Origin of the sequence: Marinobacter alexandrii, assembly GCF_005871205.1 — a bacterium.
GTDB lineage: Bacteria > Pseudomonadota > Gammaproteobacteria > Pseudomonadales > Oleiphilaceae > Marinobacter > Marinobacter alexandrii.
Genome location: NZ_SWKM01000012.1, coordinates 228,264 through 343,606, shown reverse-complemented (window position 1 = coordinate 343,606; position 115,343 = coordinate 228,264). Strand labels below are relative to the sequence as shown.

The window sequence follows — 115,343 nt, the reverse complement described above, 5'->3', positions numbered from 1 at the left end:
CGCATGATGCACCTCTGGTGCGGCGGTCTCCGGGGCGGCCTGGCGCTGGGCACCCTCGGCATCTGCGCGGTGTTCGCCGCCATGGTGGGCATCAGTGGCGCCGCGGTTGTCGCCATGGGCACCATTGCCCTGCCCTCCATGCTGGAGCGCGGCTACGACAAGAGCATGGCACTGGGCGTGATCAACACCGGCGGTGGCTGGGGCATCCTGATCCCGCCCAGCATCCTGATGATCCTGTACGCGCTGATCACCGGCGTATCCGTGGGTAAAATGTTTGCGGCCGGCATCATGCCAGGTGTGCTGCTGATGGTGCTCACTGCCATCTACATCATTGTACGCTGCCACCTCCAGCCGGAACTGGCACCTGCGCTGCCGGAGGAAGAGCGTGCCAGCTGGCCCGAAAAATTCCGGGCTCTGCGGGCGGTGCTGTTGCCGATCGGCGTGGTGATCATGGTCTTGGGCTCGATCATCGGGGGCATCACCACGCCCACCGAAGCCGCCGCCATGGGTGTACTGGGTGCACTGATCTCGGCCGCGGTCTATCGCCAGTTCAAATGGAGCGTGCTGCAGGAAGCAGCGATCCGCACCTTCAAGCTGACCGGCATGATCATGTGGATCCTGTTTGCCGCTCACGCTTTCAGCGCCGCCTACCAGAGCATGGGCGCCCAGGAGCTGATCGAAAGCCTGATGAACATGATCCCGGGTGGTCCCTGGGGCATCATCATCGCGATGATGGTGATTGTGTTCCTGCTGGCCATGGTTCTGGACCCGGTCGGTATCATGCTGATCACGCTGCCGGTGTTCATGCCCATTGTCGAAAGCCTCGGGTTCGACCCGATCTGGTTCGGCATCCTGTTCGTGATCAACATGGAAATCGGCTACATGACGCCGCCATTCGGCTTCAACCTGTTCTACCTGAAGGGCATCGTTCCGCCAGGTATCACCATGGGCGACATCTACCGGTCCATTGTTCCGTTCGTGCTGGTGGAGATTGTTGGCCTCGGCTTGATCATGGTGTTCCCGGAAATCGCCACCTGGTTACCAGATCTGTTTTTCTGATCCGATAACCAACCTGGACAGGCCCTAAAGCCCAGAACCTTTTCCGAATGAATTGCCCATAAAAAAACCGGCCCTCAAATGAGAGCCGGTTTTTTTTCGCTTCTTTCTGGCCAATCAGCGGCTGTGCTAGCCCAAAAGGTTGTAGGCAAACACAATAATAACCGCCACCGGCGTCACGAAACGGATCAGCCCGAACCAAAGCTGGAAGCCGCTGCCGTCGAGACCCAGATCCAGCTTCAGCGATTCCTTCGCCACAAACCAGCCCACGAACAGTGCCGTCAGCAGACCAGACAGGGGCAGCATGATGTTGGCGGTGAAGAAATCCAGCAGGTCGAAGATGGTTTTGCCCTCGAACCGCTCAAACATGGCCAGGGGTGCCACATCTGCCCAGACGTTAAGGGACAGAATGGAGGCGATACCCAGTGCCCAGCACAGGACTCCCACCAGAATCGCACTACCGGTGCGAGACAGACTGGTTCTTTCCTCTACCCATTCAACCACCGGCTCCAGCAGCGAAATACCGGAAGTCCAGGCGGCGAACAACAGCAGTACGAAGAACAGGGTGCCGAACAGCCCACCCATGGGCATATTGCCGAAGGCCAGCGGCAGGGTCTGGAAGATCAGACCTGGACCGGCACCGGCCTCCAGACCGTTGGCAAACACCACCGGGAAAATGGCCAGGCCCGCCAGCAATGCCACGCCGGTATCCATGACCGCAACACTGATGGCGGTGCGGGCAATAGAAACATCCCGGCCCAGGTACGAGCCGTAGGCCATCATGATGGCCATACCCAGGCTCAGGGTAAAGAAGGCGTGACCAAGGGCAATGAGCACACCGCTGACCGACAGGGCGCCGAAATCCGGTGTAAACAGAAAACTGACCGCCTCACCGAAATGACCGGTGGTGGCGGCATAACCCACGGCCAGCAGCAGCAGGATGAACAAGGCCGGCATCAGGATGGTGGCGGCTTTCTCCAGGCCACCTTTAAGCCCGCGAGACACTACCAATACTACCAGCGCCATGAAGACAGTGTGCCAGACCAGCAATTGAACCGGGCTCGCCAGCAAGCCGCCGAATAGATCACCAATGGACTCTGCGGTGCCACCTGTGAAATCGCCCATAGCTGCGTGGCCCACATATGACGCCGACCAACCACCGATCACCGAGTAGAAGGACAGGATCACGAACGCCGCGACCATGCCCACGATGGCGGAAATCCGCCACATCGGGGATCTCAAGTTGCGCTCTGCCACCAGCCGCATACTGGTAATGGGGTTGTGCCGGCCATTGCGACCAATGAACACCTCGGCCATCAGGATGGGGATACCGATTATCGCGATGCATAACAGATACACCAGCACAAAGGCGCCGCCACCGTTTTCGCCGGTGACGTAGGGAAACTTCCAGATATTGCCAAGGCCGACGGCAGAACCAGTCGCCGCAAGTATGAAAGCCAACCGGGAGGACCAGAGACCACGAGCTGCCTCTGCGCCGTTGCCCGAAGCCGAGTTGGACTGAGTCATGATAATTTCCTGTGCTTTTGGCTGAGGAATAGGGGACGAATATTTACGCCCGGGCAGGTCCCGGACTGATGGTGCGGAATTCTGCCAGCACTGACGGCATGATGCCAGTGCTGGCCGGGGATGGCTTCCGGGACTGCCGGAACCCCAATCAGATCAGTTTTTCTAACTATCCGTTTTTGCTGATAAAGCGCGTGACCAGATCTTTCAGGCCGCGCGACATGGCACTGAGGTGATCGCTACTCTGTTTTGCGGAGCTGGCCTGCTCATCGCTGTGGTCTGCCAGTTCCGCGATGTTGGTCACCTGTCGGTTAATCTCATCCGATACCTGGCTTTGTTCTTCGAACGCCGCCGACATGCTGATAAAGCTGTCGGAAATTGTCTGAATCGAGGTCACGATATCCCGCAGCGACGTTTCCGCTTCCTGAACCTTGGCCAGGCCTTCACCCGCCACCGATTCGCCGTCCCGGGTCGCCTGTACGGCCACCTCGACCTGGCCACGGAAGTCATTGATGACATCCTGGATACGCACGGTAGATTCCCTGGTTCGCTGAGCCAGAGAGCGCACCTCATCCGCCACCACGGCAAAACCACGCCCCTGCTCTCCGGCTCGCGCCGCCTCAATGGCCGCGTTCAGCGCCAGGAGGTTAGTCTGCTCTGCAATTTCCGAGATCAGGCTTGCGGCCTCACCGATACTCTTGGTGGACTCGCCCAACTGGCCAATGCTTTTTCCAATGCCATTCACCCGACCGACCAGTTGCTCAATGGCCACCAGCGCCTCGGAGCTGCGTTCGCTGCCAACCGTCGCCAGACGATTGGCTTCCTCCGCCGCTCGCGCATTGACGGTAACTGATTCACTTACTTCCTGAATCGATGCGGTCATCTCGTTGACGGCGGAAGCGGTCTGGTCTGTCTCAGCCCGCTGACGGGCAATCGCCGATGCACCGTCGCTGATAAAGCCATGTGATGCTCTTGCCTGTTCAAACAACAGCTCGGCCTGATCTTCGATGCGGGCGAGTGCCGTCCTGATACGGGCATCCTCACTCAACAACAACAGCCCCAACTGTGAGAACAGTCCGCTTTCGTCACTGTAGGTTCTGGCGACCACCGGATCCCGGAAGGCATCGGGCCGTAGCTTGAGCAAGCGATTGAGGCGGCCGGTAATCGAACCCAGTAACAGGCCTGCGCCCAACAGATGACCAACCACAATGATGGTAGCCGCCAGCCAGTTCTGATCGAACAGCAATGCCACCAGGCTTAACACCAGCGACAGGATCATCGGCCACCCCGATTTCACAACCGACGCCAAACGATTGCCTGCGCTCAGAATAGATTTCCCCGCAGAAATACGTTCGTACAGAGACTCCGCCCGGTCAATCTGGTCTCTAGTCGGTGCAACCCGAACCGATTCGTAGCCAACCAGCTGTCCATTTTCCCGAATCGGGGTTACGTAGGCGCTGACCCAGTAGTGATCCCCGGTCTTGGTCCGGTTCTTTACGACCCCCATCCAGGCCTTGCCAGCTTTGAGATACTCCCACATACCCTGATACACCGGGGCCGGCATGTCCGGATGACGGATGATGTTATGAGCCTGACCAATCAGCTCGTCGCGGGAGAAGCCGCAGATCGCCACAAAGGCGTCGTTGCAATAGGTAATCACGCCCTTGAGATCGGTAGTGGATATTAATCGACCACCCTTGGGCATGGTCACTTCACGCTGGGTTACCGGGAGATTCTTACGCATAGAAGTCTGCTCTTCCTTTGAGATCAGATGTAAACAGGCATCGGCTTTAACGGTGGCTTTAGCCGCAATGTTAACGGCATCTTCCTCGACAACTTTAACCCGCGGATGCTTCGGCACCCTTCGTTACCAGACGCGCACGGGGATGGAAACGGGCATTCACCCACAGCGAAAGCGCAATCACACCACCACCTATGGCCAGTCGGCTGAGGTCCGCGTCCCGATTCCAGATCAGCAGGTTCACCAACAAGCCAGCGGGCACCAGCGCATTGTTCATGATTGCCAGGGTGCCGGCATCGACGTAGCAGGCGCCTCGGTTCCACAGGAACAGGCCAAGACCAGAGGCCGCCAGCCCGAGCCAGGCCAGGATGCCCCATTGCATTGAGGTGGCTGGCAGACGATCCGGATTACCGAACACCAGGAATGACGGCAGTGCAATCACCAGCGCACCGATGAAGAAATAGCCAAAGGTGCGATACGCAGGCAGTGCCAGTTGGTGGCGTTGCATGATGTGCTTATAACCCACCTGCCCTGCAGCAAAGGTGAAGTTGGCCACCTGCAGCAACAGGAAACCGGTAATGAAATCCTCACTCAGGCCATCGTAACGGATGATCCCCGCCCCCAGGGTGGCAACGACGGCGGCAACCAGCGCCACCGGTGAGAAGCGTCGGAACAGGGCGTCATCAATCAGAGTCACGTACAGGGGCGTGAAGATGGTGAACAGCAGCACTTCCGGCACACTCAGGTAACTGAAAGAGCGGTACAGGCACAGGTAAGTGATACCAAACTGCAGCATGCCGGTGACCAGGATTCCCAGCTTCATGCCCGACGGCACACCCCGCCAGCGCGTGAATGGAAGGAACACCAGGGCACCCAATAACACACGGCTGAGCACAGCGAAATCACTGTCCACCTGGCCGGCCAGGAATTCGCCGATCAGACTGAACGAGAATGCCCACAGCACCGTAACAAAAACCAGTAACCCCATTTTGACTGCCACCCTTTAAAATCAAGGCGCGTACTTTAACCGCTTTTGGGCCCGCCTTGCAGTGGCGAAAAGGCGCATAAACACCGATGCCGGGGATCCGTCAGATCAGTTACCATGCCCGGCCTGCAACCCCGAAATCTCCACAACCGGACCAACCCAGCCATGGACGAGAGTCACCAGCCATTACCGGAATTGCGCCAGCCATTGGTGACCCGAACCCTGATCGAGTGGCGCACCCTGGCGATGCTCGGCGGCCCGATTCTGATCGCCCAGATTGCCCAAATGGCGAACGGCGTAATCGATACCGTTATGGCCGGTCACGCCAGCGCCAAAGATCTGGCCGCCGTGGGCATTGGTAGCAGCCTGTGGATGCCCTTGTTCCTGTTCTTCATGGGTCTGTTGGGCGCTCTGCAACCGATCATCTCTGGCTACAATGGTGCCCGAACCCTCGACCGGATCATGCCGACCACCTGGCAGGGTTTGTATCTGGCGGCTGCTGGCTCGGTGATCATGATCCTGCTGTTAACGAACGTGCATCCGGTGCTGGCCCTGCTCAATCTGGAGAAAGATACCGCCGGAATTACCCAAGGCTACCTCAATGCCTTTGCCTGGGGTGTACCGGCCATGCTGATGATGACCGCTCTTCGAGGTTTGACCGACGGCCTTGGTCACACCCGGGTGATCATGGCGTTTTCGGTGCTGAGCACCCTGATCAACCTGCCGCTGAACTACATCTTTATCTACGGCAAACTCGGCCTGCCAGCCATGGGCGGGGTTGGCTGCGGCTGGGCCACCTCCCTGTCCAACGGCATCGCCGCCGCGGCACTGCTGGTGTACCTCAACCGAAGCCACGCCTACCGCCGGTTTCACCTGCTCGCTGACTGGGCCAAACCGGAGCTTGCCGGCCTGATCTACATACTGAAACTTGGCGTGCCCATCGGCTTCACCATCTTCGTGGAAGCCAGTATGTTTTCAGTCATCGCCCTGTTCCTGGCACCACTGGGGCCAGTGGTTGTCGCTGGCCACCAGATCGCGCTGAACGTGGTTTCGCTGCTGTTCATGCTGCCCTTGAGTATAGGCATGGCGCTGACCTTGCGGGTCAGTTTCCTGATGGGGGCTGGGGCGCAAGATGCGGCCCGGCTGATCTCCCGCAGTTCCCTGATTCTGGCCGCGGCGACGGCGCTGGTGTTCGCGATCTTGCTGTGGGTTTTTTCAGAGGGCATCGCCGCGCTCTACACCGGCGAAATCGAGGTACGGCAAGTCACCATCCGGCTACTGCTGTTTGCCGCCCTGTTCCAGATCGCCGACGTGATCCAGGTCACCTGCATCAGCGCCCTGAGGGGCTACAAGGACACCCGCATCCCCATGTTCATCATGCTGTTTTCATTCTGGGGCGTGGGACTGCCCCTGGGCTATCTGCTGACCTTCACGGATGTGCTCTGGCCCGCCATGGGCGCGGCCGGTTTCTGGGTAGGTCTGACTGGCGGGCTTACGTCAGCGAGCATTCTGCTTGGCTGGCGGTTGTTTCGGTATGCCCCAAATGGGGTTGAGCATAAATGATGCGGTCACGCCCCGACTCTTTCGCTCGATAGAGCGCAGCATCGGCGCGGGAAAGCCAGTCGTCGACGCTCTCTTGAGCTAACAGTTGAGCAACCCCGAACGACGCGGTTACCAAGCCACCAGGGTGGGTAAGATGCTTCCGGAGCACCTGCTGAAGATTATTCAACACTGTTTCAAGGCCGGCACCACTGGTGCCTGGCAATAAGAGGACAAACTCTTCACCACCAAATCGGAACAGTCGGTCTGTTCGCCGGGTGTGCTGCTGGATCAGCGCCACCATTTCAACCAGCACATCGTCACCAACGCCATGCCCGTACTTATCGTTGATTTGCTTGAAATGGTCGATATCAAGCAAAGCAATCGAATAGGTTTCACCGCTACGATCGGCACTGGCGACAGCCCAGGCTAATTCCTGATCCATGGATCGGCGGTTGCGAACACCGGTCAACGGATCAATAGTGGCCAGATGCTCCAGGCGTTCGCGCTGAGTTTCATTTCTGTAGGCAAAGACATAGGCACAGGCACTCACGACCACAGCGCCGGCGGCAAAGGACCACATCTGGACCAAAGAGCGAAAGATATCCGTCTGGGCCATCATGGCAAAAATAGCCCCCAGATTGATGATAATGGCCAGACGGGGACTGGCCAGGAAGAAGCTGGTCACCAGACAGGGAAACAACCAGAACAAGCCCGGTTCGCCGGTTATCGCGCCAACAACGACCGCACTGGAAGACGTCATCACGGCCAAAAACAGACCACTGTACTTGGTGCGACCCGTCACCCAGGCACAAGTCACACTACCGACGATGCCCGCCAGGATGACAACATCCACGACCGCCGCCACAAAGTTGCCTTGCAGGAACCGAAATACCGCGAAAGGCGTGATGCCAAGAATGGCACTGGCGCCAAGCAGGGTAATGATCGACAAACGGAAATCCGTTTTTAAGCGGTACAACATCTGGGACAAACCCGACGAAAGTTTTATTTAGCTCGCTAGCATAGCTCAAGCCCAATGATCGAACCCCATACTTAAGCCAGAATTTACAAATCGGAGACGCATCCTCTCGAATTGTGAACCTTCACTCAGTTTTTACCGTGTACACCTAAACTGCCCTGTCAAATATAGTGAATGCATCTTTCTGGTTCAGGGGAATATAGAGGCGAGGTGTCGTTCAGAGTTACACTTCGCGTATTACAAACCAATAAGCAGGATTTCGAATATTGAGCAGCCTTGTCCGAATCGCGCCCGGAGCTCTGGAGTTGGGCCGCCCCCTGCCATGGAATGTGTACGATGCCAACGGCAATGTTCTGTTACGCCAAGGGTATGTGGTTCAGACCGATTTCCAGTTGGAGCAATTGTTCGAGCGAGGCCGCTTCAAACCCCGCAAAATTAAACGTCCCCAGGACGACATCGTTGAGGACCATCGGCGACGCAATCCCTTCGCCGACTATGCCGACCTGCTCCAGACTCTTGAGGCGACCCTGAACGCGATCACCGATGGCGAAGCCTCTGCCCAGAAACGGCTGATGGGCCTAACCCGGATGATCGAGCGTACCTGCACCGAAGCGCCGGAAGCCAGCCTTGCCTTGGTGCACCTGTACTCCATCAGCCCCACCATTCTTGAACAGACTCTGTTCTACGCCATTCTTAGCCAATTTACCGCCCGCCAGTTTGGTCTGGATGAAAAACGCACCAGCGTTCTCACGGCTGCCGCACTGACGGCCAATCTGGCATTGGTACCGGTTGCAGACCAGCTCAATGCCTCCAATAAGCTGCTCAGCCCGGACCAGCGTCAGGTCATCAGAAAACACCCTGAACGAAGCGTGCAGGCGCTGCAGGCCGCCGGCATCGACAACAAACTGATGCTTGCCATCATCGCCCAGCATCATGAACAGGCGGACGGTCAGGGGTATCCGGATGGGCTGAGCGGGACCGAAATCCGACCTGAGGCGGAAATCCTGGCGTTGTGCGAGCGCTACGTGGCGATGATCACCAAGCGAGCGTACCGAACCCGTCTGAACGTTACCGATGCCCGGCGGCTGATCGCCACCCTGGGCGATGGCACTTTCCGGCCAGCTATTCCCAAGGCCCTGCTCAAAGTTCTGGGCGATTACCCTCCCGGAGTCCTGGTGCGGCTTGATAACAATGAAGTGGGCGTGGTCAGCTGCCGTCCGGTGCGCTCCCGCGGGCCCTTCGTCAAAGCCATTTTCGGGCCCCGGGGCAATCGCTACAGCGGCACCTTTGAGCGGGACACCAGCCTGCTGGAGTACAACATTCGGGCCCTGGAAGAGCCCGAAGTCATGCCGTCCATGGATTTCAGCCTGATCTGGGGGTTCCGCTCCTAGGCGAGCTCAGCGTAACCCGAGCGCCTGGGCGTGGTGATCCAGATGATCATCGATGAATGAGGCGATGAAGAAGTAGCTGTGATCATAGCCCCGGTGCATACGCAGATTGATATGGTGATGGAAGGTTTCACAGACTTCCGCCAGGGCGTCCGGGTTCAACTGACTGTCCAGGAACTCATCGGCGGTGCCCTGATCCACCAGCAGTGGCAAGCGCTCGCGGGCAGTCGGTATTAACAGGGTGGCATCCCACTGCTCCCACGCCCGCGTATCGTCGCCGAGGTAACCAGTGAAGGCCTTTTGCCCCCATGGACACTCGGTCGGGTTGGCGATGGGTGCAAAGGCAGAAACCGAGGCGTATCGACCCGGGTTTTTCAAAGCCGCTATAAGCGCACCGTGCCCTCCCATGGAGTGACCGCTGACAGACCGCTGGTCCGTCAACGGCAATTGATCCTCCACCAGCTGGGGCAATTCCTTGACCACGTAATCGTACATCCGGTAATGGGGCGCCCAGGGTTGCTCCGTGGCGTTAATGTAGAAGCCTGCTCCGGTTCCGAAGTCATAGCTGTCATCCTCGCCCGGCAGATTCAGCCCTCTCGGACTGGTGTCCGGGCAGACGATCGCCAGCCCCAGTTTGGCAGCACGCTTCATGGCGCCTGCTTTCTGCATGAAATTCTGGTCGGTACAGGTCAGGCCAGATAACCAGTACAGCACCGGCGCTTTAGTTGGATTTTGCGCAACCGCACCCGGCGGCAGAAAAACCGCAAATTCCATATCACACTCCAGGGTTGCGGAGTGATGACGATAGCGACGATGCTCACCGTCGAAACAAATGTTCGTGGATAACAGTTCCATAGCATCCTCACCAGATAAAGAGTTTCTCAGTCATCAGCGCTGGCGTATTTGGGCAATTCGATACCACAGCCGGAACGCGCCAACTCTGCCAGAATGGCAGTACGCGTCACAATACCGATCAGTTTGCCATGGTCAATCACCGGATAGACCTTGGGCTTTCCCGCACCAAGATTTTGCGCCAGGTCCACCACGGCCATTTCCGGAGAAACCGTAACCGGCTCACGGAACATCACGTCGTCGACGATGGGGTCGCCCTCGCAGTGGTAACTGCTGACCAGCAGCGCATGAATGCAATCCTGTTCCGACACAAAACCCAGCACGTGGCGCTGGTCATCAACCACCGGCAAGCCGGTGACATGATTGTGCAGCAGGGATTTCACCACTCGGGTCAGCGGCGTGCCACAGCGGACAGGCTCAATGTGATTCCACATAACATCAGAGACTTTCAGTGAACGCATGGGCAGGTCTCCTCCCGTTGGGTTCAGATGTCCCGGCCAGAATGCGGGCCTCTATCTATAAACATAGGCAATCGACCCCAGAAAGGAAAACAGAAAACCGGGCAGATAGTTTACAGAGAGATTTTATCGCTTAAACTCCGAGGGTTACGCCTCAAAAGGGCAACAATAAAGGGTAACTATCGCTAACTTCGGGAGATCCCCATGGAAGCCATCTCTGAATTCGTTGGACAACTCAATTCGCTGGTATGGGGCCCCCCCATGCTGGTCCTCATTCTCGGTGTCGGGCTATTCCTTAGCCTTGGCCTTAAACTGATGCCTGTGTTGAAGCTGGGTGCCGGATTCCGGTTGATGTGGCAGGGCCGCAAGGCCACCGGTGCCGAGTCGGAGGGCGAGATCCCGCCCTTCCAGGCCCTGATGACCGCACTGTCGGCCACAGTGGGTACCGGTAACATCGCTGGTGTAGCCACCGCCGTATTTCTCGGTGGCCCCGGTGCGCTGTTCTGGATGTGGCTGACTGCCCTGGTGGGCATGGCCACCAAGTATTCCGAAGCCGTTCTGGCGGTGCGCTTCCGCGAGGTGGACGAGCGTGGCGACCATGTTGGCGGCCCGATGTACTACATCCGTAATGGCCTGGGCAAAAAGTGGGCCTGGCTGGGCGTTTTCTTCGCCGTATTCGCGGCCATTGCCGGCTTTGGCATTGGAAATACCGTTCAGGCCAACTCCGTCGCCGACGTGATGGAGGCCAACTTCGGCCTGCCGCACTGGCTGACCGGCGTCATCCTCATGGTTCTGGTCGGTGCCGTCCTGATCGGCGGTATTCGCCGGATTGGTCACGTAGCCAGTGCACTGGTGCCGCTGATGGCTATTTCCTACCTGGTCGCAGGCCTGATTGTACTGGCGATCAACGCCGCCGATATCCCTGCGGCACTGACCATGGTGGTGCAACACGCATTCTCCCCCATTGCCGCTGAAGGTGGCTTCGCGGGCGCTGCCGTATGGGCGGCTATCCGGTTCGGTGTGGCCCGGGGTATTTTCTCCAACGAAGCCGGCCTGGGTTCGGCTCCCATTGCCCACGCCGCGGCCCAAACCAAGAACCCGATCAACCAGGGCATGGTGGCCATGCTGGGTACCTTTATTGACACCATCATCATCTGCACCATCACCGGGCTGGTGATCATCACCTCCGGTGTCTGGACTTCGGGCGTGTCCGGTGCTGAATTGACGTCTATGGCTTTCGCAGAAGCGCTGCCCGGCGTTGGTAACTACCTGGTCGCAATCGCCCTGGCGGTCTTCGCATTCACCACCATCCTTGGCTGGTCGTTCTATGGTGAGCGCTGCATCGAATTCCTGTTCGGCGTAAAGGCTATCGTGCCTTACCGGGTCGCCTGGATTCTGGCGATTCCCGTCGGCGCCACCCTGAACCTCGGTTTTGTCTGGTTGGTGGCCGACACCCTGAACGCCATGATGGCACTGCCCAACCTGATCGCCCTGCTGTTGCTGAGCCCGGTGGTGTTCAAGCTGACCCGCGAACACTTCGAGCGGGAAAAGGCACCCGGTAAGGTTTAATTCCTTGTAAGTCGCCCTTGTAATTCGCCCTGACTAAACCCACGTTTTGTCCCAGGGCGAAGAAACATTCCGGCAGGGTTCGATGCCGGGCAAACGGCACCTGCCGAACGTCGCAGAAAAGGAGAAGAGCTTATGAGTTTACGTCTTGGAGATACCGCACCGGATTTCGAACAGGATTCCAGTGAAGGTCGAATCTCATTCTATGACTGGCTCGGTGACAGCTGGGGCATCCTGTTTTCACACCCGGCCGATTTCACCCCCGTGTGCACCACGGAGCTCGGCCTGACGGCCAAACTCAAGGACGAATTTGCCAAGCGCAACGTCAAGGCGATCGCACTGAGCGTTGATCCGGTCGACTCCCACCAGGAGTGGATCAAGGACATCAACGAGACTCAGGGCTGCTCGGTCAATTTCCCGATCATCGCCGACCAGGATCGCAAAGTGTCGGAACTCTACGACATGATCCACCCCAACGCCGACAGCAGCCTGACCGTGCGCTCCCTGTTCGTGATCGATCCGAACAAGAAGGTGCGCCTGATCATCACCTACCCGGCCAGTACCGGTCGCAACTTCAACGAAGTACTGCGGGTGGTGGATTCGCTACAACTGACCGAAAACCATAAGGTGGCTACTCCCGGCAACTGGGAGCGCGGCGGTGATGTCGTCATTGTGCCGTCGCTACAGGACGAAGACGAGATCAAGCAACGTTTCCCTCAGGGCTACAAGGCCGTCAAATCGTACCTGCGAATGACGCCCGACCCACACGCCAACTGGGGTGGCAACTGATCCAGCAAGCAAATCCTGAACTCAACTAGAACTGAAAAGGCGTCCTCGTGGGCGCCTTTTTCATTTGGCCGCTTCGGCCTTTTTCCTAACCGCATCCAGCAACAGATTCCTGGGGGTCAGGGACCGATCACAGAATTCCCCGAGCCGCACCCGATAGCCCTGCTCCTCAAGGTAGAGCGCGTAGTCCAGCACCATCCACAGCTCCAAGGGACGGCGGAACAGGTGCCGAACCAGTTCGTGGCGGCGCATATGCTGCCAGCGCCGGGCGCCTTGCGTTTCCCAGGCATCGAAGTCGATATCCGGCGGCAACGCCAGCGCCTTTTTGTTCGCGGCCCATCGACAGAAGCCAGCGAAGCCCTCGTGGATCACTTTGGAGGGATGCGAAGGCACCGCCAGATATTCATCCATGCCCCGCAACTTCCGCTGCAGGCTATCAAAGCCCAATCGCCACTGGCTCACCAACCGGGTCTGCTCTCGTACCCGGGCCGGCGCGGTCACCGTTTCCCGCACCGCAAGGCGCAAGTCACTGCGGGACGGAGTCAGGAGTCCATCATGGCTGGCCGCCCGACGCGACATTGGCCGGTAACTATCAGCATCAGTCAGATGATAACAACAAGGCGAGACACTTAATCGGGGCAGACCCGCCTCGCTGCCCCGGCGCATCAGGCGTCGGTGCAGGTCGCCACAAGCGTGCAGGGCGACGCCGTGGAACCCGGGCGACAGGACGAGATCTTGCGCCAGGACATCCTGACACTGCAGCGATACGGCATCGCCGTACTTAACCGCCACCCGGTTGCCTTCACGCACCAGTTCGGCGTTCCATTCCAGTCCTTGAACGGACTTTTGGCACACCGCCGCCAGTGTGCGGGAAAGATGACCTTTGCCACAGCACCAGTCCAGCACCGACTGCTCCAGGGGCCGAATGGCAGCCGCAAACGCTCCGGACTGACCGCGCTTGCGCCCCGGCATATCCGCCGCCCGAACCTCCGGCAAGGTGGCCTGACTGACCTCGGACTCAGTCGGTCTCAGGTCGGCCAATGCGGTCAGGTGCTCGTATCGTGCCAGCGAGGGCACCTGCTCTCCGACCATGGCCGCCAACCTTACCGGTTCATCTTCCAAAATCTGGCATTGCTCGTCACTCACCTCCGCGATGAGCCGGGCCAAATCCGGATAATGCCTGGTCCACGGCGGTGCCGGCTCCATGAACGGCGCGGGCTGCCAAAACCCACGGTGCTCACGCAGCCAGTCGTTTAGCGCCATCCAGTGGCTGTGAAACGATTCGACAGGGTCGTTTGAACTCGCGGCCGGAGGTACTGTCATGCAATTGGCCTTTGCTCTTGTTGAACCAATAGTTTCTGCCGTTGGCCGGCTACTCACTAAAGCGACCGGGGCGGAAGGCATCCAGGCATACCGACGGAGCCTCGCCATCGATAACCTGGGCAATCAGATCGGCACTACCGGCCGACAGGGTCCAGCCAAAAGTGCCGTGACCGGTGTTCAAAAACAGATTATCCCGCGGGCCACGGCCGATAATAGCGGGGCCGTCTGGTGTCATCGGGCGAAAACCGGTCCAGGTTTCAGCCGCTTCCAGATTGGCACAACCGGGAAAGCGCGAATTCACGGATTTCCGGATGGTGGCCAACCGGGCCTCCGGGATGTCCCGATTGAAATCCGCCAGCTCGACAAACCCCGTTGCCCGCAGGCGATTCCCCAACCGGGTGGACACCACCTTGTAGTTATCGTCATGAACCGTCGAGACCGGCGCATGGTCAGGGTTACTCAGCGGCACCGTAAGGCTGTAGCCTTTGACCGGATAGATCGGCAGCGCCAATCCCAGTGGCCGAACCAGATGGTCGGACCAGCACCCAGCGCTGATGACGAAGGCATCCGCCTCAATCAGTTCCCCGTCACCGTCCTCGGTGGTGATATTGATCGCCTCAACGGCATGGTCGTTAGCAACCAGGCTCTGGGCCTCGACCTGATAACGAAAACTGACCCCCTGGGCCTCGCACTCACTGGCCAGCGCCTGGGAAAACTGGTGGCAGTCGCCGGTGCCATCGGTGTCATAACTCAGGGCGCCGTAGAGGGGCCCATTGCCAACCATGCCCGGTTCAGCGGCTCGGACCTGCTCCGGCGTCAGCAATCGGGACGCAATGCCCAGTTCTGCCAGCAGCGCCTGAGTTTGGCGATAGCCATCCAGCGCTTCCGGGGTGCTGGCCAGGTGCAGCAAGCCCTGGTGATCACCATCGAAGGTCAGATCGAGTTCGCTTTCCAGGGCCTCGAACCGTTCCCGGCTGTGTATTCCCAATCGCAGCATGGCACGGCGGTTCAGCCCGAATAATCCGGGCGCCCAGGCGTAACGCAGGGTGGACATCATGAAGCGAACGGCTTCCACAGAGGGTGGCATCCGCCATTTCAGCGGGCCATCCTGTTTCAGCAGCCAGGGCACCGCTTTCAGCACCATCTTCGGATCGGCCCAGGGATAAACCACTCCGTAGGAACGCTGGGCGGCGTTGCCTTTGCTGGTTTCATTACCGGCGATCGAGTGTCGCTCCAGCACCGTCACCTGGTGGCTACGGCGATTCAATTCATACGCCGTGGTGACACCAACGACCCCACCACCGACGACAACAATGCGCATGTACGACTCCCTGTATTGGTTATTTCGCGCTTTTTGACGCAATTTAGATGAACTTATGCCTACTTAATTCGATTTTTGGCTAACAACTGACGGTATTCATCGAGCACCACATGGTCCTCCTTCGGATAATCCGGCGCCAAGTGCCGTAACTGTTCGGCCACAATCGCCGCCACTATTGCCCGGGCCTGAGGTTTTTGGTCGCCCGGTACGATGAACCAGGGTGCCTCTGCGGTATGGGTCTGCGCCAGTGCCTCTTCCGCATAGGCCTGATACTGATTCCGCTTTACCCAGCCGTCGATATCGGATTGCTCGAACTTCCAACGCTTGCGGGGTTTATCCAGGCGAGTTAATAAGCGGCGGCGATGCTCTTCCTCCGACAGGTTGAGCCAGATTTTCACTATCGTGGTGCCCTCCTCCACGAGATGGCGCTCAAAATTGCGGATGGACCGGTATCGGCTCCGCCAATTGTAAGTCTCCGGTGGGTACACCGGCCAGACGCGCTCGGCCATGACGGCCTCATGATGGCTGCGATTGAATGCGACCATTTCACCAAAACCGGGCAGTAGAGGTGTAACACGCCACAGGAAATCGTGATAGGTGGCAGCACCCTGAGGCCGGCTAAACGACCAGGCATGAAAACCCATCGGATCGGCATAGGTGGCCAGGGTCCGGATCAGGCTATCTTTACCGCTGGTATCCGGGCCATGGATCACCAGGAGTAACGCCCGCGCCCGATTGGCCCAGAGCCGTCGCTGGTACTCGCCGATCTCTTCAAGACTGGCCTCCAGCGATGGCAGCTCCTCCTCGTCATCCAGCAGATACGGATAGCCGCCCAACTGGGGTATGCCGGTATCAAAACGCCAACGCCTTGTAAAAACCGATACATACATGCTGAGAATTTCCTATGCTCGATGTATGGGTGAACAATCGTACATAATGATAGAATTTGCACATTCCATTTCTCAGCTTAGCAGCGCCTTGTGACTGCTATGGAGTTAACCCCAGAGCAATGAGTAAAAAACGACGCGAAATTCCCGTCTTTGATCATCCGATCATCGAAACCCACTGCCATCTGGATTACCTCAAGGATCGACCCCTGGAGGAGACTTTGGACCAGAGCCAGCGGGTAAATATCGAAAAAGTGATCACCATTGCCGTATCCCCGGACAACCTTGCCCGGGTCCGGGAGCTGAGCAAGATGACCCCGTGGCTGTATGGCACCCAGGGTATTCACCCCCATGAGGCCGAGCAGTACTCCGACGCCACAGAAGCAGAAATCCGTGCCCACGCCGGTGACAGCAAGATTGTCGCCGTCGGTGAGATCGGCCTGGACTACTTTTACGACAACGCCGACCGGAGCGTGCAGCGGGACGTGTTCCGTCGTCAACTGCAGATCGCCTGTGACACCGATCGCCCCGTGGTCATCCACAGCCGTGAGGCAGACGACGACACCATCGAGATTCTCCGGGAGTTCGAGCAGTCGCTGACCCGTCGTGGCGTAATCCACAGTTTCACCTCGGGCCCGGGGCTGGCGCAGTACGCGTTGGATCAGGGCTGGTGCCTGGGTTTTAACGGCATCACCACCTTCAACAAGGCGGAAAACGTTCGTGACATCGTACGCATGTCACCCATTGGGCAGATTCTGCTGGAAACCGATGCGCCCTTCCTGACGCCGGCACCTTACCGCGGGCGCGAAAACGCCCCGTTCTACCTGCCGTTCGTGGCGGAGAAGATCGCCGAGGTAAAGGAATTGCCTCTGGATGAGGTGGTGGCGACAACCTATCACAACAGTTTGAGGACGTTCTTCCCCGAACGATGATCAAACGCATCCCCATATCCGCCCTGAGCGTCGGCATGTACATAACCGACCTCAACAACGACTGGATTCCTCACAATAGCCAGCGTAAACACGGCGTGATCAAAAAAGAGGAAACCATCGAGAAAATCCGGCGCATGGGGGTCACCTTTGTTTATATCGATGCGTCCAAGGGGCTCGATACCCAGGATTCGGAAACCGCAGCTGAAGTGGACCGCCGCAACGAGGCTGCCTTGCAGCAGGCCGGCGAGCAGACACACGGTTTAAGAGCGCACGTGCCCATGGAAGAGGAGCTGGTGGTGGCACAGCGTATCCACAACCAGGCCCAGGGGCTGGTGGGCAGTTTCCTGAACAACGTGAAGATTGGCGGCGCCGTTGATGTCGCGCCCATCCATCAACTTGCGGACGAGCTGCAGAACTCAGTCCTGCGCAATGCCAACGCCCTGAGTTGCCTTGGCCGGATTCGGGAAAAAGACAACTACCTGCTCGAACACTCGGTCAACCTCAGCGTGCTGATGTCGCTGTTCGGCAACTATCGCTCCCTGCCCGCCGATGTTCTGCATCAGACGGTGGTGGGCGCCCTACTGCACGACCTCGGTAAAATTCTGACCCCGGATAAAGTCCTGAACAAACCCGGCCGGCTGAGCGCCGAAGAATTTGAAGTCATGAAACAGCATGCCCGACACTCTCGGGACATACTGGCCAGCACCGAAGGCATCGGAGAACTGAGCGTGATCACCGCCGCCCAACACCATGAACGCATGGATGGCACTGGCTACCCAGAAGGGCTAAAGGGCGATGAGATCTCCGAGTACGGACGCATGGTTGCCATCACCGACGTCTATGATGCCATCACCACCGACCGGGTTTACCACAAGGGGTTAACACCCACCCAGGGATTGAAAAAACTGGTGGAGTGGAGCGGCGACCACCTGGACCCCGATATGGTCAAACAGTTCATCCGCTGCATCGGCCTCTACCCCGTCGGCAGCCTGGTCCTGATGGAAAGTGGCCGCCTGGCCGCTGTGGTGGAAGCCAACGAGAAAGATCAGCGCCTGCCCGTGGTCCGGGTGATGTATCACACCAAGTTTCGCATGCCCATTACCATTGAGACCCTGGACTTGGCCAAGCCCGGCACTCAGGACCGCATCCTGCGCTCAGTCGACCCGGACGACTACCGGATTGATGTCCGCAAATTCATGGTCTAAGCGGCGTCTGAGCCTGCTCACCGCTGTCTGCGTTCTGTTCGCGCCTCCTGTTCCAGACCCCAGCCGCCAGGCCTGCTAAGCTTTGATAAACCCCCTGCTACACGGCGGGACACCAGTGATTGCCACCCTATTCCAGATTCTCGGCGGTCTGGCGTTGTTTCTGCTCGCCATGGGAATGATGACCGACGGCCTGAAAAATTCGGCGGGACAGAATCTTCGTCACCTGCTTGGAGCCTGGACCAAGACGCCGCTGAAAGGGTTCGGTACCGGCGTTCTGATCACCGGTATTGTGCAGTCCTCCAGCGCCGTAACCATCGCCACAATTGGATTTGTGAACGCCGGGGTGCTGTCACTGCGACAGTCACTGGGCGTCGTGCTCGGCGCCAATGTCGGCACCACCATGACGGGCTGGCTGGTCAGCCTGGTCGGCTTCGGCTTGAGGATCGACACCTTTGCCATGTTGCTGCTGGCTACCGGTGTAGCCCTGAAGCTGCTGGCTCCCGGCCATCGCGGCAAGTCCGCGGGTGAAGCCCTGGCCGGGTTTGCCCTGTTCTTCCTGGCCCTATCTCTGCTGAAAGACTCGCTCGGAGGTATGGCGGATGACTTCAGCGGTGCCACCCTGGTTTACCAGGGCTATGGGCTACCGGTCCTCGTGATGTTCGGATTCCTGACAACGCTGCTGACCCAATCCTCCAGCGCAGCACTGGCCATCATCCTCACCGCCGCTGCAGGCCAACTGCTGTCCCTGGAGAGTGCTGCTGCCGCAGTGATCGGCGCCAATCTGGGCACCACTTCCACAGCCGCCATTGCAGTGCTCAGTGCGACCGCGAACGCGAGGCGGCTCGCACTCGGGCATGTCATCTTCAACCTGATCACCGGCGTCATAGCCTTGATCATCTTGCCAGTCATGCTCTGGCTGATCGCCAGGTTTGCCGACTGGTTCGAACTGGGTGCCAATCCTGCCGTGTCCCTGGCCCTGTTTCACACCCTGTTCAATCTCCTGGGTGCCGCCATCATGCTGCCGTTTGCACCTCAGTTCGCCGACCTGTTGAACCGTCTGTTTCGCAGTCAGGAAGAGGACAGCGCGGAACCTCGCTACCTGGATAACACGCTGGTAAAAACACCGGAACTGGCGCTGGCGGCGGTTGACCAGGAAATGAAGCGGTTGATCGACATCACTCGTGGACTGCTGCGGGTTTGTATTGATCGCGAGGCATTGAGGGTAGCCCAGATACAGCCAATGTCGGAGACGGCGCTGAGTCTCAGTATCGCCATCACCGATTATATTTCCAGACTGCGTTCCGAGCGGATGCAGGCCAGCACCGTCAATGCCCTGGCTGGCAGTTTCCGGACCTGCCGATACCTCACCGAGGCGACACACCTGGCACCGGCACTCCTGCACCTGAGGAATGCCCACGGCGGCCCTGACGGGTCAACGCTCGAGCAGGACCGGGCACATTACCTGACAGAGCTTCGACAGCTGATTGCCTCCAAAGATGCCGCGCCGGAACAGTATGTCCGGGTGGAGCAGGCTTACCAGCGCTTGAAGTCATCGCTGTTGGAGTTGGTCGTGAAGCGAGCCCTGCCGATCGGGAACGGCGAACGAATCCTGGACGATCTCAGCGCAGTGCGACGCCTATCCGATCAATGGCACAAGGCATTGAACTGGTCCGCGTCGACAGGGTCAGATGCGGATTCCGCCGGTTCAACATCAGCCGAGGGAGAGAAACACCCCCATCAATATCGGTGACAGGAAAGACAGCAGAAAACCGGAGGCTATGGCCACGGGCACGCACGCCAGGCCACCGCTACTGCGAATGACCGGCAGCGTGAAGTCCATGGCTGTGGCGCCGCCATACCCGATCGCCATAGCCGGCCGGGCGCTGATCAGCAGGGGAATGATGGCCAAAGCGATAATTTCGCGGATGACATCGTTCAGGAAGGCTACGCCGCCCCAGGCCGGCCCCAACGCATCGCCTATGACGATCCCGGACAAGGAGTACCAGCCAAAGCCAGACGCCAGCGCCAACACATCGTGCCAGGGCAGCTCCAATACCGGAATGAGCAGCACTCCGGCGATCAGTGAGCTGAGTGTCAGCGCCAAAGCAATGCCCAATCCCTGCCGGTTCATCAGCAACTTGCGCAAGGACAGTCCGGCATTTCGGAGCTGCAAACCGATAAAGAACAGCAGCAGCATCAGTGCGCCAGTGGCAACGATCTCGGCCATAGGCAGTGGCGGTAGCAGGTAATAACCTGCCAGCAGGCCTACGAGAACCGCCAACATCGGTTTCAAACCCGCCAGGAACAGCCGCCGGTAGCTGGGGTTGCCTTCAACCTCGCCCTTAACCGGCACCATGGGTTGCCAGCGATGGAACAGCCACAGACCCGCCATATTTGCCACAAACAGGACTGCTACCAACACCAGCACCTGCACGGCCATACCGCTTAACTGGTCCGCCAGACCTTCCATCTGCCCCAGGCCAAGGCCCAGCAGACCCAGAATGAAATAGACCAGTGCCTCCACCGAGTAATGGATGACCGTCATTGCCTGGCGGTTCTTCAATGGCAGAGCAAAGCCCAGAAACAACGGGGCAAGAATCAATAATGCGCCGGTCAGCATAAAATCCTCGGGAAGACGAAAAGGGGGAGCGGTTTTAGGAGAGGGGTTCGAACTGGTCGGGATCCACCGATTCCGTGGTGGCGCGACGGCTCTTATCGGATTGTATGGTCCGCGACAGCCGCTGGGCCGTTACCGACCAGACCACGTAATCGGAGGGACGAGCTTCGTAGCCATTGCCCATCAGAGCGCCAGCGGTTCTACGCAATGCCGACTCGGCTTGCGCCAGAGTCTTCCATGGCCCTTGGCACTGCTGACGTTCCGGTCGACCCTGGTCGGGGCCGGCCAGCACCACCAAGCCCCAGGCCTGTTCAGCAAGCGGCTTGATAAACAACTCCAGGCGCTGCTGCTGACGCACCATCACCAACACCCGAATGGGTTCACGGCCATGGAAATAATGCAGTTTCACAGTGAGTACGCGACGCTGTCAGTGCAGGGCATGGTCGGAGCGATCCTGCACCAGCACCCAGGGCGCAATCACCACGGCCCAGAGTTCGGAGTTGTTATCGTACCAGGCCTGCGCCAGGGCCGGAGGTACCTCACCGACCTTGCTGTCTGCCATCCACTGTTCGAACCGGGTCTTGTTATCGGCCGTCAGTTCCGTGGCAACTTCTAGCAGATCAAGCTCCGGCGCGACCCGTACAACCTGGCCACGGGCAAAATAGGTTTGCAGGTCGTGCCAGTGAATGCGGGACGTTTCCAGATTCAGTTTCGCTTTCAGTTCATCTCTGGAAGATTCTGACGTCATTAATGGAGCCTCAAGATTGCCAGCTGGATCAATCCCACAGGTTACCCGAATCGACAGCCGAGACACCAGAGCAGGCAGCGTCTGAGCGTTATTCCGAACGCTGCTCCGGCTCCAGATTGCTCCAGATGTCTCGAATCTTGTCCGACAGGGCCATGGGATCAAACGGCTTGGGAATCACCGCGACGGCACCCTGGGACAGGTAGCCATTGACCTCTTCCGGCTGCACCTTCGCGGTCATGAAGATGGCAGGGGTGTCGATAAAATCGGGATGCTCACGAATGGCTTTCAAGGTGGTCGGCCCGTCCATGCCCGGCATCATCACATCCAGCACAATCAGTTGGGGTTTAAAATCGGCCAGCGCTTCCAGCGCTTTCTGGCCCGAAGCACAGGTAGTCAGGGTAAACCCACCTACTGCCTCCAGGGCTAGCTCTGCTACTGCCCTAATATCTTCCTCATCTTCTACCAGCATGATGCGCTCAAGCCTGGTTTCCATTTCCATCTCCGTCACCCCCGCCATCCTCATTTTTCTGCTCGTCTTCTCTGAATTGCTTGTGCCATTCATCCAGCCCGAGCTGTCGTAAAATCTTGCCCAGCTCCGCTTCCGGCGACTCCTTCGCAGCCATCAGCGCGCCAGCTCTCATAATCAGGCGCTCTTGAGTCACGTTCTCCCGCGGCAGATAATGCACCGCGCCAATGAGCTGTCGAAGTTCGAGGGGAAGAAACCACTGTATCTTGAGTTTATTGCCATAGGGCTGGGCCCAGTCCCTCAGTGCCTGCAACACCTGCTCATCGCTCACCTCGCCACCCTGTCGCTGGAACTGGTCAATCACCTTGAGCACGGCCAGCTCGCCGACCCGGCTCAATAAACCGGCGGTGAAAAACTGCGGAGAGCGCTTCCCCAGGGCAAGCGCCACGCGCTGTGCCTCCAGGGCCACGGTTTCTGCCTGCTTCTGATGCTCAAGAGCACAGGCGATCAGCACTTCCGACGAGAAGGCAGCACTGACATCCAGGGCCAGTGCCACCCCCTGATTCAGCGCCATAGGCACACCCATGGAGGCTATCGCATCGCGCAAATGGACAACCGGCGCACCGGTTCTTCGGAAGGACGAACGATTGGCGACGTCGAGCAGGCGCGAACACAAGGAAGCGTCGTCCTGCCAGCGTTCGGTCAACTGGGCTGCCGACAACTCGTCTGCCCGACCGATAAGCTCAAGCATGGTAGCGGCATCCGTTTTAACCGGCAGTTGAATAACCGTCTTGACGCCATCAGACAGAGCGACTTCCAATGAAGCAAGGGGCGCCGGTTCCTCCGGCAGCACTTGGCCAACCATTTGCACCAGCCGCTGGTGCAGCATTTCCACGTTGAATGGCTTACTGATGTAGCCGTTAATGCGGTAGTGGGCGACTTTCAGGATGGATTCCCGGTCAGCACGGCCGGTGATCATGACGATAGCCGCGACCTTATCACTCGCACGGACCTTGCGAACAAGCTCCTAACCGGAACCATCCGGGAGATTCCAGTCAACGATCAACAGACTTGGTTTGCGCTTTTCCCACAGCGCCAATGCCTCGTGAAATCCCGAGGCCTTAAGCACCGTGATGGCGGGATGTAATCCTGCGACCACAGTTTCCAGCAGGTCCGCCATCAAGTCGTCATCGTCTACTATCAAAGCATCCATATCTCAGACTTGTGTCCTTTCCGTTATCGGTGCTTCTTCTCCAACGGTAACGCCATTCCGTCCGGCCTGCTTTCGCCGGTAAAGCGCCTGGTCCGCTGCGTCAATAGCATCGTCACTGGTCAGGTAATTCTGCAAAGGCACAATCCCCACACTCAAAGTTACATGGAACTCCTGACCATCACTTTGGAAACCTATCCCGGCCATGTGCTCACACACCGACTGCAGCACTCTACTGGCGTCGATAAGCGAACAATTCGGCAGTGCCACCACAAACTCCTCGCCACCATAGCGACCAATGACATCGGATTTCCGGAGCTGATGGCGCAGCAGATTGGCCAAACCTTTAATAACCAGATCGCCGGTGCGGTGACCGTAGCGATCATTCACATGCTTGAAATGATCCAGGTCCAGCATCGCAACGACTGCCTGTTCCCCTCGGCGCTGGCAACGGACATATTCCTTGTTAATTTCTGACCGCGCCACGGAGTGCTTGAGCAATCCGGTCAAACTGTCCCGCGACACCAGTTTGTCCAATTGGCGGGCCCGGTAACAACGCACCGAGACAGCCCGCAGCAGAAACGCATCAGAGACAGGTTTAACGAGAAAATCATCGCCGCCCTTGGCCAGGGCATCGGTTTGATACTCGCGGTCATTTTCGGAGGACAGGTAGATAATCGGCAACCCGAGCCACTCTGGCTCGAATCGCAGCAGTCGGGCGAGGTCAGGTCCCCGGAAGGTACCCATCTGCACATCCATGAGCACTATGTCTGGCCGAAATTCGGATAAAGCACCGAGAATGTCGGCCGGGTTATTCACGCGCCACACTTTCAGGCCACCTTGCTCCAGCACCAGCCCATAATGCTCCAGTAATTCCGGATCATCATCGACGATCATCACCCGGCCCGACCCACTCTCCTCACGCTCGGTGATCAGTCGTTCCATGGTGTCTGCAAGCAAGGGCACATCAACCGGCTCGCATAGAAAACCGTCCACGCCACACTCAGCCAGGGCATAACGTTCATCGAAGGAATCCCCCGCCCCGACACAAACAATCGGGGGTGTGTCAGCAACGGATTCCAGTACCGATCCTTCGCTGAGCATCTTGGCGTCCTTGACCACAAGGACAGAAACATCCGCCAAACCGTGCTCGACTGCCCGCTTAAGGGACGGGACGGCGACCGGAAAAAAACCGTGCAGTTCTAGACCTTGGACCAGATTCTGGGCCTGCTCGGGGTCGGAATGTACAACCAGAGCAACGGCATCTGTTGCGGCTTCGACCGTAACCGGAAGCAGCGCAGCGCCGGTTCGTTGGCTGGCGACCGGATCCAATGACAAAGAGTCGACCAGACTTGCCACCCGTGACACGAATGCCAAATCGACGACTCTCTGAACCTGCGCCGGCGCAAGCTCGCCGTTGATTTCAGCCAATGGTTTCAGCAACACCTCAAGTGCACGTGCTTCCTCGCCCAGTACCGTATAGCCAAAGGTACCGGCAGACCCAGCAAGTCTGTGTAGAGAATGGTAGGCGGCAACGACGTCATTGGGCCCAAAACGCCCGACACGAAATTGCTCAGCTGCCTGTTGCAACCGGCTGATATCCTTTGCCGCCTTTTCCTTGAACCGCAGCTTGAGAACTTCCAGCTTCCGTGCTATTTCAGAAACATTCTCTTCAGACATGGTTCCCCAATGTAATCCACTACAGAATTGATTAGTGTCAGACTGTTACCGACATCAAAGCAACATTTTCAGCAAAGTGCCACAAGGAATTAGATTTGCGCTCACTTTCACTGGGAACACGACTCGCCCTGATCATCCTGCTGGGCACCCTCGGAACAGTTGGATCAGTCTTATTTGTGGCCTATGGCGCCCTGGTGGAGGACTTCGAAGACATCCTGACCAAACAGCAACTGTCTGAAACTCGTCGAATTACCAACGAGGTCAACGAACGACTGCAATTACAGCTGGATTTGCTGGCCGAGTCGGCCAGCATGCTTAGTGACGGCAACGCATTGAGAGGACTCGGCGAGATTGCCAACCAGCTTGAACGCCAGAAGCTGCTCAATAATTTATTCCCCGACGGCGTCTTGGTGTTCGATGCGAACGCAACAGCCATTTTTGAGAACTTCTATGTGTCTCGGCGAGTCGGGACCAACTACGCGGATCGACCACACTTTCAGAAGGCGATAAGAAGTCGCGAACCCGTTATCAGCCGGCCCATTATTGGGCGTACCACTGGCTTGCCGCTAATTTCATTCATAGCGCCAATCGAATCCGATGATGGAGATCTTTTGGGGTTACTTGGGGGCACCGTAAACCTGGGTAAAACAAGCATCCTGCCAAAGGAGACACTCTCGGAAATAACCAGCGACGGTGCAACCTTCTACGTCATTGATAGTGAGAACTTCCTATTCATTGAGGGCGGCCCTGCCCCTGAGAATGGCATCACGCCATTACCTTCACCCGGACACAACAGGCTAATTGACGCAGCACTGTCGGGTATCACATCAGGGCATGCAATTGGGCCCGAGGGCCATAAACTCATCTATGCAACCAGCCATCTTCAGCGTCTCGGCTGGCAATTTGTCAGGGCGGTCCCGTTTGAGTGGGCGACTGCACCCGCCGACGAATCGTTCGGACATTTTGTCTGGCTCAGTCTCGGGATTGCGTTGTTGATCGCCCTTGTCAGTTACGTGCTGAGCCGGTCTACCACCAACCCTCTTGACCGGATGACCAGGAAAATTCGCAATATGATCCGGTCCCCATCCGAAGCTGCCCGGCTTGTTCCCTCCGGTCCTAACGAGGTACGCAACCTGGCGATTGCCTTTAATCAACTGATGGACGAAAGGGATGCCATCAGTACCATGAAGGATCAGTTTGTCTCCAACGTCAGTCATGAGCTGCGCACGCCGCTGACCTCAATCAATGGCGCACTGCGCCTGATTGAATCGGGTGCCACCGGTGAGCTACCAGCGCGAGCCCGAGCCATGAACAGTCTTGCGTTGCGTAACGGACACCGATTGCAGCTTTTAATCTCAGACCTGCTGGACTTCAGCAAACTGTCCGCGGGACGGATGTCCGTCACATTGGCGCCGGAGTCATTGCAACCGATTCTTGAGTCAACGGTTTTCGACAATCAAACCATGGCCGATGAGTACAAGGTTGTTCTCACCGCCCACTGTAGCCTCCGACAAAAAGTAATCACCGATCCGCATCGATTACGACAAATACTCGACAATTTCGTCAGCAATGCTATTAAGTTCTCACCGGCAAATGGAAAAGTCAGAGTTTTCGTCGAGACAGGATCCTCAGGCTCCACACGAATTGTCGTTCAAGACAATGGTGACGGCGTGCCGGAATCTTTTGTAGAGCGCCTGTTTGATCGGTTTTCGCAAGCGGATGCAGGCAATACCAAGACGACAGCCGGAACCGGGCTCGGGCTGGCAATTTGCCGGGAGCTTGCCGCCCTTATGAATGGACGCCTGGGCTACTACTATGACCAGGGCGCTCATTTCTGGGTTGAGTTGCCCGCTGCCGGAAACGAGGCCTGAGTCAAACATGAAAGCACCGGAAATACCGTCGAATGAACTGGAACGCCAGTTCGCCCTCGACCAGTCGGGATTGCTGGATTCAGGTCCAGAGGAACGCTTCGATCGTTTAACTCGCATGGCCTGCAAGATATTCGACGTTCCCATCGCTCTGGTCAGCCTGATCGACAGGAACCGGCAATGGTTCAAATCCTGCCAAGGTCTGGCGGCGCCGGAAACCCCTCGGGATATTTCCTTCTGTGGCCACGCCATACTCCATTCCGACCTGTTCATCATCGAAGATACCCATCAGGATGACCGCTTCAGCGACAACCCGCTGGTAAAGGACGCTCCCTCTATTCGCTTCTACGCCGGCGCACCCCTGCACAACAGTGAGGGGTACCGGCTTGGCACCATGTGCCTGATTGATCGGAAACCGCGCCGGTTTGACGACGAAGACCAAGCCTTGCTACGGGAGTTGGCGGATTGCATCGAGCGGGAAATCAATATTCAGGCGGCATCCGAATTCTACGCCGACCTCAGGCGAAGCGAGCGCCGGGCCCGTGCGGTGATCGACGGCACCCGCGTCGGCACCTGGGAATGGAACATCCAAAGCGGTGAAACGGTCTTCAACGAACGCTGGGCTGAGATTTGTGGCTACCGCCTGGAAGAGCTGGAACCAGTCAGTATCCAGACCTGGCGGAATCTGGCGCACCCGGAAGATCTGGCTGAATCGGAGCGCTTGCTCACTGCTCTCTTTGAGGGAGCACTGGATGAATACGATTGTCGATCCCGCATGCGTCACAAAGACGGCCACTGGGTATGGGTGCACGACCGGGGCCAGGTCTTTGAATGGACCGCCGATGGCCAACCGCTGCGCATGTACGGTACCCATGCCGATGTCAGCGCGGAAATGGCCAACCTGGAAAAGATGCAGCAGCAGAACACCGCGCTGAGCATCCTGAACGATCTCGCCCTGGACCCTGAGACAGACGACAACACCCGCATCCGCAAAGCACTCAAGCTTGGCGCGGACTACCTGGACCTACCCCTGGCCATTGTCAGCGAGATCACCGGCAGCGTGTACACCGTCCGATGGTTCGATGCCCCGGAAGAATCCGGACTAAGTACTGGGCAAAGCTTTTCACTGGGCAACACCTACTGCTCCATTACTGTTGATTGCGGCGGGACCCTTTCCATTGAGCACATGGCCCGATCTCCTTACCGCGATCACCGTTGCTACAACCAGTTTGGCCTGGAGAGCTATGTAGCCGCCCCCATTTATTTGCAGGGCAAACTGTTTGGCACCCTGAACTTCTCGTCCCCGGCACCTCGATTACAGGGCTTTTCCGAAACTGAAGTCACCTTCGTAACCTTGCTGGCCCGCTGGATTGCCGGCGTGATTGAGCGTCAGATGAGCATGCAGATGCTGACCAAACTGGTGGAACAGACACCCGGCATGCTTTACCAGTACCGACTCTGGCCGGACGGCTCGTCGGCCATCCCATTTGCCAGCCCCGGCATCCGCGACATATTTGGCGTCTCGAGCGAGGATGTTGCCGAGGATGCCTCACCCTGCTTCGGTCAAATGCACCCTGACGAGGTCGACGCCGTTAGCGACAGCATAGCGGTCTCGGCCCGCAACCTCGGAGTTTGGCATGAGCAGTACCGGGTCAGGAACGAGGAACATTGGCGCTGGATTGAAGGTCGGGCAACACCGGAGTTGCTGGCTGACGATAGCATCATGTGGCATGGCTACATAGCGGACATAGACGACAAGAAAAAGATTCAACTGGCCCTGCAGGAGAGCGAGGACCAACTACGCCACCTGTTCGAGTTGTCACCCATCGGTATCGCCCTGAACGATTACGACTCCACCGCGTTCCTCGACGTTAACCAAGCCCTGCTCACGCCCACCGGCTACAAACGGGAAGACCTGATGGCGCTCAACCTCAGTGATTTACTGGCGGGTGGCGTGGACACTGTTCGCGATCAGGCCATGACCGAACTGGAAACCACCGGGCGTTTCGGCCCTTTCGAACAGGACATTGTTCGCCGCGATGGTTCGATGTATCCGGCGGTGATTCAGGGCATGCGTATCACCAGCGCCTCCGGCCGGGCGCTGGTCTGGTCGCTGATTGAGGATATATCAGAACGCAAAAAGGTCGAGCGGATGAAGAACGAATTCATCTCCACAGTCAGTCATGAATTGCGGACACCACTGACCTCCATTGCCGGCTCCCTCGGTTTGGTCGCCGGAGGCGCACTCGGCCCACTGCCAGAACAAGCCGAGCGTATGGTTTCCATTGCCGCCCGTAACAGCGACCAGCTGAAGCGACTGATCGACGACCTACTGGACATGGAAAAACTGGTGTCCGGGCGCATGTCGATCCGGATTCAATCGGAAGTCATCAGCCCCGTTATCCACGACTGCATTGAACGGTTGCACACCTACGCGTTAGACCGTGGCGTCTCTATCCTGTTCAGGGATCATCATCCACAACAGCGAATACTGGTCGACCGGAACCGCCTGGACCAGGCCCTGGCAAACCTGTTGTCCAATGCCATCAAGTTTTCGCCAGAGCACTCTGAAGTGGTGGTCGAAACCCTCTTCGATGGCCAGAACTTCCGAATTCAGGTCTCGGATAGCGGCCCGGGCATTCCGGCCAATTTCAGATCCCGGATTTTCCAGAAATTCGCCCAGGCCGACAGCTCAGACACACGAGGCCGTGGCGGGACCGGCCTTGGCCTTGCCATCACTCGCGAAATAATGAACCAGATGGGCGGCAGTGTTGGCTTCGAATCCGTTGAGGGTGAAGGCGCCACTTTCTGGCTTCAAGCGGCCACCAGTGAACCCGTGGCAGATTCGACAGCATGAGGCCCGGAAATCGCGATACGCATTTCTTTGTTTTGATCTGGGCATTCCGGCTGGTCATCCTGGTGTTGATGATTACGGTATCACTGCTGCTGGATGCTACCAGTACGTCCCGGCACCAAAGCGACGTCCGTCAGCAATGGCAAACAGAATTGGATGAACTCAGCCTCAACCTGCAGAGCATCATTATCCAGAATACCCAAACCGTTTGGGGCCTCGCTGCCAATGTCGCGGTCGAGCCCGATATCGACAACGACCGGTTTCGTGACTTGGCCTCGGTTATCTTCCGGCTTGCTCCTCAGTTGAGAAACATTGGTCTGGCACCAGACTTTATCATCCGTCACATTTACCCGCTGGAAGGCAACGAGGCCGCGCTCGGGCTGGACCTGAGCCTAGGCAGCCTGTCGCCGACCCAAATCGAACAAATGTATGATACCCGACAAGCGATCTATTCCGGCCCTATCAATCTGGTTCAAGGCGGCCAGGGCCTAGCCGCTCGCATTCCGATCTTCGAACGTGATTCTGACGCCTTTTGGGGAGTGATCTCGGTCATACTGGACCTGAAACGCATGTATGAAGCTGCTGAAATCTCGCCAATTTGGGGCACGAGGCGATTTGCCATCTCCAGTTCGGACGACGTGCAGGATCAGGAGGCTGTTTTTCTCGGTGACACCACAGCGGACTGGCAAGCCCCGATTACTGCGACCCTGAACATGCCCGGAACCCACTGGACCCTGTTCGCTGAACCCATGCAAGGCTGGCCCGACCAACCGGAAGCACCGCTGCTTACACGCGGCCTGCTCCTTATCTTGGTGCTACTGATTACCGGCGCCACCTTCTGGCTAACCAGACTGATGCTGAAAGATCGGGAAATGCAGCGCCGATTCTGGGGTCTGTTCGAACAGGCGCCCATCGGTATTGCGCTCTACAGCAGACATCGCAAGACACTACTGCGATCGAACCGGGCATTCGACCAAAGCTTCGGCAACCAGGCCATATCGCTGCAATATTTCGAACACGGATTTGATCAGCACGGGCAACCGATACCAGGTGGTCTGGGCATCGAGCGTCGCCTGCAAGACAATGTCAGCTTCAGTGGCGTGGAAGGGTACTTGCCGGGGCCCGACCAGACCCTGAAACCCATTATGCTTCAGGGTCTGCGGCTAGAGAGCCACAACAGCGAGTCGGTTGTCTGGCTGATTACCGAAGATATCTCAGAGCTGAAGAAGGCAGACCGCCTGAAAAACGAGTTCATTTCCACTGTCAGCCACGAACTACGAACTCCCCTGACCTCCATTTCCGGCGCTCTGGGCTTGCTTGCCAACAACACCGTGGGCCAGCTGCCAGAAAAGGCCTCCAAACTGGCGGACATCGCCTATCGCAACAGTCGCCAGCTCGCGCGGCTAATCAACGACCTGTTGGATGTTGAGAAGCTGGCTGCCGGCAAGATGCCGTTTGTACTCCACGAATACCCCTTGCCTCAGTTAATCCAGGAATGTGTGGAAAACATGGAGCCCTACGCCGGGGATCGCGCGGTCAGGATCAACGTTGGCCAACTCGCAAGTGTTCAGGTGGAAGTGGACCAGCACCGCTTCCATCAGGCAGTCAACAATCTGCTATCCAACGCCATCAAGTTCTCCCCTAGGGACGCCCGGGTCGACATTTTCACGGAAGCCCACGAAGGTTGGGTCAGGCTGTGCATTCGCGATCATGGTGAGGGCATTGCACCTGAATTCCGGGACCATATCTTCCAGAAATTTTCCCAGGCGGATGCCTCGGATCGGCGGGCGAGCGGAGGCACCGGGCTGGGCCTGGCCATTACCCGCGAGTTAATGCTGAACATGAAAGGCACGGTGGATTACGCTTCGACACCGGGCGAAGGCGCGGTGTTCTGGCTGGAACTTCCAGTTGCCGATACGGCCATGGCGCACGCACTGGTTTAAGGCGCCAGTTTAAGAGCGCCCGGCAGGCTTCACCTGCCGGGCCAGGGGATCACGCCGACTTGAGCATCTCACGCACCACGTAGTGCAGGATGCCGCCATGCTTGAAGTACACTGCCTCGTTGGCAGTATCAATACGCGACTTCAGGTCACAGCTTGCGGTAGAGCCGTCCGTGTAGGTTACCGTCATGGTCAGGGTCTGGCCCGGTTTGATGTCACCCGACAAGCCCTCAATGCTGATGGTTTCCTTCCCGGTCAGTTTCAGGCTCTTGCGATCCGTGCCCTCGGGGAACTGCAGTGGCATAACCCCCATACCAATCAGGTTGGAGCGGTGAATCCGCTCGTAGGATTCTGCCACCACCGCTTTTACGCCCAGCAGACGTGTGCCTTTGGCCGCCCAATCCCGGCTTGAGCCTGTGCCGTACTCCTTGCCAGCAATCACCACCAGAGGCGTGTCCGTTTCCTGGTACTTCATGGCCGCATCGTAAATCGGCATTTCCTCACCACTGGGCACATGACGGGTAAAACCACCCTCAACGCCGTCGAGCATCTCATTGCGGATGCGCACGTTGGCGAAAGTACCGCGCATCATAACTTCATGGTTGCCCCGGCGGGAGCCGTAGGAATTGAAGTCCTTGGGCGCAACACCATGCTCCTGCAGGTACTTACCAGCCGGCGTGTCGGGCTTGAACGAGCCCGCAGGCGAGATGTGGTCGGTAGTGACCGAGTCCCCCAGCAGCGCCAGGATGTTGGCACCCTTGATGTCCTCGATGGCATCCGGCTGCTCACCCAGGCCCTCGAAGAACGGCGGGTGCTGGATGTAAGTGGACTTGTCGGACCACTCATACACCTTGCTCTCCGGCACCTTGATGGCTTTCCAGATCGCATCGCCGTCAAAGACTTCAGCGTACTCTTTGCGGAACATGCCGGTTTTCACCTTTTCCACCGCCTCGGCGATCTCCTGCTGGCTCGGCCACAGGTCTTTCAGGTAAACCGGATTGCCGTCATTGTCGGTACCCAGGGGATCCTGGCTCAAGTCCAGACGGACATTACCAGCCAGGGCATAAGCTACTACCAGGGGCGGCGACGCCAACCAGTTGGTTTTCACCTGGGGATGAACCCGGCCTTCAAAGTTACGATTGCCGGACAGCACCGACGCTACCGTGAGGTTGCCATCGGTGATGGCCTTTTCCACCGGATCTGGCAGTGGCCCGGAGTTACCAATGCAGGTGGTGCAGCCGTAACCCACGAGGTTGAAGCCCAGTTTATCGAGGTCGTCGTCCAGTTCGGCCACTTTCAGGTAATCCGTGACCACCTTCGAGCCCGGGGCCAGGGAAGTCTTCACCCAGGGCTTGGTTTTCAGACCCTTCTCCACCGCTTTGCGGGCAATCAGGCCGGCCGCCATCATGACACTCGGGTTGGAGGTGTTGGTGCAGGAAGTAATCGCCGCGATCACCACCGCGCCCGGATCAAGGCGGGACTGCTCACCGTCCAGCTCAAGGGGCTGGCTGGAGGCATGCCGGTAGCTGTCTTCGACACCCACGGCCGTCTGACCACCTTCCGATTCCAGCTTGCTCTCATTGGACTCGGCTGACCCCTCGGACGTTTCCATCAACAGCTCGAAAGACGACTTCATGTTCTTCAGCGCCACCCGGTCCTGGGGCCGTTTCGGTCCGGCCAGACTGGCTTCCACCTCACCCATGTCGAGCTCCAGGGTATCGGTGTAGACCGGTTCGTGGCCCGGTTCGCGCCACAGGCCCTGGGCCTTGGCGTAGGCTTCCACCAGTGCAATCTGGTCATCGTCTCGCCCGGTCAGGTGCAGGTAGGTCAGGGTTTGATCGTCCACCGGGAAGAAGCCACAAGTAGCACCATACTCCGGCGCCATGTTGGCAATGGTGGCGCGATCCGCCACCGGCATGTCTTTCAGGCCATCGCCGTAGAACTCGACGAACTTACCGACCACGCCCTTCTTGCGCAGCATTTCAGTGACGGTCAGCACCAGGTCAGTGGCGGTAATGCCTTCGCGCAGTTTGCCACTGACCTTGAAGCCCACCACTTCCGGAATCAGCATCGACACCGGTTGGCCAAGCATGGCCGCTTCCGCCTCGATACCGCCGACACCCCAGCCGAGAATACCCAGGCCGTTGATCATGGTGGTATGGGAATCGGTACCGACCAGGGTGTCCGGGTAGGCAAAGGTTCTGCCATCCTGGTCTTTTGACCACACGGTCTTGCCCAGATACTCCAGGTTGACCTGGTGGCAGATCCCGGTGCCCGGCGGTACCACCCGGAAATTATCGAACGCCTGCTGGCCCCAACGCAGGAATTCGTAACGTTCCTGATTTCGCTCCATCTCGATGGCCACGTTGTCCTTGAACGACGAGGCATCGCCAAACTTGTCCACCATCACCGAGTGGTCGATGACCAGATCCACCGGCGAAAGCGGGTTGATCAGAGCCGGGTCCTTACCCGCCTTCTTGACCGCTTCGCGCATGGCCGCGAGATCAACCACGCCGGGCACGCCGGTGAAGTCCTGCATCAGCACCCGAGCCGGGCGAAACTGGATTTCGGTGTCGGAGCCCCGGTCCTTCAGCCACTGCACCATGGCATCAATGTGGCTGCGATCAACGGTGGTGCCATCTTCGTTCCTAAGCAGGTTTTCCAACAGAACTTTCAGTGAGAACGGCAGACGGTTGATATCACCGAGGGTCTTGGCCGCCGTCGGCAGGCTGTAATAGTGGTAGGTCCTGCCTCCCGCTTCCAGGCTGGACAAGGTGTTCAGGCTGTCTTTGCTGAGGTTTTCATTGGACATCTGTGCCTCCTTTTCAATCGTGATCGGAGCCTTCCGGATAGCAGCTGGTTATGTCGCGCGCTCGGTTATGCGAGAAGGCCCGGGGACGTGAAGCCTGCTTTAACTATTGCACCGATTAGCTGGAGTTCAACCGAACCTGCCTGAATGTTCACTATTCAGCTGACGAATACCTAACGGTTAAAGCCCCCTGTACCCACTAACCAGGCTATCTACATCTCCGATCATTTCTTCCAGTTTCTGCGCCATGGATCGAGTCCGCTGAGCCTCCTGTACCACTTCCGCATTTCGATCGGCGACAGTCTGGACCCCTCTATTAATTTCTGTGGAGGTCGCCGCCTGTTCTTCAGCCGCCGCGGCTATCTGACGGTTCATTTCGAGAACCTCTTCAATCGCGCCTTCAATGCGGTGGATCGCGTCTCCGGTCCGACGCACGGATTCGGTGGTTTCACCTGAGCGCGCCTGCCCGATTCTGATGGCAGAAAACGTAGCTTCGGCCACGGAAGCCAAATCGTCGATGGTACTCCGGATTTCTCCCGTAAATTCCTGGGTCCGGCGGGACAGGTTCCGGACCTCGTCTGCGACCACGGAGAAGCCTCGCCCGTGCTCTCCCGCACGGGCGGCTTCTATCGCCGCATTCAGGGCAAGCAGGTTGGTCTGATCGGAGATATCATTAATAGATGCAATAAAGGCGTCGATGGAATTAACCTTGGCAACGAGATCGTTAACCAATCTTGACGAATCTTCGAGGGATCCATGAGTGGCGTCGGTCAGCTCGACCGTATGCCGAACATCCTCACGCCCCTGAACGGCCGCCTCGGCAGCCATGGCTACTGAATCCGAGGCCATTTGAGCGTTCCGCGCCACATCCTGGATGGTCTCCGCCAACTCGGTCGTAGCCATTGCAGCTTGATCAGCCTTGAGACGTAAGTCCCCAGTGAGGTCAGTGGTGTGATCACTGACGCCCGTCAATTCGTCCGCACCCTCGCGGAGCCGCCCCGAAAGGCTTCGAACCTGCCCAATCAGCGCCGAAAACTGATCCATCATGCCATTGAAGTAACGCGCAGTAAGCGCGTCGCCGGAATCGTCCAGGCGGCCGCCAAGATCCTTATCCGCACCAAATCTCCGCACAACGTCAATAGTCTGGAATGCCTGGTCTCGCTCGCTACCCATTCGAAGTGCAAAGAACACCAGAATGCCGGTTTCAAACACAACAAAGGCCGCATGCAAAAAAGCCATGCCATAGGTGGCCTCGTGGTCAAACACAAGCAGCGGCATGGCGCCTGCAGTGACGCCCGCCTGCTGGAGGCCCGTGAATACCAGATGATGCGCCGCAATCACCAGCGCCGCCGCAACCACAGGCAGCCAATCCCGATAAACAATGACCAAGGCCAGGGCAGCGAAAATGTGAAAGTGCATCTCGATTCGGCCCATCTGACTCTGGATCATGATCGCCGCCCACGCCATCAGGCCGATGGCGAACAAGACCGAACAGGCCCGCGTTCCCCTGAACAGCAAATAGCACCCGGTCATAATGCCCCCCAATATCAGGGACGCAACAGCCGCAAACATTTTGGTCTCAAATTCCAGAGGAACAAGAAACGCAACGACCGGGACGTGGGCCAGAAGAATGAACAGAAGCTGGCGATCACTGCGCAGCCGGTCCTGACGAGCGTAGCTATTGGTTTCGGACATGGAAGAAAAACCTCTGAAAATATAAGGACTGCGCGAAGGATCTGAAAGGAGGAATATTTTTCTGGCTTCACTTGCGAGAGACTTATACGGTCGCTAAACGCTACAGATCATAGGCGAATACCCTAACTCTGTCTTACAGGCCATTTTTATACCTGACGTTCGCCGTACAGCTGGGCATAAAGCCCGTCCTGCCGAATCAGCTCATCGTGATGACCTTCTTCGATAATTCGCCCGTCCTCGAAAACATAGGCCCGGTCCGCCTGCTTCACGGCACTGAGCCGGTGAGCGATGATCAGCGTGGTGCGCTGGCTCAGGAAGGCTTCCAGATCCCGGTGCAGCTGGTACTCGGTCTCGGCATCCAGCGCCGAAGTGGCTTCATCGAGAATCACCAGTGACGGGTCGGACAGGATCATCCGGGCAATGGCCAGACGCTGGCGCTGGCCACCAGACAGCCGCACGCCCTGACGCCCGACCATGCTGTCGAGCTGCTGGGGCATATCCGCCACGGTCTTATCCAGTTGGGCTATCTTCAGCGCCTGCCAGAGCTCGGTGTCGGTTTTCTCCCGTCCCAGCGTGAGGTTCTGGCGCACGGTGTCATTGAACAAAGCCGGTTGCTGCAGCACCGTGGCCACGTGTTCCCGGAGACGGGGTAGCCCGATTCTCTGTACCGGTACGTTATCAAACAGGATCTCCCCACGCTGGGGTGTGTACATGCCCAGGATGACCTGCACCAGGGTCGACTTGCCGCCGCCGCTGGTGCCGACCACGGCGACTTTCTCGCCAGGCGCCAGGTGCAGGTTGATACCGCGCAGCACCGCCTCGTCGTCGTAACTGAAGTGCACATCCCTGAGGGTCAGGCTGACGGTGTGCCGCTCCCGGAAGGGGTTTTCCAGGGCCGGATAACGGGGCTCCTCCTTCAGCTCCAGCAACCGGTTGATCCGGCCCAGGGCGGCATTGGCGGCAAACCAGGCGTACTGCATGTTCAGCATCTCCTGCACCGGAGTCAGCATGAACCAGAGATAGCCAAAAATGGCGAACATCATACCGATGCTCAGATCGCTGAACAGCACCGTAACCATGGCCGCGCCGCGGAAGACGTCCACGCCAAACTGGAACAGCGCAAAGCTGGCCCGGGTGGCGGCATCGCTGCGCCATTCGAACTGGATGGCGTGATCCCGGACCGTCCGCGCCCGATCAATCAGGTGGCGCAGGTAGTGCTTTTCACGGTTGGCGGCCCGGAGCTGGTGAATGGCATCGAGGGTTTCAGTGAGATCGCCCTGGAACTCCTCGTAGGCCTCGTTTTCCCGCCGCTTCAGCTCCTTGACCCGTTTGCCGATCAGGATGGTGGCAAAAATCACCAATGGGTTGAACAGAAGAATCAGCAGAGCTAACTGCCAATGCACCCACAGCAGCACCAGGGCGGTACCGATCACGGTCAGGCTGGCCACCAGGAAACGACTGATGGTGGTACCCAGGAACTGGTCGATGGTGTCCAGGTCGGTGATGAAGTGACTGCTGATGCCACCCGCGCCCCGGGTCTCGTATTCAGACATGGCCACCCGTTGCAGCCGCCCGAGCAAGCGCGACCGGATCCGGAACACCACATCCTTGGAGACCTTGGAAAATTCCCGGGACTGCAGGACATTGAACGACAACGCCGCCAGCCTCAGGCCAAAGGCCACCAGCACCATTACACCGATATACACCAGAGGTTGCTGCCAGGCCTCGGGCAAGACCTGATCCATCACCGGCAGCACCGGCCCACTCTCTTCCAGCAGCACTTCGTCCACCAGCACCGGCAACAACAGGGGCACCGGCACACTCATTAACGTCGCCATGATCGCCAGGCCATTGGCCTTGACCAGGCGCGGCTTATGCTTCAGCGCCAGCTGGAAGACATCGCGCCACTGGTATTTGCGCTCGCCGCCATCCTGATCCGCGTTTTTATTGGGGTAATGATGCTGGTTCAAAAATCCTCCGGTTTGAGTGCCTGCCAAGAGCGATACGATGGCGAACAGCCATCAGTCTACCGTGTCACGGGATTGCTGCGATTGCCGATCAGTTCTGTCATGATTAACCGACGCTTTTTCTGACGGACCAGGAACAACACCCGCTGTGAAACACGACTGCCATTACCACCCCGGCGACCCGGCCAAGTGGCACTGCTCTGAGTGCCAGATGCATTACTGCACCCGTTGCATGCCCGATGCCGACACCCGCCAGCGCCGGGCACTCTGCCCCCAGTGCAGCAAGGCCATGCGCTACCTGGGCGCCGCCACCGAAGTGGTGCCCTTCTGGAACCGCATCGGCGCATTTTTTCGGTACCCGTTCCACAGCGATCCGCTGATGGTGATTGCCATCTGCACCCTGGTTCCGATTGTCGCCCCGGCCAATCTCATAGGCATCGTGATCTGGGTGTTGCTGGCCCTGGCCCTGTTCAAGTACACCTATGCGGTGATTAACCACACCGCCGAGGGCCACCTCAAACCGCCGCCTGTTTCCGTGGCGTTCAGCGGCAGTGGCTTCAGCATTGTATTACTTCAGTTTCTGGTGTTCGTGCTGATGGGCGGCCTGGTAGCCTCTGCCGGCATGCTCGGCGGCCCGCTACTGATGATGCTTGCGCTGGCGTTCGTGGTGCTGGCACTACCGGCCAGCATCATGGTGCTGGCCATGGAGCGCTCGGTGGGCGCCGCCGTTAATCCGATGAACCTGGCCATGCTGATTTCCCGGATCGGCAGCCCCTACTTCCTGCTATACGGCTACCTGATCCTGCTAACCCTGGCCTCTGGGGCCGCCCAGGATTTTGCCGTTAATCATTTCCCGTTCTGGGTGTCTCAGCCGCTGGCCGGCTTCCTGAACAGTACCTTCACCCTGATCCTGTTCCACATGCTGGGTTACCTGCTGTTCCAGTATCAGGAGGAGCTGGGCTTTGCCTCGGACCTGCAGGACGACGCCGAGCAGCAGGACAGCCAGCACCGTGACCGCAGCGCCCGCTTCGACGCGGACATCGACATGAATCTGAAAGACGGAAATTACGACCGGGTTCAGTCCATGCTGAAAGAAGCCCTCAAGCGTGACCGGGACAACAGCCAGCGCCTCGGCCAGCTGCATCGCCTGCTGACCGCCCGCAACGACGTCTCGGAGCTGTACCGCTATCACCCCCGATTACTGGCCTGGCTGGCCGATCGCAACGACGGCGATAGCATGGCGGCATTGCTGGACACCCTGCAAACCGCCGAACCCCAGTTCCGACTCGACGACCCGGAACTGTCGGTGCGCTGCGCCCGAGCGCTATACCATCGCGGCCAGTTCAAACCCGCGCTGCGCTTGCTACAGGACTTCCACAAACGCTTCCCGGACAGCGATCAGCTCGCCCACGCTTACCTGCTGGTAGCACAGTCTCTGGCGAATGGTCTGAATCAGTGGGAGAAAGCGACGGCGTTCCTGACCTTTATCCAAAAACGCTGCGAGAACGATCCGCTGCACAAGCAGATTGGCACCTACCTGGAGCAGGCCGAGAGGCGCGAGCCGCTTAAGGGGCCGAAGGCGAGCTTCGCAATTCAGGAGTAGGTTAGCCGGGCGGGCTGCTTCCGAAACACGCTGTGAATACATCCATGTACGCTCGACTCCGCCATCCATGGCTCCGCCCGGTTTCGGAAGCAGCCCGCCCAACTACCCAGCAATCATTCAATTCGCGTTCAACAACTGCCGGTAGTGTCGAGCCTTCGGCTCCATCTGCAATTTCTCGAACTCCTCCACCAGCAACCGGCAGGCCTCTGACGTAAGCAGCTGATCACCGGTGCCGCGCAGCCGCTCGAAGGCTTTTTCGGCGGCCTTCATATCGTGCTGTTTCAGGCTGGTGAACAGCACCCGGTTGTGGTCTTCGGCATTCAGGGGCTGGTGACTCTCGCCCTTGCCCAGGAATTCCTTCCAGATATCGATCACCTGCTCCGGCTGCCGCCGGGCCAGGGCGTCGTTCATCAACTCCCGGGTTCGGTCCCGGTACTCCGGCAAATCCGGGCGTAACTTGGCCAGCTGATACAGGTGCTCAAGCAGAATGGGCCGGTCCGGGTAGTGCTCGCGCAAGGCCACGAACTGATGGCGGGCCAACTCGAACTCCATGCGACCCAGGCTGGCCATAGCCTGGGCGTAGCCACTGGTGAAACGGGCATCCTGCTCGTCTTCCTCGGGCTCGAAAAATTCCTCCCGCACCTGCAGCCAGCTGCGACCAAGCATCCACACCAGGCCCGCGCCGGCGACCAGACCACCCGCGTGCGCCATGTAGGCAATGCCAGTAGCACCGGCAAACCAGTAATCGTAGATCTCCTTGCCCAGCCAGACCGGCAGCATGGCCAGGGCCGGGGCCCGGAAATAGTTGAAATACACCCCGAGAAAATAGAAGAACCGGATTTTCTGCAGGCCATAGATGGCCACGTACATTCCCATCAAGCCGGAGATGGAGCCGGACGCGCCTACCAAAGGCAGGTAGCTACCGGACGAAAATGCGGTGAACACCAGACCGGACAATGCCCCACAGATCAGGTAAGCCACCAGGAAGCGACCGGCCCCAAGGGCCTTTTCCACGGTGAAGCCAAGCAGGAACAGAAACACCAGGTTGCCGATGATATGGCCCCAGCCGCCGTGCAGGAACTGGTAGGTAATCAGGTTATAGAGGGTAAGTTCAGCAGGCACCAGGCCCAGCTGAAAGGAACTGAGTTTCTGGATGAAGTTCTCTTCAATGGGAATCCGCTGCTCGGCCCAGCGAGCCCTGTCGGCCGGCGCCCAGATCACCTGTTGGTTGTTCTGCAGGTAGCGGTAGAACTCCCGGTCCATCAGCAGACTCACCGCCAGCCAGAAGGGCTCGTCGCCCTCACGCAGCGTCTGGAACTGCTGCAGCTCATGCACCCGGTCCTCGGCACCCTCGAACCGGATCTGGCGCTGGAGGTAATCCTCGTAGGCTGGAGCCTCAAGCGATGGCAGGTCGGAATCCAGGTACTGGCCCACTGCCTGCTCGATTTTCCGGCTGTCGCCGCCCTGGTAGAACAGGAAGACCAGCAGGCACGTTAGCATCAGGCCAAGGGTGATCCAGGGCGGACGCTTCCAGTTAACGGTGTTCTCGGCGGGGATTATCAGCATGGGCGGTCACAATTCATCACAATCTGTCCCTGAAAACCTGTTTTTTACCACAGTAAGGCCTTCTTTTCGCGTTGTAATGTCTTTTAAGCGGTAAGGCGTCACGAATGCACAACAGCAACGATGACCGAGACCATGGGTTCACTGATGCCCTGTCATTCAAGGGTCACAGAAATGCCATTTAATCGGGGTATCACGGTTGCAGTGCAAACGCTCATCGACCTTTCGCCAATTGCCGTTAGTCCCACGCCAACGAATAGTGAGCCGGACTAACAAGAACAACCGGATACCGGAATCAAGGAAATTGCCAATGACCGTACTCGTTTTGGATAACCCAGAACTGATCGCCAAGGCCGCCATCGCGTCCGGTTTTACAGCCGCCGCCCTTGCCACCGATGCCAGGCGTCCGCACCGGATGAAGTTTCATTACGGCTTCAACAAGCACGCGCTGGACGATACCGACGTCGCCATTTTGCAGCAGCATGCCACCTATCTGCGGCAATACCCGGGTGTCCGGGTGCGCATTCACGGTCACTCCGACAATTTCGGCGCTGAAGATTATAACCAGTTCCTGTCTCGGCTTCGGGCCAACGCCGTCGCCCGGCTACTGATGCACGAAGGGGTAGCCGAGAACCAGATTTTACTAACCGGCTGGGGCTCGACCCGGCCACTGGCAACCCTGGAAGACCACGCGGCCAATCGCCGGGTGGAGCTGGAATACCTGACTCAGGACATGGCCCAGGCGTTACAGGGTTAACATCGGCGCAAAAAAAGGGGGGCTCGCAAGCCCCCGTTTTTGATGCCGTACTGTGCAATTCAGCCGTATACCTTCCAGACATTCCACAACAGCAGCACGGCCGTGAACAGAATGGCCAACCAGGTCATGATAATGCCCAGGAAACGCGCCCAGTGGGTGCCGCCCCGGCCATTCAACATGCCCCAGGCATGCAGGATACGGCCAACCACCAATACCATGCCGGTCCAGTAAACCAGGCCGGTGGCAACACCGTTCAGCTCGGCAATACCCAACATGATCAGAGCGATGGGCGCGTATTCCACCAGGTTCCCATGGGCCCGAACCGCCGCCTGAAAATCGCGGTCTTCGGTCACGCCAATGCCCTTCTTGAACTTGAGGCGGAACTTCACCACCTGAACCGACAACACCAGCAAAAGAATGCCAATGACTGCGGCAAACACTCCAGTTACGGGTACGATCATGTTCAGCCCTTCTTGATCTGGCTAACAATGGCCAGCAGCAGAACCGCCCCCACCGTTGCCGTTACCAGCTCGCCAACTGCGCCCTGAGCCGCGAGGCCGAGCAGACGGAACACAAACCCACCGATAACCGAGCCCACGATACCAATACCGACATTGGCCAACACACCAAAACCCCGGCCTTTCATGATCAGCCCGGCCAGCCAGCCAGCAACACCGCCGATTATCAGAAACAGAATCAGATTCATGGTTTGCCTCTCCCTGTAGGTCATTCGACAATTATTCAGACCCGCAAAGCCTGCCCTGTTTACCCAAGCGCTTCAAGAACTTCCACAGGTCAGCGGGGGACAATTACAGATCGGCTACAGCTCGGCGATAGTCTCGGCCATCAGTTTATGGCACCGGGCCATCAGCTCGGGGATGTCTGCGGTGGTCATCCCGGCCGTCTCGATCGGCGGCAGGATACGGATTGGCACCGGTTCACGCTGGCCGCCCCAACCCAGGGTCTTGTCCTGGTACTGACGGGCACACACCAGGGTGATGGGCGCGCCGGAACCAACGGCGGCGTGAAAGGCGCCTTTCTTGAATTTCTGCAGGCCGCGGCCCTGGCTGCGGGTGCCTTCCGGAAACACCCACAGACTCTTGCGGTCGCGGGCAATGGCTTCGCTGGTGGCCTGCATCACCGCAATGGCCTTGTGGGAGCGGGCGCGATTGAGGATCACGTTGCCACCGAGCCAGAACACCTGGCCAAAAAACGGAACCCACATCAGCGCCGATTTACCAACCGTGACGGTGCGCGGTGGCAGCAGGTCGCCCATCACGAACAGGTCGTCATTATGCTGGTGATTGGCAATCACCACCGTCGGGCGGTCGGTGGGCAGATTTTCCCGACCTTCGAGCGGGCGCTTCATGCCCAGGAAGGCACGGCCCACCCGGGCCACCGCAGTGCCCAACAACCGGTTGTTGTCCGGGTTAAACGGCCGGGCCAGGTAAAGCACCAGTGCGAACAGGCAGATAACCGGTACGCTGACCCAGGCCAGTAGTTTTCTTAACGCTCCCATGACATCCAACTCTATCGCCAAACTTTGGCGCACAAGTGTACGCTAACCTCAAATTCCGGCAACAGTATCCATCGGTTCCAGTTGGTTACGGTTTAGTGGCATCTCGGCACGGGCCTCCACCACATACCGCAGGGGGCCGCGGGTATCCATGCCATCGAACGGATAGCAGGTCACCAGGATCAAGGCATCGTCGGCCAACGCCCGGGTATCAATCCGCTCCGATCGGCTATCGACAATCCGCGTGGCCTGAACCCGGTAATGGCGCCAGCCACCCGCCCGGTCCTGCAACCGCAGTTCGCTGCCGGTCTTTAGATACTGTAGCTGATCAAAATGGGTATCGCGGTGACCGGCGATGATCACCGGGCCCTGACTACCGTCGGCGCCCAGCACCTGGCCAGGCCCGAACGCCAGGCTTTCGCCGTGACCGCCCGCCAGCACGATCATCGAGTCGCCCAGCTCCGGCACGGTTAACCGGGCCACCGGCCAGGTGTCGGCCCAGGGCCAGGGCCGGGTTTCGGCCTGCCGAGCCTGACTCTCGGCCCAGGCCAGCTCCAGCAATTCCTGGGCAACCACTGCCTTAAGCGGAATCCACAGCCCGAACACCAGCAAAGTGGTCGAGCAGGTCAGCAGCAACAACAACAGACGGCTCATACGGTGGCCCTCCGCTGCAACAAGCCGATGGCCAAGGCAAACATCAGTCCGATCACGCCCAGGGCGGTGAACAGCGGGGCCAGGGTCGCGGTCTGGGGATAACGCAACATGCCGGCCTGACTGCCTGCGGGTAACAGAGTGGGCAGGTGCTCGGTATCAGCGGTTGCCCCGCTGGGCCGGGCCGGTGATTCATCCACCGCGACAAAGCTGGTATAGGGCGACATCAGGGTGTGTTCCACGGCCAGCTCGGTCACCCGGGCCTTGTTCGGCTCGCCGCCCACTAAACGCGCGCTATCCAGCAGGTGATCGATTTTCTGCCGGGCCCACAGGCGATTCAAACCATGTCCCGGCGCTGCCTGCTGCAAATCCAGCGACTGCTTCCAGCGCCGACCACCCGGCAACTGGCCAGATACCTTCAGCACGCCTGACGGTGCCGTACCGCGAACCACCTGCACCAGCGGCTCACCCCGGAACAGGTCACCCGTGCGGGCTGGGAAACTTTCAACCTTGCCGCTTTGCCCCGGCCACTGCACCCGGACATTGGTCAACACCGGCGCTTCCATAGCGGCGAACAGGCGCTGTAAGGGCCCACTGACATCAGCCGGATCCTGAATGGCGGTATACAGGCCGCGGCCCCAACGTGCCGCTTCACGCATGAAGTGCAGGTTGGGCGCCGAGCCAATGCCGACGGTAAACAGACGCTGGCTGCCAAGCTGCTGGCGAATCTGGGCAAACAGGGCGGCTTCATTGCCAACCGCACCGTCGGTAATAAACACCACCTGGCGCACCCGCTCGCCGGCCTTTTCGCTAGCGCTGGCCGGGATGGTCAGGGCTCGCTCCAGCGCCGGGGCCATCTCGGTGCCGCCATCGGCCTGCAAATTGGCCACGTAGCGTCGGGCCCGCGCCAGGTTGTTGCCCGTGGCCGCTTCCGGTTGCATGAACAGGGCATGGGTCTGGTTGTTGAAGCGGATGACGTTAAAGCGGTCGTCCGGGGTCAGGGTCGCGAGCCCCTGCTGCAGTGCCGACCGGGCCTGGCGAATGGATTCCCCGGCCATGGAGCCGGAGGTGTCGATGACGAAGACCAGATCCCGGGGCAGCACCTGGGCCTCGTTCACCCCAGGCACAATCATGGTTAGCAGGTAATCGTCGTCCTGCCAGCGCTGATGGAACACCGCCGCCGTTGGCTCCCGCCCGGCCAATGGCTGCCAGCGCATCACGAAATCCCGGTCCATCAGCACCTGCTCAGACTGCACCTGAACCGTCTGACCATCGAGGCGCGTCTGCAGTGGATGGGACGGGCTGATAACCCGGGCCAGCGGCAGCCCGGCATCAATGGTCATCCGGATATCAGCCCGATGGCTGGTTGCGCCGACGTCATTCGCCTGGACCGTAAACGGGCTGATAGCATCGGCATCCGGCACCTGGGTCGATGGCAGGGCCCAGCCACCGTGCCACTCCCGGGGCTGTCCTGCCGCCGGCTGGCCGGGCATATACCGTGGCATCAGGGTGGTGGGCACCCGCAGTTCAAACTCGCCGGACCGGTAGTCCACCGGTTGCTGGTATTGAAGCTCGACACTAATGGTCTCGCCCGGGGGGATGTTGGCCACCCGCGCGGTAAACAGGTTGGGGCGGTGCTGTTCGACATTGGCGGCACTCTGTCCGGCCGAGCGGGCCTTCTCATAGGTCTTGCGGGCCTCGGCTTTGGGCTGCGCCTCGCCGACAATGGTGCGCTCACCCACGGTCATGGTCAGCCCATAGACACTGGCTTTCTCCGGTAACGGAAACACAAACACGCCCTCGCGCCAGGCATCGCTGGTATTGCGAAAGCGCCGGGACAACGTGGTTTCCGCCAGCAGGCCACTGACTTCAATATCGAACTCACTGTCCAGAACGATCGCCGGCTCCTGCCAGCGGCCGGCCGCGTCCACAAAGTGCAGCACACCGACGCTGTCCGATTGGCGCTGATCCGCCTCGGCATACAGCGGGTGGACAAACAGCATCAGCAGGACCGCCAGCCATAGGCTCACACCTTCGGCAAAGCGCCGGGCCCGGCGGCGCTGGCTGTCGGCTTGCGTGGGTGTTAATTTGAGCAATCCGGTAGAGAGCATCATGTCGGGATCCTTTTCGCTGCATGATTGGTCGAGGTCCCGCTAGTTCAGCACTCCCGCAGGTTTCAGAGATGGCGAAACCGGGCATTCCGGCTGCAAATAATGATCAATTGTGGCAACCACCGATGACAGCCTTGTGCCGATGCCTGCAGATGTTTAAATAACAGTTCCCCTATTAATCAGACCGTAACCAGACTGTCGTGACCATGAAGAAACACATTGTTCTGATCGAAGACGAGCCTGCCATTCGCGACAATTACCGGGTCGCGTTCGAGCGCCGTGGTTACCAGGTGTCGGCCTTCGGAGACCGGCCATCGGCCTGGCAGGTACTGCGCCAGGAACTGCCGGATATCGCCATTATTGATGTCGGCCTGGGCGAGGAACCGGAAGGGGGCTTCGCCCTGTGCCAGGACCTTCGCGCGCACTCCAAGACCCTGCCCATTATTTTCCTGACCGCCCGGGACAGTGACATCGATTCGGTGCACGGCCTCCGCCTGGGCGCGGACGATTACGTCACCAAAGACATGAGCATGGAGCATCTTCTGGCCCGGGTGACCGCACTATTACGGCGAGCCGAAGCCTGGGCAGAAGCCCTGCAGAAGCCCGATGAAGTGCTGGAACGTGGGCGCCTGACCCTGAACCTCGATCGCATGACCGTGGCTTGGGACGATCGGCCCCTGGACCTGACCGTGACCGAGTTCTGGATGCTGCACTCACTGGTGCGGCATCCCGGCCATGTCCGCAGTCGCGATCAGTTGATGGAAGCAGCCAGCACGGTGCTGGACGACAACACCGTGACCTCCCACATCAAGCGGATTCGCCGCAAGTTCACCCAGGTGGATGACCGGTTCAATGGCATCCAGACCGCCTACGGCATGGGCTATCGCTGGAACGCCCATGAGGTCTGAGCCTTGACCCTGAAGCGTCAACTCCTCGTTGCCAGCCTGCTCATGCTGTTCATTCCGTGGGCCGGCCTGCAATTTGTGCTGGAACTGGACGACGCCCTGCGCCAGCAGGCCGGTGAGCAGCTTCGGATGCAGGCCAAACGGCTGGCCGAAACCGCCGGCGACGCGCTGATTGGCCAATCACCGGTGACCTCCGATGAGCCCGCCATTTACGTCGACACCCTGAACCGCTCCCTGAATCTGGACGGCTACCCGGACGACTGGCCCGGCTACGAGGAAGGCGCTGCGAATGAAGAAGGTCCAATCTCAGCGCCAGCCAGCGACGACGGGAAAACCAGTCAGCCCGCCCTGACCTGGCAAGCCGCCTCGGATGGCCGCCACCTGTACCTGCTGATTCGCATCAGCAACCGGCAACCGGTGCTGTACGACCCGGGCAATCCCGACGCGGCCCACGACCGCCTTTTGCTCTGGCTGAAGCCACCATCGGATAGCGTCGATGTCGCGGCCAAGCAACAATCCTGGCGGATCCGCACCACCGCACCCGGCACGTTCTACGCCGTGAACGGAGGGGATGGAGATCCCGGAGAAGCCAGCCAGCGCCCCGACTATCGGGTAACCGGGAGCTGGCAATCCACGCGTTCAGGCTGGCAACTGGAACTCCAGATGCCAGCACCGCCGCCAGGCAGCCGGCTTGGCTTTGGTGCCCGCTGGACCGAGCAGGGTGAGCAAGTCGGAGTAAGCACTGCCACGGAACCGCTGCCGATGCTGGTGCGCCCGAACCAGGCACTGGAACGGCAACTGGAACCACGCCTGAATCCCGGCCAGCGGGTGCGGGTGCTTGAGCCGGCGGGCTGGGTTCGGGCGCAACAGCAGGTAGGCGCAGAACAAATCCGGCCGGAATTTGACCAGCTCAGTCCGCTCGAAGTCACCGAGCAAATCAGCCTGAATGCCCTGCGTGCGCTGATCCGGTTCTATCAGCCGGAGCCGGCCCAGGCGCCCGGCGCCGGCCACCAACTAACCCCGGAAGCGCAACCGTCGGAAGGCCTGGTCCGACACAGCGATGGCAGCACCTGGCTGCTCACCAGTGAGCCGGTGTTTGGCGGCCGCACCCTGATCCTCGAGCAGTCCCTGGACCAGCTGCTGACCCTGTCCGGCTCGGCCCTGGGATCGGTCATTGCCCGCAGCACCCTGATTATCGTTGGCCTGACCCTGGTGCTGCTGGGCTATGCCAGCTGGTTGTCCTGGCGCATCACCCGATTGCAGCGGGCGGTCAGCGCCAGTGTTGACGACGACGGCCGGATTATCGGCAACTTGCCATCGGCCAAAGCCAACGACGAACTCGGCCAACTTCAACGCCACTTCAGCCAGATGGTGGATCGCCTGCATGGCTACAATCGCTATCTGGAGAGCTTTTCCCGGCGCCTGTCCCACGAGCTGAAGACCCCGGTCGCGGTGGTGCGTTCATCGCTTGAAAACCTCAGCCATAGTGAATCCGAAGCTGAACGGTCGCAGTACCTGCGCCGGGCCTCTGATGCCACTGATCGCTTACGTCAGATTTTGAACGGCATGAGTGAGGCCGCCCGGCTGGAGCAGAGTTTTGATCACGCCGACAAGGAGCCGTTTGATCTGGCCGAGGTCGCGTCCCAGGCCACCGCCGCCTATCAGGGCGTGGACCCAAACCACCGGATTCAGTACGTCGGCCCGGAACACGGGCTGGCCATGACCGGCTCACCGGAACTGATCGTGCAACTGCTGGACAAGCTGGTGGATAACGCCCGGGACTTTACCCCCGAGGGTGGCCTGATTCAGGTGGCCCTGGCATCGCAGCCGGACGGCCTGTGCCTGACCGTATTCAATGAAGGATCGGCACTGCCGGATAATGCCGGCACCGATATCTTTGACCCGTTTGTCTCCCTGCGCGACGGGCGCGAGGAAGGCCACCTCGGCCAGGGCCTGCTGATCGTCCGTCTGATTGCTGAATTCCACGGAGCAAAAATAGACGCCGACAACGCCACTGAAGGCGGCGTGGATGGCGTCCGGTTCCGCCTTACCCTGTCTCCGAACGGCTGAGGCTAGTCCCGCGTGAACGAATGCCCTGCGAACTGGCGATAAAACTGATTGGCCGTGCGGCCATTGCGAACGCCCTTGCCGGTCGCAAACCGAATGGCGTGCCGGTGCAACGCCTCCCGGTCCGGAACCTCCGGGAACAGGGCATCGACGGCCTGTAGATAGACGTCCTGGGAGAACGGGTAGAACGACAACTGAAGACCAAAGCGATCCGCCAGCGAAACCTGCTCTTCGATGGCTTCGGCCGGGTGCAATTCACCATCCTGCATGGTGCTCTTGAGGTTGTCGGACATGAACTCGGGCATCAGGTGTCGGCGATTGGAGGTGGCATAAACCCTGACATTCTCCGGCGGCAATTCCAGCGAGCCTTCCAGCACGCTCTTTAACGCCTTATAGCTGGATTCGCCGACATCGAAAGACAGGTCGTCGCAGAAGATCACAAACCGGAAACTCAGATCGCAAATGTCGTCGACGATTTCCGGCAGGTTCACCAGATCGTCCTTGTCCACTTCGATCATCCGCAAACCGCGATCACTGTAGCGATTCAGCAGAGCTTTGATCAGCGAGGATTTTCCCGTGCCCCGTGAGCCCCAGAGCAGGGCGTTGTTGGAAGGCTGGCCAGCCAGGAATCGTTCGGTATTCCGGGCCAACGCCTGTTGTTGGCGATCGATACCTGTCAACGCCTGCCACTGAACCGGATCGAGGCGGCGGATTGCGCGCAAACCGGACCGATGCCGGCGCCAGACGGCGGCGGGCGTGGTGGTCCAATCCACTGTACTGGCAACTGTACTGGTCACTGGCATACCCCTTCTGTCCTATTCCGTCCACCGTCGGCTTGTGAAACACTGAAGCCCTGGATGGATTCTGTAACACGGAGACTTTACCTCAAATGGCCGTAAAATCCGTCGCCCTGGTGGCGCACGACAACAAGAAGAAGGAACTGGTGGACTGGGTTGCCGAAAACCGCACCCGCTTTACCGCACTAACGCTGTACGCAACCGGCACAACGGGCCGCCTGCTGGGCGAACATCTAAAGCGGGACGATATCCGTTGCCTGCTCAGTGGTCCTCTTGGTGGCGATCAACAGATCGGAGCCAAGATTGCTGAAGGCGAAATCGATCTGCTGGTGTTCTTCTGGGATCCCCTGGAACCCCAGCCACACGATCCGGACATCAAGGCCCTGCTGAGAATCGCCGCACTGTGGAATATTCCAGTGGCCTGCAACCGGGCAACCGCGGAATTTATTCTCACCTCTGCCTACATGACCGACGACCACCACCAGCCCAAACGGCCCGATTTCAACGACTACACCGGCCGCGATGTCCCTTCCTGAGGACGGGTTCCGTTGGGCAATGCCGACTGCACCGACTAGACTGAATCAAATAATAATGTCTGACAGCCGGCAACCCAATGAACGACAGGTTCGCCCCCCACAAGAGTCTAGCGCTCGCCTGCCTGGAACGTACCTTTGTTGCTGTCATGCTGGCCTGTACCTCACCAACGTCGATAGCCGCTGAAACATCTGAAGTACGAGGTGCCGTGTCCATTGGCATCGTTTCCGATAACAAGCCCAGGTTTTCGGTTGAGCAGCAACAATGGCTGGACCAGCGTAACCGAACCCTCACCTACTGCATCGACAACGACTGGATGCCCCTGGAGGGACTGGACTCCTCGGGCACTCACACCGGTCTATCGGCGGAGGCCCTTCGCCTGTTCAGCGAACGCGCTGACATACAGTTCAAGCTGGTTCAGACCAAGTCCTGGCGGGCCAGCCTGGCTGCGGCCAAGGAGCGGCACTGCGATCTGCTCACGCTGGCCATGCACACGCCCGAGCGTGGCCAGTACACCAACTTCACCACACCGTATCTGCACGTCCCCAACATTATCTTGGGGCGCATCGAGGCGCCGTTCATTGAGAGCATCGGAGACCTCCGCAACCAGCGAGTAGGCCTGGTCCGCGGCTACGCCTTTTCCGAACTCCTGGAATACCGCTATCCCGAGCTGCAATCGGTCGAGGTGGAGGATGAAACCGAAGGCCTGAAACGATTGCAGAACAATGACCTGGATGGCTACATCACCACCCTGGCAACCGCTATGTACCATATGCAAGAGTTGGGATTGGCCGATATCAAGGTGATTGGCCGGATCCCCATGGACTGGTCATTGTCGGTCGCCACCCGCAGTGATGAGCCCATTCTGCTCGAAATCATGCAGAAGCTGGTCGACAGCCTGACGCCCGAGGAACGACAAAATTTCGAGAGTTACTGGCGCAACATCAAGATTGAGCAGTCGGTGGATTACCGGGTGGTCTGGCAAATACTGGGTATTGCCCTGTTCGGCGCGTCACTGCTGTTCTATTGGAATCGCAAGCTCAACCGGGTTAACCGCCAGTTGGAGATCGCCAATGCCGCGCTTGCCCGCCTGAGCGTGACCGATGATTTGACCCAACTGGGCAACCGAAGCTACTTCGACCGGGAATTTCGCAAGAGCTTCCAGTGGTGCCAGCGCAATCGCAATGGATTTGCCGTTGCCATGGTCGATGCCGACCTGTTCAAGGGCATCAACGACAGCTATGGCCACGAAGCCGGGGACCATTGCCTGAAGGCTCTGGCCGAAAAAATGCGCCACCATTTCAGGCGGGAGACCGACCGCCTGGCACGCTTTGGTGGCGAGGAATTTGTTATCTTTACCACCTTCCAGACCGCGAAAGAGATAGTTGAACGCCTGGACAAGTTCCGCAATGCCGTCGCCGATGGCCCAACGGTTTGGGATGGCCGAGACATTAAGCTTACGGTGAGCATCGGATTGGCCACTGGTGTGCCCGAACCGGACGACTCACCGGCGCACTTTCTGCGGCTGGCCGACCAGGCGCTTTATGCCGCCAAGCAGAATGGCCGCAACCGGCTGGAAGTGCGCGCCATCAGGGATTGATGGGTGCTAAACTGCAGGAAAAATCACAAGGAGGACATCATGGCACGCATCTACGAGGACAATTCCCTTTCCATCGGAAACACCCCCCTGGTTCAGCTGAATCGGGTGAGCGACGGGGCCACCATCTGGGCTAAGATTGAAGGCCGCAACCCAGCCTATTCCGTAAAATGCCGCATTGGTTCCGCCATGATCTGGGACGCCGAGAAACGCGGCACCCTGAAACCGGGTATGACCATTGTTGAACCCACCAGCGGCAATACCGGCATCGCGCTGGCCTTTGTCGCGGCCGCCCGTGGTTACCGGCTGGTGCTCACCATGCCGTCGTCCATGAGCCTGGAGCGACGCAAGGTGCTCAAGGCCCTCGGCGCCGAACTGGTTCTGACCGAACCGGCCAAGGGCATGCCCGGCGCAATCGCCAAGGCTGAAGAAATCTTCGCCTCCGATCCGGACAATCACTTCCTGCCCCAGCAGTTCCAGAATCCGGCCAACCCCCGTATCCACGAGGACACCACCGGCCCGGAAATCTGGCAGGACACTGATGGCGAGATCGACATCTTCGTCTCCGGCGTCGGCACCGGCGGCACCCTCACCGGCGTCTCACGGTACATCAAGGAAACCCGGGGCAAGAAAATCACCACCGTGGCGGTGGAGCCGACTGATTCGCCAGTCATCACCCAGACCCTCAACGGCGAAGAGCCCAAGCCCGCGCCCCACAAGATCCAGGGCATAGGTGCCGGCTTTGTGCCCAAGAACCTCGACATGGAAATGGTGGATCAGGTTGAAACCGTGTCTAACGAAGAGGCCATGGAGATGGCGCATCGCCTGATGCAGGAAGAAGGCATACTCTGTGGTATTTCGTGCGGTGCGGCGGTGGTTGCAGCAGTACGTGTCAGCAAACAACCGGAGCACAAAGGCAAGAATATCGTGGTGGTGTTGCCGGATTCGGCGGAACGCTATCTGTCGTCGGCGCTGTTTGCCGACCGGTTTAGCGATTTGGAAAACAAGCAGTAAAGCTGAAATACAGGGCACGGCCGCTGGCCGTGCCCTGATAGTCCGTGTACCTGCCTTGTCGCTTAGAACTGGTACTTCAGACCTACCCGACCAGTATCAAACTCGGGGCCATCGTTGGTGACCTGACCGTTGAAATCATCCTCGTCGATGTCCACGTTGTAATGGTTGTACTCGGCAAACGCAGTCAGTTGGCGAGTGACCCGGAAATCAACACCGGCACCCACAAACGGACTCACCTCATCGTAGGTTTCGTCTTCGTCAAATGCCTCCACATCGAACGCTGATGCGAAGGCACCCACCTTGCCGTATACGCCGAAGCTGTCAGTCAGCGGGAAGCGGCCAACGGCACTGAGTCCCGCGCCCTTGAGCTTGCCTTCAACATCATCTTCGCCAAAATTGCCAAAATCGATGTATTCCGCTTCCAGGGCAAAGAACGGGTTGAACTGGTAGCCCAGAGCGGCACCGAGCATGTCATTTTCATCCTCGAATTCACCACCGTGGGCCTTGTAGCCGCCATAACTACCACTGATGTATGGTCCGGTCTGCTCCCGATCAACACCAGACTGTGCCCAGGCAGCAGGCGCGGCAAATGCACTTGCTGTCAAAACCGTGGCACAGGCAAAACGGGTTGTGGAATTCATAAGGCAGTCCTCCTAGTGAGTTCAGATGTCGTCCTTTCTCCTTGGCAATCACACACCTACATCGTGATTGCGTAAACTCACCCTAACTGGATTCCTGCTTTATGGGGGTTAAAACCGGACTACAATATCGTCATTTTCCGTTCATTCAGTGACGATGACCGTTACCCGCAAGCCCCATGCAGTTGGCGTAGAAGGTGGTTGTCGCTGGCCAATCCGAAAAGACGCCAATCACCCCGACATCCCGCGCCAGCACGTCGAGCACCGTGAACATGTCGCCGTCGTTATTGATAGCGTCCGACACGCTTTGGTAATACCAGCCACCGCCCTGGGCCAGTGGGCCACTGCGTTCCAGCGACCAGGCAATCATGTCCAGGCCAGCCATACGAGCATTCTCGGCGTACTCAGACGGCACAATTTCCTGATGGCCGTTCAGCACCAGCATCTTCCAGATAGCCGGCGCCAATATGTTCACGCCCTGTTTCTTCAGGCCCTCCATGTAGGCCAGGGAACTGTTGTCCTCCGTGTGCGCAGCCTGATCGAGGAACACCGCCTGACGGCCATAGCGCGGCGTTTCGTTCACCCAGAACAGAACGTCATCCAGGTTGAACGATTGCGGCCAGACGTCGCCCGGGCGTACGCCCGCTTCGCGATACTCGGCGATCAGCTGGCGAGCATAATCCTGCTGGCTGTAATCACCCTCAAATGGCATGTCCACCACCGGCGTTTTCAGTTCCGGCGTGAACTTCACCCCGAGGGTCTTGAACAGCGCGATGCTCTCCTTGTGACTCATCAAGGTGCCACGTGAGGAGTAAAGATCCGTACGCCAGTCCGCGGTACCGCCGACATACTCCTCCGGCGTGGTCGCCATAGGGTCATAGGCATCCATCTTGCCGTTCAGCGACTTGAACTCTGCCAAGGTGATGTCGCTGGTCCGGCATTCCGCCTGCGCCTCCTGGCCGCTGGCCGGATCTGCCGGCACAAACGGCTGGGTGCACTTGGCATTCAGTTCGGGCACGGTGACGATGTTGGTGGTGGTGTGAAGATCGTTCTGGGCATGACGGCAGACCAGCTGCCGATCCTTGGTAAAAGCCACATCACACTCAACAATACCTGCGCCCATGCGGGCGGCCGCAATGTAGGATTCACGGGTATGTTCCGGGAACTGCAGCGGGGCGCCCCGGTGTCCAATGGAAAAATCGGTGCGTTTCATAGTCTTGGTTCGGCAGGACTGCAGGCGCTGTTTCAGCGGACCCTCATCCATGTCATCCACCAGCCAGAATGGCCGCGGCCCGACCTCAACAGACGCCCGGGCTTTGCCGTGGTGACCACCTTTGTGCTGCGCGGGCTCGGACCAGCCTTGGGTATCCTGGGAATGAGACGAGGCCTGGGCAAACGCCAAGGGCACCGAACACAACACCATGCCTACCAATGTGCGTAACTTCATATCCAGCTCCTTTTGAAATGAATGTACTGACAAAAATGGACTGACGAGTCAGTGTTCACTCACTGGGTTACGTTAGCATGACCTTTATTTGACAGGGTGTTGCGTACAGGCAAAAAAAAGCCAGCGGCCCAAGTCCGCTGGCTTTTACAGGGCAATTACCGCCCGCAAGGGCGGCTGCCATCAGAATGCCGGAACGACGGCACCTTCATAGCTGTCCATGATGAAAGCCTTAACCTCATCAGACTTCAGGGCCGCGGCCAGCTTTTTCATCGCTTCGCTGTCCTTGTTGTCCGGACGGGCAACCAGGATGTTCACGTAGGGCGAATCAGAGCCTTCAATCACCAGCGCATCTTCAGTCGGATTCAGGCCGGCTTCCAGGGCGTAGTTGGTGTTGATCAGGGCAACGTCGACCTGGTTCAGGATACGCGGCAGGGTCGCCGCTTCCAGTTCCTTGAAGTCCAGGCCTTTCGGGTTGTCAGCAATGTCACGGGGTGTCGCGGTGATCTTGCTGGCATCCTCCAGCGTGATCAGGCCGGCTTTCTGGAGCAGCAGCAGGGCACGACCACCGTTGGTGGGATCGTTGGGAATGGCCACGACTGCGCCGTCTTCCAGATCTTCCAGAGAATCAATCTTGCTGGAATAGGCGCCGAACGGTTCCACGTGAACACCTGTCACAGTGACCAGATTGGTGCCACGGCCAGCGTTGAATTCATCCAGGTACGGCTGGTGCTGGAAGAAGTTGGCGTCCATCCGCTTCTGGTCGACCTGAATGTTGGGCTGAATGTAGTCAGTGAATACTTTCACATCCAGTTCCACGCCCTGCTCGGCCAGCGCCGGCTTTACGAATTCGAGGATTTCGGCGTGCGGCACCGGTGTTGCTGCCACAGACAGCTCTTCGGCAGACGCCGCAACAGAGAAAGTTGCCACTGCGGCCAGTGCCGCCAACGATTTCTTGAGGTTCATAAAGGATCTCCTGTTTAAATTATTTACGGCTGAAATGCAGCACCAGACGGTCGCCCAGCATTTGCAGCACCTGAACAAAAACCACCAACAACGCCACGGTAATAACCATGACATCGGTCTGAAAACGCTGGTAGCCGAAGCGGATCGCAAGATCGCCCAGACCACCGCCACCAATGACGCCGGACATGGCAGCGTAGGACACCAGGGTGATCGCAGTGACAGTAATGCCCGCGATAATACCCGGCAGTGCCTCTGGCAACAGAGCGCCGAACACGATCTGCTTAACGCTTGCGCCCATGGCCTGAGTCGCTTCGATAATACCGCGATCAACCTCCCGCAGGGACGTCTCCACCAGCCGGGCAAAAAACGGCGCTCCGCCAGCCACCAGCGGCGGGATAGCGCCGGCCACACCCAGCGAAGTACCGATCAGCATCACCGTGAACGGAATCATCACGATCAGCAGGATGATGAAGGGCACCGACCGTAGCACGTTCACCACAAACGACAACACCGCGTAGGCCGCCGGCTGCTCCAAGAGCTGGCGCTTGCCGGTCAGGAACAGCAGCACTCCGATTGGCAAACCGATCAGCACACTGAACAGCAGGGACATGCCCACCATAATGAGAGTGTCCCAGCTGGCCAGACCGATTTCTGACCAATCGACGTTACTCAACAGTCCATCCATCAAGGCTTCCATCAGCGCAGCACCTCCACGTGAACGTCGGCGGCTTTGAGCGCGTTCATGGCAACATCAAGATCACCACCGACCAGCGACAGGGTGAGCTGCCCGTAGGGCGTGTCCTTGATATGGTCAATGCGCCCGGACAGGATGCTGAAATCGACACCAGACTCCCGTGCCACGCTGCCCAACAACGGCTTGTAAGTGGCATCGCCCTTGAAGGTAAGACGCATGATACGGCCTTTGGCCTTCTGCAGATCTTCCTGCATTTCCTCGCTGTCGATGCTCTCGCTTTCGAACACAAAATCCCGGGTGGTCGGATGCTGCGGATGCAGGAAAACCTCGCTGACCGGCCCCATTTCCACCACACGGCCGGCATCCATCACCGCGACCCGGTCACACACCCGGCGCACCACGTCCATTTCATGGGTGATCAGGACAATGGTCAGACCCAGCTCCCGGTTGATGTCCGCCAGCAGCCTCAGCACCGACTGGGTGGTTTGCGGGTCCAGGGCGCTGGTGGCTTCGTCACACAGCAGGATGGTCGGCCGACAGGCGAGCGCACGGGCAATACCGACCCGCTGTTTCTGGCCACCGGACAGTTGCGACGGGTACTTGTTGGCGTGATCAGACAGGCTGACCCGAGCCAACAGCTCCTGCACCCGATCCCGGATTTCCGCTTTTGAGTAGATGCCCGCCAGTTTCATGGGAAACGCGATGTTGTCGGCGACGGTTTTGGACGACAGCAGGTTGAAGTGCTGGAAAATCATTCCAACCTTGCGCCGGAACGCGCGCAATTCCGACGCGCTGTAGTGGGTGATGTTCTCATCGTCGATCAGAATCCGACCGCCGGAGGGCGGCTCAAGAAGATTGATCAGACGAACCAGCGTGGACTTGCCCGCGCCGGAATGGCCGACGATGCCAAATACCTCGCCGGTTTCAATGGTCATATCCGTGGGATGAAGCGCGGGGATCGCCCGGCCGTCCACCTGATACGACTTCTGTACCTGGTCAAATACAATCACGGTCAGCGCCTTGTGGGTGCAGCGTTAAAACCGGCGATTATAGCCCATCCGGGCGCCAAACCCGAATCCGGGGCATGGCGCCCATGTGGGTAGTTGCCCTTACACAAACCGTTACCTGACACCCACTCCCGTGGTGCATTAAACTGCGTAAAAAGGCACTCCCAGTTTCAACAATCACCCCCAGAGGCCACCATTGTGACCACCGACAACAAGACCACCCCTGCAAGGATGACGTCGACTCAGGCCTGGGTGACCTATCTGAGCAAGGTAGAACTGCCGGTTCTGGCCAACACGCTGCGACGCATCAATGAACTCACCGACAACCGCAACAGCACGGTCAATGAGTTGGCCACCGTCATCCTCAACGATGCCCAGCTCACCTCCCAGGTGTTACGGCTGTCCAACACGGTGTTCTATAACCAGACCCGGACCCAGGTCAGTACCGTCAGCCGCGCCATCACCCTGATCGGCTTTGACGCCGTGAAATCCATGGCCATTTCATCGCTGATCGTGGACGCCCTGCTGCAGCGCAATGACCGTCCGCACCTGTTGCGCTGCCTGGCCCGTGCCATTCACGCGGCGGTCCAGGCCCGGTGCCTGATGCCCAAACGCAATGAATCAGCGCTGGAAGAGGTGTTTATTGGCGCCCTACTGATGAACATCGGTGAACTGGCGTTCTGGTCCTGCGAAACCGATCAGGCCAACGAACTGGAGCAGCGGCTTCGTCTGAACGAGGCCCCGGTACCGGCACAGAAAGCAGTGCTACATTCGACCTTTACCGAGATCACCCGCGGGCTGGTCGAAGCCTGGTCACTGGGCCCGTTCATCCGGGATGTGGTCTCGCCGGGACCTGCCAATTCCCCAGGCACCAGCCTGGTTCGTCATTCCGTGGAGATGGCCCGATTGTCAGAACAGGGCTGGAGTGGCGCCGAAATGGACAAGGTGCTGGAACAGTTGGGCAAGGACATCGACGAAAATCCGGCGACTGTGCGGGATCGGATCAAGGTCAACGCCTCGGAGGCCGCACGGGTGGCCGTGTCCCTGGGCATTCCCCAGGTCACCGCTCTGATGCCCGGCAACCGAAAAACCGATGATCACGCCAAGGCTCAGGCGCCGGAAATGGATCCGGAACTACAGTTGCAGATCCTTCGCGACCTGACCCACAGCCTGGCCGAGCAGCCGAACATCAATGAGGTGTGCGAGCTAGTGATCGAGGGCATACACCGGGCCATCGGCATGCAACGGGTTGCCCTGTTAATGGCCGATCGGGAAGGGCAGGTTCTGGTGCCGCGAAAACTCAGTGGCCGAGGCACCGAGGGATGGCGCGACCAACTCACCATTGCACGGGATGGCCGGGGAGTGCTGGGCGGCCTGTTACCCGAGAACGGGTGTTTCATCTACCGGCCTGGAGAAAAAGCCAGTTCCGTGAGCTACGACCGCTGGCTCGGTCAAGTGCCGGCTCTGATCGGCCCACTCCGGGCCGGCAACCGCCTGGTAGGCCTGTTCTATGCGGACAACGCCGCTGGCGATTACACGCCTTCCGAGCAGCAACTGACGGCGTTCGGACACTTCATCCAGAACGCCCAGTTGTGCCTGACCCTGATGGCCGCCCGATAGGGGGCATCAGAGCTCATACAGTTTGGTCACGTGCAGGATTGGACCCGTGGGAGCGCCCGTCGGCGACCCACCCACCGGTTCCAGACTGATGGCCAAGGTTCGGCTTTGCGACAGTGCTGTCCGGGCCTCGTCAGTCAGGGTCACCTGATGCACGCCACCCGCCGGGATTACCCCGAGCGATAGCGGCTGGCCCTGCTCGGGCACAATCCAGAGCTCGTAATCCTTGCCGGTGTCGGCCGCACTGGCCGCCACCGACCGCAATTTCAGCAACCGGTCCGGTCCGGACTCACTGACCAGCCAGAGCGGGTCACTGACATCGGCCTGGACAATCGCCCCAGATAGCTGCGGCGCGGACACGGGCTGCTGAACGATCAACACCGCCAACACCACCGCGGCGGCCGTGGCCACCAGACTCCAACTCGGCCACAACCAGCGTAGCCCTGAACCGGCGCGTTCAACAGAATCCGCTGTTTGCGGCCACAACCGGCGCTCAATTGCGCGCCAGGTTGATTTCGGCGGTTCTACGGCCGGCACTTCTGCAGACAATTGCCCCAGCTTTTGTTCCCAGTACCAGACTTCCTGGCGCACACGGCCCGACTCCATCATCCAGCGCTCGAACCGACGGCGGGCCCGACCATGCAGAGAGCCCAGCACATACTCTGCCGCCAGGCTCTCAATACGTTCCGTTGTCATTCTCATTTCTCGAGACACCTCTTGAGGGCGATCAAACCGCGTCGAATCCAGCTCTTGACCGTTCCGATCGGAGAACTCAACGCCTGCGACAGTTCGTCGTGGGTCAGGCCCTTGTAGTAAGACAACAAAATGCTGTCCCGTTGCACATCACTCAATTCATCCAGACACCCGGTCAACTGGGTGGCACCGGCACTCCGGAGCGATTCATCCAGCGGACCCGCGCGCTGGTCCTCCACATGCTCCAAATGTTCTTCGCCGGCGTGTTGGCGAACCTTTCTGGCGCGCATCAAATCCAGCGTTCGATAGCGGGCAATCGTCATCATCCAGCCCAGGGGCGTACCGCGATCGCTGTGATACTCACGAGCGTGATGCCATATCTGGATAAACGTCTCCTGCAACGCTTCCTCTGCCAGTTCCCGCTGCCCGGCCAACTTCAGACACACGCCGTACATGCGACCGGAAATCAGCTCGTACATCTGTTGGAACGCACGCCGGTCCTCGTGGGAAACCGCAATCAAAAGGCGCATCAGGTCATCCTGACTGGCGTCAACTTGAGACATTTCAGCTCCACTCTTCGTTGTTTTTGGTACGCGCCGACTCTCGGGTGAGATGCAGCACAGGGATCGAAATTATTTTTTCAGTTGGGGGTGCATCTTTCTCACGAGGCCACTCGTTGCTTCTCCTGCACAACCCAACAATAGACGAGGAACACGCAATGAACACAGCCATAAAACGCTCGGCCCTCGCAGTCGCCGTAGCGGGAATCTGTTTAGGCGCCAGCCTGGGCCAGGCGTCCAGCCACCGGGAAGCTCCGTTCATCACCGAAGTTCCAAAAGTGGACGGTACCGATTTTTACATGTTCCGCAGTTATGAAACAGGCCGCGCAGATTTCGTGACCCTGATTGCCAACTACCTGCCTCTGCAAGATGCCTACGGCGGACCGAATTATTTCGATCTCGATGAAGACGCGATTTACGAGATTCACATCGATAATGACGGCGATGCGGTTGAGGATCTTACCTTCCGTTTCGAGCCCTCAGACGTGTTCAACGACATTCAATTGTCGGTCGGAGACACTGGCGCCGAGGAGATGGTTTCTGTTCCACTGAAGAATATTGGCGACGCAACCGCGGACGGGAATGTTCAGGCCAGCCAGGAATACTCGGTGAAGGTCATCCGGGGCGACCGTCGCACCGGCACCGTTCAGACCGCCACCAACGCCAGCACTGGCATGGACACCTTCGACAAACCACTGGACAACATCGGCGGCAAGTCATTTACTGATTACGCAGGCTATGCTGACGGCCATATTTACGGTATCAACATCCCCGGCTGCAGCATCAACGGCAAGGTCTTTGTCGGCCAGCGCAAGGAAGCCTTTGCTGTCAATCTCGGCGAAATCTTTGACCTGGTCAACACCGATCCTCTGGGGCCTCGTAACGGTGAAGGTGCCGGCGATCTGGCCGACAAAAACGTAACCTCCTTTGCCCTGGAAGTGCCGACCTCCTGCCTGACCGGCACTGCGGCCAACTCCAGCGGCGACCCGGTGATCGGCGCCTGGACCACCGCCAGCGTGCGTCAAGCCCGCGTCCTCAATCCGGCTCCAAGCTCCAACGGCAAGGGCGCCACGGTTGAAGGCGGCGCCTACACTCAGGTGTCCCGTTTGGGCATGCCGCTGGTCAACGAAGTGGTTATCGGCTTGAAGGACAAAGACCTCTTCAACACCAGCGAGCCCAAGGATGACGGCCAGTTCCTGACCTACGTCACCCATCCGACCCTGCCCGAACTGCTGGAAATCCTGTTCAGCAGTGCTGGCGCCCAGGCACCAAACACCTTCCCACGCAACGATCTGGTCACGGCATTCCTGACCGGCGTTGATGGCGTCAACATGCCAGTGGGTGTGACGGCGTCAGAAATGCTGCGACTGAACCCGGCCATCGCTGCGACGCCCGCAGGAACGCAGAACGACCTCGGCGTGCTGGGAGGCGACAACGCAGGCTTCCCCAACGGCCGCCGTCCGGTGGACGACACCGTTGATGCGGCCCTACGCGTAGCCATGGGCGCCCTGACCACCGATGCACCGAATAAAGACACTCCGTTTACCGATGGTGTCCAGTTGAACCCTGCGGAACTCAGAACTAGCTTTCCGTATCTGGCAACCCCACTAGCCGGCTCACCCAACTGATCAGGAGTTTGTCATGAGTAATGTACTCAAAATGACTGTACTGGCGGTCTCGGGCCTGATCCTGGTGGGCTGCTCCGACAGCTCCAACAACCGGGTCGAGCGGCCGGATCCGTCGGTGGATTTCACCACCTTCGTTAATGCGGAAATCGCCAATACCAGCGATACCCGTGCGGCGGTGGAGATCAACGACACGGACTTCAGCTTCAACGATGAAAACAACCCGCAGGCCTACGATGACCTGTTCCGTTAAGACGACCCTTCGCCGGAGCGACATCCGTCGTCATCCGGCGATTTCCTTCCCTGCCCGGCCGGGCAGGGCTTTTTGGCTTGGGTTCAGCCTGGCCGGATCACTGCTGGCAGTACCAGTGGTGACCGCTGCGCCGAGCTCAATCCAAAATGATTTTTCTGACAATGCTGTGTTGGCAACGCTTCCGGATGTGTCGCCAAACCTGAGCTCTGCTCCCAAGAATGTCGATGAACTGGCTGATGAGGTGCAGCAGCTGATCGGACAGGCCCGGAAAACTGGCGATCCCCGATTCCTGGGCTACGCCGAGCGCCTGCTGGGGGACTGGCCGGAGCCTGACTTTACCGACCGGCTGCGAGTTCTGCGCGCCACCCTGGCCCAGAGCCTGCACCGCTTCGATTTGGCCCGGCAGGATCTCGAGCGGGTACTGCAAACCACCGACCAGCGCCGACAGCGGATTCAGTCCCGGCTGACCCTGGCCAACCTGGAGCTGGTGCAGGGCCGCTATGTCAAAGCCCGCGAGCACTGCCAGGCGCTGGCCGATCTCTATCCAGGGCTGATTGCCGCCAGCTGTCTAGCGCAAACCGAGGCCAGAACCGGCCGTGCCGAATCTGCCTACCGACGCTTGCGAGGCCAACTGGCCTCAGCCTCCAATGCCGACCCAACCAGCCAACTCTGGGCCGAGGGCACACTGGGCGATCTAGCGGCCCAACTGGGCCTCGACTCCGCAGCAGTCCATTGGGGCGCGGTGCTCCAGCAATCGCCGGATGACCTGTACACCCGGGCGCAACTGGCAGACTGGCAGCTGCAGGCCAGCAATCTCCAGGCAACCCTGGCACTCACCAAAGGCTATGACCAGGTCGATGCCCTGGCGGTTATCCGTGCGATTGCTCTGCGCGAAGCCGGAGCCCCAGAGGCCGAAGCCTTGGCAGACTCTCTGCGCGAAAGGTTTGCCGAGGCCCAGTGGCGCGGCACGCTGTTGCATCAGCGGGATTTCGCCCGCTTTCAACTGGACATAGAAAACCGCCCGGCGCTGGCCCTCAAGCATGCACTGGCAAACTGGGAGACCCAGCGCGAGCCCCTGGATACCCGCTTGGTACTGAGAGCTGCACAAAGCGCCGCAGACCAGTCCGCCTTGAAGCGACTACAGCAGTGGTTGGCGCAGTATGATCAGACCGACCACAGATATCCGGAGACACCCTGATGCTCCTGCGTGCTCACATATTACGGCTGCCCATGTTTCTCTGGCTGCTGGCACTGGCCAATCCCGTGCTGGCCCACAAGGCCAGTGACAGCTTCATGTACCTGGACACTGACTCCGGGCAGTTCCGGATCGACGTAGCTCTGCGCGACCTGGCCTTGCTAGTCCCCCTCGATACCAACCGCGATGGAGAGGTAACCGGAGGAGAGTTTCGCCAGCATAGAGGCGCTGTTCTAAATGCCATAGAGGCTGGGATTACGCTGTCTACCGGCAACTCCGCTTGCGAGCTACAGGGCGAGCAGTGGGGCATCAGCCAGCACAGCGATGGCGCCTACGCCGCCACCCGCTACCAGGCGCTCTGCGACGGCGGCCAGGCCCCGGACCGCCTTGAATACCACCTGTTATTTGAGCACGACAGCCTGCACCGCGGGCTGATTCAGATCAGTACCGGCGAAACGTCATCGCTTGCGGTGGCGGGACCAGACAGTCGGACCGTGGATTTGCGCCCGTCAGGCCGCTCGGGACTCTGGCTCAGCTTCACCACGTTTCTCCAGGAAGGTGTAGTGCACCTTCTGATCGGTCTGGATCACATCCTGTTTTTGCTGGTACTGGTGCTTCCAGCCAGCCTCACCCGCAACCAACCAACCACTTCCCCGCGGCTCTGGTTGCCGTCCCGAGCGCAGGTCATCGAGCTGAGCGCCGTGGTCACCGCCTTCACCGTGGCGCACTCGATCACCCTGGCGTTGGCCGCACTGAAGATCGTAAGCCTGCCCATTGCCTGGGTAGAAACAGTGATTGCCGCGTCCATCGTGGTGGCGGCGGTGAACGTCGTCTGGCCGGTACTCGGACGCAGAACCTGGCCCCTGGCCTTCGGCTTCGGGCTGATTCACGGCTTCGGCTTTGCCAGCGTGCTGTCGGACCTCACTTCTGGCACCGCCAATCTGGCGGTTGCCCTGGCAGGCTTCAATGTCGGCGTTGAGCTTGGCCAACTGGCACTGCTGGCCATCTGCTTCCCACTGCTAACCCTGTTGGCGCAGGCAACACCGCTCTATCAGCGGGCGCTGGTGCCGGTGATCCTGCTGGGTGTCGTTGGCGTCAGTCTTATGTGGGTATGGGAACGCATACCGGCCGTTTAGAGGCTAAACGGCCGGGGATGGTTGATGAAGGAATCAGCTGGCGGTGCTCAGTGCAGGGCTCTCAGCTCCCTGGGATAGAGGGCTGCGCTGACTTCCGGTTCTTCCAATAGATCGGCCAGCTCCCGATCGACATCGGTTTCCTGACCTTCATCGGGCAGTGGCTCAAACAAGGTGCTGAGCCAGGCCGCAACCGACGGGGCTTCGTGCCGCTTGTAGTCGGTGGACAGCGCCTTGATCCGGCGGAAACCGATAATGCGCTGATGCTTGGGATCCCGAATCTGCTCGAACCCCCGCCAGTACACGTGATCTCGGGTGTGCAGCTGGACGAACAGGGTATCGATCGGGCTGTTATCGGCGGCGTCTGCATCAGCGTCGGCATGCTCCGAATCGCTGTCCGGCGCCATTTCCGGGTTTTTGTGACGAATGGTGGTCCAGGCTGGGTACAGCACGGCCACTGCATCCGCTTCCACATGCTCGCGGGCGGCGCGGAGGATCAGTCCCCAGCGGGCCTTGTCGGCATCGGTTTCAAGGGAGTTAATGGGCAAGTCGTAGCTTTGTTCACTGGACAGGACGATAGCCATCATCGGGGCATCTAGCTCCCCCATTGCTTCGGCCTGTGCTACTGACACCAGATCATCGATTGCCATCGGTTGGTTCATAATACGCTCGCCTCCTCGATGCCATCAGGGTCGTTCAGGAAGGAAGGAACCTTCCTGATTGACAGCATAGCCTGTTCCGCACACAAAGATAAACGTGGAGTTTCCCCAACCGGATCACAACCCCTAGCCGTCGAATGCGTTCTCCAGGCGCTCGTATTGACCAAACCAGGGGCTCGCCTCTTCAAGCTGGGCCGCCAATTGCAGCAGCCGGGCTTCATCGCCGTGACGGCCGCCAAATTGCACGCCCACCGGCAAACCGGACTGGGTCCAATGCATAGGCACCGACATCGCCGGAGTGCCGGTCAGGTTGGCCAACTGGGTGAACGGGGTGCGGGCCAGGCTCTCCATCGCCATCTGGTCTACCTGGCCGGTGCGGTGCACCAGCTTGCCTGCCTTGAGGGCCAACATAACCTTGGCCACCATTTTCAGGTGCACCGGTGTGTCCAGCTCGCCAATTCGGGCCGGAAGCTGACCAGTGGTGGGGCACAGATAGAGATCGTAATGACCAAAGAACGTGCCCAGGGCACGGGAAAAATCGTTCCAGCGCTGCCGGCGCCGGACGTAATCAGACAAGGGCATGGTGTTGCCCAACATCCCGATCAACCGGGTATCCAGTTCGAAGCTGTCGTCCCCGACACCGAACTCCTCGCGAGCCCGTGCCATCATGGCGGACACCTCGCCAAAATAGAGCCCGAGGTAGCAGCGGGCCAGCGCCATGCCATCGTAGTCCGGGCGAGCGTATTCCACCTCGTGACCAAGATTTTCCAGCACCCGCGCCGTGGCTTCCACCGCAGCAACGCAGTCCGGTGCCACTTCGGTCCCGTAAGGCGAGGCCGTGAAAACACCGATTTTCAGGGTGCCCGGAGACTGCTGGATCAGATCCCGATACCGGCCCAACGGCGCCGGGATTTCAAACGGGTCGCCGGCGGCCGGGCCACTGAGGGCATCCAGCATGGCCGCGCTATCCCGAACCGTGCGGCTGACCACGTGATCGGAAGAAGCGCCGGTCCAGGCCTCGCCCACCAACGGGCCACTGGAGATACGGCCCCGGGAGGGCTTGAGACCAAACAGGCCGTTATAAGCTGCCGGAATCCGAATGGACCCGCCGCCATCGTTGGCGCCGGCCATAGGCACCACACCGGCGGCCACCGCCGCGCCGGAGCCGCCACTGGAGCCCCCCGGGGTGCAGTCGGTTTGCCAGGGGTTGCGCGATGGCCCCCACAGCTCGGACTCGGTCACCGCTTTGAGCCCGAATTCCGGAGTCGCGGTACGGCCCAGGAACACCAGGCCAGCTTCGCGGGCACGCCGGACAAACTCGGAATCCTGGGACGCAATATTCCGGGTCAGGCCCCGGCTGCCATAGGTGCAGGGATGACCCGCTTGCTCCTGGGCCAGATCCTTGAGCAGCAGCGGCACCCCCGAGAACACCGACGAGACCGGAAATTCCTGCGCCAGGGCTTCCGTGAACTGGGGGTGGCAGATGGCATTCAGCGAGCCGTTGACCCGGGTAGCCCGGTCTATTGCGGCCTCACAGACTTCCCTGGAGGTCACTTCGCCGCGCTGGATCAAATCCGCCAATGCGGTGGCGTCATACCTCAGATATTCTGATTGCTTCATGATCGGTTCCGTTTGTTATTGTGTTGTCCGGACGGTCACGGATTTATCGTGTATGAATTGGAGAGTCATGAGCTTACGACAGCTCTGCGTGTTTTTCACCCTGGCCTGGATGGCGCTTGGTAGCGCCAGCGCCGCCACGGAACAAACCGCGGCCAGTGACGACTGGACCCAGGTGGTTCGGAACTCGCCCTACTGGGTCAGCCAGGGGGTCTACAGCAATGTGTTGGCCATTCGCGGATGGGTGCTCAGGGAATCCGGTTATTGCGCGGACACTGATCGCCACGTCCTGTTTGATATGCGAGGCCAGTTTCTGGCCTGGATCAGCGATGGCTCCGATCGAGACGAGACCCAGACAAGGCTCAACGACACTCGGCAAGCGCTATTCAATGATAACCGCACCGATACCTGGTTGCCCGGCAAAACAGGCCAGACCGGCTATCCCTTTGCCCTGGCCTGCGACCAGCCCCACGTAAACCTGGATGAGGCGGTGGCCCGTTACCTCGGCACGCTGCCGTCGGAGCGCATCTGGGGTGCCTGGGACGATCTTAGCTTCGCGTCCAGTGACCAACCAAAAGCACTGCACGATGCCCTGACATATGTCGTCAAAACCCGCCAGAATCGGCTGGATCTGCCGGAGGAACTGCCCCTGTACCTTGCAGGCCAGATCCTGATCGAAAGTGGCGGACAGGCGCGCGCGCATTCGGTTGCCAATGCCCGGGGTATTCTGCAGCTGTCACCCTCGGCGCTGTCCGATTGCCGGATCAAACCTCGCAACTACTGGCACCGCCTGGCGCAGATAGATTGCGCCTTGCGCCTTATGAATCAGAATGCCCGCAATCTGGAACCCGCATTTGCCAAGCGCTTTGGCCACCTGCCTGAGGCCAAGCGGCAGCGCCTGTTCACCCTACTGCTGATCCAGGCCTACCATGGTGGCGCCGGCCGGGTTCAGGCCCTGCTGACCGACGACATCCTCTCCCGGCCGGCGGCCTACTTCGCTGAACACCATGACCGTTTCACCGCCGGCGACATTGCCTTCGGCATGGTGTTTCATAACCTGGGCCGTGATCGTCTCGGGCTCGCGTCCCTGTATTATGTGGCCGACGTGCAGCTGGCTACCGAGGCCCTGTGCCGCTCGCCCCGACTGAACACCACGGACTTTTGTGCATGGAAGTAGTCCTGTTACCCGACAGCCTGAGCCTTCCTGTTGCCGCGTTCCTGTTGGCCTGTTCGGTTCTGACCTCCATGATCACCGCCACCCTGGGCGCGGGCGGCGGAGTACTTTTGCTGGTGTTGATGGCCAACTGGATGCCGGCAGCGGCAATCATTCCGGTTCATGGCATGATCCAGCTCGGATCCAATGGCGGCCGGGCGCTGCTGACCCGGCATCAGGTCGACTGGAAGGTCATTGGCGCCTTTGCGCCGGGTGTGCTGGTGGGTACGGGTCTGGGTGCCTGGCTGCTGGTCGATCTACCGGCCTCCACCTGGCAGCTGACCATTGCCCTGTTCGTACTGTTTCTTTGCTGGGGGCCGGCCCTGCCCAGGGCCTCGTTTGGTAACACCGGGATATTTCTCGCTTCGGGCCTGACCAGCTTCATCAGTCTGTTTGTAGGTGCCACCGGACCACTGGTTGCAGCCTTTATCAAACAGATTCACCGGGACCGGCTCACCACCGTGGCCACCTTCGCCACCGCCATGACCCTGCAGCACGCGCCCAAGGCGCTGGTTTTCACGGTAGCTGGGTTTGTGTTCCCGGATTGGCTGCCCTTCATCCTGGCGATGATTGCCAGTGGCTTTGCCGGGACCTGGGTGGGCCTACATGTCCTCAGGTCGCTCAGTAACCGGTGGTTCCACCAGGCCTTCAACCTGATTCTCACCGCCTTGGCCGCCCGATTGCTGTGGCAGGCCGGTCAGTCCGCGGGCTGGTGGTAAGCCTCAGGACGGGGCTGGCACCACCACCACGGCGTTGCGACCACGGGATTTGGCCGTGTAGGAACCTTCATCAGCCCGGGAAATGACCTCTCGCGGCCCTCTGTCACCAGGGACTAGCTCGGTCAGACCGATACTTGCGGTCACACCAAAACTCCGACCGTCCTGCTCAATCCGCAATTCCTCAACCCGTTCCCGGATCCGTTCCGCCAGGGCCTCCGCCCGCTCCAGCCCACACATGGGGAGAATGATCCCGAACTCGTCGCCACCCAGCCGGGCCACGGTGTCAGACTGTCGAACCGTATCCTTGAACAGGTCTGCCAGGCGCTTCAGCAGGTCGTCCCCGAGCAGATGGCCACCTTCGTCATTGACCGGTTTGAAATGGTCCAGATCAATCAGCATCAGCACCGAGCGCGCCGCTGGTTCCGTGATCTCGCCCTGGCATTTGAGCAGGGACGCACTGAACGCCCGGCGATTGAGCAGGTGGGTCAGGCTGTCGTGGGTAGCTTCCCAGGACAGGCGTTCTTCCTGGCGACGACGTTCACTATCATCACGGATCACGAACACCATGCGTTCGTTGTACCGGCCCTGGCGAACATGGAGCACCGTCAGATCGATATCATACCGGCCATCGTTCCGGTTCTTCAGGGTGGCGTAAAGGCTGTCGATATCGCCGCCGGTCAGAAAATCATTATGGGTCAAAAGCTTGTCGTCGCTCCAGATCTCCACCAGATCAAAGAAATTCTGCTGGGCACAGTCGCCCTCCGTCCCCAGGAATTGGCAGGCTGTCTGGTTGGCGAATCGAATCCGGCCCTCAATATCCACCATCAACACGCCCTCCTGCAGCACCCCAAGGATGTTTTCAGCGCGCTGCTGCTCCTCCCGCAGAGCCTCTTCCACCTCCAGCTCCCGGGACACGTCCCGAATAACAGTGATGCTGCCCAGGGTCTTGTCCGGCGTTTCGATCACCGAGGTCATCACATCGCCCCAGATCAAATCCCGCTCACCTTGGCTCGGAATGCGGAATCGGCCTCGGAAAACCTCCTTGTTCCTGAGTGACTGCTTCCAACCACTGAGCACCGCTTCCCGGTCCGCTTCGAAAACGCCGTTGATCAGATAGGTGTGCTGGAGATCGGAAGTTGGCCGCCCGATGATGTTCTCGAACGCCGGGTTCACGAAATCGATGCGCCCGAGGACATCGGTCTGGACGATGCCTATCGGCGCGCTCTGGGTCAGTGAGCGGAAAAACGCCTCCCGTTCCGCCAACGACACCAGCACCTCATCACGCTCGTCCATGACGGTATTAAAGATCTCTGCCACCTGCTGGATTTCCCGACCACCGGTGACGTCGACCGGTACGGTACGAACCCCCAGATGCCGTTCGTTGATTTGCTGACCCAGAACCTGCAAGGGCGCCATCAGCCGCCGGAAGCGCCACAGCGCTATGGGTGTCACAACGCCGACAACCCCCAGCAGTGTCCACAGGAAGGCATCGGTCATCCGGGTAATGGGTGCAAAAGCTTCCCGAGCCGGCCATACCGCCGCCACAAACCAGGGCACCTGATCCATCTGCTGTACTGACATGATGGTACGGACACCGTCGCCGTTGCGGGTTTGCCGGGTACCTTCAAAGCCTTCCATGGCGTCCTTGAGCACCGGATTGCCAACGCGCACAGGCACCATCACCTGGCCGGTCCGTCCATGAGCAAGGGTGATACCGCTGCGGGTGGCCACGCCCAGGTAGCCGGTTTCGCCAATACGAAGGTTGGCAACCGCCTCCATGAAATTTTCGCCGCTCAGCAGCAGGGCACCACCAATTACGCCGATGAATTTCTGGCGATGATCGAAAATCGGCGCGGCAATCATCACCGCCGGCTGATCCTGGTAAATAGAAACGTAAGGTTCGCTGATGACTGGCGTCAGGCGCTGGGACGCATTCTGAAAATAGTCACGGTGACTGACGTTGAATCCGGTCAGGGCGTAGGATTCGGGATGTTCTGCCAGGATATTTCCATCCTCATCAATCAGGTACAGACCGTCGAACAGGTGTTGAAGGGCGGTTTGCTGACGGACAAGCACACTGGCACGACCGATCAGTGCGGTCTCGTCCATGGTGAAGCTGGCCGCCACGTGGCTGAGGGTGTCCAACCGACGCGCCAGCTTGTCGTCAATGTCACCTGCCAGTAGTTGAGCAATGGTAGACACCTGGTTTTTTGCCTGCTGCTCCAGCTCACTCTGACTAAGCACGGCACCCACCACAGTAACCACCAGCGCCGACAGCAGGGTGAAGCAAATCACCAGCACCACTGCGCGGTTCACTAGACTCCCGAGCCAGCGTCTAATCATCATTGCTTTCTGGCGTTGAGTGTTTGGGGGCTGAGCTAATCAGATCGTCTCCACAGCTAACGACATTGCCGCTAGGTTTGATGAATTGAGGGCTGGCGCCGCGCATTTTACCAGAGCCGCGCAGATTGTCAGATTACACCTTGCAAACGTATTGATAATCTTTATCATTTACACTGACATTTTTAATTCAGAGGCTCTCCATGCCAGATTCTGCCTTGCTCTCATCAGCCGAGTCGCTCGACGGCCCGCTAGCCCAGCTGTTCGAGATGGGTGGGCCGGTGATGGTGGTGCTTGCCGCCCTCGCAGTGATCGGGTTCATAACCTTCCTCTATCTGATGCTGGTCGGTGTCTTTTACGCACCGCGCCTTACCCGTCAACTGAAACGCTTCATGACGGAATGGCAACAAACACCCGCTGACGCCCAACCAGAGGCCCTCCGACAGCAGGCAGGAGCTATCGGCCGACTAAACCCGTTACTGCAGTTGGTGCTCGATACCGCCAGGTCCTGCCAGGAGCAGCGCGACCAGACCCGTATCAGGGCGACGGCGGCCCGGGATGCCCAGGATGCACTACAACCCTTCGAGGCCCCGCTGAAGATCATTGAGGTCATTGCCGCGCTTGCGCCGCTGTTGGGGCTGCTGGGTACAGTAATGGGCATGATCGACGCCTTTGGCGCCATGGCGGCATCTGAGGGCCGTGCCAACGCCACGCAATTGAGTGGCGGCATCTACGAAGCACTGACCACCACGGCGGCCGGCCTGGTGATTGCCATTCCGTTTGCTGCCCTGGCCGCCTGGATTGAGTTCCGGTTGCGCCGACTGCACGCCACCATCAACAGCACCCTGGTTACTGTTCTGAATGACGCTGACGGTATTGAGTTCGCGACAGCGGGTTCAAAGACCGCCCCGGAGGCTACACCAGAGGACAGCAACGCGCCACAGCAGTTTACACCACGCAGTCGACAGCGCCTGGCCCATGCAACTGGTTGAACCACGGCCCAGCCGACCCATTCCCATTCGCATGACACCGCTGATTGATGTGGTGTTCATCCTGCTGGTGTTTTTCATGCTCACCAGCCGGTTACTGCCCGTCGGCTCACTGGAACTGGCCAATGCCACACCGGACCACCGCACCGAGGCTGGTGAGCCGATACCTGAGCTGACCGTTGGCAACGATGGCCGGGTGTTCTGGCATGGACAGGGAAGGGCGTTTACATCGAATGAACTGATCCGCGCCCTTGCCGCGAAGGGGGTGAACGAAGTCACTCTGGGCACCCGCCCGCAAACCAGACTGGGGCAGTTCACCCAGGCCCTGACCCGCCTGGACGCCGCCGGTATCGAAACCCATTGGCAACGACAATCACAACAGACCCCATGACCGACCTGGTTCCGCCACCCTTCAGCTCTGGCAAGACCTTGATGGAGCGCGTGGAAGATGCGCTGTTGCCATTGATCAATCTGGTATTCCTGCTGCTGATGTTCTTCATCGTGGCCGGCCAGATTGCCGATGAACCGCTGCCCGAACTGCCGGGGGCCGAGACCGCGGCGCAGCAGCAAGAGCCCCGGGCCGACCTGTCGGTGACCAGCAACGGCGACTGGAAAATCGCCGGCCAGATCCTGACCCCGGAAAGTCTGATCGCAGCACTACCACCGGCGGATCCGCAACAACCGCTGACCATTGCTGCAGCCGAAAGCCTGGCCATGGCGAAATTGGAGAGCCTGTTCAGAACCCTCGAAGACGCCGGCTACACGGAAATCCTGCTGTTGACGGAACCGGCCTCATGAGAGGACCGCAGGGATTGATCAAGGCTGGACTGTTGCTGGTTGCGGTCGTAACGGCTGGGCTGGTTCTGTTGTTCGCGATCCCCAAGCAACCGATCACCCAACTGGCATTGGGTGAGGCGCCCAGCAACACCGCCCCGGCCGTCCGCATTAGCCTGGCCCTACAGCAGGAACCGGAACCTGAGACGGCACCCGAACCGCCTTCAGAGCCTGAGCCAAACCCCGAGCCCTCAGCAGAACCAGAACCAGAGCCTGAACCTGAACCTGAACCTGAACCGGAGCCCGCACCGGAACCCGAGCCAAAGACCGAACCGGCACCTGAACCGCCAGCTGAAACCAGCCCGCGGGAACCATCAGCGGCCGCAGCCACTGACGTTGCCGGGAGCACCGAACCCCAAAACCAACAAGTACAGCTTGAGGCTGGCAGCTCCGCCAGAATCGACGAATACCTGAACCGGCTCAGCCGGCATCTGAGTCGGTATTACGAATACCCTCGACGGGCGCGTCGACTGGGACAGGAGGGCACACCATTGGTGGTCTTCAGTTTCGACCGGGATGGGGACCTGCTGGAACTGCGACTGCAAACCGGCTCAGGCCACGAGCTCCTCGATGACGCCGCCCTGGACATGCTCAGAGGCGCCGAGCCCCTGCCGGCTGTGCCCGCCAGGATGAGTGGCCAGCGTTTCAGCTACGCTCTGCCAGTCCGATTCCGCCTGCGCTGAATCCGATCTGAGCCAGACTGCAGCATTGACCGAAAAATACGCACTGAACAAGTGCGCGCCACCGAACCAACAGACCAAGGGTGCCCGACGGAAAACAAAGCACCATCCGTAAGCCACTGAAAAAAATACGCTTTAAACCACACCCGACGACTCTGGCACGGTCCCTGCAGCAATCAGATTAGTAGAGCCAACGTGGGCTCTGCTCACAGCGACAACACTATTTCAGACAACGGCGTCTGCTCTTCACCCTGCTCATTCGGCGTTACAGGTGGTGGGCAGCGCCGTTTTTTTTGTGGGCCAGAGGAACCAGCTATGTCTTATATTTTACCTTCCGAGTTCGCCACCAAGATGGTGGACGCGGGTGAATCCAAGATCTACATGTCCACTCGTGACACCCTGATTCGTGCCTTCATGGCCGGGGCAATCCTGGCCCTGGCGGCGGCGTTTGCGATTACCGTCGCGGTTCAGACCGGGGTTTTCCTGATTGGTGCCATCCTGTTCCCCATCGGGTTCTGCATGCTGTACCTGATGGGCTTTGACCTATTGACCGGCGTGTTCATGCTGACCCCGCTGGCATTACTGGATAAACGCCCTGGCGTTACCCCCAAGGCCATCCTGCGCAACTGGGGCTGGGTGTTCCTGGGCAACCTGGGCGGAGCCTTGACCGTCGCCTTCATGATGGCGTTCGTCTTCACCTATGGTTTCAACACCGATCCCGGTGCTGTCGGTGCCAAGATCGCCAGCGTCGGCGAAGCCCGCACCCTGGGTTACGCCGAGTACGGCGCTGCCGGCTGGGCCACCATTTTTATCCGCGGCATGCTGTGCAACTGGATGGTGTCCATGGGCGTGGTTGGTGCGATGATCTCCACCAACGTCAGCGGCAAGGTGCTGGCCATGTGGATGCCGATCATGCTGTTCTTCTTCATGGGCTTTGAGCATTCCATCGTGAACATGTTCCTGTTCCCGTCTGCCATCATCATGGGTGGTGAATTCTCGGTCATGGATTACCTGTGGTGGAACGAAATCCCAACCGTCCTGGGCAACCTTGTAGGTGGCCTGGCGTTTACCGGACTCACGCTGTACAGCACCCACGTTCGCACCGCGCCCAAGCGCCCTGCGCCGGCGGCCTTTGACGACTCAGCATTGGCCAACCGTGCCTGAACCCTGTCCCAATCCGGCCACCGCACAGGCCGGAACGCCCCCGCCGGTATCGCTACCGGACGGGGGCAAACCCGTTTCAGCACAACTGAAAATCACGGTTGGCCAATATTCGGACCGCGGACTGAAAACCACCAACCAGGATTTTCACGGCCTGCTGATTCCTGACCCGCTACAGCGTGCAACCAAGGGCATCGCGGTAGCCATTGCCGATGGCATCAGCTCCAGCAATGTCAGCCAGGTGGCGAGTGAGTCGGCGGTGGCCGGCTTTCTCAGTGACTACTTCTCCACCCCGGAAACCTGGTCCGTCAAGAAGTCGGTTCAGCGCGTGCTGCTGGCCACCAACGCCTGGCTCCACGCCCAGACTCGCCGCAGCCAATTCCGGTATGACCTCGACCGGGGCTACATCTGCACCCTGAGCATCCTCGTACTCAAATCGACCACCGCCCACGTGTTCAACGTGGGCGACTCCCGGGTGTACAAAGTCCATGACCGGGCCCTGGAGCAACTGACCACCGATCATCGCCTCTGGCTGTCCCGAACCGAGAGCTGCCTGACCCGCGCCATGGGCATGGACCACCAGCTGGACATCGACTATCAGCAGGCTTCGCTGCAGGTCGGCGATGTGTTTTTAATGGCCACTGACGGGGTCTACGAACACCTGGCCAATGCCGACATCCTGGAACGATTGAAACAGTACCCAAATGACCTGAACGCAGCGGCGAAAGCCCTGGCAACGGCGGCACTGGCGGCTGGCAGTGACGACAATCTGACCGTGCAGATCATCCGCATCGACAACCTACCGAAGTCCCAACAGGCGGGCGAGCTGAGCCGCGAACTGAGCCAACTTCCCTTCGCCCCGGAACTGACCCCGGGACGAACTTTCGACGGCTACCGGATTCAGCGCCAGCTCCACGCCAGTGGCCGCAGCCATGTGTTCCAGGCGGTGGACGAGGCAAGCCAGACACCGGTGGTGATCAAAATCCCATCCACAGATCTTCGTGACGACCCGGAATATCTGGAACAGTTCGCCACCGAGGAGTGGATTGCCCGACGCATATCCAACCCCCATGTGGTGCGGCCGTTCGCCCCGGACCGGCCCCGCAGCTGGGTCTATCTGGTGACCGAATTCGTGGAAGGCCGAACCCTGAAACAGTGGATGCTGGATCACCCGGCGCCTGCCCTGGAGACGGTTCGCAATCTGGTGGAACAGATCGGGCGGGGCTTACGTGCCTTCCACCGGCTGGAGATGGTGCATCAGGACCTGAAACCCGAAAACATCCTGGTAGATGCAGCCGGCGCCGTCACCCTGATCGATTTTGGCGCCACCCGGGTCGCCGGCCTGCAGGAAATGACTAACACCGATGCCGAGCACTATTCATGCGGCCCCCGCGGCGCGGCCCTGTACAGTGCGCCGGAAACCATGCTAGGCGAGCCCGGCAGTTGGCTGGCCGACCAGTTCTCCCTCGGTGTCATCACCTACCAGTTGTTGACCGGTCGGCTGCCCTTCGGCGCAGAAGTGCCAAAAATACGCAACCGCAGCCAGCAGCGCCGGCTGACCTATCAATCGGCCCGGCCCTATCGGGAAGATGTCCCAATGTGGGTCGATGACGCCCTGGCCCGGGCGCTCCATCCCGAGCCGCACCGCCGCTATCCGGCGCTGTCGGAATTTCTTCACGACCTCCGCCAGCCCGGCGCCGATTGGCAAAGCCGGCACCGGCCACCGCTGATGGAGCGACATCCTGTCGCCTTCTGGCAAAGTGTGTCAGCGCTGCTTCTGCTGGCCCTGCTGGCCACCCTGGCGTTTGACTGAAGCTGGCCGGGCAAAGTTTGGCCCAGCCAGCAAATCCTCGCTCAACATTCGGGCACCGTCTTGCCTGCCACCTGTTAAAGCCGACACAGAATTGATCTTAGCGATTGTTTTATAAGAGGTTAAATCCACTGGCACGGAGTTTGTACTTGTCTGAGTGTCCAGGGAAGACCCACAGGGACACTCATTCAATCACACGTCATGGAGCAGACAATGCCAACTCCTTGTTATATCAGTATCGAAGGCCAGACACAGGGCAAGATCACCGCCGGCGCATTCACCTCCGACTCGGTCGGTAACATCTACGTGGAAGGTCACGAAGACGAAGTGCTGGTGCAGGAATTCAGCCATGTAGTCACCGTCCCGACCGATCCCCAGTCAGGCCAGCCCTCCGGCCAGCGCGTGCACAAGCCGTTCAAGTTCACCTCGGCCCTGAACAAGGCCACTCCGCTGATGTACAACGCCCTGGCCTCCGGCGAAATGCTGCCCAAAGTAGAGCTGAAGTGGTACCGCACCTCGGTTGAGGGCAAGCAGGAGCACTTCTTCTCGACCATCCTGGAAGACGCCACCATCATCGACATCCAGTGCAACATGCCCCACTGCCAGGATGCCGCCAGCGCGGACTTTACCCAGCTGGTCACCACCGCCCTGTCATACCGCAAGGTCACCTGGGAACACGCAGTTGCCGGCACCTCCGGCGCTGACGACTGGCGCTCGCCGTTCGAAGCCTGACGCACCCGCGTTGCCATTTCGACATCGGCCAGCCTCAGTGCTGGCCGATGTGGTTTTGCGCAGGCCCCGGGAGCGGGTATCATCAGCGTCGATACTCCCGAAAAGCATTTGCTAGATGGCACTTTGATGACCAGTACCCAGGCCCGGCAACTCGGCCAACTGATGTGCGACACCACCTACGACATACTCTGGCAACCCGCTACCGGCTGGCTGACAGAGCGCCTCCCAGGCAGTTCGCTGCAGTGTCGTGTCGGTGCCGGCCAGGCCACCTACCACCGTTTTGATCCCCAGCAAAAACAGCACCTGATCACCTTTGGCGTGCTTATGGTGGAGGCCAAGCAACAGCCAGACACCGCCCATGGCTGGCTGTCCAGCCGGGAGATCAGGAGGCGGGGTTATTTTGACGGCCAGCTGAGCCCGCTCAACCTGTTGGCGCACACCTGCTGCCATGAATTCGCGCACCTGTTACAACAGAACGCCGGCAAACGCTTCCGGGGCTCGGTGCACAACCGGCACTTCTACGAGATACTGGATGAACTGCACGCCAGTGGTGGGGCTGCGGCGGTCCGGCGGTCTCTGGCTATTCGTGCCGCCGACCGCGGCATGGCGCTGTCCACCGATCCGTTCGAGCTGCCGGATTCGAGCGCGGCCCGGCAATACTGGCAGGTGGGCGAGGTCGTGACCTTCGGTGCGGGAGCCCGGGAAATCCAGGGTCAGATTCGCCGGGTCAACCGGAAGACCTGTACCGTCGAGGGCACCGGCCGGTCTGTAGGCTTGCGCTACCGGGTACCCTTACCACTGCTGCGCAAAGCGGGCTGACCAAAGCTCAGGAAACCTCGGCCGCTTCCGGCGCGGAGCAGTTACTCAACAAACCCCGCAGTTCCGGGATGCAGGAGCCGCAGTTGGTGCCGCACTTCAGGGCCTGACCGAGCGCCTCCACGCTATCGTCACCGGCCTGAATCGCCTTGGCAATCTGGTTTTCACCCACCTGGAAACAGCTGCACACCAGTGCCCCGGTGTTTTCCCCGTCTACCGCACGCGCCGCCAGCAGACACTGGCGTTGCTCTGGGCTCAGGCACTCAGCCTCAAAGCATTGATCCAGCCAGGCCAGATCCGGCAACTCGGAAGCGCTCGGCGCCACCAGCAGAACCGCTTGCAGCTGCCCGTCAACAATTCGGGCGGCCCGAAATCGGCCGCAGGCGACATCGCCCATTACTACCTGTGCCGCTCCGCCCAGCCAGGCATCCGCCTCCAGTTCCCAATCCACCGGCTGATTGCCTGCCAGCCACCAACTCTCGCTGTGACTCAGTGGCTGCCGGGCCCAGTATCCTGCCGGACTGGCCAGCTCTGGCTGCCACCCGCTGGCCGGCCGTCGCATCACCCGAGCGTGCCAACGACTGGGCACCGGCTGCAGGCGGGCGACTCCGTGCTTGCCCTCCGGCTGCCCGGACACCGGATCAGTGACCGCCATCATCAGGTCGGTCGCCGTGCCCTTGGAGGCGAACTGACTGTTCCAGTGGATGGGCACAAACACCTCGCCTGGGCGCTGATCCGATGTCACCCGAATCCGGCCCACGTATTCGCCACCGTTGCGACCGGTCAGCCGGCCCAGTTCACCTTCAGCAAGGGTCAGTGCTTCGGCATCGTTGGGATGCACCTCAATAAACGGCTCCTGCCGATGGGCGAGCAGCCGGGGCGCCAGGGCGGTCCGGGTCATGGTGTGCCACTGATCGCGGATCCGGCCGGCGTTCACCACCAGCGGCTGGGCCGATGAGGGTTGTTGACCGGCATTTACAGTATGGATCGGCACCAGACGGGCGCGGCCGTCGGGGGTGGAAAAGCCACCCTGATCGAAGAGCCGGCTGGTCCCCGTGATCCGACCATCCGGCGCCAAAGACACTGGCCACTGCACCGGCTGCAGTTGTTCGTAATCAAAATCTGACAGGGTTTTCAGACAATCGATATCAAATTGGCGCCGACTGCCACTAGCCTGGACGGCGATTCCGGAAAGCGCAGCGTGCTCGCGAAAGATATCCGCTGGCTTCCGGTAGTCGAACGCCTTGCCATAGCCCAGCTCCCGGGCCACGTTCGCCATGATCCACCAGTCCGGTTTCACCTCACCGGGCAGAGGCAGGAACGCCCTTTGCCGGGATATACAGCGCTCAGAATTGGTCACCGTTCCGTCTTTCTCGCCCCAACCGGCGGCGGGCAGCAGGATGTCGGCGTAGGCGGTGGTGTCGGTCTCGGCCATGCAGTCGGAGACAATCACCATGGGGCAACGCGCCAGCGCCTCGCGCACGTGGGCCGACTCCGGCAGGCTGACTGCCGGGTTGGTGCCCATGATCCACAGCACCTTGATCTCGCCCCGGTGCACCGCTTCAAACAGCTCAACCGCTTTCAGACCCGGGACCTCGGGGATCCGGTCAGTGCCCCAGAACCGGGCCACACTGGTCCGGGCACCGGGACTGTCGTAATCCATATGGGCCGCCAGGGTATTGGCCAGTCCGCCCACTTCCCGCCCGCCCATGGCGTTGGGCTGACCGGTCAGGGAAAAGGGCCCGGCACCCGGCAAACCGACCCGGCCGGTGGCAAGATGGCAATTGATGATGCTGTTGCACTTGTCCGTCCCCGCTGACGCCTGATTGATACCCTGGGAAAAACCGGTCACCGTGCGCGGGGTTTGTGCGAACCATTGGTAAAAGGTTTCCACATCGGCGACCGGGAGATCGCACTGCTCAGCCACAGAACGGGCTGAGGGAGCCGCTTGGGTCGCGGCCTCCAGGGTTTCCTCAAAACCATGACAATGACGGGCGATATAACCCTGGTCCAGGCCACTGTTATCCGCCAGCCACACCAGCAGGCCGTTAAACAGAATGGTGTCTGTGCCTGGTTTCAATTTCAGGTGCAGGTCCGCCAGCTCTGCAGTAGCAGTCCGACGCGGGTCAATCACCACCACCCGACGCCCCTGCCGACTGGCGGCTTTCATGCGCTGATACAGCACCGGATGAGCCCAGGCGGCGTTGCTGCCAGCGAGCACCAGCAGATCTGCCAGTTCCACATCCTCATAGCAACCGGGTACACAGTCTTCCCCGAATGCCCGTTTGTGGGCTGCGACCGCCGAGGACATGCACAGGCGGGAGTTGGTATCCACGTGTGGTGTGCCAACAAACCCCTTGGCCAATTTGTTGGCGACGTAATAGTCCTCGGTTAACAACTGGCCCGACAGATAGAACGCTACCGAACCAGGGCCGTGTGTGGCCACCGCCTCGCGGATAGCACCAGACGCCGCTTTCAATGCCTCGGACCAGTCACTGTCCACACCGGCGAGCCGCGGCTGCAATAGCCGGCCAGCAGGCACCAGGGTCTCGTGCAGAGCTGAGCCTTTGACACACAACCGCCCCTGATTGGCCGGGTGCTGCTGGTCACCGGCGACTTGCCCAAGCCCCGCGGAAACGCCACAGCCGACGCCACAGTATGGGCAGGTGGTCCGCACGCTGGTCGCTGTCTGATGCTCACTGTTCACGTCGTATCCTCTCGGCTCTGAAACAGAAACGCCCGCCCATGGAAACCGGGATATCCGGTGCACGGGGCGGGCGCTTTTGCCTGATGTCATTTATCTGCTGTCTTTTCCTGCCAGAAACGCTGCAATAAAAGGGCCATCGTGGCATTGAGGCTATAACGGACCCCGACGGGCAGGAGCGCCACATTTGACGGCCCAGATTGGTGCAAGAATCGAAAAAGCGCACTAAAACACACCGACGATGAGACTCCAGATTATGGCGTTAAAACTGAACCCAGCTTGTACTTGCATGTTTTAACGCTCTTTTTTATCACTGGCACAGGCTGTGCAATCAACATTCACGAACCTTCGAGATCATTACTGATTCAACAGGCATGGGCGCCTGCCTTCCGACAGCGGAGGGCTGGCGCTTTTTTTTGCCTGCAAGAACATTGCGAGGAAAGCATCCATGAAGACATCCCTGACAACCGTCTCCGGCACACTGAGACAACTGGCCGGACTGGCCGCAGCCGTCTCCCTGATGGCCGGCACCGGTCTGGCCCAGGCCGAAATCGGTGCCCCGGAGAAACCGGACCTGAAGATCGGCTTCATCAAGCTGACCGATATGGCACCCTTGGCCGTAGCCTGGGAACAGGGCTTCTTTATGGACGAAGGCCTGTTTGTCGAGCTGGAAGCCCAGGCCAACTGGAAAGTGCTGCTAGACCGGGTCATCACCGGTGAACTGGATGGCGCGCACATGCTCGCCGGCCAACCCCTGGGCGCCTCCATCGGCTACGGAACCCAGGCTGACATCATTACCGCCTTCAGCATGGACCTGAACGGCAACGGCATCACCGTCTCCAATCAGGTTTGGGAGACCATGAGTCAGTACATTCCTAAGGAAGACGGCAAACCGGTGCATCCGATCAGCGCCAGCGCCCTTAAACCGGTAGTAGAGCAGTCCCGGGCGGAAGGCGAACGTTTTCGTATGGGCATGGTGTTCCCGGTTTCGACCCACAACTACGAGCTGCGTTACTGGCTGGCCGCCGGCGGCCTGAACCCAGGCTTCTACGCGCCCCAGCGCGGTGACACCAGCGGCACCCTTGAAGCCGACGTGCACCTGTCAGTGACGCCACCACCACAAATGCCCGCCACCATGGAGGCCGGCACTATTCAAGGCTACTGCGTGGGCGAGCCCTGGAACCAGCAGGCCGTGTTCAAGGGCATTGGCGTGCCGGTGATCACCGACTACGAGATCTGGCCCAACAACCCGGAAAAGGTGTTCGGTGTGACCCAGTCCTGGGCCGAGCAGAACCCCAACACTCACCTGCACCTGCTGCGGGCCATGATCCGTGCCGCGCACTGGCTGGATGAGAACAACAACGCCAATCGTGCCGAAGCCGTGGAAATCCTGGCCCGGCCCAGCTATGTCGGAGCTGACGCCGAGGTCATCGCCAATTCCATGACCGGCACCTTCGAATACGAGAAAGGCGATGTCCGGGACGTGCCCGACTTCAACGTCTTCTTCCGTCATCACGCCACTTACCCGTACCCGTCCGATGCCATCTGGTACCTGTCGCAGATGCGCCGCTGGGGACAGATTCCCGAGGCCAAATCCGATGACTGGTACATGAAGACCGCAGCCCTGGTATATCGCGGTGACATTTACGCCCAGGCGGCCCAGTCGCTGATCGACGACGGCCTGATGCAGGCCGAGGACTTCCCGGATTTCAGCCAGGAAAACTTCGCCCGCCCGTACCAGGGTGAGCTGATCGACGGCGTTGCCTTTACGCCACGCCAGCCGAACGCCTACATCGACAGTTTTGATATCGGCCTGAAAGGCGCCGAGACACCGTAACCGGGCTTAGCCAGGAGAACGACATGACCACCTTAACCAACCCTAGCTCCAGAGCCGGCACACCCGGCTGGCTGAAAGCACTGGCAAGCCGGTTTACCGGCGCCGAGCTGGCCCAGTCGGGCAAGCAGCTGCTGCTGCCCACCATCGGCATCCTGATCTTCCTCGGGTTCTGGCATCTGGCCGCGCCTCAGGTCAACACATCCCTGGGCGCCTTTCCGGGCCCGGCACAGGTCTGGGAGCAAGGCGGTCAGCTCTGGCAGGAACACACCAACCAACGGGAGCGGGCCGACAAGTTCGTGACCATGCAGGAAGAGCGTAATGCGCGCATCCTGGCCGACAATCCGGATGCTGAGGTCAAAATCCGCGACTACCCGGCCGCACCCACCTTTCTGGACCAGGTGGTTACCAGCCTGATCACCGTGCTTGCAGGCTTTTTTCTGGCGACGGTGATTGCGGTGCCACTGGGCATTGTCTTTGGTCTGAATCACTACTTTCAGGCGGCGGTCAATCCGCTGATCCAGATCTTTAAACCGGTTTCGCCACTGGCCTGGCTGCCCCTGGTGACCATGGTGGTCTCGGCCACCTACGTCAGCGACGACCCGATGTTCGAGAAGTCGTTCCTGACCTCAATGATCACCGTCACCCTGTGCAGCCTCTGGCCCACGCTGATTAACACCAGTGTCGGCGTGGCGGCGGTAAATCCGGATCTGCTGAATGTGTCCCGGGTCCTGCGCCTGTCGTTCTGGACCCACGTGCGCAAGGTGGTACTGCCCTCGTCGGTACCCATGATCTTTACCGGCCTGCGGGTCTCTCTGGGTATTGCCTGGATGGTGCTGATTGCCGCAGAAATGCTGGCCCAGAGCCCGGGCCTGGGCAAGTTCGTGTGGGATGAATTTCAGAATGGCAGCAGCCAGTCCCTGAGCCGGATCATGGTGGCGGTACTGGCCATCGGTTTTATCGGTTTTCTGCTGGATCGGCTGATGCTGATGATCCAGAAGAAAGTCGCCTGGAATGAATAACGGAGACCATCATGACTAAAGCACATCTGGAATTGACCGGCGTGGAAATGGCCTTTGAGACACCGAAAGGTTCCTTCGTCGCACTCGACAACCTCAACCTGAAAATCAAGAAGGGCGAGTTTGTGTCCCTGATCGGTCACTCAGGTTGCGGCAAATCCACCGTGCTGAACATTGTGGCCGGACTGCTGCAAGCCTCCAAGGGCGGCTGTGTTCTGGACGGCCATGAGGTCAACTCGCCGGGACCGGAGCGGGCGGTGGTGTTTCAGAACCACGCCCTGATGCCCTGGCTGACCGTTTACGAGAACGTGGAACTGGCCGTGCAGCAGGTATTTCGCAAGTCCATGGCGAAACAGGAACGCAAGGACTGGATCCATCACAACCTGGAACTGGTGAACATGGCCCACGCTGCCAACAAGCGTCCGGGGGAAATTTCCGGGGGCATGGCGCAGCGGGTCGGCATTGCCCGGGCGTTGGCGATGAAGCCCAGCGTATTGTTGATGGATGAGCCATTCGGCGCGCTGGACGCACTGACCCGGGCTCACCTGCAGGATTCGCTGATGGAGATTCAACAGGAGCTGAACAACACGGTGATCATGATTACCCACGACGTCGACGAAGCAGTGCTGCTGTCCGACCGCATCATCATGATGACCAATGGCCCGGCCGCCACCGTGGGTGAGGATCTGCGCATCGAGCTGCCGCGGCCACGAAACCGGGTGACCCTGGCAGACGACCCCACCTACGTGCACTACCGCCAGGAAGTACTGAAATTCCTGTACGAGAAACAGCGCAAACTGGAAAACATCAAGACCCGCAAAGCCTCCAGCACCGACCAGCAGGAGAGCACCGCCCAGGCCGCAGGCGCCTGAGCCCGGCTGCTCTGTTACCGGTTTACTTCAGAACATCGGCCATGGAGACCAGGGCCCGAGCCACCTCGGGCAGCTTCTTACCCTGGTCCATGGCCAGTTTCCTGAGCACCCGATGAGCCTCATTGTTGTCGATCTTGCGGTGTTCCATCAGCAGCAGCACTGCTTTTTCCTGGGTTCTCCGGTCTTCCAGCGCCTCCTTGGCACTCTGCAGTTCGTCGGTCATCTGCTGCAACCGACGGGTCTGTTCCTGCACCAGATCGAAGATGGAGCGACCAAACTGCTGCCCCACACCCTCACTTTTCCAGGCTTCCCCGGACCGGACATCGTCACCGGAATCACACAGCACCAGCAGGGGCTGCGCCGGCGGGTTCTGCTCGTCCAGTGACGCGATCAGGGTTTCCTGGTGGGCCAGGGAGTTTCGAGCCTCGGCGAAGCGTTCGACACAGCGGGTGTGGAAACTGCCCTCGACCGCGTCTTCCACCTTTTTAAGTTCATCCATGCGTTCCGACATCAGGGAAAACCAGCGATCCGCCAGCCCGGAGTCCAGGGTTTTGTAGCGCCCCACCGAGCAACCGAGCTGACGCAGGCGCTCAATCTCCGTCTCCCGATCATGAGACCGCAGGGTCTGCCAAAGCGCACGGCTGTCGTCGTCGGCGAAGCTGACAAACACTTCGAAACAGCGTTCCTGTGCTTCAACAAGGTGCGTCATGCGCTTGGATAGTGCACTGTCGAAGCCACCGCTGGAGAAGCCGGCGGAACCCACGGCACGCTCCTGACCACAGAATTCCTTGCCATTCATCAGGTGCACCATGGCCACCAGCAAACCGGCCAGGGACGGATCGACTGCGGTGTCGGCGGCTTCAAATACCACCGTGATCAAGGCGTGGATCAGGTTGCCATAGGCCTCGGTGGCTTCCGCCGTGGACATCGCCTGCCCGGCCACCTGAGCACGCAATGCGGGCAACTGCTGCAAACCGTGCAGTGCAGTGGCAAGATGGTTCAGCAGGTGGCTGCTGACCGGGTGAGCCGTCAGTGCCTCCTGTACCTCGGCCAGAGCCTGCTCGAACAACTCCGCCAGCCGGTCGGATTCCAGAATCATCGCCTCCCGCTCGCCAGCGAATTTTTCGCCACTCGACCCCAGGAACACGTTGGAGGCGCCCCGCTCCCGCTGCAGGCCGTGCACCAGGTTGCTGATGCTTTGAACCACCTTGCCCATCTGCAGGAAGTACTGAAGGTTCATCAGTTCGCATTGTCGCGATGCAATCAGGAAATTCGCGGCGGTCGGCGACTTGGGGTTTTGCTGCTGTTGTTTGGTGTTCATGGAAATACTCCCGGCACTGGCTGTGCTGTCTCGTTAGCAAATAACGGAGCAATAACCACGCCAGAGGAAGCCTCAAAGTCGTGCAAAACGCCCCAGCACGGGGCAGATAACGCGCCCAGGGAACGCGACCACAACCTTCGAAAAACAGTATCTCCATGATTTAATTAGACTTAAAAAACTGGCACGAAGATCGCAAAGTCTTTTACAAGGATGAACGTCCCGGCCAAGGATTCGGCCGGATCATCAGATCATTGTTGTTGGCATTGGCGCCGGACCATCGATTTCCCTTGGGGATGAGATGCTCCGGTTTTTTTATGGGTCCAGAAAACAGTTCAGGAAATGGGGGCACGACTATGAGCGGAAACAGGCAACGCACATTGGTGGTCTGTGGTCACGGTATGGTGGCCCAACGCTTCCTTGAGGAACTGATGGCCCAGGCGCCGGTGCCCTACCAGAGCATCATTGTGTTCAACGGCGAGAGCCGGCCGGCTTATAACCGCATTCAGTTATCGGCGCTTTTGAGCGGTGATGCCGATGAGGACAGCCTGACGCTGAAGCCCGATGACTGGTTTGCCAGCCACGGCATCCAGGTTCATCACGGCGAACCGGTGCGCTCCATCAACCGTCGAGAGCGCACCGTGACCACCATGACCGGTCGCAGCCAGCGTTACGACACGCTGGTACTGGCTACCGGCTCCCGGCCGGGGCAACTTGGGCTCCCGGGTGAGGACCTGGATGGTGTCCGCTACTTCCGGGATATCAACGACACCCGGACATTGATCAAGCAGAGCGAAACCCGGCAGCGCGCGGTCGTGGTTGGCGGCGGATTTCTGGGCCTGGAGGCGGCGGCCGGCCTGCATCGTCGCGGCGTTGCCGTCACCGTGCTCCACCGCAGCAACTACCTGTTGAACCGGCAGCTGGACGCAGTGGGCGGCCAACTGTTGGCCGAGGCCCTGGACCGCAAGGGTCTAAACATTCTCACCGCCACCGCACCGCTTCAACTGCTGGGCCGAAACCGGGTCCGGGCTGTGCAACTGAGCGACCAGACCCTGATCAGCACCGATCTGGTGGTGATTGCCACCGGCATAGTGCCGAACCGGGAACTGGCCGAGGCGGCCGGCCTGGACTGTGGCCGGGGCATTCGGGTGAATCCGCAGCTGCGCACCAGCGACCCCGACATCTACGCCCTGGGCGAGTGCTGCGAACTGGACAACGAAACCTTCGGTCTGGTGGAGCCCGGCTACCAGCAGGCCCGGATACTGGCCCGGGTGCTTGCGGAAAACACCGGTGCTGCCCGCTGGGCACCCTCGGTGATCGCCACCCGGCTCAAGATCAGCGACGTGCCGGTGTTTTCCTGCGGCCAGCAGGCTCCGGACGAGGCCACAGAATCACTGATCTTCCGGGATTTTGATACCGGCAGTTACAGCCACCTGCTGGTCCGCGAGAACCGCCTGGTCGGTGTGGTGCTGATTGGCAGCACCAGCCAGGGTCCCTGGTACCAGGAACTGATCACAGACCGCACCGATATCGCCGAGATTCGAGCCCAACTGCCCTTTGGCAAACCATTTTGTGAGGCAGCGGCCTAAGCCGCTGCCAGGAGAGAGGACATCACCATGAGCAAGAAAACCCTGATCGTCGTTGGCAATGGCATGGTTGGCCACCACTTCCTTGAACAGCTGGTCGCCAGCCCCGCCGCTGCAGAGTATGACATTCTGGTCTTTGGCGAAGAAAAACAGCTCGCCTATGACCGGGTGCACCTGTCGGAATACTTTGCCGGGTCCACCCACACCGATCTCGCCATGGGCACTTCAGACTGGTACACCGAACAGGGCATCCAGTTGCTGCTGAACGAGCCGGTGACTGGCCTGGATCGCGACCAGCGCACAGTGACCACCCCCAAGGGCGATTACAACTACGATGAGCTGGTGCTGGCCACCGGTTCCTACCCGTTCGTGCCACCCATTGAGGGTAGGGAGCACCCGCACTGCTTTGTCTATCGCACCCTGGAGGATCTGGACGCTATCCGTGCCAGCGCTCAGGCTGGCAAATCCGGTGTCGTGGTGGGCGGCGGCCTACTCGGTCTGGAAGCCGCCAACGCCCTGAAGAGCCTGGGCCTGCAGGCCCACGTGGTGGAGTTTGCGCCGCGGCTGATGCCGGTGCAGCTGGACACCGACGGCGGTGCGCTGCTGCGCCACAAGATCGAAGAGCTGGGTGTGCAGGTACACACTGAAAAGGCCACCACCGCTATCGTAGCCGGTGAAGAAGCTCGCCTGCGCATGAACTTCAACGATGACAGCCACCTGGAAACCGACCTGATCGTGTTCTCCGCCGGTATCCGGCCCCAGGATGCCCTGGCCCGCAGCAGCGGCCTTGAGGTCGGCGAACGCGGCGGCATCGTGGTGAATGATCAATGCACCACCTCGGACCCGCACATCCACGCCATTGGCGAGTGCGCACTCTGGGACCAGCGTATTTTCGGCCTGGTCGCCCCCGGCTACACCATGGCCCGTACCCTGGCGTCGGTGTTGAACGGCGATCAGGACGCCGCCTTCACCGGCGCCGACATGAGTACCAAGCTGAAACTGCTGGGCGTGGATGTCGGCTCCATCGGCGATGCCCACGGCCAGACCCCGGGCGCCCGCAACATCCGTTTCAACGACGAACAGGTTGGCCATTACCGCCGCATGGTGGTCAGCGAGGATGGCAAGAAACTGCTCGGTGCCATCCTGGTGGGCGACAACAGTCACTACGACACCCTGCTGCAGTACGCCCTCAATGGCATTGCCCTGCCGGACAATCCGGAAACCCTGATCCTGCCAGAGAGCCAGGGCGGCGCCCCGGCCCTGGGCCCGGATGCCTTGCCGGAAACCGCGTCGATCTGTTCCTGCCACAACGTCACCAAGGGCGACATCTGCGGCGCCATTGATGCCGGCTGCGGCGACCTTGGCAGCGTCAAATCCGAAACCAAGGCCAGTACCGGCTGCGGCGGCTGTACCGCACTGCTGAAAAACGTGGTCGACAGCGAACTGGAAAAACGCGGTGTGGAGGTCAGCAAGGACCTGTGCGAACACTTCCCGTACAGCCGCCAGGAGCTGTTCCACCTGGTCAAGGTGAATGGCATTCGCACTTTTGCCACCCTGATTCGGCAGCACGGCCGTGGCCACGGCTGCGACATCTGCAAACCGGCGGTGGGCTCAATCCTGGCCAGCTGCTGGAACGAACACATTCTGGCCACTGACCATGTGCCGCTTCAGGACACCAACGACACCTTCATGGCCAACATGCAGAAGAACGGCACCTATTCCATCGTGCCGCGTATTCCCGGTGGTGAGATCACTCCGGACAAGCTGATTGTGCTGGGCGAGGTGGCCAAGCAGTACAACCTTTACACCAAGATCACCGGCGGCCAACGGGTCGACCTGTTTGGCGCCACTCTGAGTGAGTTGCCGGAGATCTGGGAAAAGCTGATCGCCGCCGGCTTCGAGACCGGCCACGCCTACGGCAAGTCCCTGCGGACAGTGAAATCCTGCGTCGGCAGCACTTGGTGCCGCTATGGTGTGCAAGACAGTGTCGGTATGGCGATCCGCCTGGAGGACCGCTACAAGGGCCTACGGGCACCGCACAAGGTCAAGATGGCGGTCTCCGGCTGCACCCGCGAGTGCGCCGAGGCCCAGAGCAAGGACTTCGGGGTGATCGCCACCGAAAACGGCTGGAACCTGTATGTCTGCGGCAATGGCGGCATGCGTCCGCGCCACGCCGATCTGTTTGCCACCGACCTGTCGGACGAGGAACTGATCCGCACCATCGACCGGGTGGTGATGCTCTATGTCCGCACCGCCGATCGGCTGCAGCGCACCAGTGTCTGGATGGAGAACCTGGAGGGCGGCCTGGAGTATCTGAAGCAGGTGGTACTGGAGGACAGTCTGGGGATCTGTGCGGAACTGGAAGAGCACATGGACGGCATTGTTGGAACTTACCAGTGTGAGTGGAAGACCGCGGTGGAGGATCCGGAGAAACGGAAGCGGTTCCGGGAGTTTGTGAATGCACCGGCGCAGAAGGATCCGGTGCAGCAGTGGACGACGGAGCGGGATCAGCGGCGGCCGGTGCTTGAGTCGGCCTAGCCTTTTGATTTTGTGGGTGGAGCGAGGGGCATGGGGGTATTTTTCTTCTGGGAAAATAACTCGCTTCGCTCAGACATCTTTTCCCTGACAGAAAAGTACCCCCATACCCCTCACTCACAGAACTTTCGAATATCGACAGCTAAGGATTAAAGGAGCAAAACTATGAAAGCTCGTACTTATTGGGATGCGGTTTGTACTGTTGGCGATCTGGTGCCGGAATCGGGCATCGCGGTGTGGACCGAAGATGGGCCGGTGGCGGTGTTTTATCTGCCGCATCGGCTGCCGGCTTTGTTTGCCATCAGTCACACCGACCCGTTCAGCGGCGCCAATGTGCTGGCCCGGGGGCTTACCGGCGACTTGAAGGGGCAGCCGGTAGTGGCGTCGCCGTTATACAAACAGCATTTCAACCTGGTGACGGGTCAGTGCCTGGAGGACGAGGCGGTGTCTGTTAAAACCTACCCCGTGTTATTGGACGGTGACGAGATTCGGCTTGAGGTTGCCGTCAATCAGTCGGAAACCGAGGCCGCCTGAACCGGGTCTGACAAAAAGGCGGCAGCCCGGTGATCAGCCGAACCGCCGTTCCTTGTTGCGTTCGGAGAGCTGGTCGTTCAGGGTCCAGAAATCGTACAACACACCCAGCAGGAACAGGCCGCCGGTGAGCAGGTAGAGAATGCCGGTGATCCACTTGCCCTGGTACATCCGGTGCAAACCAAAGACCCCGGTGAAGGTCAGCAACAGCCAGCCGATGTTGTAGCTGACCTCGCCGTCCCGGAACCGCAAGTCCGCCTCCCGGTCCATGGCCGGAATCAGGAACAGGTCAATGATCCAGCCAATGAACAGTAGTCCCAGTGTGAAGAACCAGATGGTGCCGGTAATCGGCTTACCGTAGTAAAAGCGGTGGGAACCCAGGAATCCGAAGATCCAGAGCAGATAGCCAAAGAGTTTACTGTGGGTGTCCGTTCGAGCTTCCATTCCTTCTCCTTCTAGCTCATCGACTGGTTTGAGCAGCTACCTGGCCTGCAGAGCTTGGTGGCTGGCCGAGGGTCAGATTAGTTTTCCCTTGGGAAAAACAACTCGCTGCGCTCAGACATCTTTTTCCTGGCGGGAAAACTAATCTGACCCCCGTCCGACAGACAATAGGGGCATAGTTACTGAATTCAAAGAACTAATGGACAAGAATCTATAGGACGGCCCTTCGCGAGGTCACCCCCCCTGCGACCCCACTCCCAAAAAAGAGACCCCAAGAACCCAACTCAGGGCCCCAATTCAGGCGCCGGATCCGGCCCACCCTCACGAAACTCACTGGCCGACTTCCCCGTCCACTTGCGAAACGCCCGGCTGAAATTCGACAGATCCGCGTACCCCAACTCGTAGGCAATCTCGCTGACTGACTGGCTGGTGTAGCGCAGCAACTGAATTGCGCGGTCTTTCAACACCGATTCAACAATCTCCCGATAGTGGGTGTCTTTCTCGGCCAGGCGCCGTTTCAGGGTTCGGGAAGACACGCAGAAGCGTTCTGCCATATCCTCCAGAGACGGCAATGGGCCAGGCATCATGCGCAACATGTTGCGGATGGCGAGGGTGATGTCGCCTTGTTCTTTCAGCGCCTTTTGCAGCTCGAATTCACACTGGTCCCGCGCCATCTCCGAGGCTTCTGCATCAGCCAGTCGCATGCGCACATCCAGCAGGCCTTTGGGGAACACCAGCATGACTTCCGGCTGGCCGTAATGGAACTGCACCGGCAGCTGACCTGCAAACCGGCTGTAATAGGCAGGCTCCGGGCTACTGAGGCGCACGCTGACACCCGGCAGTTTGCCGGCCTCCAGGGCAAAGCCCCGGCGTTCGGCGTCATCCCGGTCCAGCAATTGTTCAGTGAGAAAAATCAGTGTGGCACTGACCGTTTCAGACAAAAAGGGGTAGAGCTCGGGTACTTCGAACTCGCTGCACAGCTGCACCAGCACCCGGTCGTCATTCAGGGACTGCTTCATGCTGAGGAACGGTGCTCGCAATTGCAGGTACCGGTGCACCGAATTCAATGCGCCTTCAAAGGTGGGGCTGGTGAGCGCAGCAAAGCCCAGGGTGCCGTGGATGGTGAGACGCAGCTCCCGGGCCAAGGCGAAGCTCAGGCCATCCTTGCCCGCCATCTCCACTGACCGCTGGGCCATGACCATGGCGTCGGTAACGAAGACCCGGCTGTCGTTCGATTTGAGATCCTCTGGGCCGAACGCCAGCCCCTCATAGAGCCTGCGATCGTTATAGCCCAGCTGACGAACGGTCTCGGCCAGGACCCGCATGTAAACACCGGGTACCAGGAACAGCCCCAACATTCGCCACTCGTTGTCCTTGCCTGTTGTTGCCATCTAAGGGTCCTTCACGGAAGTTTACAACGACACTCCCCGGACTCTAGCAAAAGCCCAACAGCACCACAGTGGGGCGGGAAAAGGGCGGCAGGCGTCAGCACAGTCAATCATGGCCAGGCTATGGCCCAACCTGAACGGTAGCCGTCCCGTTCGCGCATTCCTTTGGATCATTGACTCTCACAGACTGGCTACAGGACATCAGCCAAGGTAAGGAGTCATCCATGCTGAGCTCAAAAACACCCGAAACAACACCCGTCACCAGCACACAGGCATCGAATACGCCGGACAATGTCAGTATCAAACCTCAACGCATGGGCTTCGAATTCGGGGAGCAAGTGCCTCGCTACTGGATCGGCCAGAACTATCTGGTGAGTCACACCATGAATGCGCTGTCGGTGCTTTTTCCACAGGGCGAGCAATTCTTCGTGGATTCGGTGCGGGCCTTCCGCGGAATGCTCCAAGACCCGAAACTGAAGGAGGAGGTTCGGGGCTTTATCGGACAGGAAGCCATGCACTCCCTTGAGCACACGGCCATGAACCAGCACGTGCGCGATCAGGGCGCGCCAGTGGAGGTCATGGAGGAGGACCTCAAGGTACTTCTTGATGCTGTCCGGATGCTGCCGAAGCGACATCAACTTGCGGTAACCTGCGCCCTCGAACATATCACCGCAATGATGGCAGATATGCTGCTGGAACGGGACGACGTGCGAGAAGAAATGGACGAGGGTATGCGCCCACTTTGGGTCTGGCATGCCATTGAAGAAACCGAGCACAAGGCGGTGGCCTACGACGTGTTCCAGCAGGCCGGCGGCACCTATCTCGAGCGCACTGCCTACCTCTTGGTGAGTACGGCAATTCTGGGCGTGGTGACGACATGGTTTACCGGCCGAATGATGCTCAGCGACCGCAGGAACTTTTCGCTCACATCCTCAGCGAAGGGCCTTTGGCGCCTCTGGGGACGTAACGGCAACTTTTCCAGCCTGATTCCGGCCTGGCTGGACTATTTCAGGCCGGGTTTTCACCCCTGGGACAAGGATAACAGTGAGCTGGTGGCCAAGTTCAAAAGCGAGATACAAGCCTATGTCGCTCCGGAATACCAAACCGGAAACCGCCGCACCCTGCAGTGAACTAATCCCGGGCGAGGTCTTACGTTCCGGACATCACCACCTCGCCCTTACGCCACAGGCGCCATTCCCCGGGCTGGTAGATGTCCCAGACCTCGTCGGTGGTGAGTGGTTCGGTCACGATCACACTGACTATGTCATTGGGAGTGGTCTCGGATTCGAAATCGACAATCACATCGGCATCTTTCAGACGCGCCGGGCCAAATGGCGCTCTGCGGGTGATGCTGGCCATCTTGGTGCTGCAGTAGGTGAATAGCCAGTCGCCGTTGCTGAGCAGAAGATTGAAAATACCCCGGCGGGCGTAGTCCCGGGCCAACGCCACCAGGTGCTCTACAATGACTTCAGTCGTGGTATTGCGATCACAGTCCCGGCGCAGGTGATTGAGGATGTCACAAAACAACGCCTCACTGTCGGTGGCGCCTACCTGTTCGTAGAAGCCTAGCGACGGGCGGAACCCGGTGATCTGGCCATTGTGGGCAAATACCCAGTAGCGACCCCACAGCTCCCGGATAAAGGGATGGGTATTGGCCAGGCAGATTTCACCGACGTTGGCCTGTCGGATATGACAAACGGCCACTTCGCTCTTGATCGGGTGAGTCTGCACCACTTCGGCCAGGCGCGAATTGGCACTGGCGTCGACATCGTGGAACGCACGCACGCCCTTGCCTTCGTAGAACGCCACACCCCAGCCATCCTTGTGTGGACCAGTATCACCACCACGTCGAGTCAGGCCGGTAAAACTGAAACAGAGATCGGTGGGGGTGTTGGCACTCATAGCCAGCAGTTCGCACATAACCGGGGCGGTCCCTCCAAGGTGTGGGTTATGCCCCAAGGGTACCCGATTTAACCCGTCTGGCCAGCCGAAATACATTGTGAGGAGGACTGTTTTACACCATCGGCCTGGGCCACGCAGTTGCGACCGGCGCGCTTACCGGTGTATAGACCCCGGTCTGCCATACAGAACAACGCCTCGGCACTTCGGCCATGCTCTGGCCATTGGGCGAGGCCGAATGAGGCGGTCACTCGGATGCAAGCCTGTCCGTAGGCGAGATGACAACCGGCAATGCGCTGACGCAATTCATCCATCAGCTCGAAGGCGGCAGCGGCTTTCACATCCTTCAGGATCAAACCGAACTCCTCGCCACCCAGCCGGCCGACAGCATCGGTCGCCCGCAGCCGCTCTGTCAGACACTTTCCGATGTTTTGTAACACCCGGTCGCCGGCATCATGGCCGAGGGTATCGTTTACCACCTTGAAGTGATCGATATCCATGATCACCAGCGCAAACCCGTTACCGCTGCGTTCGCACTCGGCAATGGTCCGGTTGAGCGTGCTCTGAAAACTGCTTCGGTTGGCGAGGCCGGTGAGGGCATCGGTCTGGGCCATGTCCACCAGGCGCTTTTCCGACTCTTCCCGGCGCTGCTCATAGACATGCATGAAGGTCAGCATGAGAACGGCGCACAGCACCAGGTTCAGCAGATCAATCAATACGTGGGCGCTGCCCATGTCGCCAAGGTGGAGGTAGTAGATGACAACACCCACCAGCATGAACGGCAGCGACAGAATCATGCCCTCGTGCTTACCTAATAAAAGGTACGCCAGGACCGGGATCATCAAAATCCAGACGAAGGCCGAAACCGAGGCCTCGGGCAGCACCATAATGATCAGGAAAAACGAAAACAGCATCACCAGGTAGGCGCAGATCCACTGCTGCAGGAAATCGGTAACCTGCAGGCGCCACACCCCGAAGAACAGCAGCGCGCTGGCCACCAGCTCGCCCGCCGCCACCCACCAGAAGCCATTAAGGATTTGCAGGCAGGCAAACATAACCAGCGACGCGCCGGTGATAGCAAAAAGCAGGCGCATCAGAGAGCGGCGATGGCTGTCCCTGAGACCTGAACGACTCTGTTCGAGGGTCGCCCCCAGATCCATATGGTTCGGCGTTTTCATGCTGTGTCTTCCCAGGCTGATCAGCAATTATAGACCGTACTTCCAGCCTGTACAGCTGCCAGACAGACCTCCGATGTCCCTAACCGGCAGCAATCATCGGTAGAGATTCTTGCGGGAGAATCGTTCCACCAGGGGTTGGTAAGCTGCGCCCAGCAACCGGTTAATTGCCTCGATGCCCCAGGCGTCCGGTCCCACCAGGATCCGGGATTCGTCCTTGAGAATACCCTTGACGATGATGGCAGCGGCTTTTTCGGGTGTGGTCATCGCCATCTTGTCAAAGCCCTTGCGCTGGGCCGCGGCATTCTCGGACCTGCCCATGCGAGCCGCATTGGCAATGTTGGTCCGGATGCCACCGGGGTGAACGCAGCTGACTGCAACTGGCTGCTCTTCCAGCTTCATTTCCTGGCGTAGCGCCTCGGTAAAACCTCGCACCGCGAACTTGGCGGCGTTGTAGGCACTCTGCTTGGGCACTCCGATCAGACCGAACACGCTGGATACGTTCACCACGTGACCGTCGCCGGAGGCGATCAGGTGCGGCAGGAAAGCGCGGCTGCCGTGGGCAACGCCCCAGAAATCAATGTCCATGACCCACTTGAAGTCCTCGTCGGTCATTTCCCGGATCGAAGCCGAAAGCGCCACACCGGCGTTGTTGATCACCAGATTGATCTGACCAAAATCCGCTGCCACCGCCTCGGCGTGGGCGTATATGGCATCCCGGTCGGACACGTCCAGGTGGTAGCTTCTCACGTCCGCTTCTTTCAGACCGGCCACGGTCTCCGCCAGCCCGATTCCATTGACATCCGACAGCGCCAGCCGGCAGCCCCGGGCTGCCAGGGCTTTGGCCAATGCACGACCAATACCTGAGCCCGCGCCCGTAACAACAGCAACCTTGTTCATCAGATCCTTCATGGTCACACGACCCCTTTTTGTTGGTGTTCGGACAGGTTGGTGAACGTTTAGACAGGCTTTACTTTACCAGCCGCCCTGGTGCTGAATATGGCTCCAGTCGACATCATCACCAGGCGCTGCAGCCACCTTGGGACGCCATTGCCGGAATTGGGTACAATCGATTTTCGTCGGCCGGCGCGTATCGCCAGCCCACCACCTCTGGATTAATGGTAGCTGTATATGGAATGGAGTCTTACACATTTCTGGCTGATACTGGCGCTGGTGCTCAGCCTGGCCGAGCTGACCTCAGGCGTTCTGTTGTTGCTGGCGCTGGGCATTGCCTCAGCCCTGACCGCCGTGCTGGCCTACATCGGTTTGCCGTTCGAGTGGCAGCTGGTGGGCATGGGTATTTTTTCCGGCGTGCTGGTGCCCGTTGCCATCCGCTGGATTCGACCACGGTTCTCGCCCAAAGGCGTAGCCTATGGCACCACTGGCACCGGAGTTGAACACGGCCGGCGCTACCGCACCCTGATTCGGGACTTCGACGGAGCCAGCGGCATCAAGGTAAACGGTGATTTCTATCGACTACGGGTGGAAAGCACCGGCGGCACCGAGCTTTCTGAAGGCACCGAAGTCCTCTTCAAGCACTTTGACGGCACCACCGCCGTCGTCGAACCTATCACTCATACGGAGCAGTAAACATGGAGTCGTTCATCTCACCGGGGCTGGTGCTCAGCCTGGTTTTCGTGGTCATCGGTATTTTTATCATCGCCAAAGGCCTGGTGATCGTTCGCCAGTCGGAGGTGATGGTTATCGAACGCCTGGGTTCGTTCAATCGGGTTCTGGAGAGTGGCGTTAATATCATCATTCCGTTCATCGAGCGGCCACGACCGATCACCATGATCCGCTACGTGCGCATGGGCGAGGACTATCACCCGGTCACCAGTGACGAGACCCGTATTGATCGCCGGGAAACCGTGATGGACTTCCCCGGCCAGCCGGTGGTCACCACCGACAACGTCACGGTCAAGATCAACGGCGCACTCTACTACCAGATCATCGATCCCCGGCGCGCAGTGTACGAGGTGGCCAACATGAGCCAGGCGGTTGAGGTTCTGGCCAAGACCACCCTGCGTTCCGTGGTCGGCAAGATGGAACTGGATAAGCTGTTTGAATCCCGCAGTGAAGTGAACAACGCCATCCAGGCCGAGATGGAAGAACCGGCCTCCAAGTGGGGCGTGAAACTGACCCGGGTGGAAGTGCAGGACATCAGCATGCCGGAGGAAGTAGAAGAGGCCATGCGTCTGCAGATGGCGGCGGAGCGCAAACGCCGCGCCACGGTTACCGAGGCCGAAGGTGAGAAGGCCGCAGCCATCGCCATGGCCCAGGGTCAGCGGGAATCGGCGATTCTCAACGCCCAGGGCGACAAGGAATCCGCCATTCTGCGCGCCCAGGGTGAGCAGGAATCCATTCGACTGGTCCTCAGCGCCATGGGCGACTCTGAAGACAACAAGCAAACCGTTATCGGCTACCTGCTGGGCCAAAGCTACATCAAGGCCCTGCCGACCATGGCCAAGGATGGTGAACGGGTATTCGTGCCCTACGAATCTTCAGCCCTGCTCGGCTCCATGGGCATGTTCCGGGCGCTCGCCGGCAGCCCGGAGGACACAGTGCGCCAGTCCCTACATCGTGACGGCCTGCGCGGTGGCCTGGTCGGCTCCGCCGCCGACGCCTGAGACCAGGGACTGCCTGCTGGAGCGATTATTCCAGCAGGTTATCCAGGGGCTTGTCATAACTGGGCGCGAATACGTCCATGAAATACACCACTTCCCGCAGCCCGTCCTCATCAAGACGGGCCTTGATCTGATTCGCCGCCGGCTCGAACTCACTGTTGCCGGCGCGAATTTCCGCCTGGCATTTCAACCACGCTGACAGCCGGTCAGCCGCCTTGATCAACTCCTTGTCTTCCGCTGGCAGCTTCGACTCCTGTACGTAGGGCGCAAAATCGGCACGCAAATCCTCCGGTAACAACGCCAACAGCTCTCCTTCCGCTTTGTGCTCTATGTCGCCAAAAGCTTCACGCATCACTTTCGAGTGATATTTGACCGGTGTCGGCATGTCACCGGTGATCACTTCTGTGGCATCGTGGTAAAGCGCTGCCGCGGCAATCCGGTCGGCGTTGACCTGACCGCCAAAATGGCGGTTGCGGATCAGGGCGAGGGCGTGGGCGAGGGTGGCCACCTCCCAGGAGTGGGTAGCTACGTTTTCCTCAATGGCATTGCGCATCAAACCCCAACGCCTGATCCAACGCAGGCGTGAAATGTATGCAAAGAAGTGGCTTGCCGGGTGAACCATATTGCGCTTTCCTATTTTGCAGAACTTTATAATTGAACGGTTTAGCCCAGGTAAACCCGGTGGTAGTCTGAACGTGTACCTAACCGCTACATAATATGAGTCGATCGTGCCAATCCTCCACAGACTAAACCTAACCCTGGCAGTCGTCATTACCACATTCCTGCTGGGCGGAACCTCCGTTGTGCAGGCAAAAACCGTGATAACCGTGGGTGCCTACCATTTTCCACCGGTTGCCAAGGTGAGCGAAGACCACCAGCCTCATGGATTGCTGGCCGATCTGGTGCAGGGACTTGAAGCAACCCACAACGATATCGACATTCAGATCTTTCACACCTCGCCCAAACGCCGGCACCTCGACTTCGACGCCGGCCTGTACGACGTGATTTTCTTCGAGAGCTCCAATTGGGGCTGGGCGCACCGGGAGATAACCTTCAGCCGGCCGATCCTCACCTATGAAGACCTCTATGTCGCCTTGAGAAAGCCTGGCCGTGACCTGGATTTCTTCAACGACATCGGCAACCGCCAGTTGGTTGTGATATCCGGCTACTACTACGGTTTTGCCGACCTGGAAAACAACACAAAAACCCTGCAGAAAAACTACAGTATCGAGTTTTCCGACAGCCAGAACCGCGCCCTCAAACTGATCAAGGCCGACCGCCCGTCGGTGGCGGAAGTGGCGATCATCAGCCGGGCCTACCTGCAACAGCACCTGTCGGAGCAACCAGAAGACTGGCGCCAACTGCTGATCTCTGACCGGCTCGATCAGCGCTACGAACTCCGGATTATTGCCCGCAGAAACGGCCCGGTAAGCGCCAGCGACATGATGCAGCGGTTAGCACCCCTGGTGGCCGACGGTTCCTACCGGATGATGGTCGAGAAATGGGGGCTGCAATTACCCCCGGGCTTTCTGACCAACTTCAAGAGGCGTTAGCGAACATCCAGACTGAATTGCACGGTCACCGCGCCACTCTCATCCAGCGACGCCTGACGCGAAGGATCGAGCATGAACAGTTGGTCTGCAGGTACTTCATGGGTATCCAGCAATACGGTCCTGACCGCACGGCCACGGGCTGAGGCGAGATTGTTCAGCGCCTCCGGCGGCAAAGTGCGCTCACCGGCCAAGAAGGCCTGGCGGGCAGCCTGCCAATCACCCTCGGACAGCGACTTGGCGCCGTTTGCGGTCAACTCCTTGCGCAGCAGCGCCAGGCCATCGGCTTCGGGCGCCACGCCGCCACGGACACTCAGCAAGAGTTTCGGACGGTCCAACAGAGCATCGGCCAGGGCCGATAACTTGGCAGGCTCACCCTCCGCTAACTCGGTACTGCCGGGCTTGAAGCTGACTTGTCCCAACTCATTGCTGTTGAAACCGGCCAAATCGGCAATCGAACCCAGCATGCCAAATGGCGACGATGCCGCTTTCGCCAGTAGGTTCACAAAGGCACCCATGACCACCCGACTGATGTTGAACTGCGGGTCCGAAAGATCGCCGCTGATCGGCAGCTTAACTTCAATAACCCCATCCCGGTCCCGAAGTAACGCCAGTCCCAGGGACACCGGGGCATCGACAGCCTCGTCGCTGGCAACCGGCTCACCAAGCTCAAGACGGTCCATCACCACCAGGTTGGTACCATTCAGCCGGGTGCCGGTAATTTCATACTTCAGATCCAGATTGAGCTTGCCACTGTCCACCTGATAGCCAATGTAGCGACCGAAATAGGGCCCCAGCTCCGGCAGCGACAGTTCGGTCATGGCCAGTTCCATCTGGCTGACGTCGTCGGTGCCCAGGGTGCCGAGATTGCCGGAAAAATCGAGCTTGGCCACTTCGCCCACACGACCACTGATTTTGACCTTGCCCTGTTGCGGCGGAATGTTACTGAGGCCGGTCACGCTGCCGGACAGCTGGTCAAAGCGCGTAGTGAACACCGGCTCAATAGAGCGATCGGTGTAGGCGATTTCACCCTGCTCCAGCATCAGTTGCTTGATCCGGAAAATGAAACCAGGGTCTTTGTCACTGTCATCCTCGGAGGTTTCTTCAGGGCTGGAACGGAACACCCGAGCCAGGTTGTGGCTACCATTGACGCTGCGCACCGCATTGACCTGGGGCCCTGTCAGCGTCACCGTGCCGATCTCAAGCCGAGCCGGGGCGACGTTGTACTCGATCGGCGCCAGACGCAGGGTTTGCCAGGACAGCAGCCGGCTGTCCTGGTCGCGGCGTTGAACCGCCAGCCCGGCCACTTCCGCCGTGCCGCTGAAGGTTCCTGTTAAAGGCTCCTGCTGGCCATCCAGGTCCAGGTTGCCGTCCAGTCCCAGGGTGCCACTGGCAATGCTCAGGTTGGCGCCCTCCTGGACATAGGGCTCGAAGGCGGCCAATGCGATCTCTGAGCCGGAAACCGCGGCTTCCAGGGTGAAGGGTTTTGGGGTCAACTGGCCGTTCAGCGTGAGCCGACCACCGCTGGCCAGTGTTGCCTCGGCCTGGTAGTTCACCGGCTCATCCAGCGTGTGATCCAGGGACCCAACCGACAGCGACAATTGCTCCAGAGCCAAATCCGCCGGTGTTTCCGGTTGCTGATCCCGCCACCGAAGCTGGCCTTCAGACAAGGAGATACCGGCCACCGACCAACGGAACGACGACGCCCCGGACCCCGCAGCCTCGGTTTCGGATGCCGAGTCGGCGGCGGTGTCCGAGAAAGGTGCCAGCCAGTCAATGGCGCCGGACTGGCCCCGGGTCACTGCGATTTCGAGCCCATCGAGGGTGACCTGGCCCATGTCTGCCGCCAGGGCGTTGAGATCAAAGCTGATCTCATCGACACTAAGGGTGCCCGAGGTCAATTCGGCTTCCTCGCTGTCTTTATTAACAGCGATGGCCAACTCGTCCAGTGACAGGTTGCCATTGCGAGTCACCAGCAGGAATCGTTGCCCTATCTGTAATTCGTAATCGGAACTCAGGCTGACCTTGCCACCGCGCAGATCGTAGGGCAGATAGGGTGCCAGGAAATGCTCCAGGGTCTGAAAACCAATCCCACTGACCTTGATCGTGCCCTTCGAGTACAGAGGTGCCAGACTGAGGTCGCCCTGCCAGTCGATGGTCTCGTCGCCAATGGCCGCTTGCAGACTGTCGTTGCTGTCCTGTTCATCCCGTGGCCAGCTGGCGAGATCATTCAGGCTCAGGTCGAGCGGGCTGATCCGGAACTCCGCCGGCTCTGCCTTGCTGAAATCGCGAAACAGCAGCTCACCACCATTAATACTGATCTGGCCAAAATACAGGCGGGGCATGGCCGACTCGTCATCAGTCTGGCTGCGTCCAGCCGGTGGTTCCGGAGCCGGGTTGTTTCGCTGCCAGTCCCGGACAAAGTTAACGCTGTAATCCTCCAAGAGGTCCAGGCGAACGAACGGCTCCTGAAGCTCAATGGCTTCAAATCCCACCGTGCCACTGACCAGTTGCACCAGGTTCAGATCCAACCCCAGGCGTTCAAAACTGACCACTTTGGTGTCGTCGCCGTCCTGAGCCGACAGGCCCTCGGCACCAACAGTGAAGGTAAGCGGATTAAACGAAACATCGTCGACCTCGACCTGCCAACCCAGTCGCTCCGCCAGCTGTTCAGGCAACGCCCGCTCCAGCCACCAGGGCACCAGCAGGAAACCCGCCAATACGTACAGCGCGATGAGCACCAACAACCCCATCGTCAAGTAACTAATCAGGCGGTTTGCTCGACGGCTCGCGGCCACAGATTTCTCCTTCTCAACAGCGGGATACAGGGCGTGCGCCCCCTCTGATCACTAGGATAGTCGGCCGAGGCCCGTTTTGTCAGCCGCTGCTGAACCCGATATGCTCAGCGATCGTAAAGGACATCGTTACTAGATGACGAGGTAAGGTCTATGGACATCGGCGACATGCGTCGTGATTTTGAAAGCGAAGGGCTCGACCGTGATGCCCTGGACGACAACCCTGTGCGTCAGTTCAAGCACTGGTTTGAGGACGCGCGGCAAGCAGGCATCCTGGAGCCAAACGCCATGTCCCTGGCCACCGCCGGTAGCGACGGCATGCCCGACCTGCGCACGGTCCTGTTGAAGTACTTCGACGACAAGGGGTTTGTGTTCTACACCAATTACGGCAGCCGAAAAGCCCGGGAAATGGATGAGAACCCGAGGGCAGCCCTGCTATTCCCCTGGATCGGCCTGAACCGCCAGGTTTGCATTCAGGGCAAAGTGGAAAAGGTCAGCAAGGCCGAGTCCCTGCGCTATTTTGCTTCCCGCCCGAGGGGCAGCCAGATTGGCGCCTGGGTCTCGGAACAAAGCAAGGTCGTCACCTCCCGCGGGTTGCTGGAGCAGAAAGTGGCGGAGCTCAAGCACAAATTCAGCGAAGGCGAGATCCCTCTACCCAGCTTCTGGGGCGGCTACCGGGTCGTGCCCGAACGCATTGAATTCTGGCAGGGCCGCCCGAGCCGACTACACGACCGGTTCGAATACCTACGGGATGGCGATGGCTGGTTGATCCAGCGACTCCAACCCTGATCCGGCCGCAGCCGCCATTCACCGGAAATAGGAGTACAACGCCTGATGCCAGACATGGAACGCTGCCCCTGGTGCGGCACCGACCCGATCTACGTGCACTACCACGATACAGTATGGGGCCGGCCAGAGTACGACGACTTGGCGCTGTTCGAAAAACTGTGCCTGGATGGCCAGCAGGCCGGGCTCAGCTGGATTACCATCCTGCGCAAGCAGGACAGCTACCGTGAAGCCTACGACCACTTCGATCCCGAACGAATTGTGCACTACGATGAAGCCCGGGTTGAAGAGCTGCTCACCGACCCAGGCATCATCCGTAACCGGTTGAAAGTAAGGTCGATTATCAAGAACGCCCGAGGGTTTCTCAAGCTCCGCGAGCAGGGTATCGGGTTCAGCGATTTCCTGTGGTCGTTTGTGGGAGGCGAACCGATTCAAAACCGCTGGCCCAGCATCGATCAGGTGCCGGTCACCACCCCGGAATCCGAAGCCATGTCCGCGGCCCTCAAACGCGCCGGCTTCACGTTTGTCGGCCCAACCATCGTGTATGCCTTCATGCAGGCCACCGGGATGGTGAACGATCACCTGCTGCACTGCCCCCAGCATGAGGCCTGCCAGTCGCTCAGCAACTGATCTCATAACGCTTCCGGGTCGTAAGACTGCCTATATCTTCAATTCCGGAGCGTCATTGTGAGAATCACCCTGGAAGAACTGAGAGACAGCAATGACCTGGTCATTGAACTGCTGGAAATCATCTCCCTGGAAGGCCAGCACTACATGGCGCGCCTGACCCTGGACCGGCGTGAGTTGTTACTGTCGGACAAACAGGGTGTCACCAGTCTGTTCCGCAGCGCATGGCAACTGCAGGATACCCTCGCCGCCTTCCGGGTGCGCGAAACCCAGGTCGTTCATCCCTCTGCCTACCACGAGATGGTCGGTATGGAGCCGGCGGAGATCGAACCGCTACGTATTCGTGTGCAAAGAGAGAAAGCCCAGAGGGAAAAACCGTGATCGCGGTAGCACGACTGGCGATCGTCGTAGGCATCGCCGGGCTCTTTCCGTTCATTGCCGCCGTCGCCAGCCTGTTTCTGGTACCGCAATTCAGCGTCACGGCAATATCGTGGTTTTATGTCTACAGCGCCGGCATCCTCGCGTTCATGGCAGGGGTGTACTGGCCTATCGCGATGCAACTGGAGAACTGCTCTTACCCGCAATCACCCTTCGTCACCATGGTGCTGAGCCAAGTCTTTTTTGTCATCGCAGGGATTGGACTTCTGCTGCCAACACTCGGGCAAGTGCTGGTCTACAGCCTCGCTTATCTGGCACTGTACGCGGTGGATGTGCGCTGGATGAAAGTGTACTGGCCGTCTTGGTATTTGCGCATGCGACTGGTGTTAACGCTGGTGGTGTTGGCTTGCCAACTGACGGTCGCCGCCTGGTATGTGCTGCTGCATGGCGCTTGACCGGCAAGGGCCGCCTCGCCCTTACCGGCTTGTTGTTCCCTCAGGCACTCAACAGATTATCCACTCCATTGAAGCTGGCTTGCAGCTTTTTCAGCGCGGCTTTTTCGATCTGGCGCACTCGCTCCCGGCTGATGCCCAGGTCGTCAGAGATGACCTGAAGCGTGTCCGGCTCAGGCAGGCCCAAGCCATAGCGGCGCGACAGGATCGCCTTTTCCCGATCAGTAAGCGCACTTAACATCGCCGTCAAAGTGCGGGTGTTGTCGCGTTCGGACATTGGATGATCTGGCGCGGCCTGCTCGTCACTCTCCAGACTGTCACCCAGGGTTACCGAGCCGTCCTCAATCAACGGCACGTCTGTGGATATCTCACGCAGCGCCAGGGCCCTGAGTTCACCGATTCGCGACGGTGACGCTTCCATCTCCTGAGCCAGCTCCGATTGCGACGGCGTGCGGCCCAGATTCTGATGCATGCCCAGAGAAACCTTCTGCAACTGCCGGATCTCGTCGATGACGTTCTCCGGAGTATGCACCAGGCGGTTGCCCCGCTGCAGGCAGCGCTTCACTTCCTCGCTGATCCACCAGTAAGCATACGTTGAAAACCGGAAGCCCTTGGTGGGATCAAAACGTTCGGCACCCTTGATCAGACCAACATTGGCGTCCTGGATCAGATCCGACATCGGAATACCGTACTGGTAATAGCGCCGAGCTATGTGCACCGCCAGCCTCAGGTTGCTCTGGATCAGCTTGCGGCGACAGGCGGTGGCCAGATGAAAGGCCCGACGGCTGCGCGTTGAGAAGGCGCAGGCGTCGCCCAGACTGCCGACGACCGCCCTGAAGGTCTGGGGCGTATCCTCCGGCAGTGCCAGTTCGGTGCTGAGAATGCGGTAGCACAAGATCAGTTTGCGACAGAGGCGGCGCTCTGCCACGTCGGTTAAGAGTTCATACCGGGACGCATCCCTGAAGTACAACCCAACCAGGGAATCCCTTTCGCCATCGTTGGCCGTAGTCGGAGACGGTCCCAGCTTATCGGTCTTACGCATAGCTTTGGTACCGGTCAGAAATTTAAAGAGAATACGTCCAGAGGGCACTGATGGATTTATCAACAGGGAGCGCCGGAGCCGGCGTTGTCGGCAGGAATAAAGGGCCTGAAAACAAAAAAGCCCGACCGCATAGCGGCCGGGCTTTTTTGTGCAAAGGCGGTTACTCGATCGAGGCCGCGACGATGGCATATTCATGGTTGTGCGGCTCGATGAGAACTTCATGGAGGGCCGCAATGGCCTTCTCGTAGTGATCCTCATCCACCACAAACTGGATATCCACCTGACGCATGCACTGGTGAATCGCCAGTACACTGATCTCGTTGTCCGCCAGCGACTTCACCGACCGGGCCAAAATACCCGGCACCTTGATGTCACTGCCAATCGCAGACACCAGCGACACCTTGCGGGTGCTGATTTCAGCGTTCGGGAACTCTTCCTTCAGTGCGCGCACCACCCGCTTCACGTGCTTGAGCGTGCTACCCACATAGTGGGTGATGGTATTGGCGTTGGTGTCCTTGGCCATGAAGCGCACTTTCAGGCGGCTGAGCACATCCAGAATCCGGCGATCGGAACCGGGCTCACCCTGCATGTCCTGGTCGAACACCTCGATGGCAAACGCACCCTTGGCGCCGGCAATGATTTCCACCTGGGGCGTCTCACTGACGTAATCGCCGGTGATCAGGGTACCGGTGTGCTCGGGCTCGAAGGTGTTCATCACCCGCAGCGGAATTTCATTCTGGCGCATGCCCTTGCCGGCTCGCGGGTGGATCGCTTCCATGCCCAAGTTGGCAAGTTGGTCAGCAACGTCGTAGTTGGTACGACCCAGCGGCACCACCTTGTCCCCACCGACAATGTTGGGATCGGCGGAACTCAGGTGATATTCCTTGTGAATGATCGCTTCCCGGGCTTCGGTGATCACCGCCACACGGCTGAACGTCATCTCGCTGTAGCCACGGTCAAAGGTCCGCATCAGACCTTCCTTACACTGGGCATAGCCGGTAACGATCGGCAATTCCCGGGTCAGGTCGACGGCGTCGAACGCCTGCTTGAGCTTCTGATCCAGGGGCAGCAGCTCGGCGTCACGCCAACCGGTCAGGTCCACAAACCGCGCGTTGATGCCTTCCTGCTGCAGCTTCAGCGCGGTGTTAAAGGCACTGTGGGCCTCGCCGATACCCGCGAGCATCTCGCGTACCGTCAGCAGATGTTCCTCAAGCTGAAACTGACCATATGAACACAGCCGCTGCAGGTCGATCAGGCAACCCCGAACGCCTTCGATCCGGTCGGTGATGAACTGGTCGGCCTGTTGCTTGAGCATGGGATCTTCAAACAGGTCACCGTTCAGGTCGGTGAGGAACTTCACCAGCTTGGTGAGATCATCGCCCCAAGCCCAGTCTGACTCGGCATCGGCAAACAGGGCATACACCCCTGGCTCGCCCGTTTTCTTGTGCTCCAGCAACTCGTTGGTAACACCGCCGTAGGCGGATACCACGAAAATACGCTGGTAAAGCTCGTCCTTGCTGCGATTACCAATAATGATGTTGTCTCGGACAGCCTCGTAATTGCTCATCGAGGTGCCGCCGATTTTCTCAACGGTGTGCTGTTGCGTAGTCATAGGTTTGCCTTCGCTATCCTGCAGTTTGAAAGATCTGGGCCGGCCGGGGCGGAGCGTCTTACGACGCCTCGCTGACCCCCTCCTGCACGATCTCGTCAATACTTTCCGCCAGCAGTTCGGCGCCTTTTTTCAGATCGTCTTCGCTGGTCGTCAACGGCATCAGACACTTGATGACCTCATCGTTCGGACCACTGGTCTCAATGATCAGGCCACGCTCAAACGCGCGTTTGGTGATCGCACCGGTCAGATCAGCGTTCTTTGCCTCAATGCCGCGCATCAGACCCCGGCCTTTCATTTTGAACTGACCGGGATACTTGTCGCAAATCGCCTGCAGGGCATCGCCGAGAACTTTGGTCTTGGCTTTCACCTCGTTGGCGAATTCGTCGTCTTTCCAGTAGGTCTCGACCGCAGTACGGGCGGTGATGAACGCCATGTTGTTACCACGGAAGGTACCGTTGTGCTCGCCCGGATCCCAGACATCCAGCTCCGGCTTGAACAGCACCAGCGCCATCGGCAGACCGTAGCCACTCAGGGACTTGGAAACCGTGACGATGTCCGGCTTGATGCCGGCAAATTCAAAGCTGAAGAACTCACCGGTACGACCGTTACCCGCCTGGATGTCATCGAGAATCAGCAGAATATCGTGCTTCTTACAAAGATCGGACAGGCCTTTCAGCCACTCGGCACGACAGGCGTTCAGACCGCCCTCGCCCTGTACTGCTTCAACAATCACTGCCGCCGGCAGTTCGAAACCGGACGAGCCGTCAGACAGCAGCTTGTCCATGATCTCCAGGCTGTCGACGTCTTCGCCCAGGTAGCCGTCGTAGAACATGAAATCGACGTTACCCAGCGGGGTGCCAACACCGCCGCGATGGTGCTTGTTACCTGTGGCCGCTACCGCGCCCATGGTCACACCGTGGAAGCCGTTAGTGAACGAGATGATGCCGTTCCGGCCTTTTACTTTGCGAGCCAGCTTGAGCGCGGCTTCAACACAGTTGGTGCCGGTCGGGCCGGTGAACTGCATTTTGTAGTCCAGACCACGGGGGTCGAGGATGTGCTTCTTATACGATTCGATGAAGTCGTGCTTGGCCGTGGTGAACATGTCCAGGCCCTGGCTGACGCCGTCTGCCTCAATGTACTCAAGCAGCGCCTTCTTCAGGATATCGTTGTTGTGCCCGTAGTTCAGGGAACCGGCACCCGCGAGAAAGTCCAGGTATTCCTTGCCATCCTCGGTGTACAGGTGCGCGTTCTTCGCACGATTAAAAATCACCGGGAAGGCACGGCTATATACGCGTACTTCTGATTCAGTGGACTTAAAAATTTCCATTGTTTCCGCCTCTTAGCATATAAGGTTCGAGGTAAATGCGCGGGGGTCCAGTCAAGCAGTGCATCAGACAGTAAAGTGCTGATCGCAATAAAACCCACCGTGCGTTGGTTAAAGCCAAATGACAGACCTACCTCAGCGGTCTGCCAGCTTGTCCATACACAGTCTCACAGTCGCTCACGACCGGCCGGGGGCCGGCGTGGTGGACCAGGGCTCTCAGACAGGCTTCGTGAAGGGCCCGATGCGCAGCAGGAATTCGGAATCATGCTGCCCACCAAAGTGGGTCTCTTTCTCGAAGTGCTCGTGATAGGTGAGCTCGGCTCCCAGATCACGGGCGAATGAGCGGAACAGCGCCCAGGAAGCCTCGTTGTCAGCGGTGATCGTCGTTTCCATGTGCGTCACAGCTTTGCACGCATCACGGCCAACGATTTCTTTCAGCATCCGCTTGGCCAGGCCTTGTCCACGACCTTTCTCGTGAACGGCCACCTGCCAGACAAACACGGTCTCGGGCTGTTGGGGAGGGATGTATCCGGAGATAAAGCCGACCAGATCGCCTTCCTTCTCCGCGGCCACGCCGGTTTCGGCAAAGTGGCTGCACTGCAAGAGGTTGCAGTAAATCGAATTGGAGTCCAGCGGAGGGCATTCTGCCACCAGCTGATGTAGACGGAAGCCATCATCCTTCACCGGTACGCGGAGGGTGATGGCGGTGGTATTCGATCCTTCAGATGTCATAGCGTGATCTTTTTGTCTTAAAAAGTTAGTGCAGAATTATATAGACCACAAAATATATATCAAGTCGGCACTTTGCTGAACCAACCTGCGGCCCCCGCATTCATCTTCTCAGAATAGTCCGGATTGTCGCTTTCGCCAGTGACAAATTGGTTAAACGACCGAATGAAAAACCACCTGCTCCGGCGCCAGGGACGTGCCCTGAACAATGCGGGACCGGTACGACTGAGCGGCATCTGAACCAGCCGGCCAAAGCGTATCAAACTGTGGCAGCCAGGCCTTGACATCAAAGGCCACGGGCACCAGAGAGACTTCGATACTGCCCTGATCATGGCCTACAACAGCGTTATCTGCGGGGGCTCCGGTGCTGATGCGGGTAATCAGACCACGGGTATCGGCGCGTAAATTGCCCATGCCGGCCGACCCGTTATTGACCACCGTTCGCGCCCGCTCACCAACCCGTCCCGACCAGAGTACCGGCAGGCAGGTATGGGTGCAGGCAATGACATCCGCATCCGTGGCCTGGAGCCAGGCCTGCACCGCAGAGTCGTTACCGGCACTGAAGGCCTCATGGGCCAGACCCCAGCCGGCCAGGGAGTCCGGGTCACCGTGCACAACGAGAATCTTTAGGCCTCCAAACATCAGGCACAGGTGGCGGGGCTGACGCGAAAGCTGATCCTGGAGCTCGGGGTGGCCGGAAGCTATCGCCTGAAGCCGGGTCATGATCCGGTTTGAACGCTCCACCACACCCTGGTCAACAAATTCCGGGTAGGCACAACCACACCCGGCCTCGGCGCTGGGGTTGGCCAGCTCAAATTCGACATTGCCCAGGCTGACGCTATGCCGGAGCACCCGACGGTTGATGTCCTGGAACAGCTCATCACTGGCGTTGAACCAGTTGAAATCGCCATTGAACACCAACCGCACCCGACGTCCGGCCCGCTCCTCAGACCGGGCCATGCGCTCGATCTCGGTCAGGGCATGGGGATTGCCGTACAGACCGCCGATAACGTAGACCACGTCTTCCGACACCGGTATTGGCTCAGCGCACAAATGGTCGGCCCGATACCGGTACGCCAGCGGACAACTTCGACCTTCGGTCATAGTGCGGCCTCAGGCCTCCCCAGCTGCGAGCGAGCGACCGGCCAGTCGACGCAGCACCAGGGGCAGGAAGAAACCACCGGTGCAGATCAGGAAGCCGTAGGCGTTCACGCCCAGCAACATGGCGTACTTGCCTTCACCAATGGCCCAACTGGCCGGAATCAGCCCTACCGCCAGCAACACCCCCAGCGTCAGCCCGGTCCAGAAACTGAGGTGGAAACTCCACGGCGACCACTGGGTAAAGCCGTAAAACAGGAACACCGGGCCCAACCCCATCACCATGGTGCCGGAGATGGTGGTTGCCTTGAGGATATCGGTACCGGCAAACATCGGCAGGTTGCCGGCGAAGGCGAAGATCACCATCACCACCGCGCCAACCCGGATACTGGGCAGCCGGTCCTTGGCCCGACGCGCCAGACGAGGCAGATCCACCGCCAGCGATTTGGCCAGCGAGGTAAACGTGGAATCCAGCGTCGAGCCGGCCGAAGTCATCATCACCACACTCATAAAGAACAGCGCCGCCAGACCCAGCGACTGACCCACCGCGGCCGGGGCATTGCCCATGGCGTCGATGCCGTTCAGACGGGCGTGCACGCCCACCAGACTGAAGATAAAGACCGCAACAAAACCCAGCAGACCCGCCACCACAAAACTCTTCAGCATGGTCTTTTCCTTGTTCACGAAGCCCCGGTCGGTCAGGACCGGATCGTGGAACGGGTAGCTGAACATCTGCAGCAGCGCGACCAACAACAGGTCAAAACCGGCATCCAGCCGGAACTCGCCGTTGCTGAGCAGGGCACTGGTGTCGTTGGCAGGAATGATCAGGAACAACACGGCCCCGACAAAGAACACGAACACTACCGCCTGAATCACATCGGTGAAGATCGACGACCGCAGCCCACCCTTCAGGCTGTAGGCCAGGGTGAAGAGGGTGAACAGCATCGCCGAGACGTAGTACTCCCACTGCCCCGGCAGGCCAAAGTAACCACCTACCACGGCGGTGTTACTCCAGACCTCGTTGTACAACCGGATCAAAATCGCCGCGGCAAACGCCAGTGACGCCAGCCGCCCGAACCGTGAGGTCAGGAAATCCTGCAGCGACCGGGCCCCGGTCTGGGTCCGGATCAGGTAGATGATGTAGCCGGCCACCGGAATCGACAACCAGTAACTGGCGTAAGCCAGGCCCCCGGTCACCCCGTAGGCGGCACCCAGGTTAGCGGCATTGGTAACGGACTTGGCGAAAATCCAGCTGATGAAGATACTGGCCGTCAGTGACCATTGACCAACCGGATTACCCTGATCATCGGCGCCCTTGTAAAACGAATTGGCATTCTTGCTCTTGGGCGACAGCACGTACATCACAACGCCGTACACCACCAAAAAGCCCCAGAACAGGGCGCCTTCAAAAGTTGTCATCTCAAACGTCCACTCTTGTATTTAGAAAACCGCACATCAGTCGACGCGGTCTGTGGGGCGGGGCATTTTCTCCGCCAGGAAAAGGTGTCTGAGCGAAGCGAGTTCTTTTCCCAAGAAGAAAAGTTCCCGCCCCGCAGACCGCCAATGCCCAACTAGCAGGCTGCAGTTATCAGCCGGGCGCCGAACAACTCGCCCCAAACCGGTAACAGGAAAAACACCGGTGATGCCGCAACATAATCCGCTCATCCATGCTCTCGGCCAGCGTACCGCCCAAATCGTACTGCGGATCATCATCCACCAGCGTGCAGGCATAAACCCGAACCTGGTCACCCTTCTTCACCAGCATCCGGGTATAAGTGCACATAAAGTGACCCCGGCTGTCTTTGGTCGGAAACTTCTCCATGCAGGTCTCGGTGATTTCCGGACTGCCGTCCTCGGATCCTGGCGTGCCAAGATCCGGAAACGCGGTAAAGGCCAGGTCTTCGGCAATGCTCCACTCCCGGAAAATGGCGCGGAATTCCGCCTCCACTTCCGCCGGAATCTCATCCGGATCGGTCTGGCGGGCAACGGACACTTTGAAGCCCTGTTCCAGCAACCACTGAATACCCTCCAGCGCCTGATCGAAGCTGCCATCGCCGCGATCCTTGTCGTGGCGGGCCCGGCTGGGGAAATCAAGACTGACCCGGAAATGAATCGGGTAGGGGTTATCCAGCAGGGGCAGGATTTGGTGCCGACGCTTGAGCAAAGGCTCGGTGGCGTTGGTCAGTACGAAACAGGGTCGGTGCTGACTGGCGTAATCGAGGATATTGACGAAATCCCGGATCACGAACGGCTCGCCGCCGGTGAACGACAACTGCTCCACCCCCATATCCAGCGCTTCATGGATAAACGGCTTCACATCGCTGAGTTTCATGCCCGGAATACGGCCATCGCCCGGGTGTGAACCTTCCAGGCAGAACGGGCACGCCAGATTGCAGGCCGTGCCAGTGTGGATCCACAACTCCTTCAGGCGATCGGCGTCGATGTAGCCGCGCGGATCGCCGTTTCGGGTGTGGGTCCAGCTATCCCGCGCTCTGGGTTCAAGCACTTCAACCGCCGGAATGCGCTTCCGGGTCGGCCGTATTTCAGTCAGGGGCATATACGCTCCGAGATTCCTTGGTGTCTTTGCCACGGCGCCAGCCGTGCAGTTTTTCCAGCAGATTCAACACACCCTGAGGCGCGTGGGCCCGCTTCCATTCCCCGGCGGCAAACTTGGCCGATTCATTCCAGGTAGGATAGGGATGGATGGTCCCCAGAATCTTGTTCAGCCCCAAGCCATGCTTCATGGCCAGGGTAAACTCCGCCAGGATTTCACCGGCATGGGTGCCAACCACCACCGCGCCCAGGATCTTGTCCTTGCCCGGCTGGGTCAGCACCTTGATAAAGCCATGATCGGCACTTTCAGCAATGGCGCGATCGAGATCGTCCAGGCCGTATCGGGTCACCTCGTAAGCAACGCCCTGCTCCTTGGCTTCCGCCTCGCTGAGACCAACCCGGGCCACCTCCGGTGAGGTAAACGTCACCCAGGGCATCACCCGGTAATCCACCTGGAAACGCTTGAACTGGCCAAACAGACCGTTCACCGCGGCGTACCAGGCCTGATGCGCAGCGGCGTGGGTGAACTGATAGGGGCCAGCCACATCGCCACAAGCAAACACGTTCGGGTAGCGCATGCTCATATCTTCTTCCACCGGCACCGTGCCGTTGGGCAGGGTTTCAACGCCGATCTTGTCCAGACCCAGATCCCGGGTATTGGCCGCACGTCCCACAGCGACCAGGACCTGATCAAAAGCAATCCGCACCCGCTCACCCGCGTGCTCGCAGTAAACCACCTTCTCGCCGTCTTCGATGGCGAATTCCTTGGCCGCATGACCCAGGCGCACGTCGATACCGTCTTGCTCAAACTGGCTCTTGATCAGGGCGGAGACATCGCTGTCCTCTTTCATCAGTAACCGATCCGCCATCTCCACCTGAACCACCTGACTACCGAGGCGGGCAAAGGCATGGGCCAGTTCCGAGCCGATCGGCCCGCCACCCAGTACCAGTAACCGTTCCGGCTGGGTTTCCAGGGACCAGAGGTTGTCGGAATTCAGCGGTTCCATCTCGGCCAGGCCGGGAATCGGTGGCATCGCCGGTTTGCCACCGGTAGCGACGACAATGCTGCGCGCGGTCAGACGCTCGGTATGGCCATCGCTGTGGGTGACTTCCAACTCCCAGGGAGATACGAAACTGGCGTGGCCGGAGATGCAGTCGACGCCAAGTTTCCGGTAACGCTCCGGTGAATCGTGGGGTTCAACCTTGGCAATGACATTCTGCACCCGGTCCATGATGGACTTGAACGAGCCTTTCACCGGCACCGCTTCCAGGCCATAGCGGTTGGCATGGCGCAGGGTATCGGCGGCCTTGGCACTGCGAATCAGCGCCTTGGACGGCACACAGCCGGTATTCAGGCAGTCGCCCCCCATCTTGTGCTGCTCAATCAGCGCCACCTTGGCCTTCACCGCGGCGGCGATGTAGGCCGACACCAGACCGGCGGAACCACCACCAATCACCAGCAGGTTGTAATCGAACGAGGCCGGCTTCTGCCAGCCCGAGTACACCCGGCGCCGACGGATAAAGCCCACCACGAATTTGGCAATCAGCGGGAACAGGCCCAGCAG

General features: G+C 59.4%; 100 protein-coding genes (2 of these 100 cut by a window edge). 47 read left to right on the top strand and 53 right to left on the bottom strand.

Annotated features, from left to right (window positions below; all coding sequences use genetic code 11):
• Positions 1-1,059: the 3' portion of a TRAP transporter large permease gene (locus FCS96_RS08545; RefSeq protein ID WP_041342307.1), read on the top strand. Its footprint begins 252 nt before the window's first position; only the last 1,059 of its 1,311 coding nucleotides appear in the window; the start codon falls outside the window, past its left edge; its stop codon occupies positions 1,057-1,059.
• Positions 1,060-1,185: 126 nt separating this feature from the next.
• On the opposite strand, the gene FCS96_RS08540 is transcribed toward FCS96_RS08545, so the two are convergent.
• The 3 genes from FCS96_RS08540 to FCS96_RS08530 all read right to left on the bottom strand — a co-directional run bounded on the left by FCS96_RS08540 (position 1,186) and on the right by FCS96_RS08530 (position 5,309).
• Positions 1,186-2,583 (bottom strand): sodium-dependent transporter, encoded by a 1,398-nt coding sequence (locus FCS96_RS08540; protein WP_138439936.1) that lies wholly within the window; start codon positions 2,581-2,583, stop codon positions 1,186-1,188.
• A gap of 166 nt (positions 2,584-2,749) precedes the next feature.
• Positions 2,750-4,324, bottom strand: a complete 1,575-nt coding sequence (locus tag FCS96_RS08535; protein ID WP_138439935.1) for a methyl-accepting chemotaxis protein — start codon at positions 4,322-4,324, stop codon at positions 2,750-2,752.
• Positions 4,325-4,418: 94 nt separating this feature from the next.
• The gene (locus FCS96_RS08530; protein WP_138439934.1) at positions 4,419-5,309 is read right to left on the bottom strand and encodes a carboxylate/amino acid/amine transporter; all 891 of its coding nucleotides are present in this window, start codon (positions 5,307-5,309) and stop codon (positions 4,419-4,421) included.
• A 162-nt stretch (positions 5,310-5,471) separates the two neighbouring features.
• On the opposite strand from FCS96_RS08530, the gene FCS96_RS08525 reads away from it, so the two are divergent.
• The gene (locus tag FCS96_RS08525; protein ID WP_138440397.1) at positions 5,472-6,869 is read left to right on the top strand and encodes an MATE family efflux transporter; all 1,398 of its coding nucleotides are present in this window, start codon (positions 5,472-5,474) and stop codon (positions 6,867-6,869) included.
• Here FCS96_RS08525 and FCS96_RS08520 read toward each other — a convergent pair.
• The gene (locus FCS96_RS08520; protein WP_323053729.1) at positions 6,799-7,797 is read right to left on the bottom strand and encodes a GGDEF domain-containing protein; all 999 of its coding nucleotides are present in this window, start codon (positions 7,795-7,797) and stop codon (positions 6,799-6,801) included. The genes FCS96_RS08525 and FCS96_RS08520 overlap by 71 nt on opposite strands.
• Before the next feature lie 293 nt (positions 7,798-8,090).
• Between FCS96_RS08520 and FCS96_RS08515 the strand changes: the two genes are divergently transcribed.
• Positions 8,091-9,215, top strand: a complete 1,125-nt coding sequence (locus FCS96_RS08515; protein WP_138439932.1) for an HD-GYP domain-containing protein — start codon at positions 8,091-8,093, stop codon at positions 9,213-9,215.
• A 6-nt stretch (positions 9,216-9,221) separates the two neighbouring features.
• Here the strand turns inward: FCS96_RS08515 and fghA are convergent, their stop codons facing one another.
• A complete protein-coding gene (gene fghA / locus FCS96_RS08510) occupies positions 9,222-10,067 on the bottom strand; it encodes an S-formylglutathione hydrolase (protein WP_138439931.1) in 846 nt (281 codons plus the stop codon).
• 26 nt (positions 10,068-10,093) lie between these two features.
• The gene (locus FCS96_RS08505; protein WP_138439930.1) at positions 10,094-10,525 is read right to left on the bottom strand and encodes a CBS domain-containing protein; all 432 of its coding nucleotides are present in this window, start codon (positions 10,523-10,525) and stop codon (positions 10,094-10,096) included.
• Between the two features lie 201 nt (positions 10,526-10,726).
• Between FCS96_RS08505 and FCS96_RS08500 the strand changes: the two genes are divergently transcribed.
• Together FCS96_RS08500 and FCS96_RS08495 are read left to right on the top strand one after the other, a co-directional pair.
• The gene (locus FCS96_RS08500; protein ID WP_138439929.1) at positions 10,727-12,091 is read left to right on the top strand and encodes an alanine/glycine:cation symporter family protein; all 1,365 of its coding nucleotides are present in this window, start codon (positions 10,727-10,729) and stop codon (positions 12,089-12,091) included.
• 132 nt (positions 12,092-12,223) lie between these two features.
• Positions 12,224-12,877: a peroxiredoxin gene (locus tag FCS96_RS08495; protein ID WP_138439928.1), complete on the top strand. Its 654-nt coding sequence runs from the start codon at positions 12,224-12,226 to the stop codon at positions 12,875-12,877.
• Between the two features lie 60 nt (positions 12,878-12,937).
• Here FCS96_RS08495 and FCS96_RS08490 read toward each other — a convergent pair whose 3' ends face one another.
• The 3 genes from FCS96_RS08490 to FCS96_RS08480 are packed head-to-tail and all read right to left on the bottom strand — an operon-like array spanning position 12,938 to position 16,408.
• Complete coding sequence (locus tag FCS96_RS08490; RefSeq protein ID WP_138439927.1) at positions 12,938-14,197, bottom strand: methyltransferase; 1,260 nt, start codon at positions 14,195-14,197, stop codon at positions 12,938-12,940.
• A 49-nt stretch (positions 14,198-14,246) separates the two neighbouring features.
• The gene (locus tag FCS96_RS08485) at positions 14,247-15,518 is read right to left on the bottom strand and encodes a D-amino acid dehydrogenase (protein WP_138439926.1); all 1,272 of its coding nucleotides are present in this window, start codon (positions 15,516-15,518) and stop codon (positions 14,247-14,249) included.
• A gap of 59 nt (positions 15,519-15,577) precedes the next feature.
• A complete protein-coding gene (locus tag FCS96_RS08480; protein ID WP_138439925.1) occupies positions 15,578-16,408 on the bottom strand; it encodes a polyphosphate kinase 2 family protein in 831 nt (276 codons plus the stop codon).
• A 119-nt stretch (positions 16,409-16,527) separates the two neighbouring features.
• On the opposite strand from FCS96_RS08480, the gene FCS96_RS08475 reads away from it, so the two are divergent.
• The 3 genes from FCS96_RS08475 to FCS96_RS08465 all read left to right on the top strand — a co-directional run bounded on the left by FCS96_RS08475 (position 16,528) and on the right by FCS96_RS08465 (position 20,292).
• Entirely contained in the window at positions 16,528-17,337 is an 810-nt protein-coding gene (locus tag FCS96_RS08475) for a TatD family hydrolase (RefSeq protein WP_138439924.1), read from the top strand.
• Positions 17,334-18,542 carry an HD-GYP domain-containing protein gene (locus FCS96_RS08470; protein WP_138439923.1) on the top strand — a complete coding sequence of 403 codons (1,209 nt, stop codon included), beginning with the start codon at positions 17,334-17,336 and terminating at the stop codon, positions 18,540-18,542. The genes FCS96_RS08475 and FCS96_RS08470 overlap by 4 nt, the downstream gene beginning before the upstream one ends.
• A gap of 115 nt (positions 18,543-18,657) precedes the next feature.
• Positions 18,658-20,292: a Na/Pi cotransporter family protein gene (locus FCS96_RS08465; RefSeq protein WP_138439922.1), complete on the top strand. Its 1,635-nt coding sequence runs from the start codon at positions 18,658-18,660 to the stop codon at positions 20,290-20,292.
• Here FCS96_RS08465 and FCS96_RS08460 read toward each other — a convergent pair.
• From FCS96_RS08460 to FCS96_RS08435, 7 genes are all read right to left on the bottom strand, one after another.
• Positions 20,254-21,162 (bottom strand): lysine exporter LysO family protein, encoded by a 909-nt coding sequence (locus tag FCS96_RS08460; protein ID WP_138439921.1) that lies wholly within the window; start codon positions 21,160-21,162, stop codon positions 20,254-20,256. The genes FCS96_RS08465 and FCS96_RS08460 overlap by 39 nt on opposite strands.
• A 34-nt stretch (positions 21,163-21,196) precedes the next feature.
• Positions 21,197-21,568 carry a PA4575 family protein gene (locus FCS96_RS08455; RefSeq protein ID WP_138439920.1) on the bottom strand — a complete coding sequence of 124 codons (372 nt, stop codon included), beginning with the start codon at positions 21,566-21,568 and terminating at the stop codon, positions 21,197-21,199.
• Between the two features lie 18 nt (positions 21,569-21,586).
• On the bottom strand, positions 21,587-21,907 hold the full coding sequence (locus FCS96_RS08450; protein ID WP_138439919.1) for a DUF2288 domain-containing protein: 321 nt from the start codon (positions 21,905-21,907) through the stop codon (positions 21,587-21,589).
• An 88-nt stretch (positions 21,908-21,995) separates the two neighbouring features.
• Entirely contained in the window at positions 21,996-22,400 is a 405-nt protein-coding gene (locus FCS96_RS08445) for a response regulator (protein WP_138439918.1), read from the bottom strand.
• Positions 22,384-23,352 (bottom strand): HDOD domain-containing protein, encoded by a 969-nt coding sequence (locus FCS96_RS08440; protein WP_228264058.1) that lies wholly within the window; start codon positions 23,350-23,352, stop codon positions 22,384-22,386. The genes FCS96_RS08445 and FCS96_RS08440 overlap by 17 nt, the downstream gene beginning before the upstream one ends.
• A 48-nt stretch (positions 23,353-23,400) precedes the next feature.
• Positions 23,401-23,586 carry a response regulator gene (locus FCS96_RS20215; protein WP_228264057.1) on the bottom strand — a complete coding sequence of 62 codons (186 nt, stop codon included), beginning with the start codon at positions 23,584-23,586 and terminating at the stop codon, positions 23,401-23,403.
• Positions 23,587-23,589: 3 nt separating this feature from the next.
• Positions 23,590-25,263, bottom strand: a complete 1,674-nt coding sequence (locus tag FCS96_RS08435) for a diguanylate cyclase (protein WP_138439917.1) — start codon at positions 25,261-25,263, stop codon at positions 23,590-23,592.
• Between the two features lie 95 nt (positions 25,264-25,358).
• Between FCS96_RS08435 and FCS96_RS08430 the strand changes: the two genes are divergently transcribed.
• From FCS96_RS08430 to FCS96_RS08420, 3 genes are read left to right on the top strand one after another with little or no spacing between them, the layout of a single operon-like run.
• Complete coding sequence (locus tag FCS96_RS08430) at positions 25,359-27,134, top strand: sensor histidine kinase (protein ID WP_138439916.1); 1,776 nt, start codon at positions 25,359-25,361, stop codon at positions 27,132-27,134.
• A 7-nt stretch (positions 27,135-27,141) separates the two neighbouring features.
• A complete protein-coding gene (locus FCS96_RS08425; RefSeq protein ID WP_138439915.1) occupies positions 27,142-29,988 on the top strand; it encodes a PAS domain-containing protein in 2,847 nt (948 codons plus the stop codon).
• On the top strand, positions 29,985-31,928 hold the full coding sequence (locus FCS96_RS08420) for a sensor histidine kinase (protein ID WP_138439914.1): 1,944 nt from the start codon (positions 29,985-29,987) through the stop codon (positions 31,926-31,928). The genes FCS96_RS08425 and FCS96_RS08420 overlap by 4 nt, the downstream gene beginning before the upstream one ends.
• A gap of 49 nt (positions 31,929-31,977) precedes the next feature.
• Here the strand turns inward: FCS96_RS08420 and acnA are convergent, their stop codons facing one another.
• The 3 genes from acnA to FCS96_RS08405 all read right to left on the bottom strand — a co-directional run bounded on the left by acnA (position 31,978) and on the right by FCS96_RS08405 (position 38,399).
• Positions 31,978-34,737 (bottom strand): aconitate hydratase AcnA, encoded by a 2,760-nt coding sequence (gene acnA / locus FCS96_RS08415; protein WP_138439913.1) that lies wholly within the window; start codon positions 34,735-34,737, stop codon positions 31,978-31,980.
• Between the two features lie 177 nt (positions 34,738-34,914).
• Positions 34,915-36,429: a methyl-accepting chemotaxis protein gene (locus FCS96_RS08410; protein ID WP_138439912.1), complete on the bottom strand. Its 1,515-nt coding sequence runs from the start codon at positions 36,427-36,429 to the stop codon at positions 34,915-34,917.
• Between the two features lie 146 nt (positions 36,430-36,575).
• On the bottom strand, positions 36,576-38,399 hold the full coding sequence (locus FCS96_RS08405; protein ID WP_138439911.1) for an ABC transporter ATP-binding protein: 1,824 nt from the start codon (positions 38,397-38,399) through the stop codon (positions 36,576-36,578).
• Positions 38,400-38,544: 145 nt separating this feature from the next.
• Between FCS96_RS08405 and FCS96_RS08400 the strand changes: the two genes are divergently transcribed.
• Positions 38,545-39,999, top strand: coding sequence for a hypothetical protein (locus tag FCS96_RS08400; protein ID WP_138439910.1), 1,455 nt, complete (start codon positions 38,545-38,547; stop codon positions 39,997-39,999).
• A gap of 117 nt (positions 40,000-40,116) precedes the next feature.
• On the opposite strand, the gene FCS96_RS08395 is transcribed toward FCS96_RS08400, so the two are convergent.
• The gene (locus FCS96_RS08395) at positions 40,117-41,565 is read right to left on the bottom strand and encodes a rhomboid family intramembrane serine protease (RefSeq protein ID WP_138439909.1); all 1,449 of its coding nucleotides are present in this window, start codon (positions 41,563-41,565) and stop codon (positions 40,117-40,119) included.
• A 307-nt stretch (positions 41,566-41,872) separates the two neighbouring features.
• Between FCS96_RS08395 and FCS96_RS08390 the strand changes: the two genes are divergently transcribed.
• Positions 41,873-42,319: an OmpA family protein gene (locus FCS96_RS08390; protein WP_138439908.1), complete on the top strand. Its 447-nt coding sequence runs from the start codon at positions 41,873-41,875 to the stop codon at positions 42,317-42,319.
• A gap of 59 nt (positions 42,320-42,378) precedes the next feature.
• Here the strand turns inward: FCS96_RS08390 and FCS96_RS08385 are convergent, their stop codons facing one another.
• The 5 genes from FCS96_RS08385 to FCS96_RS08365 form a co-directional block, all read right to left on the bottom strand.
• Complete coding sequence (locus tag FCS96_RS08385; protein ID WP_138439907.1) at positions 42,379-42,780, bottom strand: MAPEG family protein; 402 nt, start codon at positions 42,778-42,780, stop codon at positions 42,379-42,381.
• A 2-nt stretch (positions 42,781-42,782) separates the two neighbouring features.
• Positions 42,783-43,025 carry a GlsB/YeaQ/YmgE family stress response membrane protein gene (locus FCS96_RS08380; RefSeq protein ID WP_041339979.1) on the bottom strand — a complete coding sequence of 81 codons (243 nt, stop codon included), beginning with the start codon at positions 43,023-43,025 and terminating at the stop codon, positions 42,783-42,785.
• Between the two features lie 114 nt (positions 43,026-43,139).
• Positions 43,140-43,838, bottom strand: a complete 699-nt coding sequence (locus FCS96_RS08375) for a lysophospholipid acyltransferase family protein (protein WP_138439906.1) — start codon at positions 43,836-43,838, stop codon at positions 43,140-43,142.
• Positions 43,839-43,886: 48 nt separating this feature from the next.
• Positions 43,887-44,489, bottom strand: coding sequence for a class GN sortase (locus tag FCS96_RS08370; RefSeq protein WP_138439905.1), 603 nt, complete (start codon positions 44,487-44,489; stop codon positions 43,887-43,889).
• A complete protein-coding gene (locus FCS96_RS08365; RefSeq protein WP_138439904.1) occupies positions 44,486-46,600 on the bottom strand; it encodes a marine proteobacterial sortase target protein in 2,115 nt (704 codons plus the stop codon). The genes FCS96_RS08370 and FCS96_RS08365 overlap by 4 nt, the downstream gene beginning before the upstream one ends.
• A gap of 203 nt (positions 46,601-46,803) precedes the next feature.
• Here FCS96_RS08365 and pdsR point away from each other — a divergent pair, with 203 nt between their 5' ends.
• Both pdsR and FCS96_RS08355 read left to right on the top strand, forming a co-directional pair.
• Entirely contained in the window at positions 46,804-47,505 is a 702-nt protein-coding gene (gene pdsR, locus FCS96_RS08360; protein WP_138439903.1) for a proteobacterial dedicated sortase system response regulator, read from the top strand.
• Between the two features lie 3 nt (positions 47,506-47,508).
• The gene (locus FCS96_RS08355; protein ID WP_138439902.1) at positions 47,509-49,572 is read left to right on the top strand and encodes an ATP-binding protein; all 2,064 of its coding nucleotides are present in this window, start codon (positions 47,509-47,511) and stop codon (positions 49,570-49,572) included.
• 2 nt (positions 49,573-49,574) lie between these two features.
• On the opposite strand, the gene FCS96_RS08350 is transcribed toward FCS96_RS08355, so the two are convergent.
• Entirely contained in the window at positions 49,575-50,372 is a 798-nt protein-coding gene (locus tag FCS96_RS08350; RefSeq protein ID WP_138439901.1) for an ATP-binding protein, read from the bottom strand.
• Between the two features lie 86 nt (positions 50,373-50,458).
• On the opposite strand from FCS96_RS08350, the gene FCS96_RS08345 reads away from it, so the two are divergent.
• The 3 genes from FCS96_RS08345 (at position 50,459) to cysK (ending at position 53,511) form a co-directional block, all read left to right on the top strand.
• On the top strand, positions 50,459-50,902 hold the full coding sequence (locus FCS96_RS08345) for a methylglyoxal synthase (RefSeq protein WP_138439900.1): 444 nt from the start codon (positions 50,459-50,461) through the stop codon (positions 50,900-50,902).
• Between the two features lie 77 nt (positions 50,903-50,979).
• A complete protein-coding gene (locus FCS96_RS08340) occupies positions 50,980-52,500 on the top strand; it encodes a diguanylate cyclase (RefSeq protein ID WP_138439899.1) in 1,521 nt (506 codons plus the stop codon).
• A 39-nt stretch (positions 52,501-52,539) separates the two neighbouring features.
• A complete protein-coding gene (gene cysK, locus FCS96_RS08335; protein WP_138439898.1) occupies positions 52,540-53,511 on the top strand; it encodes a cysteine synthase A in 972 nt (323 codons plus the stop codon).
• Positions 53,512-53,573: 62 nt separating this feature from the next.
• On the opposite strand, the gene FCS96_RS08330 is transcribed toward cysK, so the two are convergent.
• The 5 genes from FCS96_RS08330 to FCS96_RS08310 form a co-directional block, all read right to left on the bottom strand.
• Positions 53,574-54,152 (bottom strand): porin family protein, encoded by a 579-nt coding sequence (locus tag FCS96_RS08330; protein WP_138439897.1) that lies wholly within the window; start codon positions 54,150-54,152, stop codon positions 53,574-53,576.
• 145 nt (positions 54,153-54,297) lie between these two features.
• Positions 54,298-55,596 carry a glycerophosphodiester phosphodiesterase family protein gene (locus FCS96_RS08325; protein ID WP_138439896.1) on the bottom strand — a complete coding sequence of 433 codons (1,299 nt, stop codon included), beginning with the start codon at positions 55,594-55,596 and terminating at the stop codon, positions 54,298-54,300.
• Between the two features lie 180 nt (positions 55,597-55,776).
• On the bottom strand, positions 55,777-56,559 hold the full coding sequence (locus tag FCS96_RS08320) for a MetQ/NlpA family ABC transporter substrate-binding protein (protein ID WP_138439895.1): 783 nt from the start codon (positions 56,557-56,559) through the stop codon (positions 55,777-55,779).
• A gap of 19 nt (positions 56,560-56,578) precedes the next feature.
• Positions 56,579-57,256 (bottom strand): methionine ABC transporter permease, encoded by a 678-nt coding sequence (locus FCS96_RS08315; protein ID WP_138439894.1) that lies wholly within the window; start codon positions 57,254-57,256, stop codon positions 56,579-56,581.
• Positions 57,256-58,263 carry a methionine ABC transporter ATP-binding protein gene (locus FCS96_RS08310; RefSeq protein WP_138439893.1) on the bottom strand — a complete coding sequence of 336 codons (1,008 nt, stop codon included), beginning with the start codon at positions 58,261-58,263 and terminating at the stop codon, positions 57,256-57,258. The genes FCS96_RS08315 and FCS96_RS08310 overlap by 1 nt, the downstream gene beginning before the upstream one ends.
• Before the next feature lie 195 nt (positions 58,264-58,458).
• Here FCS96_RS08310 and FCS96_RS08305 point away from each other — a divergent pair, with 195 nt between their 5' ends.
• Positions 58,459-59,880, top strand: coding sequence for an HDOD domain-containing protein (locus FCS96_RS08305; protein WP_138439892.1), 1,422 nt, complete (start codon positions 58,459-58,461; stop codon positions 59,878-59,880).
• Positions 59,881-59,886: 6 nt separating this feature from the next.
• Here the strand turns inward: FCS96_RS08305 and FCS96_RS08300 are convergent, their stop codons facing one another.
• Both FCS96_RS08300 and FCS96_RS08295 read right to left on the bottom strand, forming a co-directional pair.
• Positions 59,887-60,579 carry an anti-sigma factor gene (locus FCS96_RS08300; RefSeq protein ID WP_138439891.1) on the bottom strand — a complete coding sequence of 231 codons (693 nt, stop codon included), beginning with the start codon at positions 60,577-60,579 and terminating at the stop codon, positions 59,887-59,889.
• Entirely contained in the window at positions 60,576-61,133 is a 558-nt protein-coding gene (locus tag FCS96_RS08295) for a sigma-70 family RNA polymerase sigma factor (protein WP_138439890.1), read from the bottom strand. Before FCS96_RS08295 ends, FCS96_RS08300 begins: the two co-directional genes overlap by 4 nt.
• A 155-nt stretch (positions 61,134-61,288) precedes the next feature.
• On the opposite strand from FCS96_RS08295, the gene FCS96_RS08290 reads away from it, so the two are divergent.
• From FCS96_RS08290 to FCS96_RS08275, 4 genes are read left to right on the top strand one after another with little or no spacing between them, the layout of a single operon-like run.
• Entirely contained in the window at positions 61,289-62,758 is a 1,470-nt protein-coding gene (locus FCS96_RS08290) for a DUF4331 domain-containing protein (RefSeq protein ID WP_138439889.1), read from the top strand.
• A gap of 13 nt (positions 62,759-62,771) precedes the next feature.
• Complete coding sequence (locus FCS96_RS08285) at positions 62,772-63,008, top strand: hypothetical protein (protein ID WP_138439888.1); 237 nt, start codon at positions 62,772-62,774, stop codon at positions 63,006-63,008.
• Positions 62,992-64,206, top strand: coding sequence for a tetratricopeptide repeat protein (locus tag FCS96_RS08280; RefSeq protein WP_228264056.1), 1,215 nt, complete (start codon positions 62,992-62,994; stop codon positions 64,204-64,206). The genes FCS96_RS08285 and FCS96_RS08280 overlap by 17 nt, the downstream gene beginning before the upstream one ends.
• Positions 64,206-65,339: a HupE/UreJ family protein gene (locus tag FCS96_RS08275; protein ID WP_138439887.1), complete on the top strand. Its 1,134-nt coding sequence runs from the start codon at positions 64,206-64,208 to the stop codon at positions 65,337-65,339. The genes FCS96_RS08280 and FCS96_RS08275 overlap by 1 nt, the downstream gene beginning before the upstream one ends.
• Positions 65,340-65,386: 47 nt before the next feature.
• Here the strand turns inward: FCS96_RS08275 and FCS96_RS08270 are convergent, their stop codons facing one another.
• On the bottom strand, positions 65,387-65,998 hold the full coding sequence (locus tag FCS96_RS08270) for a hypothetical protein (RefSeq protein WP_138439886.1): 612 nt from the start codon (positions 65,996-65,998) through the stop codon (positions 65,387-65,389).
• Positions 65,999-66,121: 123 nt separating this feature from the next.
• Positions 66,122-67,615: an amidase gene (locus FCS96_RS08265; RefSeq protein WP_138439885.1), complete on the bottom strand. Its 1,494-nt coding sequence runs from the start codon at positions 67,613-67,615 to the stop codon at positions 66,122-66,124.
• A 67-nt stretch (positions 67,616-67,682) separates the two neighbouring features.
• On the opposite strand from FCS96_RS08265, the gene FCS96_RS08260 reads away from it, so the two are divergent.
• On the top strand, positions 67,683-68,789 hold the full coding sequence (locus FCS96_RS08260) for a lysozyme family protein (protein ID WP_322001935.1): 1,107 nt from the start codon (positions 67,683-67,685) through the stop codon (positions 68,787-68,789).
• A complete protein-coding gene (locus FCS96_RS08255) occupies positions 68,780-69,544 on the top strand; it encodes a sulfite exporter TauE/SafE family protein (RefSeq protein ID WP_138439883.1) in 765 nt (254 codons plus the stop codon). The genes FCS96_RS08260 and FCS96_RS08255 overlap by 10 nt, the downstream gene beginning before the upstream one ends.
• 3 nt (positions 69,545-69,547) lie before the next feature.
• On the opposite strand, the gene FCS96_RS08250 is transcribed toward FCS96_RS08255, so the two are convergent.
• Positions 69,548-71,860 (bottom strand): diguanylate cyclase domain-containing protein, encoded by a 2,313-nt coding sequence (locus FCS96_RS08250; RefSeq protein ID WP_323053727.1) that lies wholly within the window; start codon positions 71,858-71,860, stop codon positions 69,548-69,550.
• A gap of 227 nt (positions 71,861-72,087) precedes the next feature.
• Between FCS96_RS08250 and FCS96_RS08245 the strand changes: the two genes are divergently transcribed.
• The 8 genes from FCS96_RS08245 (at position 72,088) to FCS96_RS08210 (ending at position 78,909) form a co-directional block, all read left to right on the top strand.
• Positions 72,088-72,876 carry a MotA/TolQ/ExbB proton channel family protein gene (locus FCS96_RS08245; RefSeq protein WP_138439882.1) on the top strand — a complete coding sequence of 263 codons (789 nt, stop codon included), beginning with the start codon at positions 72,088-72,090 and terminating at the stop codon, positions 72,874-72,876.
• The gene (locus FCS96_RS08240) at positions 72,863-73,264 is read left to right on the top strand and encodes an ExbD/TolR family protein (RefSeq protein WP_138439881.1); all 402 of its coding nucleotides are present in this window, start codon (positions 72,863-72,865) and stop codon (positions 73,262-73,264) included. The genes FCS96_RS08245 and FCS96_RS08240 overlap by 14 nt, the downstream gene beginning before the upstream one ends.
• Entirely contained in the window at positions 73,261-73,671 is a 411-nt protein-coding gene (locus FCS96_RS08235) for an ExbD/TolR family protein (protein WP_138439880.1), read from the top strand. The genes FCS96_RS08240 and FCS96_RS08235 overlap by 4 nt, the downstream gene beginning before the upstream one ends.
• Positions 73,668-74,390, top strand: a complete 723-nt coding sequence (locus tag FCS96_RS08230) for an energy transducer TonB (RefSeq protein ID WP_138439879.1) — start codon at positions 73,668-73,670, stop codon at positions 74,388-74,390. The genes FCS96_RS08235 and FCS96_RS08230 overlap by 4 nt, the downstream gene beginning before the upstream one ends.
• Before the next feature lie 312 nt (positions 74,391-74,702).
• Positions 74,703-75,551, top strand: coding sequence for a formate/nitrite transporter family protein (locus FCS96_RS08225; RefSeq protein ID WP_138439878.1), 849 nt, complete (start codon positions 74,703-74,705; stop codon positions 75,549-75,551).
• 85 nt (positions 75,552-75,636) lie between these two features.
• Positions 75,637-77,361: a bifunctional protein-serine/threonine kinase/phosphatase gene (locus tag FCS96_RS08220; RefSeq protein ID WP_228264078.1), complete on the top strand. Its 1,725-nt coding sequence runs from the start codon at positions 75,637-75,639 to the stop codon at positions 77,359-77,361.
• 210 nt (positions 77,362-77,571) lie between these two features.
• On the top strand, positions 77,572-78,090 hold the full coding sequence (locus FCS96_RS08215) for an Hcp family type VI secretion system effector (protein WP_138439876.1): 519 nt from the start codon (positions 77,572-77,574) through the stop codon (positions 78,088-78,090).
• A 126-nt stretch (positions 78,091-78,216) separates the two neighbouring features.
• Positions 78,217-78,909, top strand: a complete 693-nt coding sequence (locus FCS96_RS08210) for a hypothetical protein (RefSeq protein WP_138439875.1) — start codon at positions 78,217-78,219, stop codon at positions 78,907-78,909.
• A gap of 7 nt (positions 78,910-78,916) precedes the next feature.
• Here FCS96_RS08210 and FCS96_RS08205 read toward each other — a convergent pair whose 3' ends face one another.
• A complete protein-coding gene (locus FCS96_RS08205) occupies positions 78,917-81,613 on the bottom strand; it encodes a nitrate reductase (RefSeq protein WP_228264055.1) in 2,697 nt (898 codons plus the stop codon).
• A 517-nt stretch (positions 81,614-82,130) separates the two neighbouring features.
• Between FCS96_RS08205 and FCS96_RS08200 the strand changes: the two genes are divergently transcribed.
• The 3 genes from FCS96_RS08200 to FCS96_RS08190 are packed head-to-tail and all read left to right on the top strand — an operon-like array spanning position 82,131 to position 85,335.
• Entirely contained in the window at positions 82,131-83,447 is a 1,317-nt protein-coding gene (locus FCS96_RS08200; protein ID WP_228264077.1) for a CmpA/NrtA family ABC transporter substrate-binding protein, read from the top strand.
• A gap of 23 nt (positions 83,448-83,470) precedes the next feature.
• Positions 83,471-84,466, top strand: a complete 996-nt coding sequence (locus FCS96_RS08195; protein WP_138439872.1) for an ABC transporter permease — start codon at positions 83,471-83,473, stop codon at positions 84,464-84,466.
• Positions 84,467-84,513: 47 nt separating this feature from the next.
• On the top strand, positions 84,514-85,335 hold the full coding sequence (locus FCS96_RS08190; RefSeq protein ID WP_407658090.1) for an ABC transporter ATP-binding protein: 822 nt from the start codon (positions 84,514-84,516) through the stop codon (positions 85,333-85,335).
• A 22-nt stretch (positions 85,336-85,357) separates the two neighbouring features.
• On the opposite strand, the gene FCS96_RS08185 is transcribed toward FCS96_RS08190, so the two are convergent.
• Positions 85,358-86,656, bottom strand: a complete 1,299-nt coding sequence (locus tag FCS96_RS08185; protein WP_138439870.1) for a nitrate- and nitrite sensing domain-containing protein — start codon at positions 86,654-86,656, stop codon at positions 85,358-85,360.
• A 353-nt stretch (positions 86,657-87,009) separates the two neighbouring features.
• Here FCS96_RS08185 and FCS96_RS08180 point away from each other — a divergent pair, with 353 nt between their 5' ends.
• The 3 genes from FCS96_RS08180 to nirD all read left to right on the top strand — a co-directional run bounded on the left by FCS96_RS08180 (position 87,010) and on the right by nirD (position 91,308).
• Positions 87,010-88,242: an NAD(P)/FAD-dependent oxidoreductase gene (locus FCS96_RS08180; RefSeq protein WP_138439869.1), complete on the top strand. Its 1,233-nt coding sequence runs from the start codon at positions 87,010-87,012 to the stop codon at positions 88,240-88,242.
• 27 nt (positions 88,243-88,269) lie between these two features.
• On the top strand, positions 88,270-90,777 hold the full coding sequence (nirB, locus tag FCS96_RS08175; protein WP_138439868.1) for a nitrite reductase large subunit NirB: 2,508 nt from the start codon (positions 88,270-88,272) through the stop codon (positions 90,775-90,777).
• Between the two features lie 162 nt (positions 90,778-90,939).
• Complete coding sequence (nirD, locus tag FCS96_RS08170) at positions 90,940-91,308, top strand: nitrite reductase small subunit NirD (protein ID WP_138439867.1); 369 nt, start codon at positions 90,940-90,942, stop codon at positions 91,306-91,308.
• A 33-nt stretch (positions 91,309-91,341) separates the two neighbouring features.
• Here the strand turns inward: nirD and FCS96_RS08165 are convergent, their stop codons facing one another.
• On the bottom strand, positions 91,342-91,749 hold the full coding sequence (locus tag FCS96_RS08165) for a TM2 domain-containing protein (protein WP_138439866.1): 408 nt from the start codon (positions 91,747-91,749) through the stop codon (positions 91,342-91,344).
• Between the two features lie 281 nt (positions 91,750-92,030).
• Entirely contained in the window at positions 92,031-93,137 is a 1,107-nt protein-coding gene (locus FCS96_RS08160; RefSeq protein ID WP_138439865.1) for a helix-turn-helix domain-containing protein, read from the bottom strand.
• A gap of 221 nt (positions 93,138-93,358) precedes the next feature.
• Between FCS96_RS08160 and FCS96_RS08155 the strand changes: the two genes are divergently transcribed.
• Complete coding sequence (locus FCS96_RS08155) at positions 93,359-94,264, top strand: metal-dependent hydrolase (RefSeq protein ID WP_138439864.1); 906 nt, start codon at positions 93,359-93,361, stop codon at positions 94,262-94,264.
• A 19-nt stretch (positions 94,265-94,283) separates the two neighbouring features.
• Here the strand turns inward: FCS96_RS08155 and FCS96_RS08150 are convergent, their stop codons facing one another.
• From FCS96_RS08150 to FCS96_RS08140, 3 genes are all read right to left on the bottom strand, one after another.
• Positions 94,284-95,054, bottom strand: coding sequence for a class II glutamine amidotransferase (locus FCS96_RS08150; protein WP_138439863.1), 771 nt, complete (start codon positions 95,052-95,054; stop codon positions 94,284-94,286).
• 50 nt (positions 95,055-95,104) lie between these two features.
• Entirely contained in the window at positions 95,105-96,211 is a 1,107-nt protein-coding gene (locus FCS96_RS08145) for a GGDEF domain-containing protein (protein WP_138439862.1), read from the bottom strand.
• A 93-nt stretch (positions 96,212-96,304) separates the two neighbouring features.
• On the bottom strand, positions 96,305-97,120 hold the full coding sequence (locus tag FCS96_RS08140; protein ID WP_138439861.1) for an SDR family NAD(P)-dependent oxidoreductase: 816 nt from the start codon (positions 97,118-97,120) through the stop codon (positions 96,305-96,307).
• Positions 97,121-97,339: 219 nt separating this feature from the next.
• Here FCS96_RS08140 and FCS96_RS08135 point away from each other — a divergent pair, with 219 nt between their 5' ends.
• Both FCS96_RS08135 and FCS96_RS08130 read left to right on the top strand, forming a co-directional pair.
• Complete coding sequence (locus tag FCS96_RS08135) at positions 97,340-97,798, top strand: NfeD family protein (protein ID WP_138439860.1); 459 nt, start codon at positions 97,340-97,342, stop codon at positions 97,796-97,798.
• A 2-nt stretch (positions 97,799-97,800) separates the two neighbouring features.
• The gene (locus FCS96_RS08130) at positions 97,801-98,835 is read left to right on the top strand and encodes an SPFH domain-containing protein (protein ID WP_138439859.1); all 1,035 of its coding nucleotides are present in this window, start codon (positions 97,801-97,803) and stop codon (positions 98,833-98,835) included.
• Positions 98,836-98,860: 25 nt separating this feature from the next.
• On the opposite strand, the gene yfbR is transcribed toward FCS96_RS08130, so the two are convergent.
• Positions 98,861-99,454 (bottom strand): 5'-deoxynucleotidase, encoded by a 594-nt coding sequence (gene yfbR, locus FCS96_RS08125; protein WP_138439858.1) that lies wholly within the window; start codon positions 99,452-99,454, stop codon positions 98,861-98,863.
• A 106-nt stretch (positions 99,455-99,560) separates the two neighbouring features.
• On the opposite strand from yfbR, the gene FCS96_RS08120 reads away from it, so the two are divergent.
• Positions 99,561-100,385 carry a substrate-binding periplasmic protein gene (locus FCS96_RS08120; RefSeq protein WP_228264054.1) on the top strand — a complete coding sequence of 275 codons (825 nt, stop codon included), beginning with the start codon at positions 99,561-99,563 and terminating at the stop codon, positions 100,383-100,385.
• Here the strand turns inward: FCS96_RS08120 and FCS96_RS08115 are convergent.
• Positions 100,382-103,180, bottom strand: a complete 2,799-nt coding sequence (locus FCS96_RS08115) for a DUF748 domain-containing protein (protein WP_228264053.1) — start codon at positions 103,178-103,180, stop codon at positions 100,382-100,384. The two genes, FCS96_RS08120 and FCS96_RS08115, sit on opposite strands and share 4 nt — an antisense overlap.
• Positions 103,181-103,330: 150 nt before the next feature.
• Between FCS96_RS08115 and pdxH the strand changes: the two genes are divergently transcribed.
• The 4 genes from pdxH to FCS96_RS08095 are packed head-to-tail and all read left to right on the top strand — an operon-like array spanning position 103,331 to position 105,423.
• Positions 103,331-103,966, top strand: coding sequence for a pyridoxamine 5'-phosphate oxidase (gene pdxH / locus FCS96_RS08110; protein ID WP_138439857.1), 636 nt, complete (start codon positions 103,331-103,333; stop codon positions 103,964-103,966).
• Positions 103,967-104,011: 45 nt separating this feature from the next.
• A complete protein-coding gene (locus FCS96_RS08105) occupies positions 104,012-104,593 on the top strand; it encodes a DNA-3-methyladenine glycosylase I (protein ID WP_138439856.1) in 582 nt (193 codons plus the stop codon).
• Positions 104,594-104,650: 57 nt separating this feature from the next.
• Positions 104,651-104,971, top strand: coding sequence for a DUF6482 family protein (locus FCS96_RS08100; RefSeq protein ID WP_138439855.1), 321 nt, complete (start codon positions 104,651-104,653; stop codon positions 104,969-104,971).
• On the top strand, positions 104,968-105,423 hold the full coding sequence (locus FCS96_RS08095) for a DUF3429 domain-containing protein (RefSeq protein ID WP_138439854.1): 456 nt from the start codon (positions 104,968-104,970) through the stop codon (positions 105,421-105,423). Before FCS96_RS08100 ends, FCS96_RS08095 begins: the two co-directional genes overlap by 4 nt.
• Before the next feature lie 40 nt (positions 105,424-105,463).
• Here the strand turns inward: FCS96_RS08095 and FCS96_RS08090 are convergent, their stop codons facing one another.
• From FCS96_RS08090 to FCS96_RS08055, 8 genes are all read right to left on the bottom strand, one after another.
• Positions 105,464-106,462: a sigma-70 family RNA polymerase sigma factor gene (locus FCS96_RS08090; RefSeq protein ID WP_138439853.1), complete on the bottom strand. Its 999-nt coding sequence runs from the start codon at positions 106,460-106,462 to the stop codon at positions 105,464-105,466.
• A 160-nt stretch (positions 106,463-106,622) separates the two neighbouring features.
• Positions 106,623-108,074: an aspartate kinase gene (locus FCS96_RS08085; RefSeq protein ID WP_138439852.1), complete on the bottom strand. Its 1,452-nt coding sequence runs from the start codon at positions 108,072-108,074 to the stop codon at positions 106,623-106,625.
• Positions 108,075-108,132: 58 nt separating this feature from the next.
• A complete protein-coding gene (gene ectB / locus FCS96_RS08080) occupies positions 108,133-109,401 on the bottom strand; it encodes a diaminobutyrate--2-oxoglutarate transaminase (RefSeq protein ID WP_138439851.1) in 1,269 nt (422 codons plus the stop codon).
• A gap of 213 nt (positions 109,402-109,614) precedes the next feature.
• On the bottom strand, positions 109,615-110,130 hold the full coding sequence (gene ectA, locus FCS96_RS08075) for a diaminobutyrate acetyltransferase (RefSeq protein ID WP_138439850.1): 516 nt from the start codon (positions 110,128-110,130) through the stop codon (positions 109,615-109,617).
• A 150-nt stretch (positions 110,131-110,280) separates the two neighbouring features.
• Positions 110,281-111,231, bottom strand: coding sequence for a metallophosphoesterase family protein (locus FCS96_RS08070; RefSeq protein WP_138439849.1), 951 nt, complete (start codon positions 111,229-111,231; stop codon positions 110,281-110,283).
• Positions 111,232-111,240: 9 nt separating this feature from the next.
• Positions 111,241-112,644 carry a sodium:solute symporter family transporter gene (locus FCS96_RS08065; protein WP_138439848.1) on the bottom strand — a complete coding sequence of 468 codons (1,404 nt, stop codon included), beginning with the start codon at positions 112,642-112,644 and terminating at the stop codon, positions 111,241-111,243.
• 169 nt (positions 112,645-112,813) lie between these two features.
• The gene (locus FCS96_RS08060) at positions 112,814-113,782 is read right to left on the bottom strand and encodes a radical SAM protein (protein WP_138439847.1); all 969 of its coding nucleotides are present in this window, start codon (positions 113,780-113,782) and stop codon (positions 112,814-112,816) included.
• On the bottom strand, positions 113,769-115,343 hold the 3' portion of the coding sequence (locus FCS96_RS08055; protein WP_138439846.1) for an FAD-dependent oxidoreductase. Its footprint extends 615 nt past the window's final position; 1,575 of the gene's 2,190 nt are visible here — the last part of the coding sequence; the start codon falls outside the window, past its right edge; its stop codon occupies positions 113,769-113,771. The genes FCS96_RS08060 and FCS96_RS08055 overlap by 14 nt, the downstream gene beginning before the upstream one ends.

Bases quoted from the DNA above. Each gene is read 5' to 3' on its own strand.
- FCS96_RS08540 (WP_138439936.1), bottom strand. From the start codon at position 2,583: ATGACTCAGTCCAACTCGGCTTCGGGCAACGGCGCAGAGGCAGCTCGT.
- FCS96_RS08535 (WP_138439935.1), bottom strand. From the start codon at position 4,324: ATGCGTAAGAATCTCCCGGTAACCCAGCGTGAAGTGACCATGCCCAAG.
- FCS96_RS08530 (WP_138439934.1), bottom strand. From the start codon at position 5,309: ATGGGGTTACTGGTTTTTGTTACGGTGCTGTGGGCATTCTCGTTCAGT.
- FCS96_RS08525 (WP_138440397.1), top strand. From the start codon at position 5,472: ATGGACGAGAGTCACCAGCCATTACCGGAATTGCGCCAGCCATTGGTG.
- fghA (WP_138439931.1), bottom strand. From the start codon at position 10,067: ATGGAACTGTTATCCACGAACATTTGTTTCGACGGTGAGCATCGTCGC.
- FCS96_RS08505 (WP_138439930.1), bottom strand. From the start codon at position 10,525: ATGCGTTCACTGAAAGTCTCTGATGTTATGTGGAATCACATTGAGCCT.
- FCS96_RS08500 (WP_138439929.1), top strand. From the start codon at position 10,727: ATGGAAGCCATCTCTGAATTCGTTGGACAACTCAATTCGCTGGTATGG.
- FCS96_RS08495 (WP_138439928.1), top strand. From the start codon at position 12,224: ATGAGTTTACGTCTTGGAGATACCGCACCGGATTTCGAACAGGATTCC.
- FCS96_RS08490 (WP_138439927.1), bottom strand. From the start codon at position 14,197: ATGACAGTACCTCCGGCCGCGAGTTCAAACGACCCTGTCGAATCGTTT.
- FCS96_RS08485 (WP_138439926.1), bottom strand. From the start codon at position 15,518: ATGCGCATTGTTGTCGTCGGTGGTGGGGTCGTTGGTGTCACCACGGCG.
- FCS96_RS08480 (WP_138439925.1), bottom strand. From the start codon at position 16,408: ATGTATGTATCGGTTTTTACAAGGCGTTGGCGTTTTGATACCGGCATA.
- FCS96_RS08475 (WP_138439924.1), top strand. From the start codon at position 16,528: ATGAGTAAAAAACGACGCGAAATTCCCGTCTTTGATCATCCGATCATC.
- FCS96_RS08470 (WP_138439923.1), top strand. From the start codon at position 17,334: ATGATCAAACGCATCCCCATATCCGCCCTGAGCGTCGGCATGTACATA.
- FCS96_RS08460 (WP_138439921.1), bottom strand. From the start codon at position 21,162: ATGCTGACCGGCGCATTATTGATTCTTGCCCCGTTGTTTCTGGGCTTT.
- FCS96_RS08450 (WP_138439919.1), bottom strand. From the start codon at position 21,907: ATGACGTCAGAATCTTCCAGAGATGAACTGAAAGCGAAACTGAATCTG.
- FCS96_RS08445 (WP_138439918.1), bottom strand. From the start codon at position 22,400: ATGGAAACCAGGCTTGAGCGCATCATGCTGGTAGAAGATGAGGAAGAT.
- FCS96_RS08440 (WP_228264058.1), bottom strand. From the start codon at position 23,352: ATGATCACCGGCCGTGCTGACCGGGAATCCATCCTGAAAGTCGCCCAC.
- FCS96_RS20215 (WP_228264057.1), bottom strand. From the start codon at position 23,586: ATGGATGCTTTGATAGTAGACGATGACGACTTGATGGCGGACCTGCTG.
- FCS96_RS08435 (WP_138439917.1), bottom strand. From the start codon at position 25,263: ATGTCTGAAGAGAATGTTTCTGAAATAGCACGGAAGCTGGAAGTTCTC.
- FCS96_RS08425 (WP_138439915.1), top strand. From the start codon at position 27,142: ATGAAAGCACCGGAAATACCGTCGAATGAACTGGAACGCCAGTTCGCC.
- FCS96_RS08420 (WP_138439914.1), top strand. From the start codon at position 29,985: ATGAGGCCCGGAAATCGCGATACGCATTTCTTTGTTTTGATCTGGGCA.
- acnA (WP_138439913.1), bottom strand. From the start codon at position 34,737: ATGTCCAATGAAAACCTCAGCAAAGACAGCCTGAACACCTTGTCCAGC.
- FCS96_RS08410 (WP_138439912.1), bottom strand. From the start codon at position 36,429: ATGTCCGAAACCAATAGCTACGCTCGTCAGGACCGGCTGCGCAGTGAT.
- FCS96_RS08395 (WP_138439909.1), bottom strand. From the start codon at position 41,565: ATGCTGATAATCCCCGCCGAGAACACCGTTAACTGGAAGCGTCCGCCC.
- FCS96_RS08390 (WP_138439908.1), top strand. From the start codon at position 41,873: ATGACCGTACTCGTTTTGGATAACCCAGAACTGATCGCCAAGGCCGCC.
- FCS96_RS08385 (WP_138439907.1), bottom strand. From the start codon at position 42,780: ATGATCGTACCCGTAACTGGAGTGTTTGCCGCAGTCATTGGCATTCTT.
- FCS96_RS08380 (WP_041339979.1), bottom strand. From the start codon at position 43,025: ATGAATCTGATTCTGTTTCTGATAATCGGCGGTGTTGCTGGCTGGCTG.
- FCS96_RS08375 (WP_138439906.1), bottom strand. From the start codon at position 43,838: ATGGGAGCGTTAAGAAAACTACTGGCCTGGGTCAGCGTACCGGTTATC.
- FCS96_RS08370 (WP_138439905.1), bottom strand. From the start codon at position 44,489: ATGAGCCGTCTGTTGTTGTTGCTGCTGACCTGCTCGACCACTTTGCTG.
- FCS96_RS08365 (WP_138439904.1), bottom strand. From the start codon at position 46,600: ATGATGCTCTCTACCGGATTGCTCAAATTAACACCCACGCAAGCCGAC.
- pdsR (WP_138439903.1), top strand. From the start codon at position 46,804: ATGAAGAAACACATTGTTCTGATCGAAGACGAGCCTGCCATTCGCGAC.
- FCS96_RS08350 (WP_138439901.1), bottom strand. From the start codon at position 50,372: ATGCCAGTGACCAGTACAGTTGCCAGTACAGTGGATTGGACCACCACG.
- FCS96_RS08345 (WP_138439900.1), top strand. From the start codon at position 50,459: ATGGCCGTAAAATCCGTCGCCCTGGTGGCGCACGACAACAAGAAGAAG.
- FCS96_RS08340 (WP_138439899.1), top strand. From the start codon at position 50,980: ATGAACGACAGGTTCGCCCCCCACAAGAGTCTAGCGCTCGCCTGCCTG.
- cysK (WP_138439898.1), top strand. From the start codon at position 52,540: ATGGCACGCATCTACGAGGACAATTCCCTTTCCATCGGAAACACCCCC.
- FCS96_RS08330 (WP_138439897.1), bottom strand. From the start codon at position 54,152: ATGAATTCCACAACCCGTTTTGCCTGTGCCACGGTTTTGACAGCAAGT.
- FCS96_RS08325 (WP_138439896.1), bottom strand. From the start codon at position 55,596: ATGAAGTTACGCACATTGGTAGGCATGGTGTTGTGTTCGGTGCCCTTG.
- FCS96_RS08320 (WP_138439895.1), bottom strand. From the start codon at position 56,559: ATGAACCTCAAGAAATCGTTGGCGGCACTGGCCGCAGTGGCAACTTTC.
- FCS96_RS08315 (WP_138439894.1), bottom strand. From the start codon at position 57,256: ATGGAAGCCTTGATGGATGGACTGTTGAGTAACGTCGATTGGTCAGAA.
- FCS96_RS08300 (WP_138439891.1), bottom strand. From the start codon at position 60,579: ATGAGAATGACAACGGAACGTATTGAGAGCCTGGCGGCAGAGTATGTG.
- FCS96_RS08295 (WP_138439890.1), bottom strand. From the start codon at position 61,133: ATGTCTCAAGTTGACGCCAGTCAGGATGACCTGATGCGCCTTTTGATT.
- FCS96_RS08290 (WP_138439889.1), top strand. From the start codon at position 61,289: ATGAACACAGCCATAAAACGCTCGGCCCTCGCAGTCGCCGTAGCGGGA.
- FCS96_RS08285 (WP_138439888.1), top strand. From the start codon at position 62,772: ATGAGTAATGTACTCAAAATGACTGTACTGGCGGTCTCGGGCCTGATC.
- FCS96_RS08280 (WP_228264056.1), top strand. From the start codon at position 62,992: ATGACCTGTTCCGTTAAGACGACCCTTCGCCGGAGCGACATCCGTCGT.
- FCS96_RS08275 (WP_138439887.1), top strand. From the start codon at position 64,206: ATGCTCCTGCGTGCTCACATATTACGGCTGCCCATGTTTCTCTGGCTG.
- FCS96_RS08270 (WP_138439886.1), bottom strand. From the start codon at position 65,998: ATGAACCAACCGATGGCAATCGATGATCTGGTGTCAGTAGCACAGGCC.
- FCS96_RS08265 (WP_138439885.1), bottom strand. From the start codon at position 67,615: ATGAAGCAATCAGAATATCTGAGGTATGACGCCACCGCATTGGCGGAT.
- FCS96_RS08260 (WP_322001935.1), top strand. From the start codon at position 67,683: ATGAGCTTACGACAGCTCTGCGTGTTTTTCACCCTGGCCTGGATGGCG.
- FCS96_RS08255 (WP_138439883.1), top strand. From the start codon at position 68,780: ATGGAAGTAGTCCTGTTACCCGACAGCCTGAGCCTTCCTGTTGCCGCG.
- FCS96_RS08245 (WP_138439882.1), top strand. From the start codon at position 72,088: ATGCCAGATTCTGCCTTGCTCTCATCAGCCGAGTCGCTCGACGGCCCG.
- FCS96_RS08240 (WP_138439881.1), top strand. From the start codon at position 72,863: ATGCAACTGGTTGAACCACGGCCCAGCCGACCCATTCCCATTCGCATG.
- FCS96_RS08235 (WP_138439880.1), top strand. From the start codon at position 73,261: ATGACCGACCTGGTTCCGCCACCCTTCAGCTCTGGCAAGACCTTGATG.
- FCS96_RS08230 (WP_138439879.1), top strand. From the start codon at position 73,668: ATGAGAGGACCGCAGGGATTGATCAAGGCTGGACTGTTGCTGGTTGCG.
- FCS96_RS08225 (WP_138439878.1), top strand. From the start codon at position 74,703: ATGTCTTATATTTTACCTTCCGAGTTCGCCACCAAGATGGTGGACGCG.
- FCS96_RS08215 (WP_138439876.1), top strand. From the start codon at position 77,572: ATGCCAACTCCTTGTTATATCAGTATCGAAGGCCAGACACAGGGCAAG.
- FCS96_RS08210 (WP_138439875.1), top strand. From the start codon at position 78,217: ATGACCAGTACCCAGGCCCGGCAACTCGGCCAACTGATGTGCGACACC.
- FCS96_RS08200 (WP_228264077.1), top strand. From the start codon at position 82,131: ATGGCCGGCACCGGTCTGGCCCAGGCCGAAATCGGTGCCCCGGAGAAA.
- FCS96_RS08195 (WP_138439872.1), top strand. From the start codon at position 83,471: ATGACCACCTTAACCAACCCTAGCTCCAGAGCCGGCACACCCGGCTGG.
- FCS96_RS08190 (WP_407658090.1), top strand. From the start codon at position 84,514: ATGGCCTTTGAGACACCGAAAGGTTCCTTCGTCGCACTCGACAACCTC.
- FCS96_RS08185 (WP_138439870.1), bottom strand. From the start codon at position 86,656: ATGAACACCAAACAACAGCAGCAAAACCCCAAGTCGCCGACCGCCGCG.
- FCS96_RS08180 (WP_138439869.1), top strand. From the start codon at position 87,010: ATGAGCGGAAACAGGCAACGCACATTGGTGGTCTGTGGTCACGGTATG.
- nirB (WP_138439868.1), top strand. From the start codon at position 88,270: ATGAGCAAGAAAACCCTGATCGTCGTTGGCAATGGCATGGTTGGCCAC.
- nirD (WP_138439867.1), top strand. From the start codon at position 90,940: ATGAAAGCTCGTACTTATTGGGATGCGGTTTGTACTGTTGGCGATCTG.
- FCS96_RS08165 (WP_138439866.1), bottom strand. From the start codon at position 91,749: ATGGAAGCTCGAACGGACACCCACAGTAAACTCTTTGGCTATCTGCTC.
- FCS96_RS08160 (WP_138439865.1), bottom strand. From the start codon at position 93,137: ATGGCAACAACAGGCAAGGACAACGAGTGGCGAATGTTGGGGCTGTTC.
- FCS96_RS08155 (WP_138439864.1), top strand. From the start codon at position 93,359: ATGCTGAGCTCAAAAACACCCGAAACAACACCCGTCACCAGCACACAG.
- FCS96_RS08150 (WP_138439863.1), bottom strand. From the start codon at position 95,054: ATGTGCGAACTGCTGGCTATGAGTGCCAACACCCCCACCGATCTCTGT.
- FCS96_RS08145 (WP_138439862.1), bottom strand. From the start codon at position 96,211: ATGAAAACGCCGAACCATATGGATCTGGGGGCGACCCTCGAACAGAGT.
- FCS96_RS08140 (WP_138439861.1), bottom strand. From the start codon at position 97,120: ATGAAGGATCTGATGAACAAGGTTGCTGTTGTTACGGGCGCGGGCTCA.
- FCS96_RS08135 (WP_138439860.1), top strand. From the start codon at position 97,340: ATGGAATGGAGTCTTACACATTTCTGGCTGATACTGGCGCTGGTGCTC.
- FCS96_RS08130 (WP_138439859.1), top strand. From the start codon at position 97,801: ATGGAGTCGTTCATCTCACCGGGGCTGGTGCTCAGCCTGGTTTTCGTG.
- yfbR (WP_138439858.1), bottom strand. From the start codon at position 99,454: ATGGTTCACCCGGCAAGCCACTTCTTTGCATACATTTCACGCCTGCGT.
- pdxH (WP_138439857.1), top strand. From the start codon at position 103,331: ATGGACATCGGCGACATGCGTCGTGATTTTGAAAGCGAAGGGCTCGAC.
- FCS96_RS08105 (WP_138439856.1), top strand. From the start codon at position 104,012: ATGCCAGACATGGAACGCTGCCCCTGGTGCGGCACCGACCCGATCTAC.
- FCS96_RS08090 (WP_138439853.1), bottom strand. From the start codon at position 106,462: ATGCGTAAGACCGATAAGCTGGGACCGTCTCCGACTACGGCCAACGAT.
- FCS96_RS08085 (WP_138439852.1), bottom strand. From the start codon at position 108,074: ATGACTACGCAACAGCACACCGTTGAGAAAATCGGCGGCACCTCGATG.
- ectB (WP_138439851.1), bottom strand. From the start codon at position 109,401: ATGGAAATTTTTAAGTCCACTGAATCAGAAGTACGCGTATATAGCCGT.
- ectA (WP_138439850.1), bottom strand. From the start codon at position 110,130: ATGACATCTGAAGGATCGAATACCACCGCCATCACCCTCCGCGTACCG.
- FCS96_RS08070 (WP_138439849.1), bottom strand. From the start codon at position 111,231: ATGACCGAAGGTCGAAGTTGTCCGCTGGCGTACCGGTATCGGGCCGAC.
- FCS96_RS08065 (WP_138439848.1), bottom strand. From the start codon at position 112,644: ATGACAACTTTTGAAGGCGCCCTGTTCTGGGGCTTTTTGGTGGTGTAC.
- FCS96_RS08060 (WP_138439847.1), bottom strand. From the start codon at position 113,782: ATGCCCCTGACTGAAATACGGCCGACCCGGAAGCGCATTCCGGCGGTT.